The following is a 108,516-nucleotide window of genomic DNA, read 5'->3' as shown; positions in this document are numbered from 1 at the left end:
CTATCCGATACCCGTCCGACCGCTACCCGATCATCAGATCCGCGCTTTCCGAAAGGCGTCCCAAACAGCCAGGCGCCGCAGGGGCAGGGCCAGGGGAGCGATGTCGTGTTTGAGCTCGAGCAGCTCACGCTTGAGCAGGTAGATCTGCTCGATGTCGACACGGGTGCGGGGGGCGAAGACGGCGGTCTCCAGGTCGTCGACGTCCCCACTCATCCCCTCGGCCACCTCGAGGTAGCTGTCCACCACCCGGTCGGCCACGGCGTGCATCACCGTCGACGGCCCCCGGAGCAGCCTCTCGGGCGCGCTCTCGAGCTCCGCGCGGATGTCGGCGAGGCCGGTGAAGTCCCCGTGACGGACGGTCACCACGAAGTCGCGGCCCAGGACCACCATGACCTCACCGGTGGAGACGATGTCGTTGGTCTCGGTGATCGACTCGTGCTCGAGGTACCTGACCGTCGACATGTTGAGGACCAGGGAGTCGTCGTAGGCCTCCAGTTTGGGCCGCTGCCGTCCGCTGGCGGCGTCCTCGGAGATCAGCTCGTGGAGACCGAACTCCCTCGCCAGCGCCTCCATCTGGTGAGGGTCCGGGGCGTGGAGCCCGACCCACACGAACCCCCGCCCGGCCTGTCGTACGTGCCGGATCGCGGCCCGGTGGGTGAAGCGCCCCGGGACACGGACGCCGTCCACGTAGACACCGCAGTCGACCACCGCGCGTTCGGTGGGAACGGTCAGCCGGGTGCGTGGGGGGAAGGGGCTGGCCGTGTCGTCCCGCCGTCTTCGGATACTCGGCACCAGCGCCCCCTCACTCATCACCATGACACTATCCGGCGCCGGGCCTCGACACGATGGGCGTTAGGGTTCTGCTGGGAGACTGGCGGACAGGTGTCGCACGACCGGGTGCGGACGTGGCGAGGAAGGACGTGGTCGAGTGCGGCGGACGGGGGAGCGGGCCGGGGTACGCGGACTGGCGATCGCCGGGGTTGCGGTGGTGGCACTGACCGGATGCCAGGCGCAGTCGTCGATCGTCCCCGCCCACGAGTCCGATCCGGTCGTGGTGATCGAGACCGCGTCCTTCGGTGAGGCCGAGGTCGTCGGCCACATCTACGGCAACGCCCTGTTGAGATCGGGCTCCCGGGTCACTCTGCGTCCGCAGTCGGGAGACCAGGCCGAGGTCCTCGAGTCGGTGACGACGGGAGACGCCACGTTCACCATCGGGTTCACCGGGGAGTTGCTCCGCGCGTTCGATCCGGGCTCCACCGTGGTCGAGGCCGACGAGGTGTACACCGCGATGATGGCCGCCCTCCCCGAGGGGGTCATCGCAGCCGACCCGGCTCCCGCCGAGGACGCCCCCGTGTACGTGGTGACCCGGCACACCTCGGAGACGCGCGGTCTGCGGACCATGTCCGACCTCGCCGGACGCTGCGGGGAGTTCACACTGGGCGCACGCCAGGAGGCGCTCGCGGACCGTGCGCTCGCCACCGCGGTGGGTGGGACGTACGACTGCGGGTTCGGGCGGAGGGTGGCGCTGGGCCCGAACCCGCGCGCGGTGTTCGACGCACTGCGCGCGGGGGAGATCGGCGTGGGGCTGGTCCAGTCGACCGACCCGGTCCTGGATCCCGACGACATGGTGCCGCTGGACGACGACGAGGACGCCATCCTGGCCCAACACGTCGTCCCGGTGTTCCGCAAGGGCTCACTCTCCGAGGACCAACTCGCCCTGGTCAACCGGATCAGCGGCGAGCTGACCACGGAGGACGTGCGGGAGCTCCTGCTCGGGGTGGAGTTCGGCACCTCCACCCCGACCGATCTCGCCAACTACTGGCTGGACTCGCACGACTACTGAGCCACGGGCGCACGGGACCGGCCCCGGGCGCACGGGACAGGCCCCGGGCGATCGCCGCCGGGGGGCGCGGAGACCCGCGCCTACCCCGTGGCCGCGATCAGGAGAACGCCTCGTCCACGAGCGCCTTCTGCTCGACCGCGTGGACCTTGCTCAGGCCGGTCGACGTGGCGGCCATGGCCCGTCGAGACACCCGCTTGAGCGGCGGGAACTCCGGGATGACCTCCGGCAGGTTGAGTGCGAGGAAGCTCCACGCGCCCTGGTTGGCCGGTTCCTCCTGCACCCACCGGACCTCGGTGAGGTTCGGGTAGTGGCTGAGCGCCTCGCGGAGGCGACGGAACGGGATCGGGTGGATCTGTTCCAGCCGGACGATCGCGACGTCGTCGTGGCCTTCCTTCTCCTGCTGTGCCGCCAGCTCGTAGTAGAGCTTGCCCGAGACCAGGAGCATGGTCTTGACCTTCTCCGGGTCCTTGCCACCGTCGACGAAGGTGGGATCGTCGAGCACCGAACGGAACTTGCCCGAGGTGAAGTCGGCGAGGGCGCTGACGGCCTTCTTGTTCCGCAGCATCGACTTGGGGGTGAAGACGATCTGGGGGCGCTTGATGCCGTCGGTGGCGTGGCGACGCATGAGGTGGAAGTAGTTCGCCGGGGTCGACGGTTGCGCGACCGTCATCGACCCCTCCGCGCACAGCTGCAGGAAGCGTTCCATGCGCCCTGAGGTGTGGTCCGGGCCCATGCCCTCGTGGCCGTGCGGCAGGAGCAGGGTGACCGAGGACTTCTGACCCCACTTGGCCTCACCGGAGGAGATGTACTCGTCGATGATGGTCTGGGCACCGTTGACGAAGTCGCCGAACTGCGCCTCCCACAGGACCAGCGCCTCCGGGTCGCCCACGGAGTAGCCGTACTCGAACCCGACACCGGCGTACTCGGTGAGCGCGGAGTTCCACACCTCGAACCGGCCGTCGGCCTCGTCGAGGTTCTGCAGCGGCGAGTAGGGCTCGGCAGTGGTCTTGTCGACCACCACCACGTGCCGCTGCGTGAAGGTGCCGCGCTGCGAGTCCTGGCCGGCCAGGCGAACGGTCCGGCCCTCCATGACGAGCGAACCGATCGCGAGCAGCTCGGCGAACGCCCAGTCGATGTTCCCGTTGTAGGCCATCTTCTGGCGCGCCTCGTAGACCGGCTTGACACGCGAGTGGATGTGGAAGTCCTCGGGCAGGTTGCCGAAGGCGTCGCCGATCGCGTGGATGACCGACTCGTCGACCGCGGTCACCAGACGCTTGGGCAGCGGCTGGTTCGGCAGGATCGACTCGGATGCCTTGACCGGGTGCTTCTCGAGTTCGCGGACCTCGTTGAAGACCCGCTCGAGCTGGCCCTGGAAGTCGCGCAGGGCGTTCTCGGCCTCCTTCTCGGTGATGTCACCGCGACCGACGAGATCGTCGGTGTAGGACTGGCGGACGCTCTTCTTGCCGTCGATCACCTCGTACATCCGGGGCTGCGTCATCGACGGGTCGTCGGCCTCGTTGTGGCCGCGGCGGCGGTAGCAGACGAGGTCGATCACGACGTCCTTCTTGAACTGCTGGCGGAAGTCCATCGCCAACCGCGCCACCCGCACACACGCCTCTGGGTCGTCACCGTTGACGTGGAAGATCGGGGCGCCGATCATCTTGGCGACGTCCGTGGAGTACTGGCTGGACCGACCGGCCTCGGGGGCGGTGGTGAATCCGATCTGGTTGTTGACGACGATGTGGATCGTCCCGCCGGTGCGGTACCCGTCGATCTGGGACAGGTTGAGCGTCTCCGCCACCACCCCCTGGCCGGCGAAGGCCGCGTCACCGTGGAGCATGAGTGGGACGACCGGGTACTCGGCACGCCACTCCGGGTCCTCGATGAGGTCCTGCTTGGCCCGCACGATCCCCTCCAGGACGGGGTCGACGGCCTCGAGGTGCGACGGATTGGCGGTGAGCGAGACCTTGATCTCGTTCTCCCCGAACATCTGGTACTGGATGCCCTCGGCGCCGAGGTGGTACTTGACGTCACCCGAGCCGTGGGCGGCCGAGGGGTCCATGTTGCCCTCGAACTCGGTGAAGATCTGCCGGTAGGGCTTGCCCACGATGTTGGCCAGGACGTTCAGGCGGCCGCGGTGCGGCATGCCGATCACGACCTCGTCGAGCGCGAACTCGGCGGCCTCGTCGATGACCGCATCCATCATCGGGATGACCGACTCGGCGCCCTCCAGGGAGAAGCGCTTCTGTCCGACGTACTTGGTCTGCAGGAAGGTCTCGAACGCCTCCGCCGCGTTGACCTTGGACAGGATGTACTTCTGCTCGGCGACCGTCGGCTTGTCGTCGACACCCTCGAGTCGTTCCTGGATCCACTGGCGTTGTTCGTTCTCGAGGATGTGGGTGTACTCGATACCGATCTTGCGGCAGTACGCCGCGCGCAGCGCAGACAGGACGTCGCGCAGGCGCATCTTGTCCTTGCCGACGAACCCACCCACGGAGAACTTGCGGTCCAGGTCCCAGAGCGTCAACTCGTGGGAGTTGACGTCGAGGTCCGGGTGGAAGGTGCGGCGACGCTTGGCGTGCCGCCCGTCCAGGGGGTCGATATCGGCCATGAGGTGGCCGCGGTCGCGGTAGGCCGCGATCAGCTCGAGGACCCGGGCGTCCTTGTCCACGCGCGGGTCGGTGATGTCCTGACGCCACCGGACGGGCTCGTAGGGGATGCCGAGGACGTCGAAGATCTCGTCGTAGAACTCGTCGGCGAGCAGGAGACGGTGGATCTCGCGGAGGAACTCCCCGGATTCCGCACCCTGGATGATCCGGTGGTCGTAGGTCGAGGTGAGGGTGGTGATCTTGCCGATGGCGTTGTTGGCCAGCTGCTCGTCGCTGGCACCCTGGAATTCGGCCGGGTACTCCATCGCACCGACACCGAGGATCGTGCCCTGCCCCACGGTCAGTCGCGGCACAGAGTGGACGGTGCCGATCCCGCCGGGGTTCGTCAGCGAGATGGTGACCCCCGAGAAGTCCTCCATCGTCAGCTTGCCGATGCGGGCGCGGGAGACGATGTCCTCGTAGGCGTCGAGGAAGCCGCGGAAGGTCAGTTCCTCGCAGTTCCTGATGGCGGCCACGACCAGGGTGCGCCCCGCCTTGGTCTTCATGTCGATCGCCAGGCCGAGGTTGATCCCGTTCGGGGTCACGACGTTGGGCTTGCCGTCGACTTCCTCGAAGTGGTTGTTCATGTTCGGGTAGGACTTGATCGCCTGCACCATCGCGTACCCGATGAGGTGGGTGAAGGAGATCTTGCCGCCGTGCGTCCGCTTGAGGTGGTTGTTGATGACAACGCGGTTGTCGATCATGAGCTTGGCCGGAATCGCACGGACCGAGGTGGCCGTGGGCAACGTCAGCGACGCGTTCATGTTCTTGACGATCGCGTTGGCCGGGCCGCGCAGGACCTTGTTCTCTGCTTCCTCGGGCGGCGTGTACTCGGGCCGCGTGGTCCGCTTGGCGGCGGGTGCCTCCGACGTGCCACGCGAGCTCGGCGTCCGCGCGGGGGCCGGCACACCCCGCCCGCGTGCCTTGCTCTTCGGGGAGCTCTCGGCCGTGGGCTTGGCGGCCACGTCCTCGGCTGACGACTCGGGAGACATGTCCGCGACGGTCAGCTCCGAGGTCTTCTGGGTGTTCGCGTCGGGGGTGGCGTTGTCGCCCCCGGACTTCTCGTCGGAGACCTTCTTGCCGCTCTTGCCGGCACTCTTCTTCTCTCCACCGGTCTTGCCACCACTGGTTTTCCCACCAGTCCGTGCGTCACCCCCGTCCGCAGCCGGACCGGCACCGGACGAGCCGTTCGACGCACTCCGACCGCTCACGGCCGCGGCCCCGGGGTTCGCGTCGAAGAACTCGTGCCAGGATTTATCCACGGAGGACGGGTCCTTGGAGAACCGCTCGTACATCTCGTCGACGAGCCACTGGTTCTGTCCGAACTGTGAGACGGTGTTGCTCACGATGTTGTGGTGCCTTCCTGATCTGTGGTGGGTTTCACACGCAATGAACCCAGGCTAGACCTTCTGCGCGTTCTCGGCCTTCCGATCTCACCTGACAGGGGGATGCGGTGCACTCGACGCACGGGGGTCAGGTCGAGGGCCAGCTGTCCGGAGGGGTCCCGAAGGTGGTCGCCGCCGCCTTCACGACGGTCCGACCCAGCCGTCGGTTCCCCCAGCCTCCCACCGCCGCGCCGATGCCCGCGGGGGCGAGCTTGCCCATGGCGAGGGTCGCCCGCTTCACCGCGAACTTCCGGGCGAACCGGGACACCATCCGACGATTGACCTCCTTCAGACCCGGGAGCCCCAGCGACCTTCCGGCGAGCGACCCGCCGGCGGAGGCCCCGCCGCTCGTGCTGACCGCGTTGGCCAGGATCGCGGTGCCCGACGCCCCGAGCATGACGGTCATCACGAGCAGCTCCTCGTGCTCGCCGACCCTCACGTCCACGCCGTGGACCTCCGCGACGGCCAGGGTGTAGAACGCGGCGGCCTCGATGAACACCAGCGACTCGGCGCCGATCGCGCCGAACGCGACGATGGTGCCGACCCCGGGGACGGCCGCCGTGGCGCCCACGGCCGCGCCGGACGCGGTGACGGCGCTCAGGAAGCGGGAGTCGAGCCGGTCGCGGATGCGCGCGGGACTCTCATCCGGATGGTTCTCGCGGAGCTTGCGGACGTAGGCGCGCGCGGCCCCGGCCTGGCTCCGTATCGCCTTCCGGAGGGCCCCTGTGGCGATTCCGGCGAGTGGACCGGAGACGTCGGTGTCGGCGGGGACGCGTTCTGGCACGGGATCTCCTCGAGGGTGTTCACGACAGGGTCGGCTGCCCTTGTCCGTCACTCCACGGTACGGAGGATCACGTGGTCCCGCCTCCTACGGGAGGACCTGTTCGGTGTACTGGTTCGCGAAGACCCGGTCCGGGTCCAGTCGGTCCCGCACGGCGACGAAATCGTCGAAGTGTCGGATGGTGTCGGACAGGTCGGCAGCGGTCCGGGTGTGCATCTTCCCCCAGTGGGGTCGACCGTCCGCGGCGAGGAAGATCTCCTCGGCCGATCGGAAGAGCTCGGTGTGGTCCATCAGGTGGAACTGGTGGACCGCGATGTAGCAGACGTCCCGCTGGTGGGCGGTCGACATCCACACGTCGTCCGCGGCGGCGAACCGCACCTCGACGGGGAACGGCGTGACGATGCCGGAGCGGTCGATCATGTCCCGGAGGTCCCTCACCACGGCCGCGGCCGCGGCCACCGGCACCGCGTACTCCATCTCGCGGAAGCGGACCCGTCGTGAGGAGGCGAAGACCCGGTAGCTGCGATCGGTGTACGCGCGGGCCGACATCGCCCGGGCCGCGAGGCGGTTGATCCGGGGTGTCAGCGAGGGCCGACGGGCGGCCGTCCGGCACAACGCACCGAACGCCTCGTTGGCCAGGAACTCCTCGCCCACGAGCTCGCGTAACCTGCCCAGGGGCTGCAGCTCGGTGTCGCCCGGAAGCCGGGTGTGGCGTTTGACGGTCACGGCGTCGGTGTGGGGGAACCAGAAGAACTCCGCGTGGTCGGCCGAGCCCGCGAAGCCCTCGAGATCGGCGAGCGCGGCGGTCAGGGTCCACGGGTGTTCCTCGGCGCTCAGCGCGAACGCCGGCACGCAGTGGATCGTCATCTTGGTGATGATCCCGATCGCACCGATCCCGAGTCGCGCCGCCTCGAACACCTCAGGATTCGTCTCGCGGGAACAGTTCAGGACGGAACCGTCGGCGGCGACGAGCTGCAGACCGACGACGGTGGCCGGCAGGCCGACAGCGTGCCGACCCGTGCCGTGGGTCCCCGTCGACACCGCGCCGGCGAGCGACTGTTCCGCGAAATCCCCGAGATTCGGTTGCGCGAGTCCCAGGTCCCACAGAAGAGGGCCGAGCCGGTGCAGTCGCGTGCCCGCCCAGACGGTCACGTCAGCCCCGTCGACGTGCCCGTCTGGGGCGCGGGTCGGGACGATCGACTCGATCCCCGTCAGGTCGTCGAGTGAGATCAGGACCCCGTCCGTCGCCGCGGCCGGGGTGAAGGAATGTCCGGCGCCCACGCACTTGACCCGGGTGCCCCGGTCGGCGGCGGTGCGCACGATGTCCGTGACCTCCGCGACGGTCGTGGGGTCGCACCGGCCGGACGGCGAGGCGATGACGTTTCCGGCCCAGTTCTGCCACGGTGTGGTCGAGGTCGTCATGGCTGCCGAGATTACCCCCCGCTTCACCGTCGAAGGGGGGCAACCTGGACGACAGACCTGACCGCGGGGCGGTGCCCTGTGCGATCCGGGGACGAAGTGTGCCCGCCGCAGGGTCGTCGTCGTACCATGGACGGGTGACCAGACGCCTCCCATCCGATCAGCGCAGAGCGCAGCTCCTCCGGGCCGCCCTGGAGATCGCCGAACATGACGGGTTGGGCGCGGTGACCGTCCGCGGCGTCGCGGAGCGGGCCGGCGTCTCCCTCGGTGTCGTCCACTACTGCTACACGGATAAGGAAGAGCTCCTCCGTGAGGTGATCGGTGCGGTCAACTCGGAGGTGCACCAGGCGGCACGGGCGTTCATCAACGTCGACTTCGACTCCGGCGCCATGGGCAGGGAGGGTCTGCGACGGAGGTTGTACGAGGCCATCGACCTGATCTGGGCCGTCATCTCCGCTTCTCCCGACCGGCAGCTCCTCACCTACGAGATCGTCTCCTACTCGCTGCGTACGTACGGGACACCCGAGATCGGCCTGGCCCGCCACCAGCAGGAGTCCAACGAGGAGATCATCCGCTCGGTGCTCGGGCGGACCGCCCAGTCCGCGGGTATGCGCTGGGGTATGGGCCTCGACGACATGGTCCGTGTCGTGGAGGCCACGGTCGCGGGCATCGGTCTGCGCTGGCAGATCTGCCGGGACGACGACGAGGCGATCGCCCTTCTCCACCGGGCGGTCGACCTCGTGGTGGCGGACGCGCATCCGCTCGACGGTGAGTAGGCCGGTGTCCGGACCCGGCACCGACGCCGTGGACGCCGTGGACACGGCCACCGCCGGACTGGACGCGCCGCTCGCCGCGCTGCACCTGCCCACCCTGCGGGCGAACCTGGCCGACCTGCGGCGACGAGCAGGCGGGACGCGGATCCGGATCGCCAGCAAGTCCGTCAGGTCGCGCGGGGTGCTCGAGGAGGTCCTCGGTCCGGGGCTCCGGGGTGACGACTCGGTACGCGGCATCATGGCCTATTCGCTCACCGAGGCCCTGTGGCTCGTGGACGCGGGGTGCGACGACGTCCTGCTCGGGTACCCCACGGTCGACCGCGCGGCGCTCGCGCGACTGGGGGCGGATCCGGCCGCGCTCGACGCGGTGACCCTGATGGTCGACGACGAACGCCAGCTGGAGATCGCCCGCGAGTCGGGTGCCGGTGGGGCGAGGGTGTGCGTCGACGTGGACGCCTCGCTCCGGTTCGGACCCCTCCACCTGGGCGTCAGGCGGTCCCCGCTCCGGGGCCCCGCCGACGTCGAGCCGCTGGTCCGTCGAGCCGTGGCCTCGGGCTTCCGGGTGGTCGGTGTGATGTTCTACGAGGCGCAGGTCGCCGGCGTCCCCGACGACGTCAGGGGTATCGGCGTGGTCAAGGCGCTGTCGATGCGCCGTCTGCTCGCGATCCGGGGGGCCGTCGCCGGAGTGGTCGCCGACGTCACCGGGGAGCGACCCGAGATCGTCAACTCGGGTGGCTCCGGTTCGATCGCCGAGAGCGCCGCGGATCCCGCCGTCACCGAGGTGACCGCCGGGTCGGGTCTCTTCGTCCCCGGGTTGTTCGACCGCTACCGCTCGTTCACACCGCGACCCTCGCTGTTCTTCGCCCTGCCGGCGGTCCGGACCCCGGCCCCCGGCCTCACGACCTTCCTCTACGGGGGGTACGTGGCCTCCGGGGTGCCGGGGCCGGATCGGCTGCCCGTCCCCGCCCGCCCCACGGGGTTGCGGTACCTGGGCAGGGAGGGCGCCGGAGAGGTGCAGACCCCCGTGCGAGGGGAGGTGGCGATAGGCGACCGCGCCTGGTGGCGCCACGCGAAGGCGGGAGAGGTCTGCGAGCGGTTCGACACGCTCCACGTGGTGGACGAGACTGCACAGGGACCAGCGGTGGTGGATCGCTGGCCCACCTACCGTGGGGAAGGGATGTGCTTCGGATGACGGACACCGTGCCGATGACCGACGAGATGCGGGAACTCCTGCACTCCGAGGCCGTCTCGATCACAGCTGACCTGGTGTCCATCGACTCGACCAACACCGGCGACCCCGCCACGATCGGCGACGGTGAGACCCGCGTGTGCCGACGTATCGCGGAGTACCTGGACGAGGTGGGGATCCCGAGCGAGTTGGTGGAGTCCGTGCCCGGTCGCGGAAGTCTGTTCGCCCGTGTCGACGGGTCGGACCCGGCCGCCGGCGGACTGGTCGTGCACGGGCACGTCGACGTGGTCCCCGCGGTCGCAGAGGACTGGTCGGTCCCGCCGTTCGCGGGTGAGATCCACGACGGCTGGCTCTACGGCCGTGGAACCGTGGACATGAAGAACATGATCGGCATGATGCTCGCCGTCGTGCGCCACTACCGCCGTGAGGGCATCGTCCCGCGCAGACCCCTGTTGCTCGCCTTCTTCGCCGACGAGGAAGCCGCCGGGACGATGGGGGCGCGGTGGGTGGTGCGGGAACGTCCCGACATCTTCGACGGCATGACCCACGCACTCAGCGAGGTCGGGGGGTGGTCCGTACCGGTGGCGGGTCGGCGGCTCTACCCGATCGCGGTCGCGGAGAAGGGCGTCGCCTGGGCGCGGGTGAGCGCGAAGGGGGCCGCGGCCCACGCGTCCCGCCCGACCTCGGACAACGCGGTCGCGGCGATCGCGGGTGCCGTCCACCGGGTCGCGAGCCGGCACTTCCCCGTCGCGCCCACGGAGGCCAACACCGCCCTCGCCGCGGCGGTCGGGGAGCTCGCCGGGTCGAGCGGTGACGTCGCGGACCTGCCCGCGCACCTCGACGTGCTCGGGCACTTCGGCCCACTGGTGGAGGCGTCGCTCTCCCACACCGCCTCGCCGACCGTCCTGTCGGCCGGGTACAAGACCAACGTCATCCCCTCCGAGGCGTTCGCCGAGATCGACTGCCGCGTCCTGCCCGGTGGCGAGGAGACCTTCCGCGCGGAGATCGAGGACGAGCTCGGACCCGACGTGGCGGTCGACTGGATCTGGCAACCGCCGATCGCCGCGCCCGCCGACGACCCGCTGGTCTCGGTCATCCGGGAGGCGGTCCGCGAGGCGGACCCCGGCTCCCTGGTCGTGCCGTACCTGCTGCCGGCGAGCACGGACAACAAACACCTCGCTCCGCTGGGGATCCACGGCTACGGCTTCGTCCCGCTGCGGGTGCCGGACGAGTTCGACGTCTTCGGCCACTTCCACGCCGTCGACGAGAGGGTCCCCGTCGACGCGCTCCACTTCGGCGCCGATGTCCTGGCCCGTGTGCTCCGGTCGGCGTGAGGGGCCCGTTCTCGGGTAGCCGGACCGCGCAGCCGCGAACACCGCTACCCGCCGATGTGTGGGTACTGGTCGCGGCGGCCTTCGCCGTCGCGATCGGCTACGGTCTCGTCGCACCCGTCCTCCCGCAGTACGCCCGGAGCTTCGACGTCTCCGTGACCGCCGCGTCGGTGGTCGTGAGCGCGTTCGCGTTCTTCCGCCTGGTGTTCGCTCCCGCCGGCGGGTTCCTCGTGGACCGTCTGGGCGAACGCTGGGTCTACATGTCGGGCCTGCTCATCGTGGTGGTGTCGACCCTGGCCACGGGCGTCGCCCAGACCTACTGGCAGCTGCTGGTGTTCCGGGGACTCGGTGGACTCGGGTCGACGATGTTCACCATCTCGGCGATGGCGTTGCTCACCCGCCTCTCGCCACCCGGAGCCAGAGGACGGATCGCCGGGCTCTACGCCACCGCCTTCCTTATCGGCAACATCGGCGGGCCGGTCCTCGGCGGGTTGCTCGCCGGCTTCGGGATGCGGGTGCCGTTCTTCGTCTACTCCTTCACCCTGCTCGTCGCGACCGGAGTGGTGGCGGTGTTCCTCCGGGGAGGCCGCCGGCCCTCGGCGGACGACGGGACGGAGGAGCAGGAGGCGCTGCCGGTGCGCGAGGCACTCCGCCACAGCGGGTACCGCGCCGCGCTCGTGTCGAGTTTCGTCAACGGATGGAGTTCCTTCGGCGTACGGGTGGCCATCGTCCCGCTCTTCGCCGCCGCGAACTTCGACGCCGGTGCGGGGATCGCCGGCACCGCGCTCGCCTCCTTCGCGGTGGGCACCGCCGCCGTCATCTCGGTGGCCGGGTGGTTGTCCGACCGGTACGGACGACGGCCGCTGGTGATCGGTGGCCTCCTGGTGTCCGGGGTGTCCACACTCGTGCTGGGCTGGTGCGATACCGTTCCGCTCCTCGTGGCCGCCTCGGTGGTGGCGGGCATGGGGGCGGGGGTGCTCAACCCGGCACAACAGGCCTCGGTCGCGGATGTGATCGGAGCGGATCGCGCGGGCGGGAAGGTGCTCGCGACCTTCCAGATGGCCAGCGACTCCGGTGCGATCCTCGGCCCGGTGCTGGTGGGTCTCGTCGTGGACCTGTTCGGCTACACCGCCGGATTCGCACTCTCCGGAGGTCTGCTGCTGGCCGCGGTCGTCCCGTGGCTCGTCGCCAGAGAGACCCACGAGCACCTGGTCCGGGGAACCACGGGGGAGTGACCTGCGCCGCCGTGTCGCGAACGGGGCCTCCGACGCCGTAGCATGAGTCACCTCATGAGCAACGACAACGAGGACCGTACCGCCACCGCCGGCGACGAGGTCGAGACCGCCGCCAGCACCCCAGAGACCACCGACCCCACCGCCGAGACGGCGGACGACCGCGTCCCACCCGAGGCCGAGGCCGCCGCAGAGGCGCCCGCCGAGGACGCGTCGGCCCCGGAGGTCCCCGCGGAGGAGGCGTCGGAGCAGGAGTCGCCCGCCGAGGAGACACCGGTCCCTGAGGCGTCCGCCGAGGAGACACCGGTCCCTGAGGCGCCCGCTGTGGAGCAGGCGGACCAGCGCACGCCCCGCAGGGGCGAGTCGGTGGACCGCGCGCCCGACGCCGACGCCGGCGACGGTGACGCGATCACGTTCGCCGACATGGGGCTGGCCCCGGCCGTCGCCCAGGCGGTCAAGGACGTGGGGTACGAGGTCCCCTCCGCGATCCAGGCCGCCATCATCCCGATGGTGATGGCGGGCCGTGATGTCGTGGGGCTGGCACAGACGGGCACCGGCAAGACCGCGGCCTTCGCCCTGCCGATCCTCTCACTCATCGACCCGGCGGTGAAGAGCCCGCAGGCGCTCGTTCTGGCGCCCACCCGTGAGCTCGCGCTCCAGGTCGCCGAGGCGTGCATCACTTACTCCGCCAACATGCCGCAGGTCAACGTGCTCCCGATCTATGGCGGTCAGGCCTACGGGATCCAGCTGTCCGGTCTGCGGCGGGGTGCGCAGATCATCGTCGGTACGCCCGGCCGCGTGATCGACCACCTCAAGAAGGGCACGCTCGATCTGTCGGGTCTGCGCCATCTCGTCCTCGACGAGGCCGACGAGATGCTGGCGATGGGCTTCCAGGAGGACGTCGAGCGGATCCTCTCCGACACCCCGGAGACCACGCAGGTCGCCCTGTTCTCGGCGACCATGCCCTCCGCCATCCGGCGCATCTCGCAGAAGTACCTCACCGATCCGGCGGAGGTGAAGGTCGCCTCCAAGACCTCCACCGCCCCGAACATCCATCAGCGCTACGTCCTGGTCAATCACCGGGACAAACTCGACGCCCTGACGAGGATCTTCGAGGTCGAGGATTTCGACGCGATGATCCTGTTCGTCCGGACCAAGTCGGCCACGGAGGAGCTCGCGGAGAAGCTTCGGGCGCGCGGGTTCTCTGCTGCGCCGATCAACGGCGACATCCCGCAGAATCTCCGGGAGCGGACCATCGAGGCACTCAAGGACGGTCGGACCGACATCCTGGTGGCCACGGACGTGGCCGCACGTGGTCTGGACGTGCCCCGTATCAGCCACGTGGTCAACTACGACATCCCGCACGACACCGAGTCGTACGTGCACCGGATCGGCCGTACGGGCCGCGCCGGCCGCAGCGGGCAGGCGCTGCTGTTCGTCACCCCGCGGGAGCGTCGCATGCTCTCCCAGATCGAGCGGGCCACGCGTCAGCCGCTGACAGAGATCCAGCTCCCGAGCGTGGATGATGTCAACGAGATGCGGATGGCGAAGTTCGGGCAGTCGATCACCGAGAGCCTCGATGATCCGAACCTGGCGATGTTCCGCCGGCTGGTGGAGGAGTACGCCAACGAGCACTCCGTCTCGATGGCCGACATCGCCGCCGCACTCGCCACGCAGTCCCGCAATTCCGCCGACTTCCTCATGCGAGAGCCCGAGCGTCCCGCGCGACGTGAACGGCAGGACAACCCGCGTGACACCCGGCGGGATGACCGGCGCGAGCGGCCGGGCCGCGACTTCTCGGACGGCCCCCGTCCCTCGCGCACGGGCAAGGACATGGCCCAGTACCGGATCGCTGTGGGCAAGCGGAACAACGTCAAGCCGGGATCCATCATGGGCGCCCTGGCCAATGAGGCCGGACTCAGTGGCGGCGACATCGGACGTATCTCGATCCGTTTCGATCACTCGATCGTCGAACTCCCGGCGGGTCTGTCCCGGGATCAGATCGAATCGATGCGCGGGATCCGGGTCGCCGGTTCGGAGATCGACATCCGACCGGACTCCGGTCCGCCCGCCGGTCGCCCGTCCGCGGGCAGGGACGACCGTGGTGGCCGTCCCCGCGGTGGCGACCGCGGGGGTCGGGACGACGACCGTCGCGGTGAGCGTCGTGACGACCGGGGCGGGGGATCCCGGCGGGGCGGCGACGGCGACGACCGCCGCGGTGGTGGCTTCCGCGGCCGCTCGGGAGGCGGGTCGGACCGGTACTGACCCGGCCTGGTCCCGACCCGGGCGGGTCCACGCCGCTGCCCTCCCACCGTCACCGGCCGGGAGGGCAGCGGCGTACCGCCTCCTGCAGTACCTCCAGGTCGCCCTGAGTCACCGGAAGGCCGTACGCGACCGCCGCGGTGAGGTATCGGGCCGCGTAGAAGCAGTGCCTGCCGGGGTCCGGGGGGATCCACTCCTCCGGCGTCAGGTCGCTCTTCCTGCTGTTCACGGACCCGGTCACCGCGAGGAGGTTGCGGTCGACGTCGTTGGCGAACGCGGCGCGCCGCTCGGCTGACCAACTCCACGCTCCGAGGTCCCATGCCGCGGAGAGGGGGAACACGTGATCCACGTGGATCCCCCGGAGACCGGAGGCCCCGACATCGACCACCCGGCCGGTGTAGGGATCCACCAGGATCCCGCCGTCGACGGAGCACCCCGACGCGGCTTCCGGCGTGGCCCCCCGGAGGTCTCGGGCCAGCACGTCGTGGCGCGTCGAGCAGCCGTTCCCCGAACCCGGTGCTCCCGTCGCGTCGCTCCAGGCCGGACCGAACACGCACGCCGACGCCCCGGAACACGCCCGCTCGTACCCGGGCACCGTGACCCGCTCGGGGACCACGTCGACCCGCTCGAGAAGGGGCTCGACGAGGTCCTGTCCGGGGCTGCCGGGGGCCGAGGCCCGCGGGTCGCCCCACCACATCACGCCGCAGATCGCCGCCACGATCGCCAGCGTGAGGCCGAGTGCCCTGGGGCCGACCGGGGGGACGACCCGCCCGGATGCCCCGGGTCGGGGTCCGGCGGGTACGTGGTCGGTCACGGGGCGATTATGGGTGGCCCCACGCCCCCGGAGGCCGTCAGACGGTGGTCCCGGTCCCGGGCCTGTGGAGGAGCCGGGGGTGTGGGTAACCGGGGTGTGGAAGGGCCGTCGGGGCCCCGGCCCGGCACCGCACCGGAGTGCCGTGTCGGACGGGCGTGCTTACATGTCGTCGTGACCCAGTCCGCCGATCCCCGTCTCCACGCCGTGTGGCAGTCCGGGGTCGTGGGGTTGTGGTGCGACACGGGGTTGCGTCGACCGCACTCGGTGGCGCCGGCTGCCGCGGTGACGGCCGTGGGCCGTGCCGGGGCCCCGGATGCGGTGGTGGAGTTCCTCTCCGGCTACAGGCTGTCCCACCGGATCGGCATCCGTGCCGTCGTGGACGGCAGGGCCAGATCGGCGACGGTGCCCGGGATCCGGATCTCCGTCGGCGCCGCGATCGACCTGTGTCGACTCCTCGGGGCCGAGGACACGTGGGTCGGGTCGGGACTGCGGGCGTTCTCCGCCCTGTCCGCGGGGGTCGCGGCGCTCGTGGCCGCGGGCCACGTGGTCCCGTGTCTCACCCGCAGGGACGGGGCGTGGGAGGCGTCCTGGGATCTGGTCGCCTCACCGGTGATCGGGGCCTGGACCACCGAGAGCCTCCAGCGCAGCCACGGGCTGGTCGCCACCCGCGAGGAGCTGGTCCGGCTGCTGTCCGAGCTGGCGGACCACCACGCCCGCACCGCGCTGGCACCCCTGGCGGCAGACCGCCACAGTGATCTCGGTGACGCACTGGTCACCGGTGGTCAGGTGACCTCGGGCGGTCAGGGCCTGGCCGATGCCGTCCGGGAGTTCGGCCGGGCGGCCGCCGCGAAGGACGTCGAGGTGGTGTTCCGGGTGGTCGAACCCTCCGACGACGCCGAGGTGGACCGCGCCGCGACGCCTGGCCACGCCGTGGACGACGACCCGGCTGACGACTCGCCGGGGGAGCGGTCCCGGGATCCCGGTGTGCTCTGGCGGCTGCAGGTGTTGGTCCGGACGGGCGCCGATTCGCTCCGCCCGTTCTCCGACCTCGACGACACCTCCTCCGTGGACGGACCGGTTCGCGACGTGGTCGACCGGGCCGTCCGTTCGTGGCCGCCGCTGACGCGGGCCACCCAGGCGGCCGGTGTTCCCGACCTGCTCCTGCCGACCGATCTCGTGGTCGACCTGGTCGACGAGGGGGTGGAGGCACTCCGGGCCCGCGGGGTCGAGGTCCTGCTGCCGAGGGCCTGGACCAGGATCAAGACAGCGGTCAGGCTGGCCGTCAAGGAGCCCGGGACCGAGTCGGTGGACTCGGGGCACCGGTTGGGCCTCGAACAGCTGGCGGACGTCGACTGGGAGTTGGTGGTCGACGACAACCCGTTGGACGCCACCGAGGCCCGGATGTTGCTCGACGCCGCGTCGGACCTGGTCAAGCTCCGCGGCCAGTGGGTCCGGGCGGACCCGGGTGCGCTCCGGCGGGCGGCCCGCTTCCTCGCCGCCAGGCGTGGCCAGCGGACGACCGCACCCGCTCTGGTCGGGGCGTTGATGTCCGAGGAGGCGGAGGGAGTCGAGGTCCGGTCGCCGGGCACCCTCGACTGGATCCCCTCGTCGTCGTCCCCGGTCGTGCTCCCGGACTGGTTCCGGGCCACCCTGCGTCCGTACCAACTGGACGGTGTCAGGTGGCTCTCGGCGCTCTCCCGGGCCGATACCGGGGCGGTCCTGGCCGACGACATGGGTCTCGGCAAGACGATGCAGGTGCTCGCGCTCACCGCGGTCGAACACGCGGCCGGGAGGTCCGGACCGACGCTGGTGGTGGCGCCGCTCACCCTGGTCGCCACGTGGGCCCGGGAGGCGTCGACGTTCGCGCCGGACCTCCGGGTCCACGTCCATCACGGACAGGGTCGGGACCGAGGTGAGGGCGCGGCCGAGAGGATGGCGGACTCCGACCTCGTCCTGACCTCATACGGCACCGCAGCTCGTGACGTCGACCTGCTCACCGGGGTGAGGTGGCGGCGTCTGGTCGCGGACGAGGCGCAGACGGTCAAGAACCCGGCGACCGCGGTGTCCCGGGCGATCAGATCGATCCCCGCGCGGCACCGGATCGCGCTCACCGGGACCCCGGTGGAGAACAGGCTGGACGAACTACGGGCGGTGTTCGACTTCGCCAACCCGGGGCTGCTCGGGTCGGCCAGTACCTTCCGCGCCCGGTTCGCGGTCCCCATCGAATCGCACCGAGACGAGGCCGCGGCCACCCGGCTGCGTGCCCTGGCGGCCCCGTTCGTCCTGCGCCGACTCAAGTCGGACCCGCTCGTGGCCGCGGATCTGCCGGCCAAGCAACACATCAGGGTCGACTCACCACTGACCCGTGAACAGGCGACCCTGTACCAGGCGGTCGTCGAGGACATGATGGAGCAGGTCAGGGACTCCGAGGGTGCGGCCCGCAAGGGTGCGATCCTGTCCGGTCTCACCGCGCTCAAACAGGTGTGCAACCATCCTGCGCACTATCTCGGCGACGGGTCCTCGCTGCTGCGGGGTGGGCGACACCGGTCCGGAAAGCTCGCGGCACTGGACGAGGTCCTCACCGAGATCCTCGACGCGGGGGAGAAGGTCCTGTTGTTCACGCAGTACCGTGCCTTCGGGGATCTGATCCTCCCGCTGGTGGAGCGCCGGGCGGCGACCGGGGTCCCGTTCCTCCACGGCGGTGTCACCGCGGGTGGTCGGGCCTCGATGGTCGAGGAGTTCCAGAGCGCGGACGGCCCACCGCTGATGCTCGCCTCCCTCCGGGCGGGCGGGACCGGGCTCACGCTGACCGAGGCCAATCACGTGGTGCATCTGGACCGGTGGTGGAATCCCGCGGTGGAGAACCAGGCGACGGATCGCGTCCACAGGATCGGGCAGACCCGGGTGGTCCAGGTGCGGACCCTCGTGGCGCCCGGGACGGTGGAGGACCGGATAGACGAGTTGCTCGAGTCCAAGCGCGAGCTGGCGGATCTGACGCTCGGCCCCCTCGCGGGTGTGCTCACCGAACTGACAGACGCCGATCTGGCCTCACTCGTCGCGCTGACCGACGAGGGGACGGACGAGACGTGAGCGGGAGAGGAGGGATCCCCACCAGGTCCAAGGCGGGTCCGTTCGGGTCGCACATGTGGAGTCGGCGGTGGTCCTCGGACCTCGAATCCGGCGTGAGCCGCGGCGAGGCGTTCCTCGGCCGCAAGGACGCGCGCAACGGCAGGGTGCTCTCCCTGGAGCACTCCGGCCGCATCGTGCGGTGCGACGTCGACGGCAGTCAACCGGACCCGTTCTCCGTGGAGTTCGAGTTCGCCCCGCTCGACGCCACGGACACCGACGCGCTCCGCACGGCGCTCCGCCGCGAGGAGGGAGGAGTGCTGGGCGCGCTCTCCGGGGATTTCTCCGACACGGTCGGATTCCTCCTGCTCCCGGCGGTCCACGGCGCCACCCGGTACTCGTGCCGGTGCCCGGTCCAGCCGGGCCCGTGTCGACACGTGCTGTCCGCCGCCCACGTGCTCGTGGAGTGGTGGGACGCCACCCCGGAGGTGATGTTCGCACTCCGGGGACTGAGGGCCGAGACGGTGGGCGCCGTGCTGGGGGGGACCGCGGACGGGGACGTCGGCGCGGTCGCCTTCGACGTGGAGGAGAGCCTGTGGGGCCGGGATCCACTTCTCCCCGCCGTCCCCACCACCGCCCCGGCAGGTCTGGAGGATCTCCTGGACGCACCGGTCACCAGGAGACTCGCCGCGGCCGCGACCGGGGATCCACTCGAACAACTGCGGGTGGTGGCCGACCTGGAGGACTTCCTCGACGCGTTCAGCCGGTATCGGCCGGGGGATCAGCGCCCGTGATCCACCCGGTCGGCGAATCCCGCCGCAGCACTGTCGGAGCCCCCACCTACGATGCGGCCATGGACAGGCGACGGGACGGCGACACGATCCGATTCCTCCACTCGGCCGACTGGCAGCTGGGGATGACACGGCGATTCCTCGGGACCGAGTCACAGGCGGTGTACACGGCGGACCGGCTCGCCGCGGTGGCGTCGCTGGGGGACATCGCCCTCGAGCACGGCGCCGAGTTCGTCGTGGTCGCGGGCGACGCGTTCGAGGACAACGCCGTTCCCCGATCGGTCGTGCTCCGTGCCGCGGAGGTTCTCGCGGCCTTCCCGGTACCTGTACTGATCCTCCCCGGGAACCACGATCCGCTTGACGTGTCGTCGGTACTGAGGTGCCGGGACTTCTCCTCGGCCGTGGACGGCGGGGCCGTCACCGTCATCTGTGACTCCGAGCCCGTGGAGATACGCCCCGGGGTCGAGGTGGTGGGGGTCCCGTGGACCTCCAAGCGCCCGGATCCCGCCCGTCTCCCCGCGTTGCTCGCCGACCTGGGCCCGACCGACTCCCTGCGCATCCTCGTCGCGCACGGTGGCACCGACGAGGTCTACGGCGGTGACTCGCCGTCCGTCGAGGCGATCCGCGTCGCGGAGCTCGAGAGCGCCGTCGGGTCGGGACACCTGGACTACGTGGCCCTCGGCGACAGGCACTCGGTCACCAGTGTCGGTGCCGGCGACAGGATCTGGTTCTCGGGAAGCCCCGAGACCACGGCGTTCGACGACGTCGAGAGGGCGTCCGGTCAGGCTCTGCTCGTCGAGCTCGGGACGCGGAGCCCCACCGGCGGCCGGGGTGACTGTGTGGTGACACCCGTCCGGACCGGACGGTGGTCCTTCCTCGCGATCACCGCGGAGATCGAGACCGAGTCGGACCTCGACGCCCTCGCCGAGCGGATCGAGGCGATCGAGGACAAACCCAGGACGGTCCTCAAGCTGGGCCTCACCGGGACCGTCGGGGTGGCCCTGCGTGCGAGGATCGACGATCTCCTGGAGACGTGGGCGGAGCTGTTCGCGGCCGCATACCTGCGAGAGCGGCTCACCCACCTGGTGGTCCGCGCGGAGGATTCGGACTTCACCGACCTCGTGGACGGCTATGCCGGGCGCGCGGTTCAGGATCTCGTGGAGAAGGCGGCGTCGAACGGATCGGACTCGGAGGACGCCGGCAATGCGCTCAGTCTGCTGTACCGGCTCGTGGACGGAGGCCTGAGGTGATCCTGCACCGGCTGTGTATCGAGGACTTCCGAGGCGTCGACCGGGAGGAGGTGCAGGTGCCCCCCCGCGGGGTCTTCGTGATCGAGGGCCCCAACGAATCGGGCAAGACGAGCCTCATGGATGCACTCGAGATGCTCCTCGAACACAAGGCCTCCTCCGGCCGAGCGGAGATCAAGGCCGCGAGCCCTGTGGGGCGTGACGTCCCGGTGGTGGTGGAGGCCGAGTTCACGATCGACCGCGAGCGGATGCGGTACCGCAAGGAGTTCGTGCGCGGCAAGCGCACGTCGCTCGAGTTCCCGGGGTCCGCGAAGGTGGCGCTGACGGGTGACGACGCGCACGACTACGTGCGGGACCTCCTGGACCGCCGGGTGGACAGGTCCCTGTGGAGAGCGCTGCGTATCGCCCAGGACGAACCCATCGGTCAGGTGGAGGCGGGCAAGGGGATGGAGTCGCTGCGGCGAGCCCTGGACGCCGCGGCCGGCGGGGCCGCTCCCACGGGTGACGACACATTGGTCACCCGGGTCGCGGAGGAACGTCACCGCTACCTGACGGCACGACGCGGGGAGCCCACCGGCGAGCTCGCGCGGTCGGAGACCCGGCTCGCGGACGCACGCACGGCACTGGACGACGCCAGGGCGGGGCTGTCCGAACTCGATGCCGCGGTGACCGAGCACGCACACTACTCCGCCGCCCACTCCGCCAGGCGATCCTCGCTGGCCGCCGTCGAGATGGAGGTGGAGCGCCTCGAGGAGGCCGGACGAACCGTCGCACGGTTCCGGGAGCTCCTCCGGGCCGCGGAGGCGGAGGTCGACCGCGCCACGGTGGCGCACGACGCGGCGAGCCGGCTCCACCGGGAGCGCACGGACCTCATCACACGGCGTCAGGAGGAACTGACCAGGGAAACCGACCTGCGATCCGCCACGGAGGCGGCGACGCGGAGGGTGGAGCCGGCCGAGATCAGGGCGAGCGAGGCGCGGGCCGCCCTGGAAGCGGCCGAGGAGCGGGTCACCAGGGCCCGCGCACTGGTCGACGCCGAGCGGGACGCGCGCGACCGGGTCCGGCGTCGCGCCGACCTGTCCGACCTCGATTCCCTTCTCGAGACCCTCGGGACGGTCGGGAGGGAACTCGCGGAGAAGGAGGCCGAACTCGCGGATGTCGACCTTCCCGGCGGGACCGTCGAGCGGATCCGATCCGCGGACACGGCCCTGCGCGAAGCCGTGGTCCGCAGTGCGGCCAGTGCCCCGAGGGTGGCGGTGGCCGGCGAGGGAACGGCCCGAATCGGGGAGGAGACGATCGACGCGTCCGCGGGCTGGGAGGGCGAGATCGTCGAGGACACCGTGTTCGAGGTGGGAACGGTGTCGCTGACCGTGGTCCCCGCCGGCGACACCGAGGCCGTCCGCCGCGCGGAGTCGACGGCCAGGTCCCGACTCGAGACGGTGCTCCGCGAGAGCGGGTGCGGATCGCTCGCCGAGGCCGAGAGGAGGGAACGGCGGGCGGAGGGGCTCCGCGCCGAGATCGCAGCCCACCGGCGGCGCAGGACGGATCTGCTCCGGGGGGACACCCCCGAGGATCTGACGAGACGACGCGCGATACTCGCCGCGGAGGTGGGGTCGGACGCCGAGGAATCGGCAGGGGCCCCCGCCGGCCCTGGTGGGCCCGGGGACGGGGACTCACCGGACCCTGCAGCGGAGTCGGCCTCGGCGGAGGAGGACCTGATCAGGTGCCGCTCGGAGGATCGGGCCGCCTCGGCCGAGGCCGAGACTCTGCGAACCGACCTCGCCACCAGGGGCGCGTTGGCCGCGGAGGCCGCGGACCGGCTGCAGGGGTGCGAGGACGCGCTCGCCGCCGCACGGGCCGTGACGCCGGACGCGGAGCTCGAGGCCGCGGTGGAGAGGACGACGTTCGAGGTGGACTCCAGAAGGGAGACCGCGCGTCAGGCGCGGGCCCGACTGGACGAGACGCTCGCCGACGCGCCGTCGGAACTCCTCGAGAACGCGCGGGCCTCGCTGGCCGCCCTCGTCGCCGAGGAGAGGGAGTGCGCGTCGGCGGTGGCCACAGCGCTCGGTCGGGTGAACGCGATCGGAGACCAGGGACGGCTCGGGGACGTCGCGGTGGCGGAACGTGAGGTCGAGGCCGCGCAGAGGGAGAACTCCGCCCTGTGGCGGCGGGCACGCGCGGCGGACCTGCTCTACCGGACCCTCGAACAGCGACGGTCCGAGGCTCTCCGGGCCTACCAGGAGCCGTTCCACCGGGCGGTGGTCGAACTCGGGCGACTGGTCTACGGGCGCGAGTTCGACGTGCGACTGGGGGAGGACCTCACCATTCTCAGCCGGAGGATCGGGGAGGTCTCCGTCGACTACGACTCCCTGTCCGGCGGGGCCAGGGAACAGCTGGCTGTGATCGTCAGAATCGCCTGCGCCAGACTCGTGGGGGACAACGGTGTCCCGGTGTTCCTCGACGACACCATGGGGTACACCGATCCCTCCCGTCGCCTCACGATGGGTGCGGTCATCGCCGCCGCGGCCTCCACGTCACAGGTCATCGTCCTCACCTGCGACCGTTCACGCTTCGCGGGTGTCGGCAGCGCGCGCACCCACGTCATGCGCAGGTCGGCATCGGCCCGCGACTGAGGGCGGTCCGGCTGGTCCGCGGCGGGCCGGTGGCTGGAGGACGCAGCGGCGGGTCGCCGTGCTGTAATAGCCCCATGAGCGAGACACGCTGGTTGAGCGATGAAGAACAGTGCATGTGGCGCCGGTACCGGGAAGTCAATCAGTTGCTCGACCTCGCGATCGAACGCCAGCTCCAGCGCGACGCGTCGATGTCCCAGTCCGACTACTCGGTGCTGGTCAGCCTGAGCGAGGCGGACGGTCGGGGCCTGCGCGCCCGTGATCTGGGGGCGGCTCTCGGCTGGGACCGCAGCCGTGTGTCGCATCAGGTCAGGCGGATGGAGGCCCGGGGACTCGTCGCCAAGGGGGAGTGCGCGGAAGACGGCCGGGGCACCATCGTCACCCTCACCGCGGAGGGGGCCGAGGCGATCGCCAGGGTGGCCCCCATGCACGTGGAGAAGGTCCGAGAGCTACTGATCGACGTGCTCACCGAAGAAGAGGTGGGCACGCTGACCACGATCTTCGAGCGGGTGGTCACCCGCATCGGTGAGGTCGATGGGATCACCCTGCCGAGCTGATCGGGCGGTCTGGCCGAGTTCCCTCCGAGGCGTTTGTGGATCCTATGTGCGGGCTGGTGTGGGGCGGTGATCACCCCGACGCCCGGGTAGGGTACCGGGGCCGTTCGTAAACTGGGGCTGAGGGGTTCACACCGTTATCGGCACCCGGACGCCGCGCTTCGTTCGTCGCCGATACCGGTGCCCGATGCGTGTCGCGGTGAGCACGAGGACGAATAGGATCCCGTAGAACACTGCCATTCCGGCACTGGTCGCGGCGTCCAGGGCGTACGCGATCCAGAACCCTGCCAATGCCCCGGCGGCCGCGATGCCCGCAGTCAGCCCGACCATCACCGGCAGGCTCCGGCTGAGGAGGTAGGCGGTGGCGGGCGGGACGATCATCAGTGCGACGACGAGGATCGCGCCTGCCGCGTTGAACGCTGCGGTGACGGTGAGAGAGACGAGAAACATGAAGGCTGTGTTCAGGAGGCCTGCCCGCACGCCGATGCTGGTGGCGAACTGGGCGTCGAAGGTGGTGACCTTGAGCCCGGAGTAGAAAGCCCCGAGGAAGACGATGTTCAGAGCGAGTACACCGAGCATCACGTACAGGTAGACGGGCCCGATGGAGGTGCCGCCGATGGTGAACTGATCCCAGGCGGCGAGGTTAAGGTCACCGACGAGTACGGCGTGCGTGTCGAGGTGGATGTTCGCGAAGTTCACCGAGACGAGGATGACGCCCGCGCTGAACAGAGCAGGGAAGATGAGGCCCTGGGGTGCGTCGCCGGCGAGGAGACCGGTCCGGGAGAGCCATTCGCTACCGAGGACCACGATGAGCCCCGTGAGGGCAGCTCCGACGATCAGTAGCGGTGAGTCGAGGTTGCGGGTGAAGAAGTAGCCGATGACGATCCCTGGAAGCACGGCGTGGCTGATCGCGTCAACGAGCATGGAGTTCTTCCGCAGCACGACAAAGGTGCCGGGCAGGGCGCAGGCGAGGGCGGTGACGACCGCAAGCAGGGCGGTGCCGACGACGAAACTCATCTAGCGGCCCCCTCGAGGATGAGTTCCCGTTTCACGGCCGTGCGCGCACGACTGCGGGCGACCAGGCGTGTGATGACACTTCGCCGCGGTGAGGCGAGCAGCGAGATCAGGAAGATCACGAAGAGGGTGAGCACGATGAGTGGCCCGGTGGGCACTCTGCCGAGAACTATCGACAGGTACGCCCCGATTCCGCTCCCGAGGGCCCCGAAGACACCCGACAGGGTCACCATGCCGGGCAGTGTTCGCGTCCACTGACGGGCGGCGGCGGGTGGGGTGACCACGAAGGCGACCATGAGGACCAGCCCGACGGCTTTCACTCCGATCACGGTTGCGATGACGATGGTGGTGAACATCAGGGTGTCGATAAAAGTCGCCCGGAAACCGAGCACGGTGGAGTGGACGGGGTCGAACGTGCGGAGGGCGAACTCCTTCCAGAACACGACCATCAGTCCCAGAGCGAGAGCTCCGACAGCGATGCTAGTGGTGAGGTCGGCGACGGTGATGGCGGAGGCGTTCCCGAAGAGGTAGTCCTGGATGCCGCCCTTGCCGGGGAAGGCGCCGTTGCCGATTATGCGCATGAGCAGCATGCCCGCGCCGAAGAAGATCGTGAGAGACACGGCCATGGCCGTGTCGATTTGAGTCTTCGATACCCGAGTGACCCCGTTGGCGAAGAGCGCCGCGACGGTGCCGATGGCGACGGCCCCGACGATGAGACCGATCATGTTCCGGCCGTCTGTGCCCAGTACTACAACCGATGCCAGGAACGCGAGGAGCGCACCGGGCAACGCTGCGTGCGAGATCACGTCGCTGATGAGTGATTGCTTGCGCAGATAGGCGAAGCTCCCCAGGGCACCGGCGACCAGCCCGATGGTCATGGTCCCGAACAGCACCATTTGGTAGGTGTGGTTGTCGAGGATTTCGATCAGGCTCATGACGCGAACTGCAGGAAGGCGTCGTCGTCCGAGGTGACCTCGTAGGCGGTGCGGATATTTTCCTTTGTGAACGACTGCTCTGAGGGCCCGGATGCCACGATCCGGCGGTTGAGCAGCGTGACGTGGTCACAGTAGTCGCGCACGGTCGCCAGATCGTGGTGCACGATCACAGCGGTCTTTCCCTGCTCGCGCAGGGTGTGCAGTACGGAGACGATGGCCTGCTGGCTTTTCGCGTCGATGCCCTGGAAGGGCTCGTCCATGAAGTACAGGTCCGGCTCCTGCACGAGGGCGCGGGCGAGGAACACGCGTTGTCGTTGTCCGCCGGAAAGCTCACCGATCTGCCGGGCGGCAAGACCTGGGATTCCCGTCTGCTCGAGAGCCGCCACGGCGCGGGCGCGCTCGTTCTTCCCGGGTCTCCGGAACCAGCCGAGAGAGCCGTAGGTGCCCATAGTGACGACGTCGAGGACGGTGGTCGGGAAGTCCCAGTCCACAGTCGTGGACTGCGGCATGTACCCGACTCGTCTCCGCACCCTTGAAAGGGGTTGTCCGAAGAACTCCGAGGTCCCGGTGAGTGGTGGGACCAGCCCGAGCATTGCTTTGATCAGTGTGGATTTCCCGGCCCCGTTCGGACCGACGATTCCCATCACCACTCCCTGGGGCACGCGGAAGTCGACCCCCCGGAGAACGGCCTCAGCATGGTAGGCCACCGAGACGCCCTTGGTGGCGCACGCGAGCACGGTGTCGGTGGGGCGGGCGAGCGAGCCATCCGGACTCTGGGCCATGAGCATGGTCATTGCGTCCCGAGTGCGGCGGCGACGGCCTTCGCGTTGTGGGTGAACACGCCGAGATAAGTGTCAACTCCGGGCTCCGCGCCGAGGGAGTCGGCATAGAGTTCGTCGGCCGAGATCCCGACCTCCCAACCGAGTGCATGAACGGCCTCGCTAAGGCTGTTGATCGCCTGGGGGTTGGCCTGGTTGTCCTGGAAGATGACCGGCACTCGGTACTCCGCGATCAGTTTCGCCAGGTCCGAGATCTGCTCCGCGCTCAACGACGCCTCTGTGGACACGAAGTCGGTCGCATGAACTTCGAGATCGTAGGAGTCGCCGAAGTAGTTGAACGCGTCGTGGCCGGTGATCAGGATGCGCGGCTCGGGAACACGGGCGAGGAGCTCCTCGGCCTCAGCGGCGGCCTCTGCGATCTCGGCCTGGTAAGCGTTGGCGTTCTCCCGGTACTCCGCCGCGCTGTCGGGTTCGATCTCGCCGAGCTTGTCGGCGACGAGGCCGACGACGAGTGACCACGCTTCCGGGCTGTTCCACACATGAGGGTCGCGCAGCTGGTTACCCACATCGTCGGTCTCGGGCCAGGACAGAAGGAGGTCGTCGGGTAGTGCGTCGCCTACGGCCAGCTGCTTGTCACCGAGGCTCTCGAGTTGGTGGGTCATCTGCGCTTCCAGGTGTAACCCGTTCCACAGCACCACGTCGGAGTCCTGGATCGCTTGGATGTCCTTGGTCGACGGCTGATAGGTGTGTGGGTCGCCGCCGGGCCCGACCATCGTGGTCACGATCGCTTCGGGAGCGATATTGGCCACGGCGTCGGCGAGGTACCCGGTGGTCGCGTAGACGGTCAAGGGGGCATCGACGCCGGCGTTGCGCGGGGTTGTCGCGCAGCCCGCGAGCAGGAGAGCGGCCGTCGCAGCGGCGGCGAGGCCGGTCAATCGAGAACGCATGGGAGTAGAGGGCCTTTCGGTATGGCGAAAAACATCGTTTGGGCGGTGATGTAATAATTACACTAGCAACCCATCTCAGCTTTTCGGCAACCCGAACTTCCGCGAGGGGTGTCGGCGCGAGCTCTCCAGGTCCTCGAAGGGCAGCAGGCCTGGATCGGATCCGACCTGATCGACCCGCCGTCGCGGAGGGGAGAGGTAACAGGCGCGAGGGAGCAGGCGCGCGGGCGTGAGAGGACAGGCGCGCGGGCGTGAGAGGACAGGCGCGCGGGCGTGAGGGGACTAGGTGGGATAGCGCCGGATCAGAGTGTCCGGGAAACGAGGAAGTCCCCTCCCAATCCCGCGTCTGCGGGTGGGAGAGGACTCCTGTGGTGCCCCCGAGAGGAATCGAACCTCTGACCTTTGGTACCGGAAACCAACGCTCTATCCCCTGAGCTACGAGGGCGGGATACCGGCCTTTCCGGGCCGGAGGCCGATCGCCGGGCGACTACTTCGAACCGCCCTGCTGAACAGCGAGACCGATCGTAGCACCGGGGCGGGATCGTGACCGCATCGGGCCCGCCCGCGTCGCGAGGGCGGGCGGACGCCGGTGTCCGATTCCGCTGCCGACGTGCCGACACCTAGGATAGGAAGACGTGACTCCCGCCGACCTCGCCGCCGTCATCCGCGCCGCTCTCATCACCGTTCTCACCGAGCGTGGAGCCGACATCTCGGTGGTGCCGGACACGGTGACGGTCGAACGCCCGCGCAACCCGGAACACGGCGACTACGCCACCAACATCGCGTTGCAGTTGGCCAAGAAGGTCGGAGCCTCTCCGCGGGATCTGGCGCAGGAGATCGCCACCGCGCTCGCCGCCGATCCCGGTGTGGCGTCGGCGGACATCGCCGGCCCCGGATTCCTCAACATCCGCCTCGACTCCGGTGCCCAGGGGTCGCTCGTGGCCTCCGTCATCGAGCAGGGCGAGGCGTACGGCACCGGGGACGCGATGGCCGGTCGTCGGGTGAACCTCGAGTTCGTCTCCGCCAACCCGACCGGCCCTATCCACCTGGGAGGCACCCGCTGGGCGGCGGTCGGCGACGCACTCGGGCGCGTGCTCGAGGCATCCGGTGCGCAGGTGACCCGGGAGTACTACTTCAACGACCACGGTGCCCAGATCGATCGGTTCAGCAGGTCGCTGGCCGCCGCGGCCCGCGGCGAGGCGACTCCGGAGGACGGGTACGCGGGAGCGTATATCGACGACATCGCCGCCCGGGTCGTCGCGGAGCACCCGGACGTCCTCGAGCTGCCGGAGGCCGAGGGGCTCGAGACGTTCCGCGCCACGGGCGTCGATCTGATGTTCACCCACATCAAGGCGTCGCTCGCGGAGTTCGGCACTGTCTTCGACGTCTACACCCACGAGAACTCGATGTTCACCTCCGGCGCCGTCGACCGGGCGATCGAGGTGCTCAAGGGCAACGGCAACCTGTACGAGTCCGAGGGCGCCTGGTGGCTGCGCTCCACGGACTTCGGGGACGACAAGGACCGTGTGGTCCTCAAGTCCGACGGCAACGCGGCCTACATCGCCGGTGACATCGCCTACTTCCTGGACAAGCGGGACCGCGGTTTCGACCTGTGCATCTACATGCTCGGTGCCGACCATCACGGGTACATCGCCCGTCTCAAGGCCGCGGCGGCGGCTCTGGGGGACGACCCCGCGGCGATCGAGGTCCTCATCGGGCAGATGGTCAGCCTCGTTCGGGACGGCGTCCCGGTCAAGATGAGCAAGCGCGCCGGCACCGTCATCACGCTCGACGACCTGGTGGACGCGATCGGGGTGGACGCCGCTCGGTATGCGCTCATCCGCTCCTCGGTGGACCAGACCATGGACATCGATCTGCAGTTGTGGACGTCGGCGACCAACGACAACCCGGTCTTCTACGTCCAGTACGCGCACGCCCGCCTGTGTTCCCTCGCCCGGAACGCCGCCGACCTGGGGGTCACCACCGACGCCGCCGACCTCGCGCTCCTGGTCGAGGACCGGGAGGGCGCGCTCATCCGGACCATCGGTGAGTTCCCCCGGGTCGTGGCGAGCGCGGCCGAGCTGCGCGAACCGCACCGGGTCGCCAGGTATCTCGAGGAACTCGCGGGCGCCTATCACCGCTTCTACGACACGTGTCGCGTCCTGCCGATGGGTGACGAGGAGGCGGGGCCGCTCCACGCCGCCCGGCTCGCGCTCAGCACGGCGACCCGACAGACGCTGGCGAACGGACTGCGGCTGATCGGCGTCACCGCCCCGGAGAAGATGTGAGCGCGCACCCGGCCGGGTCCCGGCACGAGTTCCCGCACGCGCCCGGGATCGGCGAGCGTCCCACCGACGTGGGCGGGGTGATGGCCCTGGATCCGGCGGTCTGGCCGCGCGGTGCGGGTCGTCGCGGGGACGGGGTGGTGGAGTTCGCCGGGGTCGCGGCGGATGAGCTGGCGGCCGAGTTCGGCACCCCGTTGTTCGTCATCGACGAGGACGACTTCCGCTCGCGCTGCCGCGAGATGGCGGAGGCCTTCGGGGGCGCCGACCGGGTCCACTACGCGTCCAAGGCGTTCCTGTGTACCGAGGTGGCGCGCTGGGTGGCGGAGGAGGGGTTGAGCCTGGACGTCGCCTCCGGTGGCGAGCTCGCGGTGGCCCTTCGTGCGGGGTTCCCGACGGACCGGATCACCGTGCACGGCAACAACAAGTCCGCCGACGAACTCAGGCTCGCCGTGCGCAGCGGGGTCGGGCACGTCGTCCTCGACTCGATGTCCGAGATCGCCCTGCTCGACCGCATCGCCGCCGAGGAGGGCGTGGTCCAGGACGTCTTCATCCGGGTGACGGTGGGCGTGGAGGCGCACACCCACGAGTTCATCGCCACCGCCCACGAGGACCAGAAGTTCGGGTTCTCCCTCGCTGGCGGTGCGGCGATGGCGGCCGTCCGCGGGGTGTTCGAGGCACCGCACATCCGGCTCACCGGCCTGCACAGCCACATCGGGTCCCAGATCTTCGACGTCGACGGCTTCGAACTCGCCGCGCGCCGCGTGATCGGCCTCCTGCGCGACATCGTCGACGAGTTCGGTGTCGAGCGCACGGCCCAGCTCGATCACCTGGACCTGGGTGGCGGACTGGGCATCAGCTACGTCGCCTCCGACGACCCGCCCCCGGTCGCCCAGCTGGCCGCCGCGCTGACGGAGATCGTCGACGGCTTCTCACGGGACGTCGGCCTCGCGCCCCCCACGCTGGTCGTCGAACCCGGCCGGGCGATCGCCGGACCGGGCACCGTCACCCTCTACGAGGTGGGCGTGGTCAAGGACGTCGAGCTCGCGGGTGGGGAGAGCCGCCGCTACATCAGTGTCGACGGCGGGATGAGCGACAACATCCGGACGGCGTTGTACGACGCCGTGTACGACGCCCGGCTGGTGGGCCGCGCCTCGTCGGCGGAACCCGTCGTGGCGAGGCTCGTGGGCAAGCACTGCGAGAGCGGTGACGTGGTGGTGCGTGACCTGTGGATGCCGGAGGACGTCGGTGCGGGTGACCTGGTGGCCGTCGCGGCGACCGGGGCCTACTGCTACTCGATGTCGAGCCGGTACAACCTGATCGGGCGGCCCGCGGTGGTCGCGGTCCGCGACGGACGGGCACGCCTGGTGCTCCGACGTGAAACCCTGGACGATCTGACGAGCTTGGAGGTGGGACAGTGAGCGACGCAACGGCGTCAGGCGTGCGACCCGTGGGAGTGGCGGTGCTCGGAATGGGCACCGTCGGCACCGAGGTCATCCGCTACATGACGGAGAACGCGGAGGCTCTCGCCTCCCGCATCGGGGCCCCGTTGGCCCTGCGGGGTGTCGCCGTGCGCGACCTGACCCGCGATCGCGGGGTGGACCCGGAGCTCCTGACCGCGGACCCGGCCTCGCTCGTCTCCCGGGACGACGTCGACGTCGTCGTCGAACTGATGGGCGGCATCGACGTGCCGCGTCCCCTCCTGCTCGAGGCGCTCCGTCACGGCAAGGCCGTGGTCACCGCGAACAAGGCGCTGCTGGCCGAGTACACCGACGAACTGGCGGAGGCCGCGGACTCGACCCGCACCGATCTGTATTTCGAGGCGGCCGTGGCCGGCGCGATCCCGGTGATCGGACCGCTGCGTCGCTCGATGGCCGGCGACCAGGTCGAGCGTGTCCTCGGGATCGTCAACGGCACCACCAACTACATCCTCTCCGCGATGGGGGCCACGGGCGCCGATTACGCGGAGACCCTCGCGGAGGCCTCCAGGCTCGGGTACGCGGAGGCCGATCCCACGGCGGATGTCGAGGGGTACGACGCGGCGGCCAAGGCCGCGATCCTGGCCTCGATCGCGTTCCACAGCCGGGTGACGGCGGGCGACGTCTACCGGGAGGGGATCTCCAGGATCTCGCCCGACGACTTCGCCTCCGCCCGCGACATGGACTGCACCATCAAGCTGCTCGCGATCTGCGAGAAGCTGCGGCGGGAGGACGGCAGCGAGGCCGTCTCGGCGCGCGTGTACCCCGCGTTGTTGCCCAACAGCCATCCGCTGGCCACCGTCAACGGCGCCTTCAACGCCGTCGTGGTGGAGGCGGAGGCGGCCGGCCGTCTCATGTTCTACGGACAGGGTGCGGGAGGTTCCCCGACCGCCTCCGCCGTGCTCGGGGACATGGTCGCGGCGGCCCGCAACAAGGTGGACTCGGGTCGCGCACCCGGCGAGTCGACCTACGCGGCCCTACCCGTGGCCTCGATGGACGAGGTCTCCACGCGGTACCACGTGCGGATGCGTGTGGCCGACAAGCCCGGGGTGCTGGCGCTGGTCGCCGCCGAGTTCTCCCGCCACGGGGTGTCCATCGCCCAGGTGCGGCAGACCGAGGTCGAGTTCCCGGAGTCGGAGCTCGACGATTCCGAGCCCACCGCGGAGCTCACCGTCCTGACCCACCGTGCCTCGGAGCGCGCGCTCGCCGACACGGTCGCCGCGCTCTCCGACCAGGACGCGGTCTCGGTCATCACCAGCGTCATCCGACTCGAGGGAGTGGACACCGAATGAGCAGCACCCATCAGCCCGTGCACCACCGCTGGCCCGGCCTCATCGAGGCCTACCGCGACCGGCTCCCGATCGGGGACGCCTGGGAGCCGGTGACGCTCTTCGAGGGCGGGACCCCGCTCCTCCCGGCGCCCTACCTCTCAGGGGTCACGGGGTGCGAGGTCTACCTCAAGGTGGAGGGCCTCAACCCGACGGGCTCGTTCAAGGACCGCGGCATGACCATGGCCGTCACCGACGCCAGGGCGAGGGGCCAGAAGGCCGTCCTGTGTGCCTCGACCGGGAACACCTCCGCCTCGGCCGCCGCGTATGCGACCCGCGCCGGGATGGGCTGCGCGGTTCTCATCCCGCAGGGCAAGATCGCGGCGGGGAAGCTGGCGCAGGCGGTCATGCACGGGGCGACGATCATCCAGGTGGACGGCAACTTCGACGACTGCCTCGAGCTGGCCCGTAAGACCACCGCCACGTACGCGGAGATCGGTCTGGTCAACTCGGTCAACCCGGTGCGGATCGAGGGCCAGAAGACCGCCGCGTTCGAGATCGTCGACGTGCTCGGACGCGCACCCGATCTGCACTTCCTCCCGGTGGGCAACGCGGGCAACATCACCGCGTACTGGAAGGGCTACAGCGAGTACCACGCGGACGGCATCGTCTCGACCCGCCCGCGGATGATGGGCGTGCAGGCCGCGGGCGCGGCGCCCCTCGTGGACGGGGCGCCGGTCAAGAACCCGGAGACCATCGCCACCGCCATCCGCATCGGCGCGCCGGCGTCCTGGGACGGCGCCGTCGCCGCCCGTGACCAGTCCGGTGGCACGTTCCGCAAGCGCACCGACGAGCAGATCCTCGAGGCGTACCGCACCGTTGCGGGCAAGGACGGCGTGTACGTGGAGCCGGCCTCCGCGGCGTCGGTCGCGGGACTGCTCGACGCGCACGCCAACGGGGAACTCGAGCCCGGTCAGACGATCGTCTGCACCGTCACCGGCAACGGGCTCAAGGACCCGGACACCGCCCTCCTGGGCATGCCCGAGGTGGAGGCCATCCCGGTGGATCCGACCGCCGTCGCCGGCGCTCTCGGGTTGGAATGAGCGACGTGACCGGTACCGGCCCCGAGGTCTTCGGCAGCTCCGGGGGACGTATCCTGCCGGTCGGTCGCTCGGTCACCGTCGAGGTGCCCGCGTCCAGCGCCAACCTCGGGCCGGGTTTCGACGCCCTGGGCGTGGCGCTGGGCCTGTACGACACCATCACGGTGACCACCATCGGCTCGGGGCTCGAGCTCGAGGTCTCGGGCGAGGGGGCCGGTCAGGTCCCCGCCGACGCTTCCCACCTGGTCGCGAAGGCGGTGGAGGCGGGACTGCGGGCCGGCGGCACGGGCGCCCCTGGGGTCAGGATCGCCTGTACCAACGCGATACCGCACTCCCGGGGTCTCGGGTCCTCCGCGTCCGCCGCGGTGGGGGGACTGGTCGCGGCGAACGGTCTCATGGGCGGCGTGTTGACCGACGAGCACCTGGTACAGCTCGCGAGCGAGTTCGAGGGGCATCCCGACAACGCGGCGGCGAGCGTGCTCGGCGGGGTCGTGGTCTCGTGGACCGAGCGATCGGCGACCGCCGTGACCTACCGCGCGGTGCGCATGGACGTCGATCCGACGATCGTCGCCACCGTGCTGGTGCCGGCCGAGACCTCGTCGACGGCGCAGACCCGGGGCTTGCTCCCGGAGATGGTCCCCCACGAGGACGCGGCCTTCAACGCCAGTCGGGCCGCACTGATGTCGGTGGCCCTGGCCTCGCACCCGGAGTTCCTCCTGGCCGCGACCGAGGACAGGCTCCACCAGTCCTACCGGGCCCCGGCGCTCGTCGGCACCACCGAGTGGGTCGGCCGGCTCCGGGACCGTGGACTCGCCGCGACGGTCTCCGGGGCGGGCCCCACCGTCCTGGTGCTGGGGACCTCCGCGCTGCCCGCGGACCTGCGCGGGGACGCCGAGGCGCAGGGATGGCAGGTCCTGGATCTCCGGATCGCGGAGGGCGCCCGGGTTCTCGTCGGGGAGTGAGGACGTCCGCTCGCACGACGGGGGTTCACGGCCGGGCCGTGACCCTGGTCAGGCGGTGGAGCCCGGTGAGATGGTCGTGACCTGATAGGCCCCGTCGGCGTGGAGGGCACGGATCGCCCGCTTGTCGTACTTTCCGACCGACGTGCGGGGGATGTCGTCGACGAACGCCCAGTGGTCCGGTCGCTTCCACAGTTCCACATGGCCCTCCAGCGACTCCCAGAGCGCCCGCGCGGTGGCGGACGCGCCGGGTTTGAGGTGGACCAGGACCATGGGGCGGTTGCCCCAGCGTTCGTCCGGTACGCCGATCACCGCGGCATCGGCCACCCGCTCGTCCCGAAGGACGGCGTGCTCGAGTTCCACCGAGGAGATCAGCTCGCCCCCCGAGGCGATGATGTCGTCCACCCGGTCGACCACGTCGAGGTAGCCCCTGGGGGAGATGGTGGCCATGTCCCCGGTGCGCAGCCAACCGTCGACGAACCGGTCGGTCGCGTCGTCGCCGAGATAGCGTGCGGTGACCCAGGGTCCTCTGATCTGTAGCTCGCCGACCGACCACCCGTCGTTCGGCAGGACACGCCCGGCTTCGACGATCCGGGCCTCGACCCCGGCGGGGAACCTGCCCTGCCCGAGGATCTGTGCCCGGCGGTGGGTCGCGGACGAATGGGGGTCGGCCCGGGCGAACGTGGCGATCGGACTCGACTCGGTCAGGCCGTAGGCCTGCATGATGGTGACCCCGTGTCGCGTGACGAACGCGTCGAACAGCGCCTCCGGCACCGGCGAGCCGCCGACCAGGACCTCGCCCAGGTGGCCGAGCGGCTGGGGGTTGGTCTCCAGCCGGCGGAGGAGGCGCTGCAGGGAGGCCGGCGTGGTCGCGACCTTGTTGGGTCTGAACGTGGCGAGCAGATCGGCCAGGTCGCGGCCGGAGTGCATGGCCTGACCAGGTCGCGGCCGGGCGGTGATGATGCTCGCCCCGGTCATGAACGCCGCGTAGGGCAGGCCCCAGGACAGGACGTGGTACATCGGCACGGTCGTCAGGACGGTGTCCCCGCTGCGGAGCGCCGCGCTCTCGGCCATGCACATCTGCATCGAGTGCAGCCAGATCGAGCGGTGGGTGAACGCCACCGCCTTGGACAGGCCGGTCGTGCCGGAGGTGTAGGCCAGCGCCGCCGCGGCGCGTTCGTCCAGCTCGGGCCACTGATAGGTGGTCGGCCGTCCGTCGAGGAGGGCCTCCAGGGCGTGGAGTTCCACCTCGTGACCGTCCCCGGACAGGTCGGTGGTGTCCCCGGCGACCCGGGCGTCGAAGACGACGAGGTGGCGCACGTGCTCCAGGTCGGCGACCACCTCGAGTGCGAGAGAGAGCAGTTCGGGATCCACCAACACGACGGAGACGTCGTTGTCGCGGAGCGCCGCGAGGAGGAAGGACCGGGACCTAAGGACGTTGACCGACAGCGCGACGGCTCCCATCGACGGGATCGCGAACAGCGACTCGACGACCTCGGTGCGGCTGCCGGACAGGACGGCCACGACGTCACCCTCGCCCACGCCGAGATCGGTGAGGGCGTGGGCCAGGGCCGCGGCCCTGGCGGCGATCACGTCGAACCGAAGGGTCCGGGGCTCCATGTCCCCGACGAAACCGGTGACCGTGGAGCCGGAGTGGCGCTCTGCGGCGTGGTCGAGGATCCGGGACACGAGCAACGGGGTGTCGAGCATCGTTCCGAACATCAGACCTCCTTCCGCGCGGCCGCAGTGGGCTGTAGGTTACCGCCCGTCGACCGGGATGCGGACACGCCCGTGGAACTCGCGAGGGGGACGCGTGTGGAGACCGACTGCGGGTAGTATGCTTGCCGAAGCCACGGACGCCCGGTCGTCCCCGCATCCCGAGACATCTCCAGTTCACCGTCCGCCTCGGCGGACGGCAGCTCGTGAGTAGGTCACGGTGGGAGCGGCCGAACGGCGAGTGGTCAACTGGGATTGTCGTGCCCGTGAGTGGGTCTCGTCCGTAGTCGACGGTCAACATGACGTCGGCGCGGTGGGCGTCACCTCGTGTACATCCCCCTCAGACGAATCCGTGTCCGGCCAGTTCGCCGCCACGGAAGGCCTCAGCGGCCACCCGGGACGCCCGTCCGCGTCCCGGACAGTTGCTCGGTGCGAAGCGGTGGACACCGCCTCGGCCCGGGCCCAGAAAGGACACCCGTGACCTCGACGGAAACCCACTCCACGCCTCCGCAGGATGCCGCACTGGCAGCCATGCGACTGGCGGACCTCAAGTCCCTGGCGCAGCAGATGGGCCTCAAGGGCCTGTCAGGCAAGCGCAAGGGCGATCTGGTGGCGATGATCGACTCCGCCCGCGGCGGGAAGTCCCAGGCTCCCGCCCAGTCCGCGCCCGCCGCGACCGCGGAGAGTGCCCCCCGGTCCGACGCGCAGAAGCCGCCGAGTGGCCAGCAGCCCGCGCGCGAACCCGGGAAGGCGGACGAGGGTTCGACTCGGGGTGGCGGTGAGGCGCCCGCCGAGAGCCGGGGCCGCGGGGACGGGCAGGACCAGGGCGAACGGAACCGTCGCGAGGACGGCCCGCGCGGCGGTGGCCAGAACCAGAACCAGGCGCAGGGTCAGAACCAGGCACAGAACCAGTCGCAGGGTCAGAACCAGGGGAACCGGCAGCGTCGGGGCGGGCAGAACCGCGACGACCAGGGGTCGGGTCGTCAGGATCAGGGTCAGCAGGGCGGTCGCGCCCGCGATCAGCAGTCCGGTGATCAGCAGAACCCCGATCAGCAGGGCCGCGATCAGCAGGGCCGCGATCAGCAGGGCCAGCAGAACCGCGACCAACAGGGCCGCGATCAGCCGGGCCAGCAGAACCGCGACCAGCAGGGCGGGCGCGGCCGCGGTCGCGACCAGCAGGGCGGGGACCCGGGGAACCAACGCACCCAGGGCAACCAGGGCAACCAGGGCGGGGACAACGGCCCGCGCGGCGACGGTCAGAACCGTGATGACGACGACGGGAGCGGCCGCGGTCGTCGAAGCCGTCGCCGGCGTGAGCGCAACCGCGGTGGTGGCGGTGGCCGTCCGTCGGAGGGCGAGACCGAGGTGCGGGACGACGACGTCCTCCAGCCGGTCGCCGGGATCCTCGACGTGTTGGACAACTACGCGTTCGTCCGCACCTCCGGTTACCTCGCGGGTTCGAACGACGTCTACGTCTCGATGAACATGATCCGCAAGCACGGCCTGCGTCGTGGCGACGCGATCACCGGCGCGGTCAAGATGCCGCGGGACGGCCAGAGCGACACCCAGAACGACGGGCCCGGCGGCGGGCAGGGTGGCGGTCGTGGCGGCAATCAGGGTGGCAAGAACCGGGCGAAGTTCAACCCGCTGGTCAGGATCGACTCGGTCAACGGAGGGCCCCTCGAGGATGCCCGCAACCGTCCGGAGTTCGGCAAGCTCACGCCGCTCTACCCCAACCAGCGTCTGCGCCTCGAGACCGAGAGGAACATCCTCTCTACCCGCGTGATCGACCTGATCATGCCCATCGGCAAGGGGCAGCGAGCGCTGATCGTCTCCCCGCCCAAGGCGGGCAAGACCACGATCCTGCAGAACATCGCCAACTCGATCGCGGTCAACAACCCCGAATGCCACCTCATGGTCGTGCTCGTCGACGAGCGACCAGAGGAGGTGACCGACATGCAGAGGTCGGTCAAGGGTGAGGTCATCGCCTCGACCTTCGACCGTCCGCCGTCGGATCACACCCAGGTCGCCGAACTCGCGATCGAGCGGGCCAAGCGGCTGGTGGAGATGGGGCAGGACGTCGTGGTCCTCCTCGACTCGATCACCCGGCTGGGCCGCGCCTACAACAACTCGTCGCCCGCGTCGGGGCGCATCCTGTCCGGTGGTGTCGACTCCACGGCGCTCTATCCGCCCAAGCGGTTCCTGGGGGCGGCGCGCAACATCGAGAACGGTGGGTCCCTGACCATCATCTCCACGGCGATGGTCGAGACCGGGTCCGCCGGCGACACGGTGATCTTCGAGGAGTTCAAGGGCACCGGCAACGCCGAGCTCAAACTGGACCGGCGCATCGCCGAGCGGCGCGTGTTCCCGGCGGTCGACGTGGGCCCCTCGGGCACGCGCAAGGAAGAGCTTCTGATGACGCCCGAGGAGGCCGGTGTCATGCACAAGCTGCGGCGCGTGCTGTCGGGCCTCGACTCGCACCAGGCCATCGACCTCCTGATGTCGCAACTGCGCAAGACCAACACCAACTACGAGTTCCTGTTGCAGGTGGCCAAGACGACCCCGACACTGCCGCAGGACGAGGAGTGACAGAGGCCCCGGGACGATCGCCGTCCTCGGTCGACGACGTCCTCTCCGAGTACGGGGGCCTCGAGGCGCAGCTGTCGGACCCGGCGCTCCACGAGGACCCGGTGGCCGCGCGCAGGGTTGGCAAGCGATTCGCCGAGCTGACCCCCGTGGTGCAGTGTTACCGCGCGCTGGAGTCGACCCGGGGCGATCTGTCCGCCGCGCGTGAACTGGCCGGTGACGACTCGTCGTTCGCCGAGGAGGCCGAGCGGTTGGCGACCGAGGCCACGCGCCTGGAGTCGCGCCTGGCCGACCTGTTGGCACCGCGGGACCCCCATGACGCGGACGACGTGCTCATGGAGATCAAGTCCGGCGAGGGAGGGGAGGAGTCGGCCCTGTTCGCGGCGGACCTGGCCCGCATGTACACGCGGTACGCCGAGAAGCACGGGTGGGTCGTCGAGGTCCTCGGGGTGACCGAGTCCGACCTGGGCGGCTACAAGGACGCCTCGTTCTCCATCCGGTCCCGGCACCCCTCCCGCGAGGGCGTGTGGTCGCGACTGAAGTTCGAGGGCGGGGTGCACCGGGTCCAGCGGGTACCGGTCACGGAGTCGCAGGGCCGGGTCCACACGTCGGCCGCCGGCGTGCTGGTGTTCCCGGAGCCCGAGGACGTGGGGCCGGTCGAGATCGACGAGTCGGATCTGCGGATCGACGTCTACCGCTCGTCCGGCAAGGGCGGGCAGGGTGTCAACACCACGGACTCGGCGGTGCGGATCACGCACCTGCCGACCGGAACCGTCGTCACGTGTCAGAACGAACGTAGTCAGCTGCAGAACAAGCAACGAGCACTCGAGGTCCTCGCCGCCCGGCTCCAGGCGGCGGCCGAGGAGGCCGCGAGCGCCGAGGCCTCCGAGGGCAGGTCCACCCAGGTCCGCACCGTCGACCGTTCGGAGCGGATCCGCACATACAACTTCCCGGAGAACCGCATCGCGGATCACCGGGTCGGGTTCAAGGCGCACAATCTCGACGCCGTGCTCGACGGTGACCTCGACGCGGTCCTGGACGCCCTGGCCGCCGAGGACCGTCGTCGACGTATGGAAGACGCGTAGGCCGTGGACCTCCGCCCCGTGCCGGCGACCGGGGTCGTGAGGTCGGCGGCGCGCGCGCTGCAGGCCGCCGGCATCGACTCCGCATTCGTGGAGGCGCAGTTGATCTGCGCACACGTCCTGCGTGTCGAACGCTCCGCGCTCCCACTGGCGGAGGGGGTGGACGCGACCGGGGTCGCCGAGGTCGGACGGATAGTCGCCGCCCGCACCCTCGACCGCACCCCGCTTCAGTACCTGCTGGGCCGGGCCGTGTCGGGGCGACTCGACCTCGCGGTGGGCCCGGGAGTCTTCATCCCCAGGCCGGAGACGGAGCTGCTCGTCGAGGACACGCTGTCCGCGCTGCCCTCTCCGGGCGTCGGACCGGGCCCGGTCGTCGTGGACCTCTGCGCCGGTAGCGGCACACTGGCCCTCGAGATCGCCCACGCCAGGCCCGATGCACGGGTCCACGCCGTCGAACTGCACGAGAGCGCGCTCGGGTGGCTCCGGCGCAACGCCGCCGAGCGGGTCGCGGCGGGGGACACGCCCGTGGTGGTCCACGCGGGTGACGCCACGGACCCCGACGTCCTGGCGGGCCTGTCGGGCAGGGTCGACGCGGTGGTGTCCAACCCGCCGTACATCCCACGGTCCGACGAGCTCCCGGTGGACGTGCTCGGGCACGAGCCGTCGACCGCTCTGTTCGGGGGGGACGACGGCCTCGCCGTCATCACGCCGCTCGTCGGCGTCGCGGCCCGCCTCCTGGTGCCGGGTGGGCACCTGGCGGTGGAGCACGACGACACGACCGGCGCCGAGGTCGCGGCGGTGGTCTGGGCGCAGGGAGGCTTCGGTACCGTGGAACAGCACACCGACCTCGCCGGACGTCCGCGGTTCGTCACCGCGACGAGACTCGACCGTCCAGGCGGCGATCATCACGACGACGACGACGACGAGGTCGACCCGACAGCCCGGAAGGGGATCACCCGGTGACCATCACCTACGACTGCACCGAGGACACCGGTCGGGAGGTCGGCCTCAGTTCTGCGGCCGGCGCACTGCGTGCCGGTCGGCTCGTCGTGACCCCCACGGACACCCTGTACGGCATCGCCGCCGACGCCTTCGACCCGGACGCGGTCACCCTCCTGCTCTCGGCCAAACGTCGCGGCCCGGACATGCCGGTCCCCGTCCTGGTGGGATCCTGGGAGACCATCGACGGCCTGGTCGTGAGCACGCCGGCGACCGCGCGCGACCTCATCCGAGCCTTCTGGCCGGGAGGTCTGAGCCTGATCGTGCACCAGGCGCCGTCACTCAACTGGAACCTCGGGCACACCCAGGGCACCGTGATGCTCCGGATGCCGCTGCACCCCGTCGCGATCGAGCTCCTGCGCGAGGTCGGCCCCCTCGCCGTCTCCAGCGCCAACGTCTCCGGTCAACCCCCGGCCACGACGGTCGCGCAGGCGCGTGACCAACTCGGCGACTCGGTCGCGGTCTACCTGGACGGCGGCCCCTGCGCGGTCGGGGAACCCTCGACGATCGTCGACCTCACCGGACCGGCGCCCCGGATCGTCCGGGAGGGGGCCGTGAGCGCGGAGCGTGTCGGGGAGGTCCTGGGGACCGACCCCGCGGCCCTGCGTGGCTGACCGGGTGGTCTGATCGTGGGAATAGGGGTGCCGTTCCGCGAGCTCCTGCTCATCGCGGTGGCGGCCGGCCTGGTCACCTTCGTCGTCACGGGTCTGGTCAGGGGAGTGGCGCCGGCGATCGGCGGCCTGGCCTATCCCCGCGACAGGGACGTGCACGTGGTGCCGACGCCCCGCCTCGGTGGGGTCGGCATCTTCACCGGGTTGCTGGTCGCGGTCTACCTGGCCGCGCAGCTCCCGGCTCTCAACCGGGCGTTCCCGCCGTTCGCCCCGGACGTGGAGGCGACGATCATCGCGGGCGGGGTGATCGTGTTAGTGGGGATCGTCGACGACATCCTCGGTCTCGGGGCGGTCACCAAACTCGCCGGTCAGGCGGCGGCGGCCGGCGTCCTGGTGGCCATGGGCGTGTCGTGGACGCTGGTGTACATCCCGTTCGGGGACGGCAACATCCTCGTCCTGGACCAACTCCAGGCGGGACTGCTCACCGTGGTGTTCACGCTGACGATCGTCAACGCGATGAACTTCGTCGACGGCCTGGACGGCCTCGCCGCCGGACTCGGCGCCATCGCGGCCCTGGCGATCTGCGTGTTCTCCGTCGGGATCATGCTCGACCAGGGCGGCACCGTCGGGGCGTACCCCCCGGCACTCGTCACCGCGGTCCTGGCCGGGGCGTTGCTGGGTTTCCTGCCCCACAACTTCCAGCCCGCCCGGATCTTCATGGGCGATTCGGGCTCGATGCTGATCGGCCTCGTCCTCGCCGCGGCCTCCACCAGCGCGTCCGGCAAGATCTCGCAGAGCCTGTACGGGCCGCAGGAGATGATCGTCCTGCTCTCGCCGATGATCGTGGTCGCGGCCGCCATGTTCGTGCCGATGCTCGACCTCGTCCTGGCGGTGATCCGCCGGGTCGGCGCCGGGCGCAGTCCGTTCGCCCCCGACAAGATGCACCTGCATCACCGCCTGCTCGACCTCGGTCACTCCCATCGGAGGGTCGCACTGGTCATCTACGCGTGGGTCTCCTTGATCGCGTTCGGGGCGGTCGGGGCGACGATGCTCCCCACGGAGGTGATCGTCCCGCTCGCGGCCGCCGGACTCATCGCGGTCCTCGCCGCCACCCTGGTCCCGCGTCTGAGGAGTTCGAGGAGCGAGCGCGACACGAGCGGCCCGAGGAGCCCCCGCTAGGCTGCTCGCCATGACGGACATCCCCGCGACACCCGCGCAGCCCGCCGAAAGCCCACACACAGCCGGCCTCCGCAAGGCGGTGCGGCTCGGCGCGGTCGCGCTCGTCGTGCTCACCGTGATCAGCGCGGCGGCGTGGACCGCCGTCGACGGAACCCCGGGGTTGTGGGGTGCGCTGATGGGCGCCGCGGTGGGCGGCGCGTTCGTGCTCACCACTGCGATCGTGGTCATCGCGACGGCCCACTCGGCCCCACAGACCACCGCGGCCGTCGTACTGGGAACCTGGCTGGTCAAACTCCTCGCCGCCATGGGGGTCGTGGCAGCGCTCTCCCGGTTCGACTTCTACTCGCGGCCCGCCTTCGCCGTGACGGTCATCGCCGCTCTGATCGTGGTCCTGGCGGGGGAGACGTGGGCGGTCCTCAAGACCCGGGCTCCGTACGTGGAACCCGATGCCGGCTGACGGGTCCCCCTGTGACACCGGCCCGAGACCAGGGTGTTATCCTCATCTGCGGTGAGACGAGCACGTCACCGGGCTGCACCACGGCCCGAGGCGGTCGCGCGGAATCCCAACTCGGCCGCGAACACCGGGCCACTCGTACCGAACGCGCTCGGGCGCACGCCGCCCAACACGACCAGGGGAGAACACACTGAGTACCACGCTTCTGGCCTTCAAGGGCGAGTTTCACCCCCCGAACATTGACTACGAGTTCTTCCCTGCCGATCAGTGGCTGACCGGATTCGCCGGTGACGCGTTCGTGCTGGACCGGCTCATGATCATCCGTCTGCTCATGACCGTGGTCCTCCTGGGCTTCTTCATGCTCGCCATGCGGAACCCCAGGTTGGTCCCCCGCGGGGTCCAGAACTTCGCCGAGATCTGCCTGGACTTCGTCCGGGTCCATATCGCGGAGGAGATCCTGGGGAAGGAGCAGGGACGTCGCTTCCTGCCGATCATCGCGACGATCTTCTTCGCGGTGTTCGCGATGAACCTGCCCACGATCATCCCGGGACTCAACATCTCGCCGAACGCCAGGATCGGCTTCCCGCTGATGCTCGCGCTGCTGGGCTACCTGACCTTCATCTACGCCGGTTCCAAGAGATACGGGTTCGCGAAGTTCATCAAGGCGAGCGTGGTGATCCCGGGGCTTCCTCCGGCTCTGCACATTCTGGTCGTCCCGATCGAACTGGTGTCGACGTTCATCCTCCGCCCGGCCACGCTGACCATCCGTCTCATGGCCAACATGCTGGCGGGCCACCTGATCATCGTTCTGCTGTTCAGCGCCACGAACTTCTTCTTCTGGCAGTTCAACGGCTGGACGCTGCTGGCGGTGGGCACCTCGTTGCTGTCGGTCGCCTTCACGCTGTTCAAGCTGTTGGTGCTGTTCCTCCAGGCGTACATCTTCGCGCTGCTGGTCTCGGTGTACATCGACCTCGCACTCCACGCGGAAAGCCACTAGAACTCGGGCCGAGAGGCCTGGTACGACCACCCGTCAATCCGACAATTCACGTCCGACCGGTGCGGAGAAGCCCGCGCCGGCCATCTGAAAGGGAAACCCCATGGACATCGTCACTCTCGCCCAGGCCACCGAGTCGACCGTGAGGGGCTACGGCGCGATCGGCTACGGCCTCGCCGCCATCGGCCCCGGCATCGGCATCGGCATCCTCGTCGGCAAGACCGTCGAGGGAATGGCACGTCAGCCCGAGATGGCCGGCACCCTCCGTACCACGATGTTCCTCGGCATCGCCTTCACCGAGGCGCTCGCCCTGATCGGTATCGTCGCCGGCTTCCTGTTCTGATCGACGACCACCGACCTCGTAGGGACGCACCATGAACAACGTCATCGCCATCTTGGCGGCCGAGGGTGGAGAATCACTCCCCCTGGAGGACAGCCCCAACCCGCTGATTCCTCCGCTGTATGACATCGTCTGGTCGCTCATCCCGCTCGCCGTCATCCTCTGGCTCTTCTGGAAGTTCATCCTCCCGAAGTTCCAGCAGGTACTCGACGAGCGTTCCGAGCGCATCGAAGGCGGTCTGCGTCGTGCCGAGCAGACCCAGGCCGAGGCGAAGGAGGAGCTGGCCAAGTACAAGGCCCAGCTCGCCGAGGCGCGCAGCGAAGCGGCCAAGATCCGCGACGACGCGCGTGCCCAGGGTCAGCAGATCCTCGCGGACATGAAGTCCGAGGCGCAGGCGGAGAGCGACCGCATCGTCGCCGCGGGCAACCAGCAGCTCGCCGCGCAGCGCCAGCAGATCATCGCGGAGCTCCGCAGTGACCTGGGTCGTCAGTCGGTGGATCTCGCGGAGCGGCTCATGGGTGAGCAGCTGTCGGATCCGGTCCGGCGTTCGGGCACCATCGATCGCTTTCTGGCAGACCTCGACCGGGTCCCCGGCGCGGGCAAGAACTAAGGGAAGTGGAGCCGATGCACGCAGCGAGTCGCGAAGCGCTCGACCAGACCCGGAGCGAACTGGAGCAGACCCTGGCGGCGAACCCGTCCGGGGGAGCGACCGGCGCGAAGGTGGGCCAGGAACTCTTCGAGGTCGTGCGCGTCCTCGAGGACAACCGCGCCCTCCGGGTCTCCGTGGCCGACACCGCGGCCCCTGTGGAGGCCCGACAGGACCTGGTCCGTGGGGTGTTCGGGTGGAAGGTCGACCAGACCACCCTCGATCTGCTCCTCGCTGCGGTGTCCCGGGACTGGTCCACCCCGCGTGAGTTGCGGGAGGGCCTGATCCTGCTCGGCCGGGAGGCACTCCTGCGGTCGGCGGACCAGCAGGGCCAGCTCCAGGCCGTCGAGGACGAGTTGTTCAGGCTCGGCCGCATCGTCGCCGGAGATCCCCAGTTCGAGCAGCTCCTGGCTGACCGGACCGCGGAGGCGGGAGCCAAGCGGGGGCTCCTTGCGGAGGTCCTGTACGGCAAGGTCACCGCGGTGTCGGAGACCCTCGCCTCCCAGGCCGTGGACCGCCCGTCCGGCATGCCCGCGGACGACATCATGGAGATCTCGACCCAGGCCGCGGAGCTGCGCGGTCGCTCCGTGGCGGTGGTGACCAGCGCCGAGCCGTTGACCGAGCAGCAGTCGGATGATCTCAGGGCTCGTCTGGCCACGCTGTACGGCCGGGAGATCGCCATCCACAACGACGTCGACCAGGCACTCCTCGGCGGCGTGGTCGTCCGCGTCGGCGACGAGATCATCGACGGTAGCGTGGCAGGACGGCTCGACGCGATGCGTCGTTCCCTCCGCTGACCGGCCGGTCCGGCACAAGACGAGCTGCGACTCGGCCGTGTTCCAGCGGTGGCGGCTCAGGTAACACCCATAAAGCACATCCCGACTTTGAGAGCAGGAATGACATGGCGGAGTTGACGATCTCCTCCGAAGAGATCCGCAGCGCGATTGCGAATTACACCTCGACCGTTTCGACCGACGCGACGAAGGAGGAGGTCGGCGTCGTCGTCGACACCGGTGACGGCATCGCGCACATCAGCGGACTCCCTTCGGCGATGGCCAACGAGTTGCTGGAATTCCCCGGCGGGATCCTCGGTGTCGCACTGAACCTCGAGGACCGCGAGATCGGTGCGGTCATCCTCGGTAACTTCGACGAGATCGCCCAGGGTCAGGAGGTGCGCCGCACCGGGAACGTCCTCTCCGTCCCCGTCGGCGACGGCTTCCTCGGCCGCGTCGTCAACCCTCTCGGTAAGCCCATCGACGGCCTCGGCGACATCGAGTCGGCCGGCACCCGCGCTCTCGAGCTGCAGGCCCCGTCCGTTCTCGAGCGTCAGCCCGTCGAGGAGCCGATGCAGACCGGCATCAAGGCCATCGACGCCATGACGCCGATCGGCCGCGGCCAGCGACAGCTGATCATCGGTGACCGCAAGACCGGAAAGACCGCGGTCTGCATCGACGCCATCCTCAACCAGAAGGCCAACTGGGAGTCCGGCGACAAGAGCAAGCAGCTCCGGTGCATCTACGTCGCCATCGGCCAGAAGGGTTCCACCATCGCGGGCGTCAAGGCGACGCTCGAGGAGCACGGCGCGATGGAGTACACCACCATCGTGGCGGCCCCGGCCTCCGACTCCGCCGGCTTCAAGTGGCTCGCGCCGTTCACCGGTTCGGCCATCGGTCAGCACTGGATGTACGAGGGCGCCCACGTCCTGGTCGTGTTCGACGACCTGTCCAAGCAGGCCGACGCCTACCGTGCGATCTCGCTGCTGCTGCGCCGCCCGCCGGGTCGCGAGGCCTACCCGGGTGACGTCTTCTACCTTCACTCCCGCCTGCTCGAGCGCTGTGCCAAGCTCTCCGACGAGATGGGCGGCGGCTCCCTGACCGGCCTGCCGATCATCGAGACCAAGGCCAACGACGTCTCGGCGTTCATCCCGACCAACGTCATCTCCATCACCGACGGCCAGGTCTTCCTCGAGTCCGACCTGTTCAACCGCGGTGTGCGCCCGGCGGTCAACGTCGGTATCTCCGTCTCGCGAGTCGGCGGCGCCGCCCAGACCAAGGGCATGAAGAAGGTCTCCGGTTCGCTGCGTCTCGATCTGGCCGCGTACCGCGACCTCGAGTCCTTCGCGACCTTCGCCTCCGACCTGGACGCGGCGTCCAAGGCCCAGCTCGAGCGCGGGCAGCGTCTGGTGGAGATCCTCAAGCAGGACCAGAACTCGCCGGTCGCCGTGGAGGACCAGATCGTCTCGATCTACCTCGCCGGCGAGGGCTTCTACGACACCGTGCCCGTCGAGGACGTCCGTCGGTTCGAGGGCGAGCTGCTCGAGAGCCTGCGGCACTCCGCTGCCGACGTCTACAGCCAGATCGACGGCGGGGCGGCGCTCTCCGACGAGTCCAAGGCGACGCTCGAGGCCAAGACCAACGAGTTCAAGGAGGGCTTCGTCGCCTCCGACGGTTCGCGGGTGGTCAACGAGCCCGAGGCCGAGGCGCTCTCGGAGGACGAGATCGACCGTGAGACGCTGACGGTCACCAAGAAGAAGAAGGCCTGAGGCCTGCGATGACAGCCATCCGATTCAAGGCCGAGAGGAGAGTGATCTGACGCAATGGCGAATATGCGTGAACTGCGCGACCGGATCAAGTCGGTCAACTCGACCAAGAAGATCACCAAGGCCCAGGAGCTGATCGCCACCTCGCAGATCTCCAAGGCCCAGGCGAGGGTCGCGGCGGCCCAGCCGTTCGCCGATCAGATCACCGCCATCCTGACCGACCTCGCCAGTGCGTCGTCGGTCCAGCACCGGATGCTCAACGAGCCGGAGGACGCCAGGCGTTCCGCCGTGCTCGTGGTGACCTCGGACCGCGGGATGTGTGGTGGCTACAACCACAACGTCCTCAAGGAGGCCGCCGAGCTCATCGCGTTCCTCGAGGACGCCGGCCGCGAGGTCGACATCTACGTGCTGGGCAACAAGGGCATCGTGTACTACACGTTCCGCGAGGTGGAACTCGCCGGTTCGTGGCAGGGACACTCCCAGAAGCCCGACTACCAGGAGGCCCGTCCGGCCTTCCAGCTCCTGTCCGCCGCCTTCGCGGCCGGCGGCGAGGAGACGTTCGACGCGACGGAGTTCCTCGGGAGCGACTACCCCGGGGACACCACCCGCAAGGGCGTCGACGAGGTCCACATCGTCTACACCCAGTTCAAGTCGATGCTCACGCAGACCCCGCGTGCGCGGCGACTGGCGCCGATCGAGACCCGCGTCGAGATCGAGGAGCTGGATCTGGGCGAGGACTACATGGATTCGCCGGAGACGGAGTTCAAGCCGGAGGTCACCTTCGAGCCCGACGCGGACACTCTGCTCGACAACCTCCTCCCGAGGTACATGTCGACGAGGGCGTTCGCGTCACTGCTCGAGTCGGCGGCATCGGAGTCTGCGGCTCGCCGCACGGCAATGAAGTCGGCGACGGACAACGCGACCGAACTGGTGGAAGGCCTGAGCCGCGAGGCCAACCAGGCCCGCCAGGCACAGATCACCCAGGAAATCAGCGAGATTGTCGGTGGCGCTGGTGCGCTCGCCGCTAGCGCAGGAAGTGACTAAGCAATGACCACAGCTGTTACCGATCAGAGCACGACGGGCACGGCCGGTCTCACCGGTCGGGTCGCCCGCGTCCTGGGTGCGGTCGTCGACGTGGAATTCCCGCGTGGCGCCCTCCCGGCCCTCTTCAACGCACTCACCACCGAGATCACCCTCGAGGCCGTCGCCAAGACGGTCACCTTCGAGGTCGCCCAGCACCTCGGCGACAACATGGTGCGCTGCATCTCCATGCAGTCCACCGACGGACTCGTCCGCGGCGCGGAGGTCGTCGACTCGGGCAAGCCGATCTCGGTGCCCGTCGGCGACGTCGTCAAGGGCCACGTCTTCAACGCCCTCGGCGACTGCCTCGACGCCCCCGGCACCGGCCGGGACGGCGAGCAGTGGGGTATCCATCGCGAGCCGCCCGCCTTCGACCAGCTCGAGGGCAAGACCGAGATCCTCGAGACCGGTGTGAAGGTCATCGACCTCCTCACCCCGTATGTCAAGGGTGGCAAGATCGGCCTCTTCGGTGGTGCCGGTGTCGGCAAGACCGTGCTGATCCAGGAGATGATCACCCGTATCGCCCGCGAGTTCTCCGGTACGTCGGTGTTCGCCGGCGTCGGCGAGCGCACCCGTGAGGGCACGGACCTGTTCCTCGAGATGGAGGAGATGGGCGTCCTCCAGGACACCGCCCTGGTGTTCGGCCAGATGGACGAGCCGCCGGGGACGCGTATGCGCGTCGCGCTCTCGGCTCTGACCATGGCCGAGTACTTCCGTGACGTGCAGGGCCAGGACGTCCTGCTGTTCGTGGACAACATCTTCCGCTTCACGCAGGCGGGTTCCGAGGTCTCGACCCTTCTCGGTCGCATGCCGTCCGCCGTCGGTTACCAGCCGACCCTCGCGGACGAGATGGGCATGCTGCAGGAGCGGATCACCTCGACGCGGGGTCGATCCATCACCTCGCTCCAGGCGATCTACGTCCCCGCCGACGACTACACCGACCCGGCGCCGGCCACCACGTTCGCGCACCTCGACGCCACCACGGAGCTGTCCCGCTCGATCGCGTCGAAGGGCATCTACCCCGCGGTGGACCCGCTCACCTCGACCTCCCGGATTCTCGAGCCGGGCATCGTCGGGGAGGAGCACTACCGGGTGGCGCAGCAGGTCATCCAGATCCTGCAGAAGTACAAGGAGCTGCAGGACATCATCGCCATCCTCGGTATGGACGAGCTCTCCGAGGAGGACAAGGTCACGGTTCAGCGTGCCCGTCGCCTCGAGCGCTTCCTCGGCCAGAACTTCCTGGTCGCCGAGAAGTTCACCGGCCAGGTCGGCTCGGTCGTCCCGCTGTCGGACACCATCGAGGCCTTCGACAAGCTGTGCAAGGGCGAGCTGGACCACCTCCCGGAGCAGGCGTTCAACGGTATCGGCGGTCTGGACGACGTCGAGGCGGCCGCCAAGAAGCTCTCGGGGAAGTGACCGCTGACCATGGCTGACATCGAGGTCGAGTTCGTCACGGTCGAGCGTCGTTTCTGGTCCGGTACCGCCACCATGGTGGTCGCCAAGACCACCGAGGGCGAGATCGGAATCCAGTCCGGGCACGAGCCGCTGCTCGGCGAGCTGGACGCCGGTGGCACCGTGACGGTCTACACGGACGAGGGCAAGAAGGTCGCCGCGGTGCAGGGCGGGTTCCTCTCCGTGACGGCGAACAAGGTCAGCATCCTCGGCGAGACCGCGGAGTGGTCGGAGTCCATCGACCGCGGCGAGGCCGAGCGCGCGCTGTCCGAGGCAGGCGACGACCAGGCGGCTGCCGCAGCCGCACGCGGTCGGCTCCGCGCGGTCGAGAAGGCCGGCGCCTAGCAGTACGGCACGGTCCGCCCGTGACCTGACGGCCGCGGCCACCGGAAGGGGTTGAGCAGATGGCGATCACCGGGATCATTCTCGGTGTCGTCGTGCTGCTCGTCCTCGCCCCGGTGGTCGCGGCCGTCGTCTATCGATTGGTGGTCGTCCGCAGGGACTCCACCTCGGTCCTGGTCAAACGGGACGGGGGAGACGCGTGGCGTCACGGAGCCGTCCGCTACTCCGACACCGACCTGGCGTTCTACCGGTTGTTGAGCGTGAGGTTCGGGGCTGACGTCCGTCTCGACCGCAGAAGCCTCGAGTTGGGTCCCCGTCGTCAGCCGACGGGGCACGAACTCGACGTCGCCGAGTCGGGGGAGCTCATCGTGTCCTTCTCCGGCCACGATCGCAGGGGTGGGATCAGGGAGGGCGAGATCTGCGTGGGGCCCGCCGAGCTGACCGCACTGCTGGCGTGGGTGGAGGCCTGCTCGACCGATCAGGTCCGCTCTCCGGCCCGCCGTCGGCGCTGACTGCGTCGACTGCGCCGACTGCCCGCAGGGATCTGAGGACCGTCCGGCACATCCCGATTCCAGGAGGAACCGTGCGTCTCGTCGTCGCCACCTGTCAGGTCGACTACGTCGGCCGACTGACGGCCCACCTGCCCATGGCGCCCAGACTGTTGCTCGTCAAGGCGGACGGGTCCGTCAGCGTGCACGCCGACGACCGGGCGTACAAGCCGCTCAACTGGATGACGCCTCCCTGTTCGTTGGTCGAGCGGGAGCATCCGGATGACCCCGCGCACCTTCTCTGGGTGGTCGAGAACAAGGCCGGCGAACAACTCCGTATCACGCTCTCCGAGGTCCACCACGACTCCCGCCACGAGCTCGGTGTGGACCCCGGGCTGGTGAAGGACGGTGTCGAGGCTCATCTCCAGGAGTTGCTGGCCGAACACATCGAGACCCTGGGGCCGGGATACAGCCTGATCCGCCGCGAGTACATGACCGCGATCGGTCCGGTCGACATCCTGGGGCGGGACGCCGACGGCGTCACCGTGGCGGTCGAGATCAAGCGTCGAGGCGAGATCGACGGCGTGGAGCAACTCACGCGGTATCTGGAACTGCTCAATCGCGACCCGCTGTTGTCTCCGGTCAGCGGGGTGTTCGCCGCCCAGGTGATCAAGCCGCAGGCCCGGACCCTCGCCGAGGACCGCGGCATCCGGTGCGTGACCCTCGACTACGACTCTCTCCGTGGGATCGAGTCGACGGACCTGCGGCTGTTCTGAGGGCGGGGACCGGGTGCCGAGACGTCACAGACGCGCGGGGACGGGCCGTCCGGCGCCCCGGCGGGAGGGGCCGGGTGGCGGTGCGCTCGAATCCGGCCCGTCGGGTGACCCGGATGACTACCACGTCCGGCGCGTCCCCGGATCGCGCGCCGGTAAGGACTACCGTTGCCCGGGATGCGACCAGGTGGTCCCCGCCGGGACCCCACACGTGGTGGCGTGGCCGGATAGGCCAGGGGGCGACGACGAGCGCCGCCACTGGCACAGCGGATGCTGGTCCGGGAGGGGCAGCCGGGGTCTCACCCGTCGGTGGAGCTGAGCCGTGGGTCGACGAGCCCCGGGTCGGCGGGCATGACCGCATCGTCGTCCGGGCGGCCGGGAATGGGCTCCAGCCTGGCACGGATCGCCGCCAGATCGGCCAGGACGCGCTCTCGGACCGACCGCAGTTCCTCGGTGTGTCGACGCGCCGTCGAGACCAGCGATGCCGCCTCGGCCGCGGCGCGGTCGACCGTCTCGCGGGCCTCGTCCTCGGCCTGACGTCTCACGGCGTCCGCCGCGGCGATCGATGCCGCCTGCCGTTCCCGGTCCTCGAGCAGGGACTCCGTTCTCCTCGCATCAGAGGCGATGCGGTGATCCTCGTCGATCAGATCCCGCCGGTGAGCGGCCTCGAGGTCGAGACGTCTGGCCTCACGCTCCGCCGCGAGGATGATCTCGCGGGCCCGCGAGCGCGCCGCGTCGAGGATCCCCGTCTGCTCGGTCCGCACCGCGGCCGCCCGGTCGCGGGCCGCGGTGAGTTCCGCGGTGGCGGCATCGCGGTCGGCCGCGGCGTCGCGTCGCGCCGTCTCCCTGAGGTTCCAGGCCTCGTCCTCCGCGTCCGCCCTGACCCGGTCGGCTGCCGCGAGGGCGGAGTCGCGGATCGACTCGGCCTCGGCGGCGGCGAGGGTCAGCATCGTGGACAGGCGGTCCGACATCTGCTCGTTGGTGACCGGGGTCCGGCCGAGTTCCGCCACCCGCGCCTCGAGCGAGGCGGCCCGGGCTCGTTCCCGGGCCGCCTCGGCGGCAGCCCGTTCGGCCCGCTCGACGGCGGCGTCGCGGTCGGCGCGGAGGAGCTCGACCTCGGCCTCCAGGCGCGTGAGGGTGGAGGTCACCTGCTCGCGGTCGAAGCCCTTGCGGACCACCGCGAAGGGGTCGGCGCCCGTGGTGGGCATGTGTGTGCTCGACATGGCCCCACCCTAGCGGGGAGGCCCCGCCCGGACCCTAGTGCGACCCGGCGGCCGGCTCGACCAGTTCCAGGAGCACGCCCCCGGCGTCCTTGGGGTGCACGAAGTTGATCCGTGAACCCGCCGTGCCTCTCTTCGGTTCCGGGTACAGCACCCGCACACCGCGTCCGGTGAGGTGCTCGGTGATGGCCTCGATGTCGGTCACCCGGACCGCCATCTGCTGGATGCCCGGGCCGTTGCGATCCAGGTACTTGGCGATCGTCGACGACTCGTCGAGGGGGGCGAGCACCTGGAGGAGGGCGCTTCCGTCCGGTCGGCCGGGCGACCCCAGCATGGCCTCGCGTACTCCCTGCTCCTCGTTGACCTCCTCGTGGAGGTTCTCCATCCCGAGGTTGTCCCGGTACCAGGACACGGCGGCGTCGAAGTCGGGAACCGCCACTCCGACGTGGTCGATCGCCACGACGAGTTCGGCGGGGAGCAGGGGCTGGCCGGCTGGGGTAGTGGTCATGGGGACCACGGTAGTCGGTGACGGCAGACGGTAGTTTGGCGTGTACACGTACAGCCCCTCGAATGGAAGGTCCGCAATGTCCGCCGACTCCACCCGCACCGTCATCGTCTCCGGGGCCCGCACCCCGTTCGGCCGTCTCCAGGGCGGTCTGTCCTCCCTGTCCGCCCCCGAACTGGGCGGGATCGCCATCCGCGGGGCTCTCGAGCGCGGCGGCGTGCCCGCCGAGGCCGTCGATCAGGTGATCATGGGTCAGGTGCTGTCCGCCGGGAACGGGCAGATGCCCGCGCGTCAGGCGTCGCTGGCCGCCGGTATCCCCCAGCGGGTGGACGCGCTGAGCATCAACAAGATGTGCCTGTCCGGCCTGACGGCCATCGCGCTGGCGGACCAGGCGATCCGCGCCGGATACTCCGAGGTCGTCGTGGCGGGCGGCCAGGAGTCGATGTCCCAGGCGCCCCACCTGCTGCCCAAGAGCCGTGCCGGGTACAAGTACGGTTCCATCGAGGTCCTGGACCACATGGCCTACGACGGCCTGCACGACGTGCCCACCGACCAGCCGATGGGCGCGCTCACCGAAGCGCGCAACGCCGAGTTGGAGATCACCCGCGAGCACCAGGACGAGTTCGCGGCCGTCTCCCACCAGCGCGCCGCGGCCGCGTGGGCCGAGGGTCGGTTCGCGGACGAGGTGGTCCCCGTGACGGTGAAGGGCCGCAAGGGCGACACGGTCGTGGAGACCGACGAGGGTGTTCGCGCCGAGTCGACCGCCGAGTCGATGGGCAAGCTCAGGCCCGCGTTCGCGAAGGACGGGACCATCACCGCGGGATCCTCCTCCCAGATCTCCGACGGCGCCTCCGCCGTCATCGTCACCACCGCCGCCCGTGCGGAGGCCGAGGGGTGGCCGGTGCTGGCCGAGATCGTCGGCTACGGCACCGTCGCCGGCCCGGACTCGACCCTGCAGCACCAGCCCGCCGACGCGGTCCTCGACGCCTGTCGTCGTTCGGACGTCGAGGTCGACTCCATCGACCTGTTCGAGTTCAACGAGGCCTTCGCCTCGGTCGGTCTGCACTCGACCAAGGTCCTGGGCGTGAGCCCCGACAAGGTCAACGTCAACGGTGGCGCCATCTCGATCGGGCACCCGATCGGGGTGTCGGGCAACCGCGTCGTCCTGACCCTCGCACTGGAGCTGGCCCGCCGCGGCGGTGGCCTCGGGGCGGCGGCCCTCTGCGGCGGCGGCGGACAGGGTGACGCGCTGTTGATCCGCGTGCCCGCGACCAGCTGACACCCGATCGGACCGGCCGTGGCAGGATCGAAGGCGTGACGAGACCAGGTAACCGACCCCCGTCCGCCTCCGAGCAGAAGCTCGCGGCGTCCCTCGCCGGCGCCGTCGATCTCTCGGGGTTGAAGAAACGGGCGGAGGCGAAGCGGGACCCCGCCACCGCCGCCCGCGGAACCGGGCCCGGCTCCGGTCCGGTGACGCTCGTCGAGGTCGACGAGGCCACGTTCGAGCAGGAGGTCCTGGTCCGCTCGACGCAGGTCCCGGTCGTCGTCGAGCTCATGTCCCGGCGGGCGCCCACGGTACTGACCACCCTGCTCTCCTCGCTGGCCGAGGAGGGGGGTGGTCAGTGGGTGCACGCGGTCGTCGACGTGGACGCCGCACCGGGGATCGCGCAGGCGTTCCAGGCACGGGCGGTCCCGACGGTCGTCGCCGTCGCGGCGGGGCGGCCGCTCGCGGACTTCGAGGGGGAACAACCCGAGGACGCCCTCCGGCAGTGGATCGCGGCCGTCCTCCAGGCCACCGAGGGCAAGCTGAGCGGGACGCCCGGGGCCGAGTCGGGCGGGGAGCCGGAGGAGGTCGCGGACACCGAGCGTGACGCGGCCGAGGACGCCCTCGCGGAGGGGGAGCTGGCCACGGCGGAGGAGCGCTTCACGGCCCTGGTGGACTCACGCCCCGGAGACCACACGCTCCTGGAGGCACTGCGGTACGTGCAGGCCGCCCGGCGTGCGGCGGAGGAGACCGACGCGGGCGAGGGCACCGTCCCCGCGGCCCTGCGGGCGGCCGACCGGGCACTCGCCGGCGGGGAGTACGAGCCGGCGTTCGCGGTCCTCGTCGACGCCATCCGGGTGAGCGCGGGCGACGACCGGGCGACGCTGCGCGCCCGGCTGGTCGATCTCCTCGAGGCGCTCCCGACGGACGACCCGCGGGTGCTGGCCGCCCGTCGGAACCTCGCCAACGCGTTGTACTGAGGCCCGGGTGCCGCCCGATGTCAGGGCGTGTGCCGCAGCCACACCGCGGCGCGGGGGCCGACGGTGATGCCCGCGGAATGGGTGCGGCCGTGGTGGTGCCGCTCCTCCGCGTGGACCCCGCCCAGGTTGCCGGTTCCCGACCCCTCGTAGGCCGTGGCGTCGGTGTTGAGGATCTCCTCCCAGTACCCGGCCTCGGGCAGACCGATCCGGTAGTCGTCCAGGGTGCGGCCCGAGAAGTTCACCACGCAGGCGATCGTGTTGCCCGCGTGATCGGTACGCAGGAACGACAGCGCGTTGTGCTCCGAGTCGTTGGCGTCGATCCACGAGAACCCCGACGGGTCGTCGTCGAGCGTCCACAGCCCGGGGTTCTCCGCGTAGCGTGCGTTCATGTCCCGGACCGAGGCGAGGATGCCGCGGTGGTACTCGCCCTCCCAGCCCTCGAGGTTCTCCCAGGTGACGCCCAGTTCGTCGTTCCACTCGCCGACCTGACCGAACTCCATCCCCTGGAAGATGAGCTTCTTCCCGGGGTGCGCCCACATGTAGGCGTAGAGCCCGCGCAACCCGGCCGCGCGGTCCCACGAGGACCCCGGCATGCGCTGCCACATCGATCCCTTGCCGTGGACCACCTCGTCGTGGCTGAGCGGGAGGACGAACCGCTCGCTCCAGGCGTACATCAGGGAGAAGGTGACCTCGCCGTGGTGGTGTCCCCGGTAGACGGGGTCGAGGCCCACATAGCGCAGCGTGTCGTTCATCCACCCCATGTTCCACTTCATGGAGAACCCGAGACCGCCGGTGTCCGTGGGTGCGGTGACGCCGCCCCAGGAGGTCGACTCCTCGGCGATCATGAGGAATCCGGGGTGCTCCCGGCGCACGGTGGCGTTGACCTCCTGCAGGAACGAGATGGCCTCGAGGTTCTCTCTACCGCCGTAGCGGTTGGGGGTCCACTCGCCCTCGTTCCGCGAGTAGTCCAGGTAGAGCATCGAGGCGACGGCGTCCACGCGCAGGCCGTCGACGTGGAACTCCTCCGCCCAGTACAGGGCGTTGGCCACCAGGAAGTTGCGGACCTCGTGACGACCGAAGTCGAACACGTAGGTGCCCCAGTCGGGCTGCTCACCGCGACGGGGGTCCGCGTGCTCGTACAGCGGGGTCCCGTCGAAGCGGCCGAGGGACCACTCGTCCTTGGGGAAGTGCGCGGGCACCCAGTCCACCAGCACGCCGATGCCGCGCGAGTGCAGGTGGTCGACCACATAGCGCAGGTCGTCCGGGGTGCCGAAACGACTGGTGGGGGCGTAGTAGGAGGACACCTGGTAGCCCCATGACCCGCCGAAGGGATGCTCGGCGACGGGCATCAGCTCGACATGGGTGAAGCCGGTCTCGGTCACGTGGTCGGCCAACTGGTGGGCGAACTCGCGGTAGCCGAGTCCCGGTCTCCAGGAGCCCACGTGGACCTCGAGGACCGTCATCGGGGAGCGCGAGTGGTCGCGCGTCGCCCGGCAGGCGACCCACTCGTCGTCGTTCCACTCGTGGCCGGACGTGAACACCCTGGATCCGGTGGCGGGGGGCACCTCGGTGGCCACCGCGAGCGGATCGGCGTGGTCGACGGTCCGGCCGTCGGCGCCGCGGACGCAGTACTTGTAGACGGCGTCGTCGATCACGTCAGGTACGAACAGTTCCCACACTCCCGAGGCGCCGATCGCACGCATGGGCAGGGCGATCGGGTTCCACCCGCAGAAGTCGCCCACCACGCTGATGCCCCGGGCGTTCGGGGCCCAGACGGCGAAGGACGTCCCGGTGAGGGGCCCCCCGGGGGTGTCGTACGTGCGGACGTGCGCACCGAGGACGGTCCACAGCCGCTCGTGCCGGCCCTCGTTGATCAGGTGGAGATCCATCTCGCCGAGAGTGGGCAGGAAGCGGTACCCGTCGGCCACGATCCGCGTGTGCCCGTCCGGGTAGGTCACCCGGAACCGGTAGTCGGGGACGTCCCGCTCGGGCAACCCCGCCCCGAACATGCCGTCGCCGAGCGGTTCCATGGGCACCGTGCGCGTCCCGAGCACGATCTCCACCGAGGTGGCACCGGGCTGCATGGTCCGCACGACCGAGCCGGACCCGGTCGGGTGGGCGCCGTAGACCGAGTGCGGGTCGCGGTGGGTGCCGGAGCGGAGGGCGTCGAGCTCCTCGCGGGGGATCCCGCCCGACGGCGCGTCGGGGGCTGCCGGCGCCGGGGACCGCCCCGCCTCGTCGCGGGCGACCTCCTCGGGCGTCCGCCAGGCCGCCCCGGGGTCGACGGGCGGTGGCACCCTGCCGGGCGCCGTGGCGGAGCTCTCGGTAGCGGGTCGGCCCTTGCCGTGGTGCTTTCCCATGCCGTTGTCCCTCAATCCACGATGTGCGTGCGGTAGGTCAGTTCGACCCTACGTGCTTCGTCGCAGGGCGGGACCACGACGATGTGTGCGACCGCCGTCCACGGCTCGAGTCGCACGTAGTTGCTCGAACCCCAGTGGAACTCGCTGCCGGAGACCTCGTCGTGGACGCTGAACCGGGCGTCGTCGTCGTACCCGAGGGCGGCCATGTCCAGCCGGAGGGTGCCCTCCTGGACCCCGTGCGAGTCGAGTGAGACCACCGTGAGGACGCAGTCGCCGGTGGTGGGGTCGAGTTTGGAGTAGGCGAGGATCTGGTCGTTGTCGACGTCGTGGAACCGCAGGGTGCGCAGCTGCTGGAGGGCGGGGTGCTCCCGGCGGATCCGGTTGAGGGTTCGGAGCCACGGCGCGAGGGACTGGCCCGCCGCCTCGGCACCGGCGAAGTCCCGGGGCCGGAGCTCGTATTTCTCCGAGTCCAGGTACTCCTCGCTGCCGTCGGTGACGGGCTGCCACTCGAACAGCTCGAAGCCCGAGTACACGCCCCACGCCGGGGACAGCGTGGCCGCGAGCGTCGACCGGATCGCGAACATCGCGGGGCCCCCGCGCTGCAGCGACTCGTGGAGGATGTCCGGGGTGTTGGTGAACATGTTGGGCCGGGCCTCGTCGACGTGCGCCAGCAGCTGCTCGCAGAACTCCACCAGGTCGGACTTGGTGGTCTTCCAGGTGAAGTAGGTGTACGACTGCGAGAAGCCCCGCCTGGCCAGGCCGAACATGCGGGCGGGACGGGTGAAGGCCTCGGCGAGGAACAGCACGTCCGGTTCCGTGCGCTTGACCTCGGCGATCAGGCGGCTCCAGAAGTCGGCCGGCTTGGTGTGCGGGTTGTCCACCCGGAAGATCCGGACGCCCAGGGAGGTCCACAGCCGCACCACCCGGAGCACCTCGGCGTAGATCCCCTCGGGATCGAGGTCGAAGTTGACGGGGTAGATGTCCTGGTACTTCTTGGGCGGGTTCTCGGCGTAGGCGATGTGCCCGTCGGGCAGCACCGTGAACCACTCGGGGTGCGCCTGCGCCCACGGGTGGTCCGGCGCGCACTGCAACGCCAGGTCCAGCGCTATCTCGACACCCCTCGTGGCGGCGTACTCGACCAGCTCGCGGAAATCCTCGATGGTGCCGAGCTCCGGGTGCACCGCGTCGTGGCCGCCGTCCGCGGAACCGATCGCCCAGGGCGAACCGACGTCGCCCGGGTCCGGGGTGAGCGAATTGTTGCGGCCCTTCCGGTTGACCACCCCGATCGGGTGGATGGGCGGCAGGTACACCACGTCGAAGCCCATGTCCGCGGCGTGGTCGATGTGGGTGCGCGAGGTGGCGAAGGTGCCGTGGACGGGCCGGCCCCGCTCGTCCCACCCGCCCGTGGAGCGGGGGAAGAACTCGTACCACGAGCTGAACTGGGCCTCGCGCCGGTCCACCCACACGCGGTGGGTCTGGCCGGCCGTCACCAGCTCGCGGACCGGTCCGGCGGCCATGGCGGCCGCGACCTCATCGGACAGCGCCAGCGAGGTCCGGGTCCGGGCGTCCCCGGTGCCGCGGAGCGCGGTGGCCGCATCCGTCAGCAGCGTGGCCCGGTCGGGGTCACCCGACGCGGTCGCCTGTGCGGCGCCGGCGTCCAGGACCCGGGCGCCCACCTCGAACTCGTTGCCCAGGACGTCGGCGCCCTGGCCCGCGTCCATCTTCTTGACGATGCCGCTGTTCCACGTGGCGAACGGGTCCGACCAGGCCTCGACACGGAACGACCACATCCCGGGGGCGTCGGTGGTGAGCAGCGCGTGGACGGTGTCCGCCTCCGCCCCGGGGGACATGGTCGTCCGGGAGGAGGCCCCACCGGGACGGCGGACCACCAGGCTCGCCGACAGCGCGTCGTGGCCCTCCCGCCACACGGTCGCCGAGATCGGCACCACCTCACCCACGACCGACTTGGCGGGGAACCTCCCGCAGGAGACCAGGGGGCGGACCTCGTCGATGGCCAGACGGTCGTTCACGTCGGTGCTCCTCTCGGCTGCGGGCTCCGGGGTGCGGACGCCTCTACGCACACGACGCTATCGAAGCGGGCGTCGATCGGGGAGGGGCGTCGCGCCGGTGTTCACGCGCACGAGCCGTGTTCCTCGCCACCCGGCCACCGGATAGGGGGTTAGATGGGGTCCGTGAGAACGCCTATCGAGACCGATCCCGACCTCGTCCTGGACCTGACCGACGTCTCGCTCCGGAGGGACGGGCGGACGCTGGTGGGCCCCGTCACCTGGCAGGTCGAGTTGGACGAGCGGTGGGTCGTCCTGGGCCCCAACGGTGCGGGCAAGACCTCGCTGCTCCGGATCGCCTCGGCTCTCGAGTACCCGAGCACCGGTTCGGCGGTGATCCTGGGGGAGCAACTGGGTCGCACCGAGGTCACCGAGCTCCGCAGCCGGGTGGGCCTGTCGTCCGCCGCTGTGGCCGGCCGGATCCCCGGCGACGAGGTGGTCAAGGACCTGGTGGTCTCCGCCGGGTACGCCGTGCTGGGCCGGTGGCGGGAGGCGTACGACCAGGCCGACTTCGACCGCGCGGCGGACACGCTGGAGATGATCGGCGGAGAGCACCTGGCCGACAGGACCTGGGGGACCCTCTCGGAGGGTGAGCGCAAGCGGGTGCTGATCGCCCGCGCGATGATGACCGACCCGGAGCTGCTCCTGCTCGACGAGCCGGGGGCGGGGCTGGACCTGGGGGGCCGGGAGGATCTGGTCGCCCGTCTGGCGGACATGGCCCTCGACCCCGACGCGCCCGCCACCGTCCTGGTGACCCACCACGTGGAGGAGATACCCCCGGGTTTCACCCACGCGATGCTCCTCGCGGAGGGAGGGGTCACGGCCACCGGCCTGATCGACGACGTGATCACCTCGGAGAACCTCAGCACCGCGTTCGCGCAGTCGATCGTCGTCGACGCGATCGACGGGCGGTTCTTCGCGCGCCGGGCGCGTCGGTCCGGCCGACACCGGCGGCCGTGAACCGCACAGTCGACCCCGTGGCGACCCCGCCCGGGCCCGTCCCCGTCCGTGAGGCCGCCACGGTGGCGTTGGTCCGCGACGCGCGCGTCGGCGGGGGGCTCGAGGTGTTCCTCCAGCACCGCGTGGCCACCATGCAGTTCGCCGCCGGGATGTCGGTCTTCCCCGGAGGCGGCGTCGAGCCGCGGGACTACGGCGGCACCCGGCCCTGGCGTGGGCCGGATCCGCGCTGGTGGGCTGAGGCGTTCGGCATCGGGGAGGAACGCGCCGCCGCCGCGGTCCGGGGGGTGGTGCGGGAGCTGTTCGAGGAGACCGGTGTGTTGCTGGCCGAGCCCGACCCCGCCGCGACCGGGCGGGCGGGCCCCGGGGATCGACCCGGTCCCCGGGAGCGTCGCGTGCTCGACGCGGGGGAGGGCGACCTGGACTCCCTGCTTGCGGCGCACCGGCTGATCCTGTCCGCGCACCTGCTGCGTCCGTGGGACCGGTGGACCACGCCACCCGGACCCCCGCGCCGGTACGACACCCTGTTCTTCGTGGCGGCGGTGCCTCCGGGGGCCGAGCCGGACGGCGGCACGAGCGAGGCCCGCGCGGCGGGCTGGATGCGCGCCGACGACGCCGCCACCGCGGGGACCCTCGGGCGGCTGGGCATGCTCCGGCCGACCCTCGACGTGCTCGCCGACCTCGCGGCGGCGACGGACGTCGCCGAACTCCTCGCCACCGCCCGGTCCATCGCGCCGGGCGGCAACTAGGTGGCGGACCGGTGACCCCGGAGGACCTCGACTTCCTGCTCTCCGACGCCGGCCGGGACCTGCTCGCGCTGGCCGCCGGGCTGGACTGGTCCCGCGCCCGGCTCGTCGCCTCGACCGCCGTCGTCCGGCGCGCCGACCCCGGTCACGCCGCCGCGGCGATCGACGTCGTGACCGCCCGCCGGCGCGCCGACGGGCGGGTCCGCGGGTCGGATCGGATGCTGCTGACGGACGAGGCGGTCCAGCAGGCCACCGCCTGGCCGGTCGCCGCGCTCCGGGCCGGGAGACTGGCGGGCCGGGACGTCCACGACGTCACCTGCTCGGTGGGGGCCGAACTGGCCGAACTGGTGCGGACCGCGGACCGGGTCGTGGGCTCCGATCTCGACCGGGTACGGGCCCGGATGGCCGCGCACAACGTGCCCGGCGCCCTGGTGTGCGTGGCGGACGCCCTCGCGCCGCCCAGCCGGGACACCGTGCTGCTCGCCGACCCCGCCCGACGGTCCGGGGGCCGGCGAATCCACGACCCCGCTCAACTCAGCCCTCCGCTGCCGGACCTCCTGGCCGTGGCCCGCGACCGGGACCACGTGATCAAGTGCGCGCCCGGTCTGGACACCTCCGCGCTCGACCATCCCGGGGAGGTCGAACTGGTCTCGCTGGACGGGTCGGTGCGCGAGGCGTGTCTGTGGTCGCCGGGCCTGTCCGCGGGGGTGCGGCGCCGCGCGACCGTCGTCCGCACCACCGGGGCGGGGGCGCCCCCGCCGTGGGGGCCGCCCCGACTGGTCACCGATGGTCTGGCCGTCCACGTGGAGGAGGTGACGGACGGCGACGACGACGAGGTCGACGCCCACGGCGAGGCGGACCGGTTCATCGTCGATCCGGACGGGGCGGTCGTCCGCGCCGGCCTGGTGCGCCACTGGGCCCGCCGTCACGGGCTCCGTCAGCTCGACCCCCGGATCGCCCACCTGACCGGGCCCCGGATCCCGGGTGGGTACACCGGGTTCGAGGTGCTGGAGCGCTGCAGACTCGACCGCAAGGAACTGCGGCAGGCATTGAGACGGCGCGACTGCGGTTCCCTGGAGATCCTGGTCCGCGGGGTGGACACGGACCCGGACGTGCTGCGCCGCTCACTGGCGCTCCGGGGCTCCCGGCCGCTCGCGCTGGTGGTCACCAGGATCGACAGATCGGCGGTGGTGTTCGTGTGCGGGCCGCGGACCGATCAGCCCGACGGCGTTCACTCGTAGACGTAGACCGCGCCCACCGCGGTGGTGAGCGCGATGCGGCCCTCGTCGTCCACGCTCAGGCCGGAGACCGGACCCCGTGCGGCCGGGACCGCGATCTCGTGGAGGGTGCTGCCGTCCGCGCCGTCCAGCAGGAGCAGGGCGATGCCCGGTTCGTCGTCGGTCCCACCCGACCGGGCCGCGACCAGCACCCGGCCGTCCCCGGTCGCGGCCGGGTTGGTGAGCTGACGCAGGTCGTCGCGCCGCCACACCTCGCGGCCCTCGCCGCCCTCCCCGCGGACGGCCACCACGGGCGCCGGGCCGGCGTCGGCGTCGTGGTCGTCCTCCGGCCCCCTCCACACGGTGGTGGTGCGACCACCGGTGACCACCGTGCCGTCGGGGAGCAGGGCGGGCGGTGTGTCGGGGCGGTAGCCGACAGGGGTCGACCACACGGGGGACCCGTCCGCGGTGGAGTAGGCGGCCAGGGTGCCGTCCTCGGAGTGCACGTAGATCTCGTCCCGGTCATCCGACAGGACCACCGGGACCCCGAGGCGTCCCCCGGGGAGGCCGGCCCGCCACACCACCTCCAGACGCCCGGCCCCGTCGTCGGTGAACCGCACCGCGACCAGCTCGGGCTCCGGTTCCCCCGGCGTCCAGGCGGTGAGATAGGCGGTCCCGGTCCCCGTGTCGACCGCCGCGGGGCCCGGCGCGGGACACCCGCGTTCGCCGATGCCGCACCACGGCGAGCCGAACCCGGGTGCGGACGGCGCGATCTCGCCGGCGGCCGGCAGTTCGGACGAGGCGTCCAGACCCGTCTGGGTGTTGATCACCCGCACGATCCCCAGGTGGGAGATCACCAGCAGATGGCGGTTGTCGAGCAGCGTGATGGTGGTGGGGATCCCCCGGGTCCCGGCGAACCAGCGGTTCTCACCCTCCGCGGACACCGCACCCACCCCGCCGTACATGGGCACGAACAGAGACCCGCGCCCGTCGACGGTCGCCGTGATCCGCGGTCCGTCCGTCGGCAGGCGCAGACACCACCGCTTGCGCCCGTCGTCCGCGGTCAGCGCGAAGAGATTGCACCCCCGCTCGGAGACGGTGGCCTGGAAGAACGTGCCGATCCCGTCGGAACCGGCCACCCCGGTCGCGGGCGCTCCCAGCGGTCGTGACCAGAGGAGCCCGGGCGACTCGGAGACAGCCGCGTGAGCGCGTCCGGAGTTCGGGGGTCCTCCGGCGACGGACGACCAGCTCGCGGCCTGACCCAGGCGGGCGCCGCCGCTCTCGGTGGCGGACGCGCATCCCGCCGCGATCCCGACCGCCATCGCACCGACCGCCAGAGCCCGCGCGGTGGGTGCGGTCCGCCGCGGAATCGATGCCGGTGCCACTGGAGGTCCCCTTCTCGTCAGATCGTCAGGGGAGAGCGTAGTCCGACCGTCGGCGCGCGGTCCGTCGGACGCACCGGCGGAACTCCTCGACGCGCCGGCAGGGTCGGGGGACAGGGGGGATCGGGGAGTAATCCCCGGGCGCGTGAGGGCCCCCACGGTTACCGTGACCGTGACCACCCGCGACCAGTTCGACACTTCACGAGAGGCGGACCATCCGCGATGACAGCCAGCTCAGGACTCGACACCGCTCTCACCCCGCTGAGCTTCCTGGAGAAGGCCGCTCGTGTGTTCCCCGAGGCGACCGCGGTGGTGGACGGCCCCCGCCGCCAGAGCTACGCGGAGTTCGCCGATCGCGCCACGCGGCTGGCCTCACTCCTGCGGATGCGCGGGGTCGCCCGGGGCGACCGCGTCGGGGTGCTCGCGCCCAACTCCGCCGAGGCGCTGCTCGCACAGTTCGCGGTCCCGCTCGCCGGCGGGGCGGTGGTGGCCCTCAACACCCGCCTCGCGGCCCCGGAGGTCGCGTACATCACCGAGCACGCCGGGATCTCGGTGCTCATCGCCGACGCCGGTCTCCTGGCCGGGCTGGGGGACGAGGTCCCGGAGTCGATCAGTCTGATCCTGGTGACCCCCGACGCCGACGGCACCCAGCCGGACCCGGCCCGCTTCGGTCCCCGCGCCGAGGCGCTGGAGGAGGGTCTGGCACTGGCCTCCCCGCAGCCGGTGTCCTGGGCGGTGGAGGACGAGGACGCCGTGATCGCCGTCAACTACACCTCGGGCACGACGGGGCGCCCGAAGGGCGTCATGTACACCCACCGCGGTGCCTACCTCAACGCCCTCGGGGAGATCATCACCCAGGGACTGGACGCGGACTCGCGCTACCTGTGGACGCTCCCGATGTTCCACTGCAACGGGTGGTGCACGACGTGGGCCCTGACCGGCGCGATGGGCACCCACGTGTGTCTGCGCGCCGTCCGGGGCGATGAGATCTGGAGACTGTTCGACGACGAGGGGATCAACCGCCTCGCCGGCGCCCCGGCGGTGTTGAGCACGATCGCCGACGACCCGGCGGCCCGGCCGGTGACGGGGATCCGCATGGTCACCGCCGGCGCCCCGCCCTCGCCCACGATCCTGCGACGCTTCGAGGACCTGGGCATCGACGTGACGCAGGTGTACGGGCTCACCGAGACCTACGGGCCGTTCACGGTGTGTACGCCCCAGCCCGACTGGGCGGACCTGGACCCGGACGAGCGTGCGGGCCTCAAGTCCCGTCAGGGCGTGGCCATGATCCACGCCGACACGGTCCGGGTGGTCGAGCGGACCAGCCCCGGCGAGAAGCACCTCGTCGACGTCCCGGCCGACGGCGTGACGATGGGCGAGGTCGTCATGACGGGCAACGGCGTGATGAAGGGGTACTTCGCCGACCCCGAGGCCACGGCGACCGCGTTCGCCGGGGGTTGGTTCCACTCGGGCGACCTCGGCGTGATGCACCCGGACGGGTACGTGCAGCTGCTCGACCGCGCCAAGGACGTGGTGGTCTCCGGCGGCGAGAACATCTCCACGATCGAGGTCGAACAGGCGATCGCGGCGCACCCCGACGTGGTGGACTGCGCCGTGGTCTCGATGCCCGACGAGAAGTGGGGTGAGCGTCCGAAGGCGTACGTCGTGGTGAAACCCGGTTCCGACCTCGACGAGGACGGTGTGATCGATCACTGCCGGACCAGGATCGCCCGGTACAAGGTGCCCGGTGCGGTGGAGCTCACCGAGGCCCTGCCGCGCACCTCGACCGGCAAGGTCCGCAAGAACGAACTCCGCGACGCCGCGTGGTCGGGGTGGGACAAGCGCATCAACTGACGGCCCCGCTCCTGCAGGGTGGGCCCGGGTGACGTTATTGTTGTCCCCAGGACCACAATCCGGTGCGCCCGGCCAGTTCGGATCGCACCCAGCCCCGACTCGCAGGAGGTCGACGCAGGCCCATGACGAACATCGTCGTACTGATCAAGCAGGTTCCGGACACCTACTCGGAGCGCAAGCTCTCCGATGGGGACTTCACCCTGGACCGCGAGGCCGCGGACGCGGTCCTCGATGAGATCAATGAGAAGGCCGTTGAGCAGGCTCTCCAGATCAAGGAGGCCGAGGGGGGCGAGGTGACCGTCCTGACCGCCGGTCCCGACCGCGCCACCGAGGCGATCCGCAAGGCCCTGTCGATGGGCGCCGACAAGGCCGTCCACCTCAACGACGAGGCGCTCCACGGCTCGGACGTCGTCCAGACCGCGTGGGCCATCGCCAACGTGCTGGGCACCATCGAGGGCACCGAGCTGGTCATCTGTGGCAACGAGGCCACCGACGGCCGCATGGGCAGCGTCCCGGCCATCATCGCCGAGTACCTGGGCCTGCCGCAGGTCACCCACATGCGCACCCTCGAGGTCTCCGGCGGGACCATCAAGGGTGAGCGGGAGACCGACGAGGGCATCTTCGAGATCGAGGCGTCGCTGCCCTGCGTCGTGTCGGTCGGAGAGAAGATCAACGAGCCGCGGTTCCCCTCCTTCAAGGGCATCATGGCCGCCAAGAAGAAGCCGGTCGAGGTCCTGACGCTGGCCGACACCAACGTCGAGGCCGGCCAGGTGGGCAAGGACAACGCGGCGACCACCGTCACGTCGTCGGTCCCCAAGCCGCCGCGCAGCGCCGGTGAGAAGTTCACCGACGAGGGCGAGGGCGGCAACGAGGTCGCCAAGTACCTCGTCGCGCAGAAGCTCATCTGATCGCGCTCACCCCGACCGACTCCCACCAGTCTTTTTCAAGGAGAATCCACCATGGCTGAAGTCCTCGTCGCGGTCGAGCACGTCGACGGCGAACTCAAGAAGGTCACCCTCGAACTGCTGACCGCCGCACGCGCGCTCGGTGAGCCGTCCGCCGTCGTGTTCGGTGAGACCGGCACCGCCGCAGCGCTCACCGACGCCCTCAAGGAGGCCGGCGCGGAGAAGATCTACGTGGCCGAGGGCGACGCGGTCCAGAACTACCTCGTCACGCCCAAGGTCGACGTCCTCGCCGGGCTCGCCGAGCAGGGCGCGGCGGCGATCGTCCTGGCCGCCACGTTCGAGGGCAAGGAGGTGGCGGGTCGCCTCGCGGCCCGTACCGGTTCCGGCACCCTGTGTGACGTCGTCGAGATCAAGTCCGACGGGTCCGCGGTCCACTCGATCTTCGGTGGCGCGTTCACCGTCGAGGCGACCGTCGCCGGCGACACGCCCATCTACACCCTGCGCCCGGGCGCCGTCGAGGCGTCGCCGTCCGCCGGCGCCGGTGAGGTCGTCGAGGTCGACGTCCCCGAGCCCGAGAACGCCGCCAGGGTCATCTCCCGCAACCCGATCGTCGGTGGCGACCGTCCCGAGCTCACCGAGGCGACCGTCGTCGTCGCCGGTGGTCGTGGCGTGGGTTCGGCGGAGAAGTTCGAAGAGGTCGTCGAGCCGTTGGCCGACTCGCTCAAGGGTGCGGTCGGTGCCTCGCGCGCCGCCGTCGACTCGGGGTACTACCCGGGTCAGTTCCAGGTGGGTCAGACCGGCAAGACCGTGTCGCCGCAGCTGTACATCGCCCTGGGGATCTCGGGCGCCATCCAGCACCGCGCCGGGATGCAGACGTCCAAGACGATCGTCGCCGTGAACAAGGACGAGGAGGCCCCGATCTTCGAGATCGCGGACTACGGCGTCGTCGGCGATCTGTTCAACGTCGCCCCGCAGCTCACCGAGGCCATCAACGCCCGTAAGTGAGTTCGGCGCGACAGCGCCCGGCAGTACCGACCGGACCCCGGCACCCCTGCGGTGCCGGGGTCCGGCGCGTTCGGGCGTATTCTTGCCGACGTCATGCTCACGATCCGCACCGCGCACTATCTCGACCACGCCGCGACCACCCCGATGCGCCCGTCGGCCCTGGCCGCCTATGCCGAGGCGGCCGCCACCGTCGGTAACGCCTCGTCCCTCCACGGAGCCGGCCGCCGCGCCCGTCGCCGGGTGGAGGAGGCCCGCGAGTCGCTCGCCGCGCATCTCGGGTGCAGGCCCTCCGAGGTCGTGTTCACCTCGGGCGGGACCGAGTCCGACAACCTCGCGGTGCTGGGCCAGGCGGCCGCCTCGGGCGGTGACGTCGTGGCCGTGGGGGCGACCGAGCATCATTCGGTCCTCGACTCGGCAGCCCACCTGGCCACCGCGCGCGGCGGAGGCGTGGACGTCCGCGTCCTGCCCGTCAACCGGCGTGGGGCCGTTGACCCCGACGCGGTCCGGAGCCTGGCGGACGAGGTGGGGCCGCGGTTGGCCCTCGTCGCCGCCATGTTCGGCAACAACGAGATCGGCACGCTCACCGACGTCGCCGGGGTGGCCGCTGCCGCCAGGGCTGTCGGTGCGGCGGTCCACACCGACGCCGTCCAGGCCGTCGGGCACGTCCCGGTGGACTTCGGTGCGCTGGGGGTCACGTCGTTGAGCCTGTCCGCGCACAAGTTCGGCGGGCCGCTGGGCGTCGGAGCGTTGATCATCGACCGCGGCGCGGAGTGTCTCCCGGTCGGTTTCGGCGGTGGGCAGGAGCGGGATCTCAGGTCGGGTTCGGTCGACGTCCCGGGGGTGGTCGCGATGGCCGCGGCCCTCGACGAGGCGGTTCGGGACATGGACGCCGAGGCGGTCCGCCTGGGACGCCTGCGGGACCGGTTGATCGCGGGGGTCCTCGCCCGGGTCCCCGACGCCGTCGCCAACGGCGGTGGCGAGCGGCTGCCGGGGATCGCCAACCTCACCTTCCCTGGGTGCTCCGGCGAGTCCCTCATCCTGCTGCTCGACGCCGCCGGTATCGAGTGTTCGACCGGGTCGGCGTGCACCGCGGGGGTGGCCGAGCCCAGCCACGTGCTCCTGGCGTTGGGCGCGGGAGAGGCGGCTGCGAGGAGCAGTCTGAGACTGAGCCTGGGGTACACCACGACGGAGGACGACGTGGACGCGGCGATCGCCGCGCTCGCCCCCGCCGCCGAGAGGGCCCGGGTCGCGGGGCTCGGGTTGATCGGGACCGGGGCGACGGCGTCGTGAGGGTCCTCGCCGCGATGAGCGGGGGAGTCGACTCCGCCGTCGCCGCTGCTCGCGCCGTGGCCGCCGGGCACGAGGTGGTGGGTGTGCACCTGGCCCTCAGCGCGGACCCGGCGACCCTGCGGACGGGCTCCCGTGGCTGCTGTTCGCGCGAGGACGCCGGTGACGCTCGCCGGGTGGCCGATCTGTTGGGGATCCCGTTCTACGTCTGGGACTTCGCCGAACGGTTCAGGGCGGACGTGATCGACGACTTCGTCGAGTCCTACTCCCGCGGTGAGACCCCCAATCCGTGTCTGCGCTGCAACGAGCGGATCAAGTTCGAGGCCCTCCTCGACCGGGGGATGGCGCTCGGGTTCGACGCGGTGGCCACCGGACACTACGCCCGGCTGTCCCTCGAGGAGACCGGTACCGGCCACCGACGTCCCGTCCTGCGCCGGGCGGTCGATCCCGACAAGGACCAGTCCTATGTCCTCGGCGTACTGACCCCGCAGCAGCTCGCGCACTCGATGTTCCCGCTGGGGGACTCCCTCAAGTCCGAGGTCCGTGCCGAGGCCGAGGCGTCGGGCCTGCCCGTCGCGACCAAGCCCGACAGCCACGACATCTGCTTCATCCCCTCCGGGGACACCCGTGCGTTCCTCGGCGCGCGGATCGGTCTGCGCCCCGGGGCGGTGGTCGACGCCGACACCGGTGACGAGCTCGGTCGACACGGGGGCGTGTACGGGTTCACGATCGGCCAGCGGAAGGGACTCGGTCTGCCGGGCCCGGCGGCCGACGGTCGCCCCAGGTACGTCACGGCCATCGACGCCGGCACGGGCACCGTGACCGTCGGGGGATCGGACCACCTGCTGTCCCGGGGGATGACCGCGACCTCGCCCTACTGGCTGGTGGACGACGCCCTCCGCGAGACCGAGTGTCACGTGCAGATCCGTGCCCACGGTGAGGCGACACCGGGCTATGTGAGACGGGTGGGGGACGGTCCGGACGCCCGCTTGGAGATCTCCCTCGACGAGCCCGTGCGGGGCGTCGCACCCGGCCAGGCGGCCGTGCTCTACCGGCCCGAGACCGGGGGCGACCGCGTCCTGGGAAGTGGCACGATCACCGCGTCCGTCCCGGTCGCGGGCACCCCGTGACCGCCGTCGAGCCGGGGCACACCGGCCCCGGCCCCATGCGGGGGGTGGACCCCCGGGAGGCCGCGCGGGTCGTGCTGGGTGAGTGCCACGGGATGCCGTTCCTGCCCGAACTGTCGGACCGGGGGCTCGGAGCGGATCAGGTGGGCAGGACCCTCGCCATGCTCGCGGACCTCCCGGTCGACGTCTCCACCCGGGGGTGGCGTCTCGCGGGCTCGCCGGGGCGCCACGCCCGCACGGCCGCCGACCTCCTCGACCGTGACCTCGATGCCCTGGAGGAGGCAGACGAGTCGATCCGGGATCCCGAGGTCGACCGGGCCGCGGCGGACCGGCGTCTCGTGGTGCGGGCTCTGGGCCCGTGGTCACTCGCCGCGCGACTCGAGTTGCCCGGCGGGTTGCCGGTCCTGACCGATCGTGGGGCCCGCAGGGATCTCGCGGAGGCTCTGGCCGAAGGGGTGGCCGCCCGCGTCACCCGGCTGGCGCGGCGACTGGGGGTCGGCGCGAGGGTCCTGCTCGACGAGCCGATGCTCTGGCACGTCGCGGCCGGCTCGGTTGCCGGACCCAGCCGTTTCGACCCGATCGCGCCCGTACCGGAGGACCGGCTGTCGCTCTCCCTGTGCCGCTTCGCCGACGTCCTGCGCCGCAACGGGGTGGCCGAGGTGGTGGTCCGCGTCCCCGCCGGCACCGGACCCGAGGCGCCCGCGAGGTGGTCCGCGGTCGCGGAGACCCCGGACGGTGAGGCGCCCCTCGACGGGCTCTGCGTTCCGGCGGAACTTCTCCACTCGGGTACCTCCCATCCCGCGCTTGACGCAGCCGGCACCGTCCTCGGTGGAGGGCGGATCCTCCAGCTGGAGGGACTGCCGGGGTCGCCGCGCCCGCCCCGCTCCGGCCCGGAGGTGGAACGCGATGTGTCCGCGATCCTCGCGTTGCTCGAGCGCCTCAGCGCGCCCCGATACGCCGGGTTGGGGCGGCTGGTCCTCACCCCGACCGTGGACGACATGACCTCGGGCCGCCTCACCCCGGTGGAGGCACTGGCGTCGGTACGTCGGGTGGCCGAGGCCGCCCCGCGGCTGGCCGAGTGACCGATCCGATCTAGGTGTCGGCGATCGGCCACTGTGTGTTGACGTCCGAGGCGTCCTTGCCCGACTGCTCGAGATAGGCCGCGAAATCGCGTTGCCGCGTCTCGTGCCACTGCGCCTGCTGCGCGTTGACCGCGCGCCAGTCCGCTCCGGCCAGTTCGGGGATCGAGCCGAGTAGCTTCCACGCCAGGCGGGCCGCCGCGAGCGCATCGGCCGCGGCCTCGTGGGCGCCGTCCAACCGCACGCCGTGGTGGGCGCACAGGGCCTCGAGGGTGCGCTTGCCCTTGCGGTACGGGTCGGTCGCCCGGTCGACGACGTAGGGGTCGATGACCGGGCCGAGCACCTCGAACGAGGGGTCCCATCTCCTGAGGATGGTGAGGTCGTACGCGGCGTTGAACACCACCAGGGTCCGCCCCTCCCGCCACCCCGTCCGGACCCCGGCGATGGTCTCGGCCACCACCTCCGCATGCGGCCTTCCGTGCTGCCTGGCCTGGGCGGTGGTGATGCCGTGCACAGCCGTGGCGCCCTCCGGAATGTCTATACCCGGATCGGCCATCCAGTTGAGTTCCACCTTTCGGGGCCCGTCGATCGCGACGAGGGCCGAGGTGACGACATGCGCGGTCCGGGGATCGGGTCCGGTGGTCTCGAGGTCGAATGCCAGCAGCCGGTTCCGGTCGAGGGAGACAGGGGTGATGTTCTCTGGGTTCATGCGGTCACCGTAGGCCACCGCCCCGACACGCCGGGCATGTGTCGCATTACCCTGTCCTCGTGAGCCAAGCGAGTCGAAGCAACGAGCCCGTCGGCACCGGGGACATCCCCCCGGAGGTACGGCAGGCGTGGACCGACCTCGCGGAGACGGTGCGGGATCACCAGTTCCGCTATTACGTCAAGGACGCCCCCATCGTCTCCGACGCCGAGTTCGACAGGCTGTTCCACGACCTGGAGGCGCTGGAGGAACTCCACCCCGAGCTGCGTACGGCGGACTCCCCGACACAGCTCGTCGGGGGTGGCTTCTCCACCGATTTCGCGCCGGTCGAACACCTTCAGCGGATGACGAGCCTGGATAACGTGTTCTCCGAGGAGGAGCTGCGCGCGTGGGTGGCCTCGGCGGTCGAACAGGCTCACATCCCCGCGGAGGACCTTCGGTTCCTGTGCGAGGTCAAGATCGACGGGGTGGCGCTCGACCTGGTCTACCGCGAGGGGAGGTTGGTCAGCGCGGCCACCCGCGGGGACGGTCGAACGGGCGAGGACGTCACGCTCAACGCCCGGACGATCGACGACATCCCGGTCACGCTCACCCCGACGAAGGACCGCCCCGTTCCCGCGCTGCTCGAGGTCAGGGGGGAGGTGTTCTTCCGGCTCGAGGACTTCGCCGACCTCAACGCGCGGCTCGTCGCCGACGGCAAGCCACCGTTCGCCAATCCCCGCAACAGCGCGGCCGGGTCACTGCGGCAGAAGAACCCGGCGATCACCGCCCAGCGCCGCCTCGGGATGTACTGTCACGGCCTCGGCGTGGTCGAGGGAGCGACCTTCGACAGCCTCCACGACGTCTATCTCGCGCTTGCGGACTGGGGCCTGCCCGTCTCTCCCCACACCGCCCCGGCGACCGGGGTCGACGAGGTACTCGAGCGGATGCGGTACTGGGGCGAACACCGGGACGACCCCGAGCACGAGATCGACGGCCTCGTGGTGAAGATCGACGACCGGGCCGTCCAGCGTCGACTCGGTCAGACGTCGCGGGCACCGCGGTGGGCGATCGCCTACAAGTACCCGCCCGAGGAGGTCATGACCGAGTTGCTCGACATCCGTGTCTCCGTGGGTCGTACCGGGCGGGTCACACCGTTCGCCCACATGGAGCCGGTGCTCGTCGCCGGCTCCACGGTCTCGCTCGCGACCCTGCACAACCAGACCGAGGTCAAGCGCAAGGGTGTTCTGATCGGTGACACCGTGGTGATCCGCAAGGCCGGGGACGTCATCCCGGAGGTCCTCGGCCCGGTGGTGGAGCGCCGGGACGGGACCGAGCGCGAGTTCGTCTTCCCCGAGCGCTGCCCCGAGTGTGAGACCGTCCTGGCGCCGGCGAAGGAGGGGGACGCGGACTGGCGTTGTCCGAACCAGCGGTCCTGTCCCGCACAGCTCCGAGAGCGACTGTTCTACCTGTCCTCGCGGAACGCACTCGACATCGAGGCGCTCGGCTACGAGGGAGCCTCCGATCTCCTCGCCAGCGGGGTGCTGGACAACGAGGCCGGTCTGTTCGACCTCACCGAGGCGGACCTCCTCCGCACCTCCCTCTACACCCGACTGGACAAGGCGACACGCAAGCAGGTCGAGGAGGGCGCCGAGCCGGAGCGAACCGTGCTCACCGAGAACGGCCGCAAGCTGCTGGCGAATCTCGAGACGGCGAGGGACCGGCCACTGTGGCGGGTGCTCGTCGCGTTGTCGATCCGCCACGTCGGGCCGACCGCCGCACGCGCGTTGGCCACCCGGTTCGGCACCATGGAGGACATCCGCGCCGCCTCGGAGGTGGAGCTGGCGGAGACGGACGGCGTCGGCGCGACCATCGCGGCCTCGGTGGTGGAGTGGTTCGATGTGGACTGGCATCGCGAGATCGTCGACCGGTGGGCGGCCTCGGGCGTCTCGATGGCCGATGAACGGGACGCGTCGATCCCGCGCACCCTCGAGGGCCTGACCATCGTGGCGACCGGATCCCTGGAGGGGTTCACCCGCGACGGGATCAAGGAGGCGATCATCGCTCGCGGTGGCAAGGCCTCGGGATCGGTGTCCAAGAAGACCGACTACGTGGTTGTGGGGGACAACCCGGGGTCGAAGGCGGCCAAGGCTGAGGAGCTGGGGCTGACCATCCTCGACGAGGCCGGCTTCGTGGAGCTGTTGGAGAACGGCCCGGCGCGGGAGGACGAAGACGGGGCCGACCCCGAGCCCGCCGATCCCGGGGGCGCCGCCGACTGATCGCCTGCCCGGGTGCGCTGCGTGTCGGGACCCAACCGGCCGCGCAACCCTTCGGGACGCGGGCACAGGGGCCGCGTATGTCGGAGGACCGACGTGAGCCGGGTCAGCCGGGGCGCGTCGGGTCAGCCGGCGTTGAGAGACCGCAGGATCCCGGTGAGATACCCCAGCCGGGCGATCTCGGACCGCCGGAACGACGGCCCGCCCGGTCGGCCGACGACGAGGACGTGCCCGGACGAGAGCGGGGCCGCGGCGACCGCGGTGTCCATCGACGTCCACTCGGCGGGCAGGTCGACCTCCAGCGCGGTGGCCCGCTCGAGGTGGCGAACCGCCTCGACCCGGCCCCCGTCCCACAACGGTGCGGCGGCGCCGCGAGCGACCAGCCGGCATCCATCGGTCGTCTCCTCCACCACGAGCGCCCACCCGAGGCGCAGCGCCGCGGGCAACTCGTCGGCGAGCATCTGGTCAGCGCCGGCCCCCGCCCCTGCCACCGCGTCGATGAGCTCGAGCTCGCGGTGCGCGTCGAGGATCCCGCCGAACGGCCGAAGTGAATCCACCATGACCCCGTCGAGTTGTTCGGCCGCGGTGATCAGGGTGTCGGGGAAGGTCCCGTTGGGAACGTTCACCACGATGTCGTCCACGGCCACCCCGTCGAACCGGTCCACAACGTCGAGGCTGATGATGTCCGCGCCGGCCGTCCCCAGGGCGACCGCGAGGGAGCCGAGGCTGCCCGGTCGATCGGGGAGCAGGACGCGGAGCAGATATGACATGGCGCCCATTGTGCCGCACTCTGATGGCCTGACTAGGCTGGGCCGGTACCGACACGCCACGCCGAAGGGACTACACACGTGACCTCGATCTCACGCGGGGACGTCGCGCATCTGGCCAGGCTCTCCCGCCTGGAACTGAGCGACTCCGAGCTGGATTCGTTCGCGAGACAGCTCACCGACATCCTCGACCACGTGCAGGCCGTGTCCGAGGTCGCAGCGGACGACGTCCCGGCGATGAGCCATCCCACCGCGATCTCCAACGTGTACCGCACCGACGTGGTCACCCCCGGTCTGACCCCCGACCAGGCGCTCGACCAGGCCCCGGCCGCGGACCAGCAGCGCTTCGAGGTCCCGCAGATCCTGGGGGAGGAGGCATGAGTTCGCTCACCACCGCCACCGCAGCTGAACTGGCCGGCCGGATCGCCGCGCGGGAGGTGTCCTCGGAGGAGGTCACCCGGGCACACCTCGACCGGATCTCGGAGGTCGACGGGGAGATCAACGCCTTCCTGCACGTGGGAGCCGACGAGGCACTCGAGGCCGCGCGCACCGTCGACGCCCGTCTCGCGGCCGGAGAGGAACTCGGCCCGCTGGCGGGGGTCCCGGTCGCCCTCAAGGACGTGTTCACCACCACCGACGCACCCACCACGTGCGGGTCGAGGATGCTCGAGGGCTACCGCTCCCCGTACGACGCCACGGTCACCGCGAGGCTTCGGAACGCGGGCATCCCGATCCTGGGCAAGACGAACATGGACGAGTTCGCCATGGGGTCCTCGACCGAGAACTCGGCGTACGGCCCGACCCGTAACCCGTGGGATCCCAGCCGTACCCCGGGCGGGTCCGGCGGTGGCTCCGCCGCTGCCCTGGCGTCCCACCAGGCCCCGATCGCCATCGGCACCGACACCGGCGGGTCCATCCGCCAGCCTGCCGCCCTCACCGCCACGGTGGGCGTGAAGCCCACCTACGGCACCGTGTCCCGATACGGTCTCGTGGCCTGTGCCTCGTCGCTCGACCAGGGTGGACCGTGTGGTCGTACGGTCGAGGACACCGCCCTCCTGCACCAGGTGATCGCCGGACACGACCCCCGCGATTCCACCAGTCTCGACGTGGCGGTCCCGGACGTGGTCCGGGCGGCGCGCGAGGGCGCGCGAGGAGATCTGTCCGGCGTGCGCGTGGGCGTCGTCTCCGAGTTCGCGGGGGAGGGGTACCAGCCGGGGGTCGAGGCGTCGTTCCGTGCCTCGGTGGACACCCTGCGGGAGCTGGGTGCGGAGGTGGTCGAGGTCTCGTGCCCGAACTTCCGTTATGCACTGCCCGCCTACTACCTGATCCTGCCGTCCGAGGTGTCCAGCAACCTGGCCCGGTTCGACGCCATGCGGTACGGACTGCGGGTCGGCGAGGGGTCCGCGGACCAGGTCATGGCGGCGAGCCGCGAAGCCGGGTTCGGTCCCGAGGTCAAGCGCCGCATCATGCTCGGCACCTACGCCCTCTCCGCCGGCTACTACGACGCCTTCTACGGCCAGGCACAGAAGGTGCGCACGCTCATCGCGCGCGACTTCGACGCCGCGTACGAGAAGGTTGACGTTCTGGTCTCGCCCACCACGCCGACGACCGCGTTCCCGCTGGGCGCCAAGGTCGAGGACCCGGTGGCCATGTACCAGTTCGACCTCTGCACCCTCCCGCTCAACCTCGCCGGACACTGCGGCATGTCCGTTCCGTCCGGTCTCGTCGACGGGCTTCCGGCGGGCCTCCAGATCATGGCCCCCGCGCTGGCCGACGACCGCCTGTACCGGGTGGGGGCCGCCTTCGAGGCGGCGAGAGGCCCGATCGCGTGACCACGGTCCCCGAGAGGGACGCATGGAAGGCCCTGGCGGCGCTCGTCATCGGGTTCTTCATGATCCTGGTGGATCAGACGATCGTCGCGGTCGCCACCGACGCCTTCGTCACGCAACTCGGAGCGTCGACCAACCAGGTGATCTGGGTGACCAGCGCCTACCTGCTGGCCTACGTCGTACCGCTGCTGTTCACCGGTCGTCTGGGTGACCAGATCGGACCCCGCGCGGTCTCGATCGCCGGACTGGTCCTGTTCACTGGTGCATCACTGTGGTGTGGTCTCGCGGGCAGTATCGAGACGCTCATCGTCGCGCGTGTGTTCCAGGGACTCGGTGCCGCGCTGCTCACCCCGCAGTCGCTCAGCGTGATCACCAGGGTCTTCGCGCCTGGACGTCGCGGGGCGGCCATGGGGATCTGGGGCGCGGTCGCGGGCATCGCCTCGGTCGTCGGACCCGTCCTGGGTGGTGTCCTCATCGACGCGTTCGACTGGCGCGCGATCTTCTTCGTCAACATCCCCTTCGGCGTCCTGGCCGTGGTCCTGGTCTGGCGGTGGGTCCCCAGGCTCGAGACCCGCTCGCACTCCTACGACGTCCCGGGCATCGTCCTGTCGGCCGTGGGCATGTTCCTCCTGGTGTACGGCATCCAACAGGGCGAGTCCCACGGCTGGGGCGGGACCACCCTCGCGCTCATCATCGCGGGGACGGCGGGACTGGCGACGTTCGTCTGGTGGCAGTCGCGCGTGCGCACGGAGCCACTGGTACCTCTACGCCTGTTCCGGGACCGGAATTTCTCGATCGGCACGTTCGGAGTCTCCACCATCGGCTTCGTCACCGCCGGCACCATGGTCCCGCTGATGTTCTACCTCCAGGGCGTCAAGGACCTCAGCCCCACGCGCGCCGGTCTGATGCTGCTGCCGATGGCGTTGATCGCGGGTGTCCTCGCCCCGGTCGTCGGGCGGTGGGCGGACAGGATCGACCCGCGGTTGTTCACGGGCATCGGGTACTTCTCCTACGCGATCTCCCTGTTCTGGCTTGCTCTGGTCATGGACTCGCAGACCTCGATCCCCGTGCTGCTCGGACCCATCGCCCTGATGGGGGTGGCCAACGGGTGTGTCTGGGCGCCCACATCGTCCACCGCGATGCGACGCCTCGAGCTCGCCTCCGCCGGAGCTGGCTCGGGGGTCTACAACACCACCCGCCAGGTGGGTGCGGTCCTGGGTTCCGCGGCGATCGGTGCGGTGATGCAAGCCCGGCTGGTCGTCCACGGCGACATAGGGCAGGCGGTGGCGGACGCCATGTATCTCCCCGCCGTGGTGGTCCTGCTCGGAGGAGTGGCGACGATGGCGTTTCGTACAGGTGAACAGTCACCGGAGCCGGGCACGGTGACCAGGTCCCGGCCCTAGACTGCGGGAGAACCGAGAGGAGTCCGACGTGCGTATTGGCGTGCTGACCGCAGGCGGGGACTGCCCCGGACTCAACGCGGTGATCCGCGCGTTGGTGCGGACCGCCCATTCCGAGTACGACTCACCCGTCCTGGGCTTCCAGGACGGGTGGTCCGGGTTGGTCCACGACCGTGCGGTGCCCCTGTTCGACGACGAGGGGATCGACCGCATCCTGCTGCGCGGGGGCACGATCCTCGGAACTGGCCGGCTCAACCCGGACATCCTCACCGGGAGCCTGCCGGAGATCCGGCGGACCCTGCAGCGCCACTCCCTCGACGCGCTGGTGGCGATCGGTGGCGACGGGACGCTGAAGGCGGCGCGGTGGCTCACGGAGAACGGTGTGCCGGTGGTGGGCGTCCCGAAGACCATCGACAACGACGTGGCGGGAACCGACTACACCTTCGGGTTCGACACCGCGGTCTCGATCGCCTCCGACGCGATCGACCGCCTGCACACGACGGCGGAGTCCCACGAGCGGGTCATGCTGGTGGAGGTGATGGGTCGGCACGCCGGGTGGATCGCCCTCCACGCCGGGCTCGCGTCCGGGGCGCACATGATCGTGATCCCCGAGGTGCCGTTCGACATCGACTACGTGTGCAAGGTCATGAAGCGCCGCTTCCAGATGGGGGAGGCGTACGGGATCTGCGTGGTGGCGGAGGGCGCCACACCCGTCGAGGGCTCGGGGATGACGTTGCGGCAGGGCGGGACCGACCAGTTCGGTCACGAGGTGTTCACCGGTGTCGCGGACCAGATGGCAACGGCGATCGCCTCCCGGATGAACCGCGACGTCCGCACCACGGTGCTGGGGCACATCCAGCGCGGGGGAACCCCCACGGCGTACGACCGTGTCCTGGCCACCCGTTTCGGTGTCCACGCCGCGCATGCGGTGCACCGGGGGGACTTCGGTCAGGTGGTGGCCCTGCGCGGGGAGTCCATCGAGATGGTGCCGGTCGCCGAGGCCGTCGCCGTGCTCAAGACCGTCCCGGAGGACCGCTACCGCGAGGCCGCCTGCCTCTTCGGCTAGATTGTTCCGCATGGAGTTCACCGAGGTCGTGTCACGTTTCGATCCCGTCATGGGCATGGAGGTGCACGTCGAGCTGCACACCGCCACCAAGATGTTCTGCGGGTGCCCGACTGCGTTCGGAGCGGACCCCAACACGCAGGTGTGTCCGGTGTGCATCGGTCTGCCGGGGGCGTTGCCGGTGGTCAACGGGCAGGCCGTCGAATGGGCGATCAAGATCGGGCTGGCCCTCGGGTGTTCGATCGCGCCGTACAGCCGCTTCGCGAGGAAGAACTACTTCTACCCGGACCAGCCGAAGAACTATCAGATCTCGCAGTACGACGAGCCGATCGCCCACGACGGTTTCCTCGACGTCCAGCTCGAGGACGGCACCACCTGGCGCGTCGAGGTCGAGCGGGCGCACATGGAGGAGGACACCGGCAAGTCCACCCACGTCGGCTCGGCCACCGGTCGGATCCACGGGGCCACGCATTCGCTGCTCGACTTCAACCGTGCCGGCGTTCCGCTGATCGAGATCGTCTCCAAGCCGATCGTCGGAGCAGGGGAGCGTGCCCCCGAGATCGCCCGCGCGTACGTCTCCGCTCTACGCGATCTGCTCCGGAGTCTCGACGTCTCCGACGTCCGTATGGACCAGGGGTCGATGCGGTGCGACGCCAACGTCTCACTGATGCCCAAGGGCGCCACCGAGTTCGGGACCCGGACGGAGACCAAGAACGTCAACTCCCTGCGCAGCGTCGAGGTCGCCGTGCGTCACGAGATGTGCCGCCAGGCGGACGTCCTGTCCTCAGGTGGGGAGGTCGTGCTGGAGACGCGGCACTTCCACGAGTCCGACGGGACCACCACGGCGGGCAGGCCCAAGGAGTCCGCCGAGGACTACCGGTACTTCCCCGAGCCCGACCTCGCACCGGTCGAGCCGCTGGACGAGCTCATCGAGAAGATCCGTGCCGAGTTGCCCGAGCTGCCGTGGCTGCGCCGCGCACGGGTGCAGGCCGACTGGGGTGTCTCGGACGAGGAGATGCGCGACCTGGTCAACGCCGGGGCCCTGGACCTGATCCTCGCCACCGTCGACGCCGGCGCGCCCCCCACCGAGGCACGGTCGTGGTGGGTGTCCTATCTGTCGCAGCAGGCCAACAAGCGCGGCGTGGGCCTGCCGGAGCTGGACATCACCCCCGCCCAGGTGGCGCGGGTCATCGAGCTCGTGTCGGAGGGCACGCTCACCAACAAGCTCGCCCGTCAGGTCGTGGACGCGGTCCTCGACGGCGAGGGTGAGCCGGACCGGATCGTCGCCGACAAGGGACTCGAGGTGGTCCGTGACGACTCGGCTCTGCAGAAGGCGGTCGACGACGCCCTCGCCGCCCAGCCGGACATCGCCGAGAAGATCCGTTCCGGGAAGGTCCAGGCCGCCGGCGCGATCGTCGGAGCGGTCATGAAGGCCACCCGAGGCCAGGCGGACCCGGCGAGGGTCAAAGAGCTCGTGATCGCCGCCTGCGGTTAGGCGGCGTCACCGCCACCGGCCAGGTGCGGGCCCCGGTGCACGGGGCCCGGATCAGGATCAGGTCCGGGCGTCCCCGCCGCCACCACCGGTCTGCGGCAGGATGACGGCGCGGTCGTCGGTGGGGACCGGAGAGCCGCCCTGCGTGTTCGTGGTCCCGCCGAGCAACACCCCGTCACCGACCGCGGCCAGACCGGTGATGCGTCCGTAGCGCCCCTCGGCCAGCGCCTCGGGTTGGCCCCGTGCCGCCCCACCCGCGAGGGGGAGGGTGTCGGCGCGTTCGCCGTCCGGCAACGCGAGTGCCAGTGAGTCCTCGGCCGCGGCGCACCCTCCCGCCGAACGCTGATCGGGCCAGGTCCAAATGATGCGATCGGCGCTCCGGATCACCGCGCCGCGGTCGGTGACGGCAGAGAGATAGAGGTCGGACCCGTGGGTGCACAGCCCACTGACCCGGCCCAGGTCGCGGGCGACGACTTCCGGATCGTCCGCCGTGCCGATACCCCTGAACCCGGGGTACCGCAGGAGCTCCGACCCCACGCCCACAGTCAGGACGTCGTCGACGAACGCGAGCCCCCCGGTCTCCGCGGGGGCGAGCTCGGCGACCGTCCTGGGTGCGTCCCCGCGCGCGAGTCGTTCGACCCTGGAGGGGCCGTCGCCGACGACGAGGAGGTACACCAGCCGGTCCTGGGCGAAGTCCGGGGAGGGCGCCACCGCTGCGACCCGACCACCCCGCGGGTCCACCCGGCCGAAGTCCTCGGGGGGTCCGTCCACCGAGACGATCTTGACGCCTCCCGTCGATTCGGCGACCAGCGCCCTCTCCCCGAGGCCGGCGACCGCGACAACCGGCTCGAGACACGTCGCGATGACGGCAGGGTCCGGGTCCACGCACGGGCCGGTCTCCGGGGGCGCGTCCTGCTCGCCCGGTCGCGGGGGCGAGGTGGGAGGGGGCGGGCCGGGCGGGCTCGACGGCGGGGCTGCGCCCATCCCCGGGCCGGGGGCGGGGGTGAAGGGGGCCTCGAGACGATCGTCGAACCTCGCGCACCCGGCCGTCGCGACGGCCAGGACCACCAGCAGCGAGAGCGATCTCATGGCGACAAGACTACGGTGCGCCGTGTCCTGGGTGCGGGTGCCCGGGAAGCGGCCTATGGTCGCATGGTGACTTCCTCAACGCCCGGAGACGACGCCCGAACCGAGATCATCCACGATGTCGACTACCCGCTCGACGTCCCCAACGCGACGGGGACCGGCTCCGGCACGGGGACCACGGACTCGGCGACCACGGCATTCCCCGCGGCGGGCCGGACGGACTACTCGCAGTTCTCGGAGTCCGGGGGCTACGACACGTCGACGCCGTTGCCGTTCGGCGACCAGCCCACGACGATCGACCCCGCCCCCCGGGACGAGATCTCGCGGCGTGGCACGACCGACTTCGGATTGTTCCTCCTCCGTCTCGCCGTGGGCGTCCTCCTGGCGATGCGCGGTCTGCAGAAGCTCTTCGGTCTGTTCGGCGGCCCTGGGCTCGACGGGTTCACGCAGACCCTCACCGAGTCGGGTTTCGAGCAGGCGCGGCTCCTCGCGATCGCCGGCGGCGTCGTCGAGCTGGTCGCGGGGATCCTGCTCGTCGTCGGCCTGGCGACGCCGGTCGCGGCGGCCGGGTTGCTCGGGTTGGTCGGGTTGGGCCTCGCGGTCCGGCTGACCGGCGACGACCCCGTACCGCTCCTCGGCGAGACGACCCGTGGGCTGGAGACGTCGGTCCTGTACGTCGCCGCCCTGCTCACGCTCCTCTTCGCGGGAGCCGGACGCTGGTCTGTCGACCGCAAGTGGCAGTGGTCGCACCGACCCCGGTTCAGCGGAGTGATCTGGCTGCTGCTGGCCGTGATCGCGGCAGGGGTGATCTGGTACCTGCTCAACGGCAGCAATCCGTTGATGTCCACCACCGACAGCCCGGCGGTCACCGCGGGCTGACCGTCGTCGGGGGCGGGTCGGCGTGGCGGGTCGTGGAGGTCAGCCCGGCAGGATTCGCACGGCGCCCTTGTCCGCGGAGGACGCCATGGCGGCGTAGGCACGCAGCGCGGTGGAGACCTTCCGGTCGCGGCTGGCCGGACGCCACGGGAGTGCGCCCTTCTCGGCCCGGCGACGGTCCAGCTCGTCGTCGTCGACCTCCACCGAGATGGACCGTGTGGCCACGTCGATCGTCACCACGTCACCGTCCCGGATCAGTCCGATCGGGCCGCCGGCGGCGGCCTCGGGGGCGATGTGCCCGATGGACAGTCCCGACGACCCGCCGGAGAAGCGGCCGTCCGTGATCAGGGCGCACCTGGTGCCCAGGCCGGCGCCCTTGATGAACGCGGTGGGGTGGAGCATCTCCTGCATGCCCGGGCCGCCGGCCGGTCCCTCGTAGAGCACCACCAGCACCTCACCGGGCTGCAGGGTCTTGTCCAGGATCACCGACACCGCCTGCTCCTGCGACTCCACGACCCGCGCCGGACCGCTGAAGTGGAAGTTCTCCTCGGACACGCCGGCGGTCTTGAAGACCGACCCGTCCGGCGCGATGTTGCCGCGGAGTACGGCCAGGCCGCCCTCGGCGGTGGCCGGGTGCTCGACGGAGTGGATGCATCCGTCCACGGCGTCCGTGTCCAGCGACTCCCAGCGGTTGTCCGTGGAGAACGGCTCGATGGTGCGGACCCCACCCGGTGCGGCGTGGAACAGTTCGACCGCCTCCTCGGTCGCGGTGCCGCTGCGGATGTCCCAGTCCGCGAGGTGCTGTTCGAGAGAGGGGGAGTGCACCGAGTGGACGTCCGTCTCCAGCAGACCGCCCCGGAACAGCTCGCCGAGGATGGCGGGGATGCCACCGGCCCGGTGGACGTGCTCCATGTAATAGTCCGAGTTGGGCGCGACCTTGGCCAGGCACGGCACGCGGCGGGAGATCTGCTCGATGTCGTGTAGATCGAAGTCGACCTCGCCCTCCTGCGCGGCGGCGAGGATGTGCAGCACGGTGTTGGTGGAACCACCCATGGCCACGTCGAGGGTCATGGCGTTGGTGAAGGCCTGCCTGGTGGCGACCGAGCGGGGCAGCACCGACTCGTCGCCGTCCCGGTAGTAGCGGTGGCACAGGTCCACGATGACCCGTCCGGCCTCGGCGAAGAGCTCTCTCCGTGCGCTGTGGGTGGCCAGGGTGGAGCCGTTGCCCGGGAGGGAGAGCCCCAGGGCCTCGGTGAGGCAGTTCATCGAGTTGGCGGTGAACATGCCCGAGCAGGAACCGCAGGTGGGGCAGGCGGACCGCTCGATGGCATCGAGGCCCTCCCGGTCGACCGCCGGGTTGGCCGAGGCCGAGATCGCGGTGACGAGATCGGAGCCCGCCTTGACCACACCGTCGACGACCACGGAGAACCCCGACTCCATGGGGCCGCCGGAGACGAACACCGTGGGGATGTTCAGCCGCATCGCGGCGTTGAGCATCCCCGGCGTGATCTTGTCGCAGTTGGAGATACACACCAGCGCGTCGGCCGTGTGGGCGTTGACCATGTACTCGACCGAGTCGGCGATGATCTCGCGGCTGGGCAGCGAGTACAACATCCCCGCGTGACCCATGGCGATGCCGTCGTCCACGGCGATGGTGTGGAACTCGCGCGCGACGCCACCAGCCGCGGTGATCTGCTCGGCGACGATCTCGCCGACGTTCTTCAGGTGGACGTGCCCCGGGACGAACTGCGTGTACGAGTTGGCGACCGCGATGATCGGCTTGCCGAAGTCGGCGTCCGTCATGCCGGTGGCGCGCCACAGGGCGCGAGCCCCCGCCGCGTTGCGTCCGGCGGTGCTGGTGCGGGACCTCAGGGCGGGCATGGGACCTCGATCCGGTTCGGGGACGGCTACACGATACCCGCGGTGGCAGGAGTAACTTCGTCTCGGTCGGCCGTGTGGTCGGCCGGCGTTCCACACGAATGAGGATCACCATGACCGACTCCGGCCACACCGGCGGCTTCCGCGAGTTCGCCTCACACTCGGCGGGCGCGGTGGTTCTGGTCTGCGGACTGTTCTTCCTGCTGTCGTTCATGTATCTGGGCGGCACCGCGGATCCCCAGGCCCACGCCCGACACATTCCCGTGGCGGTGGTGGACTCCGACCGCGGAGCCTCGTTGGACACGCCGATCGGCGTGCGGGACCTCGACGTGGGATCGCAGATCACCGCCGGCCTGCTCCAGAACAACGACTGGGAGAAGATCCGGCTGCACGTGGTGGACCCCGGGACGGCGGAGGAGGGACTGCGTGACGGATCGTACTTCGGGGCGATCAGGATCCCCGCCGACCTGAGCGAGCGGGTGGTCGGTCTGGTCGAGGCGGCGGCCACCGAAGAGGGGGATGCGGCGGAACCTCCCGCGCCCGCGCGGGTCACGGTCGAGTACTCGCCCCGCGTCTCCATCGTGTCGAGCCAGGTGATGAACACCATGGCCGAGGCGATGCAGGAGTCGTTCCGCGACCGGATGGGCCCCAGGTTGCTCGCCGACTCACAGTTGCTCGCCGAGGCGGAGGGCAGGACGATCGGCGCCGCCGCGACCCTCGCACTCCAGGACCCGGTCGGGATCGACGTCACCGCGTGGAACCCGCTGCCGGAGGGGGTGTCGAACGCCTCGCTGCCGATGTTCTACGCGCTGATCGTGATCCTTGCGGGCTTCACCGGGGCGATGATCATCTCCGCCGTGCTCGACGCCCGGCTCGGGTTCATCCCCCTGGAGATCGGACCTCTGGCGCTGCACGTGCACGTGGCCCCGTTCGGCCGGCTCCAGACGCTGGCCCGCAAGTGGGTGGTCACACTCGTGACGGCCCCGCTCGTGTCCGGGCTCTGCCTTCTCGTCGCCCACATCATCGGGGTCACCGGGTACGACCCGTGGCACATGTTCTGGTTCTCGAACCTCGTGATCGTCGCGGTGGGGGTGTGTGCACACGCGATCATCGCGGCGATCGGGAACGCCGGGCTGTTGGTCAACCTGGTCGTGTTCGTGGTGCTGGGGATACCGACGTCGGGCGGAGCCACCCCGACGCAGATGCTGCCGCAGGTGTTCGTCGCGATCGGCAACCTCCAACCCATGCACCAGGCCTACCTCGGACTGCGGTCGATCATGTTCTTCGACTCGAGCTGGGACGCGGGCCTGGGGCACGCGGTGTGGGTCCTCGGCGGCTGGGCGGTGGCCGGACTGCTCGCGGGGGTGGCGGTCACCCTCGCCTACGAGCGCATGGGGCTGCGCCGCCAGGCCGTCGCCGACCGTGTTCCGGCGGGCGGTCGCTCTCTCGACCGGCGCTCAGGAGGTGCTGTCGGCCCGCTAGGCACCGTCGGTTCGCGGGGAGCCGTCCGTCCGGGAGGTGCCGGCCGTCGGGGCGGCGCCGTAGGGGTCGCGGATACGCCCCCGGCTGGCCACGGAGAGCCGGGGGAGATCGTGGAACGAGACCCCGCCCATCGTGAGTGAGTCGTCGGCGGTCGTGACGAGGCGGGCGAAGCCGTTCTTGGGGAACAGCACCCCCTTGACCTCCTCCCAGGGCACGGACCTGCTCGCCCGCCACGTCGACAGGTGGACGCCGTCCTCGTCGAGTCTGGTGTTGGTCCGTGCGACCCACCAGCCGAATCCGATCGGGAGCAGCACGAGCCAACCGAGAGCGACGGGATAGGCGCTGACGGGCCAGAGGATCGCCAGGACGACGATGGCGATGACGGCATAGGACATGGGGTTGACCCGGAAGAGTGCGCGGTCGGTGGGCGTGGACTCCGGGTGGGGTGCTCTGAATGGTGCGCTCATGGTGCCCTCCACTGTCTCACGGTCCACTATGTGGGATCCAGTTTCCACGAGTTGACGACCGTGACGGACGGGGCCTAACCTGGGCGCGTGAACACCTGGAACGGTCTAGTACTCGGCCGGCGCGTCGGCGCCTGAGCCGCTACCTGGCTTTCCGTCGACGCGCACCCTCGCCGGCCCCCGTGGCCGTCGGGGGTTTTTTGTTGCCGGGTTCCCCTGGTCCCACCGGACCGGGTGCGGCGACGAACGTCAGCTCCACGACCACCATGAAGGACAGTTGAAGTGAGCGCACCAACGGCACAGCCCGGACCCCGTCCGGGTGCAGAGCACAGGGCCCGGTCCGCGGCCCCCGAGCGGATGACGGGCGCCCAGGCGGTGGTCCGGTCCCTCGAGGAGATCGGCACCGAGGTCGTCTTCGGTATCCCCGGCGGCGCGATCCTGCCCGTCTACGATCCCCTCTACGACTCGGTCAAGGTCCGACACGTGCTGGTCCGGCACGAGCAGGGCGCAGGGCATGCGGCCACCGGGTACGCGCAGGCCACCGGCCGGGTCGGCGTCTGCATGGCCACCTCGGGCCCCGGGGCCACCAACCTCGTGACGCCGCTCGCGGACGCGCAGATGGACTCGGTTCCGATCGTCGCCATCACCGGGCAAGTGGGCACCGCGCTCATCGGCACCGACGGCTTCCAGGAGGCCGACATCTCCGGCATCACCATGCCGATCACGAAGCACAACTTCCTCGTCTCGCACGGCGAGGACATCCCGCGGATGATCGCGGAGGCGTTCCACATCGCGCAGACCGGCCGACCGGGCGCGGTGCTGGTGGACATCCCCAAGGACGTCCTGCAGGCCGAGATGACGTTCTCGTGGCCGCCGGAGATGAAGCTGCCCGGGTACCGCCCGGTCACCAAGCCCCACGGCAAGCAGATCCGCGAGGCGGCCCGGCTCATCGCCAAGGCCCAGCGCCCGGTCCTGTATGTGGGCGGCGGGGTGATCAAGGCCGACGCCTCCGCGGAGCTGCTGGCGCTGGCCGAGCTGTCGGGGATCCCGTTGGTCACCACCCTGATGGCCCGCGGTGCGTTCCCCGACTCGCACCGGCTGCACTACGGCATGCCCGGCATGCACGGCACCGTCGCGGCGGTCGCCGCGCTGCAGCGGTCGGATCTGCTCGTCACGCTGGGCGCCCGTTTCGACGACCGGGTCACCGGCCAGCTCGACACCTTCGCCCCCGACGCCAAGGTCATCCACGCAGACATCGATCCGGCGGAGATCGGCAAGAACCGCGCGGTCGACGTGCCGATCGTCGGCGACATCAAGGAGGTGCTGGTCGAGCTCGTCGAGACGCTGCGCGGCGAGCGCGACTCCGGAGCGCTCGCCGAGCCCACCGCCTGGGTGGGGCAACTGGACGAGATCCGCTCCGAGTACCCCCTCGGATACGGACCGCAGTCGGACGGTTCGCTCTCCCCGGAGTACGTGATCGAGCGCCTCAGCGCGGCAGCGGGCCCCGACGCCGTCTACTGCGCCGGCGTGGGCCAGCACCAGATGTGGGCCGCGCAGTTCGTCCAGTACGAGAAACCGCGCACGTGGCTCAACTCGGGCGGGCTCGGGACCATGGGGTACTCGGTCCCCGCGGCGATGGGGGCCAAGTTCGGTCGTCCCGACGCCGAGGTGTGGGCCATCGACGGCGACGGGTGCTTCCAGATGACCAACCAGGAGCTCGCCACCTGTGCGATCGAGGGCGCCCCCATCAAGGTGGCGCTGATCAACAACGGCAACCTCGGCATGGTCCGCCAGTGGCAGACGCTGTTCTACGATCAGCGCTACTCGCAGACCGACCTGTCGACGCAGTCCAAACTGATCCCCGACTTCGTCAAGCTCGGCGAGGCCCTCGGGTGCGTGGCGTTCCGCTGTGAGCGCGCCGAGGACGTCGACGAGGTCATCGCCAAGGCCCGCGAGATCAACGACCGCCCGGTGCTCATCGACTTCATCGTGGGCAAGGACGCCCAGGTGTGGCCGATGGTCGCGGCGGGTACGTCCAACGACGAGATCATGGCGGCGCGGGACATCCGGCCGCTGTTCGACGACACCGATTCCGTGGCGGACGACGCCGCGGACGTCCACGAGGTGACCGAGCGGATCGACGCCGCCGTGCTCGCCGCCCAGGAGGAGGACCAGTGACCGCCCGCTCCCACACCCTGAGCGTGCTGGTGGAGGACAAGCCCGGCGTGCTCGCGCGCGTGGCGTCGCTGTTCTCCCGGCGCGGGTTCAACATCGAGTCCCTCGCGGTGGGCCCCACCGAGACCGACGGGCTCTCGCGCATGACGATCGTCGTGGCCGTCGAGGACTTCCCCCTCGAGCAGGTGACCAAGCAGCTCAACAAGCTGGTCAACGTCATCAAAATCGTGGAGCAGGACCCGGCCGGCTCGGTCGCCCGGGAACTCACCCTGGTCAAGGTCCGCGCCGACACCACCAACCGTGGCCAGATCGTCGAGATCGCCAGTCTGTTCCGCGCCCACATCGTGGACGTCTCCCCGGAATCGCTCACGCTCGAGGCCACGGGTACCCCCGACAAGCTCGACGCGCTGCTGCGGATGCTCGACGGCTACGGCATCCGCGAGATCGTGCAGTCCGGCATGGTCGCGCTCGGACGCGGCCCCAAGTCCATCACCACCACTCGATAGTCTCGACTCCTACACAAGTCTCGGCTACACGAACCAACACGAAGGGAATCCACCATGGCAGTGGAGATGTTCTACGACGACTCGGCGGATCTGTCGCTGATCCAGGGCCGCAAGGTCGCCGTCATCGGATACGGCTCGCAGGGGCACGCGCACTCGCTGAGCCTGCGCGACTCCGGTGTCGAGGTCGCGATCGGTCTGCGTGAGGGCTCCAAGTCCCGCGCGAAGGCCGAAGAGGCCGGCCTCAAGGTCATGACCGCCGCCGAGGCCACCAAGTGGGCCGACGTGATCATGCTGCTCGCCCCCGACACCTCGCAGGCCCAGATCTTCACCGAGGACATCGAGCCCAACCTGAACGACGGCGACGCGCTGTTCTTCGGCCACGGCCTCAACATCCACTTCGGTCTGATCACGCCCGCCGAGGGCGTCACCGTCGCGATGGTCGCCCCGAAGGGCCCCGGACACCTGGTGCGTCGTCAGTTCGTCGACGGCAAGGGCGTTCCGGCGCTCATCGCCGTGGAGCAGGACCCGAAGGGTGAGGGCGAGGCCCTCGCGCTGTCCTACGCCAAGGCGATCGGTGGCACCCGCGCGGGCGTCATCAAGACCACCTTCAAGGACGAGACCGAGACCGACCTCTTCGGCGAGCAGGCCGTGCTCTGCGGCGGCACCGAGGAGCTCGTCAAGACCGGCTTCGAGGTCATGGTCGAGGCCGGGTACGCACCCGAGCTCGCCTACTTCGAGGTGCTCCACGAGCTCAAGCTGATCGTCGACCTCATGTACGAGGGCGGCATCGCGCGGATGAACTACTCGGTGTCCGACACCGCCGAGTTCGGCGGCTACCTCTCGGGCCCGCGCGTCATCGACGCCGGCACCAAGGAGCGCATGAAGGCCATCCTCTCCGATATCCAGGACGGCACCTTCACCAAGCGTCTCGTCGCCAACGTCGAGGGCGGCAACAAAGAGCTCGAGCAGCTCCGCAAGGAGAACGCCGAGCACCCGATCGAGGTCACCGGTCAGAAGCTGCGCGACCTGATGAGTTGGGTCGACCGGCCGATCACCGAGACCGCCTGAGACCCCTGTAGGGTCCATCGGGATCGATTCCCGAGCTTTCAGGAGGACCGCCGTGCGCCACTTCAACCGAGGAGTGGGGGCGGCGGTCCTCTCGTTCTGCCTGGTCGCGTCCACCGTCGCGTGTACGTCGGGTACGGACGAGGACGGGCCGGGGATCACCGCCGCGCAGGTCGACGGTGCGAGGATCGCGGTCGACGCCGACTCGTCCGGCGTCGAGACGACCCGCCTCCTGGTGGAGACCGCCCCGGTGGTCGTGGTCGCTGCACCGGACGAGGCCGCCCAGGCCCGCGCCGCGTCTGTCGCGGTGGGACTGCGCGCGCCGATGCTCACCGCGGTGGCCGGCGGTGACGACGCCCTCGCGAGCGAGCTGGAACGGATGGGCGCCGAGCGCGTGCTGCGGGTCGGCGAGGTGACGTTCACGCCCGACGACGGCGAGGTGGTCGACGCACCGGAGGGCCGCACCGAGCTGGAGGAGCTGACCGGGATCACGTTCGAGTCCGAGCAGGAGATCCCGGGGGACCGCGTGGACGACGTCACGGTCCACCAGGCACCGGGTTCGCCGTCCCTCATGGTCGTCGGGGAGTTCACCGCCGGCGGCGAGCCCGCGTCGGACGTCGAGGTGTTCTCCGCGGGAGGACCCGCCTGGTTGGCGGAGGAGGCCCCCCGCGTCCTCGTGTACGACCGGACCCCGGTGGCCGCGGTGGCGACCGCCGTCTCGAGCGGAGCGGCCGTCTCCCACCTCAGGGCTCCGGACCCGCGGGTCGACGGCGGCTCAGTCGAGGCGGTCATGGACGCCGACACCGTGATCGCCCTCGGGCCCGGATGGGGCACCGAGGACGAGCTGGCCGACCGGGTGGAGAAGGCCCGCTCCGTCCCCCAGCTCCCCGGCGGGGGACAGCTGTTGTTCCCGGGCCGGCGCTTCGTGGCGGCATACGGGTCGCCGATCAGCCCGGCCCTCGGCATCCTCGGCGAGCAGGGTCCGGAGGAGAGCGCGGAGCGGGTGCGGCAACTGGTCGAGGAATACCAGCCGTACTCACCGGAGCCGGTGATCCCCGCGTTCGAGATCATCGCCACCGTCGCCTCCACATCCCCCGGAGCGGACGGCAACTACACCAACGAGTGGGCGCCGGAGGAGTTCGAGCCCCTCATCGACGCGATCACCGAGGCCGGTGGCTACGCGGTGATCGACCTGCAGCCCGGGATGGCGGACCTCCTCGACCAGGCGCGGTTGTTCGAGGAGTTGCTCAGGCGACCCAACGTGGGGTTGGCGCTGGACCCCGAGTGGAAGCTCGAACCCGGCCAACGCCCGGGGGCCCAGATCGGCAGCGCGAGCGCCGAGGAGATCAACCGGGTCACGCACTGGCTCGCCGATCTCACCCGCGACACCGGGGGGCCACAGAAGCTGCTCATCCTGCACCAGTTCAGCCTGGCGATGATCACCGACCGGGAGGACATCGACACCTCACGGCCCGAGGTGGCGATCTCCCTCCACGCCGACGGGCACGGCACCCCGGAGATGAAGCTGGAGACGTGGGAGGTCCTGCAGCAGGGGCTGTCCCCGGACATCTGGATGGCCTGGAAGAACTTCTACGACGAGGACACGCCGACCTTCACCGCGGAGCAGACCATGGCGGTCGAACCCCGGCCGTGGTTCGTGTCCTACCAGTAGGTCGGCTCTCCGCCGGGGCGCGGGTTCGTCAACCGCGGATGATCCGCTCGGCGACGTGCTGGCCCGCCATCCCGTGGACACCGGGCCCGGGGGGCGTGGACCCGGAGGCGTGCCACACCCCCGGGACCCCGGTCGCGAAGGGATCCGCCCGTGGAACCGGACGGGCGATGAGTCCGCGCAGGTCGACGCGGCCCGCGGCGATGTCGCCGCCCTCGTAGTTCGCGTTGTGTCGGCCCATCCGCGACGCGGGCGTACAGCGGGTCGACACCACCACGTCGCGGACGCCGGGAGCGACCTCCTCCAGGGCGCGGAGGACCTGCTCGGTCTGGTCCAGCTCGGAGTAGGCGGGCACGTGTGCGTACGTCCACAGGGGTCGTCGTCCGTCGGCGGCGACCCTCCCCGGGTCCACCACCCACGGTTGGGAGACGAGAACCATCGGCCGGTCCGCGTGACGGCCCGCCGCCACGTCGCGTTCGGCCGCCGCGATCTGCTCCGCGTCACCGCCCAGGTGCACGGTCCCGGCGTCCCGCACCCGGGGGTCGCGCCAGGGGACCGGTCCCGACAGGACCATGTCGACCTTCGAGGCCGCGCCGCCCACCGGTGCGCGGGCCAGGCGGCGGGCCCGGCGCTCCACGGCCGGGGACGGGCAGGAGGCGAGCAGGACGTCGCCGAGGATCCGCGACGAGGTGTTGAACACGATGTCACGGGCGTCGATCCGCGCCAGCGAGTCCACCCGCTGCCCGGTGCGGATCTCGCCCCCGGCATCCCGGATGGCCTCCGCGAGCGCCTCGGTGATGGCCCCGCTGCCCCCGACCGGCAGGGCCCAGCCGAGCGGGGAGTGCAGGAGTGAACCGAGGATGAGCGCGACCGCGGTCGCGGCCGGTGAGGTCAGTGGGGTGATGGCGTGGGCCGAGATCCCGGTGAGCAGTGTCCGCCCGTCCGGGCCGAACGGATCGGCCAGGCCCCCACGGGGATGCGCGCGCACGAAGGCCGCGGCCAGGGCCGCCGTCGCGGCGACCGGGGGGACCGACCGTTGGTCGGACAACGCCGCGGCCACCACCTCGAGGGACCGCTCGGCGGTCGGACCCATGACCCGCCACCAGGCGCGGGCCTCCGCCTCGGAACCCAGGCCCTCGGCGAGGGCGCCGGGGGAGGGGTCGGACGGAACGACGATCGCATCGCGCCCTGCGAGCGCATGGGCCAACTGAACCGGCGGCGTCCTGAGCTCCACCCCGTGTTCGGCGAGGTCGAAATGACGGAAGAACGGCGCGGCGGCGGCCATCGGGTGGACCGCCGAACACGGGTCGACGACGAGGTCCGCGCCGAGATCACCCGGCATGCCGTCCATGGGCAGGGTGCGGCACCCGCCCCCGATGGTGTCCTCGGCCTCGAGAACCACGACGCGACGGCCCGCGCGGGCGCACAGGAGTGCCGCGGCGAGGCCGTTCGGCCCCGACCCCACCACCACCACGTCGGCCCGCACCGGCGCGGAGGACCTCACTCGAACACCGCCAGGCCGTAGGTCCGGCGCAGTTCCTCCAACACCTTCTCCTGGGCCACGGCCTGCTCCGCCAGATCCAGGAGGACGCGTCGGGTGCCGGGTCCGCCCACCTCGTCGTCGTCGCCCCGTGAGGGCTGGTCGGCGACCCACGAGTCCGCGAGCAGTTCCCACATGGAGCGCTTGGCCACCACGAGGGTGCGTAGCGCCTCCAGCAGCGCGAGCCGCGCCAGCGGATCGCTCAGCACCGGCCCCACCGGAAGCACGGAGAACGAGAGACCGGTCGACAGTCGCAGCAGTCGCCGGCCCGGGGTCCCGATGGGGGTCAGCCGGGCCAGCAGCGCGGCGGCGGTGTCGATCTCCTGCTCGAACTGGGCGCGCAGGGGCTCCAGGCGGGTCTTGTCGGTCTCGTCGACGGCGCGGATGCAGTGGTCCAGGAGGCTGCGACCCACCGCCGCCCCGTAGAGGTGTGCCCGGAGATAGGAGGCGACCGCGGTCGAGCCGCGCGCGGGGGCGAGGACGGGCATCCAGGGGCTGGGCAGGCGGACCGGGAAACCGGTCGACCGGGGCGGGCGCAACATAGGTGATCCGTTCGTCGGACGTCGGTCGGGGCCTGCGGTGACATCAGCCACGGTAGGCGTCCCGGGCCACCCCGGCCACTGGTCCTCGGCGGTGTGCGGTGGCCTAGACTGGGTGTGCCCAAATTGACACCGAGGAGATCCCACTGTGACAGCATCCGGACGTCCCGTCGTCCTCATCGCCGACAAGCTCGCCCAGTCGACCGTCGACGCGCTCGGCGACGCCGTGGAGGTCCGCTGGGTCGACGGCCCGGATCGTCCCAAGCTCCTCGAGGCCGTCGCCGATGCGGACGCGATCCTCGTCCGCTCCGCCACGACCGTCGACGCCGAGGTGATGGCCGCCGCCCCGAAGCTCAAGATCATCGGTCGCGCGGGTGTCGGCCTCGACAACGTGGAGATCCCCGCGGCGACCGAGCGCGGCGTCATGGTGGTCAACGCGCCCACCTCCAACATCCACTCGGCCGCCGAGCACGCCGTCGCCCTGCTCATGGCCGCCTGCCGCCAGATCCCGGCCGCCGACCGCACCCTGCGCGAGCACACCTGGAAGCGCAGCTCCTTCAACGGCGTCGAGTTGCTCGGGAAGACCGTCGGCGTGGTGGGCCTGGGTCGGATCGGTCAGCTCGTGGCACAACGTCTGGCGGCGTTCGAGACGAACCTCATCGCCTACGACCCCTACCTGCCCGCCGCCCGCGCGGCCCAGCTCGGGATCGAGCTCGTGGACATCGATGAGCTGGTCTCCCGCGCGGACATCATCACGATGCACCTGCCCAAGACCAAGGAGACGGCCGGCCTGCTCGACGCCGAGCGGTTGGCCCGGGCCAAGGACGGCGTCGTGATCGTCAACGCCGCCCGCGGCGGACTCATCGTCGAGGACGCGCTCGTCGAGGCCCTGAGGTCCGGCAAGGTGCGGTCCGCCGCCCTGGACGTGTTCGACACCGAGCCCTGCACCGACTCGCCGCTGTTCGACCTCGAGAACACCGTCGTCACGCCGCACCTGGGTGCCTCCACGAGCGAGGCGCAGGACCGGGCCGGCACCGACGTCGCGCGCAGCGTGCTGCTCGCCCTGCGCGGGGAGTTCGTCCCCGACGCCGTCAACGTCACCGGCGGCCCGGTCGGCGACGAGGTCGCACCGTGGCTCGACCTCGTCCGGAAGCTCGGACTCATCGCCGGTCACCTGTGCCCGGGTGTGCCCACCACCGTGACCGTCGAGGTCGCGGGCGAACTGGCCGCCGAGCAGGTGGACGTGCTGGGTCTGGCCGCCCTGCGCGGGATGTTCTCCGCCATCACCGACGAGCCCGCCACCTTCGTCAACGTCGGCCAGATGGCCGAGCAGCGCGGTGTCACGCACTCGGTCGAGACCCGCAGCGAGTCGAAGTCCTACCGCAGTACGGTCACCGTCACCGCGGTGGCCGCGGACGGCGCGTCGGCCCATGTCACCGGCACGCTGGCCGGTCTGGACCAGGTGCAGAAGATCGTCCGGATCAACGAGCGCGGCTTCGACATGCGTGCCGAGGGTCAGAACCTGTTCGTCCACTACTCCGACCGCCCGGGCGTGCTCGGAAAGGTGGGCTCCATCCTCGGCGGGGAGGGCATCGACATCCAGGCCGCCGCGCTCAGCCAGGACGTCACCGGTGAAGGTGCCTCGCTGATCCTGCGGGTCGATCGTGCGGTCGCCGAACCGACCGTCGACCGGATCGTCTCCGAGCTCGACGCCACGGCGACCCAGATCTCCCTGGTCTGAGCGGGGGTCGGACATCATGAAGCTCGCAGTCATCCCCGGGGACGGGATCGGTGTCGAGGTGACGGCCGAGGCGATCCGGGTCCTGGACGCGCTCGTCCCGGGGGTCGAGAAGACCGAGTACGACCTGGGCGCGCGCCGGTATCTCCGCAACGGGGAGACCCTGACCGAGGCGGACATCGAGAGCCTCAAGGGTCACGATGCGATCCTGCTCGGGGCCATCGGCGATCCGCGATCGGTGCCCGCCGGGGTGCTCGAACGCGGGATGCTGCTCCCACTGCGGTTCGCGCTCGACCACCACGTCAACCTCCGCCCGTCGCGGCTGTACCCCGGTTCGGGGACCCCGCTCAGGGACCCGGGTGAGATCGACTTCGTCGTGGTGCGCGAGGGGACCGAGGGGCTCTACACCGGCAACGGTGGGGCGATCCGCGTGGGGACACCCCACGAGATCGGCACCGAGACCTCCGTCAACACCCGTTTCGGCGTCGAGCGCGTGGTGCGCGACGCGTTCGGCCGGGCGCGGTCCCGCCGAGGGAAGCTGACGCTCGTCCACAAGACCAATGTGCTGGTCAACGCGGGTGGGCTCTGGCAGCGCACCGTCGACGAGGTGGCCCCGGAGTTCCCGGAGGTCGCGGTCGACTACTGCCACATCGACGCCGCGACGATCTACATGGTCACCGAACCCTCGCGCTTCGACGTGATCGTCACCGACAACCTGTTCGGCGACATCATCACCGATCTCGCCGCCGCCGTCACCGGGGGCATCGGCACCGCCGCGTCGGGGAACATCGACGCCTCGGGAACCAACCCGTCCATGTTCGAACCGGTGCACGGTTCCGCCCCGGACATCGCAGGGCAGGGCAAGGCCGACCCCACCGCGGCCATCCTGTCGGTGGCGCTGATGTTGAGGCACCTGGGCAGGGTCGCCGAGGCCGAGCGCGTGGAGGCCGCGGTCGAGGCGGACCTCGGGTCGCGTGGAGACCGTCCCGTGGTGACCTCCGAGGTCGGCGACCGGATCGTGTCGGCGGTCAGCGACTAGGAACCGGGCACCACCCCGCGGCCCGCGGGTGTGAATCGCGTGAAGCGGATCACACCGCGGGCCGTCGGCGTACAGAGTGGACCCATGGACGTCGAACTCGCCGAGGTGAGGGATTTCCTCGCCCGCTGCGCCCCCTTCGACGAGCTGCCCGGTGACCAGCTCGACCGGATCCCCGCGCGGCTCTCACAGCGGTACCACCGCCGGGGAACGGTGATCCTCGACGCCGGTGCCCGGAACGACACCCTGCACATCATCCGGTCGGGTGCCGTGGAGGTGTGCGACCCGGACGGCGTTCTGCTCGACGCCCGGGGCGAGGGAGACTGCTTCGGCTACTCGTCCCTGTCCCACAGCGGGCCCTCGCGCTACCGGATCGTGGCGGTGGCCGACACCCTGCTGCTCGAGATGCCGGCCGGGGTCCTGGACGACCTGGCCACCGAGCACCCTCATCTGCGGCGGTTCTTCGGCGAACGGAGCGACCGGATCCGCCAGGACCTCGCCTCGGCGCGGCTCGAGGCCGCGGGCGGGGACGCGCTGGGCACGCCGGTCGGGGAGTTGCTCGCCCGCGACGCGGTGACCACCGGCCCCGACACCACGATCCGCGACGCCGCGAGCCTGATGACCGAACGCCGCGTATCCGCGCTGCTCGTGGTGGAATCGGGCCGCGTGGTGGGGATCTTCACCGACCGGGACCTGCGCTCGAAGGTCGTGGCGGTCGACGGGGACACCGGGGCGCCGGTGTCGACGATCATGACCCCGGACCCGGTGTCGGTCGACGCGGGAACGCGCGCGTTCGACGCGACGCTCCTCCAGATCGACCGCGGGGTCCACCACCTCCCGGTCTGCGAGGGCGGCGTGCCCGTGGGGATGGTGACGAGCGGGGACCTGCTCCGACTGGCCCAGACCGACCCCGTGTACCTGGCAGCCCGCATCGCCCGCGCGCCCGACCCCGAGGGGGTCGCGCGCCTGGCGGCGAGGTTGCCCGCCCTGGTCGGCGAGTTCGTCCGCCGTGGCACCGCCCCCCAGGACATCGGTCGCGTCGTCACCGCCACCGCCGACGCCGCGACGCGACGGTTGATCTCACTCGCGGAGAGCGGCCTCGGACCGCCGCCCGTGGGGTACTGCTGGGTCGGCCTGGGTTCCCAGGCCAGAGGGGAGCTCGGCGTGGCGAGCGACCAGGACAACGCGCTCATCCTCGACGACGAGGCGGAGACGACACCGGATGCGGACCGGTACTTCGCCGCGTTGGCGCAGGAGGTGTGCGCCGGTCTCGACCGGGCCGGATTCCCGTTGTGTCCGGGCGACGTCATGGCCTCCAACCCGGCGTGGCGTCGCACGTGCAGGTCCTGGGAGCGCCAGGTGGGGGACTGGGTGCGGGCGCCGGGAGCGGACGCCGTCCTGCACTCCCAGGTGTTCCTGGACATCCGCCCGGTGCACGGGGACACCTCGCTGTTCATGCGGGTCCGTGACGAGATGCTCGCTCGCGCCGAGGGCAGTCGACGGTTCCAGGCCCACCTGGCGCGCATAGCGTGCGAATGGCAGCCGCCGCTGGGGTTCTTCCGTGGGTTGGTGGTGGCACGACGGGGTGAGTACCGCAACACCCTGGACCTCAAGGCCGGCGGGATCGCGCCCGTGGTGCAGATCGCGCGTGTTTACGCCCTCTCCGCGGGGCTGGACGAGGTGTCCACCCTCGGTCGGCTCGACGCCGCGGCCGGGGCCGGCGTCATCGCGCGCGCCGACGCGGAGGATCTCGGCGAGGCCTTCCGGTTCCTGCGTGGTCTGACCTACCGCCACCACGCGCGCCAGATCGCGGACGACGACCCTCAGGACAACCACATCGATCCGGGAACGCTGAGCTCCGCCGACCGTCACCGTCTCCGCGCCGCGTTCCGGATCATCGCCGGGGTGCAGGGCTCGCTCGCCCTGAAATACCGGGTCGGGCAGATGTGATGCGTGAGTGGTTCACCGGGTCCGGGCGACGTCGACGCACCGCACGACGGCTTCCCGACGGTCCGCTGCGGCGCTACCTCGAGACCCCGCCCCCGGAGCCGTCGACCCCACTGGCGGATCTGCCGTTGCTGGCGATGGACGTCGAGACCACCGGCCTCGATCCGCGCCGCGACAGGGTTCTGTCCGTGGGGCTGGTACCGGTGGACGGTGACCGGATCGTCCTCGGCGGCGCGCGGTCCCTGCTCCTGCGGGCCGAGGGTGCCGACGACGTGGAGGGAGTGGGCCAGAGCGCGACGCTGCACGGGATCACCGACGACACGGTCGCGACAGGGGTGAGCGTGGACGTCTTCCTGGACCGGGTCTTCGAGGCGTTGACCGGCCGGGTGCTCATCGCCCACTACAGTCGTATAGAAACCGATTTCCTCGGCGCTCTGTGCACCTCCGGGCACGGTGTGCGGCCGCCGTTCGTCCCCGTCGACACCCTCGAACTCCACCGCCGGGTGCTCGGCGCGGGCGTCGACAGTGGATTCGCCCCGGAGTCCTCCCCGGACGAACTCCGGCTGTGGAGCGCCAGGGAGCGGTACGGGCTCCCCCGCTACCGGGCGCACGATGCGCTGATCGACGCGCTCGCCTGCGCCGAGCTCTACCTGGCCCAGACCGCGGAGCTGCACGAGCGCGGGGTCACGACGCTCCGGGATCTGCGAACGGCATAGGATCGCGGGTATGCGTCTCGCCCGTATCGCCCACCCGCAGGGATTCGCCTTCGTCGAAGTCCGCGGTGATGTCACCGATCCCGCCACCCTCACCTGCGCGGAGATCGCCGAACACCCCTTCGGCACCCCCGAGTTCACCGGCCGCGAATGGCCGCTGGCCGACGTCCGTCTGCTCGCTCCGATCCTCGCCTCCAAGGTGGTGTGCGTCGGTAAGAACTACGCGGAGCACGCCGAGGAGATGGGGTCCGAGGCGCCCGCCGAGCCGCTGATCTTCCTGAAGCCCAACACCTCGGTGGTCGGCCCCGAGGCCGGGATCGCGTACCCGCCCAGTTCCGAGCGGGTGGACCACGAGGGTGAGCTCGCCGTGGTGATAGGTCAGCCCTGTCGCGACGTCTCGGCCGCCCGGGCCCACGAGGTGATCCTGGGGTACACCTGCGCCAACGACGTGACGGCGCGCGACCAGCAGCTCGCGGACGGTCAGTGGACCCGCGGGAAGGGGTACGACACCTTCTGCCCGCTGGGCCCCTGGATCGTCACCGACCTGGACCCCAACGGCCTCGACGTCCGCACCACGCTGCACCACCCGGACGGGTCCTCGGAGCTGCGCCAGGACGGCAACACCTCCCAGTTCATGCACACCGTCGGGGAGATCATCGAGTACGTCAGCAGGGTCATGACGCTGCTCCCGGGCGACGTCGTGCTGACGGGAACCCCGGCCGGCGTCGGCCCCATGCTCCCCGGTGACCGGGTCACCGTGGAGATCGAGGGCATCGGAGCGCTGACCAACCCCGTCGTCGACAGGTAGGTCGGGTCCCGACCCGCCTGACGGTCGAGACCCGGTCGGGGGGTCCGGTCACACGGCGCCCAGCGCGGTGAGGACCGTGCGGAGTTTGGCGGCGGTCTCGGCCACCTCGTCGTCGGGGTCGGAGTCGGCGACGAGCCCCCCGCCCGCCCAGGCGATCGCCCCCGAGCGATCGGCGTCGATCTCGGCGCAGCGGATGGTGACCATCCAGTCGCCGTCTCCGCCCGCGTCCGCCCATCCCACCGCACCCGAGTAGAAGCCCCGCCGGCCCTCGAGACCCGCGATCACCCGCCGCGCCTCATCGGTGGGGGTTCCGCACACGGCGGGGGTGGGGTGGACGGCCAGCGCGAGGTCGAGCGCGGTCGTCCGCGGGTCGGCGACCCGTCCGCGGATCCGCGTCCCCAGATGCCACATCTCACGGGTGGAGGTGAGCGACGGGCGCTCGGGGATCTGTAGATCCCGGCAGAGGGGGGCGAGCGCCGTCGCCAGGGAGTCCACCACGAACGCGTGCTCGGCGGCGTCCTTGCCCGAGGCCTGCAGTGCCCGTCCCGCGGCCTGGTCCACCGACGTGTCACGGGAGCGGGGGGCGGATCCGGCGAGCGGATGGCACTCCACCACGTCACCCCGTCGACGGACGAGGAGCTCCGGGCTCGATCCCACCAGGATCCTGCCGGAGTGGACCCCGCCGGCGGGGGACAGGTCGACCAGGAATCCATCGGCCGACGGGCTCGAATCGATGAGCGCCGCGCACACGGCGTGGGGGTCGATCGGGTCGTCCGCGAGCAGCCGGACCGCGCGCGCGAGCACCACCTTGTCCAGCCCACCCGCCCGGATACCCGCGATCGCGGTGGCCACCCGTCTCCGGTGGGCCTCAGTCGAGGGCAGTTCCTCGACGACGCGGGCGCGCGTGCGGAGCGAGCGGAAGTAGGCGGGCGGCTCGAGTGGGCCGTCGGTCCGGACCACGATGTCGGGCTCGACCAGTGCTGCCGGGGCGTCCGGCTCGAACCCGATGGCGCCCACCACCAGCCCGCAGCGTCCGGACCGGAGGGCCAGCGCCGCGTCGGCGGGGTCGGGGAAGGCGCGGAGGGAGCCCTGGGTCCGCAGCGATCCGGTGTGGCGCGACAGGAGGAAATCCGGGGCGGTGACAGGCCTGGCGGCGTCGGGGTGGGGCCCTGACGCCACGGCTCGCCTCCCTCGACTCCGATGTGCGTGGATCGCGCGCGAGTGGCGGGCCACGGGTACCCGCCGATCCTAGGCCGGTCCTGCGCGGGGGTGCGAGCCGGGACCGTCACTAGGATGGTGCGCATGACAGCCCCAGACGTCCGTGTCCGTTTCTGCCCGTCGCCCACCGGTACTCCTCATGTGGGGCTCGTCCGGACGGCGCTGTTCAACTGGGCTCACGCCCGGCACACGGGCGGGACCTTCGTCTTCCGCATCGAGGACACCGACGCCGCACGCGACTCGGAGGAGTCCTACCAGGCCCTGCTCGACGCGCTCCGGTGGCTCGGGCTGGACTGGGACGAGGGTCCGGAGGTGGGCGGTCCGTACGCCCCCTACCGCCAGTCCGAACGACGCGACCAGCACCTCGATGTGGTGCGCAGGCTCGTCGACGCCGGTGAGGCCTACGAGTCCTTCTCGACCGCCGACGAGGTCGAGGCGCGCCACCGGGCGGCCGGGCGCGACCCCAAACTGGGGTACGACGGCTTCGACCGCGACCTGACGGAGGAGCAGAAGCAGGCCTACCGGGACGAGGGCCGTGGCGCCGTGATCCGGCTGCGGATGCCGGACGAGGACCTCGGGTGGGACGACCTCGTCCGCGGGGAGACCGTGTTCAAGGCCGGCACCGTTCCGGACTTCGCGCTCACCCGGGGCAACGGGATCCCGCTGTACACCCTGGTCAACCCGGTGGACGATGCGCTCATGCAGATCACCCACGTCCTGCGCGGCGAGGACCTGCTCAGCTCGACCCCCAGGCAGATCGCGCTCTACCGTGCGCTCACCCGGATCGGGGTCGCAGACCGTGTGCCCGAGTTCGGGCATCTGCCGTTCGTGATGGGGGACGGCAACAAGAAGCTGTCCAAGCGGGACCCCGAGTCGGATCTGTTCCTGCACCGCGACCGCGGCATGCTGCCCGAGGGGCTGCTCAACTACCTGGCGCTGCTGGGCTGGGGACTGTCGGACGACCGCGACGTGTTCTCCCTCCGGGAGATGGTGGAGGCCTTCGACGTGCGCCAGGTCAATGCCAACCCCGCGCGCTTCGACCAGAAGAAGGCGGACGCGATCAACGCCGAGCACATCCGGCGGCTCCCGCCGGAGGAGTTCGCGCGTCGGCTGCGGGACTTCCTCGAGGCACACCCGTCCGAGGACGGACTCACGCTGCCCGCGGAGCTGGATGGTGATCGTTGGGCGGTGCTCGCGGATCTGGTGCAGACCCGCATCGTCGTGCTGTCCGACGCGTGGGACCTGATCCGGTTCCTGGTGGTGGACGAGTCGGAGTTCGTCGTCGACCCCGGGTCCGCCGCCAAGAACTTCAAGGCCGATGCGCGCGAGGTGGTGGACGCGGCGGCGGCCGCACTGGAGTCGGTGCCGGAGTGGTCCACCCCCGCGATCGAGGCCGCGCTCTCCGTCGCGCTGGTCGACGAGCTCGGGCTCAAGCCGCGTAAGGCCTACGGTCCGGTGCGGGTCGCGGTGACCGGATCGCACATCTCCCCGCCGCTGTTCGAGTCGCTGGAACTGCTGGGTCGCGAGGTCACACTGGCCCGCCTGCAGGCCGCGCCCATCGCTGAATGACCTGGCGATTTGCTATTCACCCTCGGTGCTTTGATAGTCTCTTCGAGGTCGCCCCGCACGGGGCGGACAAGTGAATACAGTGGCCTATGGTGTAATTGGCAACACAGCGGTTTCTGGTACCGTCGTTCTAGGTTCGAGTCCTGGTAGGCCAGCTGAGCGCGTTGTAGCGCTCACTGCAGCGGTTCCTCGCGGAGCCGCGTCCTGAGCCCCCGTCGTCTAGCGGCCTAGGACGCCGCCCTCTCACGGCGGTAGCGTGGGTTCGAATCCCATCGGGGGTACACACGAGAACGCCCGGAGCATCATGCTCCGGGCGTTTTCTCGTTCTCGGCCCGGTCCTCTCCACCCCGGTCCTCTCCACCCCGGTGCATCCCGGCGCCGTCCTTCTTCCGATCGGGGGAGAACGGACGGACTGGTCCGGTCAACCGGCGGTCGTCACGTCGACCCGCCCCCGTCCTCGGAGCCGGATGAGGTGCCGCGCGTGTTCGTCGAGATCACGGTCCTCCGCGGTCAGCGGGGTCCAGTGGGGGACCGGGGTGGGGCGGAGATCCGGGCCCAGAGCCGCGCACACGGCCAGGCAATGGGTCGTCAGCACCCGTTCGGGTGACGTGGGCTCACCGGACCGCACGTGGACGGACACGTGCATCGTCTCGTGACCGGTGTGCAGGAGCCTGGCCTCCACCTCGACGACGTGGCCGATCTTCACCGGGTGGTAGAAGCGCACCCCGCCGGCGTACACGGAGGTGCACGGGGTGCCCGACCAATGGGTCGCACACAGGTTCGCGGCGTCGTCGATCCACGACATGATGCGCCCCCCGTGCACGTTGCCGCCCCAGTTCACGTCACCGGGGGCCGCGAGGAACCGCAGGGCCGATCGGGGTGCGGTTCCCGCGTCGGTATAGCTCTGGACGGCCATGGCGTCCTCGATGTCCTTCCGCAGGGCGATGCGCATCACCGCCTCGTCGGACTCGTGGACCTCCAACCGGGAGGCGGGCCGCCAGGACGGCACCGGGGTGGGTCTCCCCTCGCGGACGGCGATGAAGACGACCAGGCACTCCGCGCAGTGGCGGAAGTCGAGGGTCACGGGGTCGCAGGCCCGGACGTCGCACTGGATGTGCATCGAGGTCGATCCCGTGTGGACGAGTCGCGCCGACACCTCGACGAGTTCACCGGCCTCGATCGGCCGCGAGAAGCGGACGTTGCCCACGTAGGCGGTGACGGCGTACCCGCCGGACCACACCGCGGCCTGGGCGTACGCGGCCTTGTCGATCCACTCGAGGATGCGGCCGGTGTGCACCTGGTTCCCGGTGCCGACGTCGGTGGGTGCGGCGAGGAAACGCAGGACGGTCTCTCGGGGAGTGTTCACGCTGGGCAAGCTATCGCCGTCGCGTAACGGGGCGGTTGCCGCGGGTGTGGATCGCGTGTCGGTGTGCTCACCCCGGTCCGGCGGCGCGGTGAGCACGCCACCCGGTCGGCGGGTCCGATCCGCCGCGGGGGTCAGTCGACCGTTTCCTTGAGGGGGTCCTCCCGGATGAACAGCAGCAGCACCGTGGCGATGAGCAGCAGGGGGACCACGACGAGGAAGATCGGCACCAGGGCGTCGTTGTAGGACCCCACGATCGCGTCGTGCAGGGGCCCCGGGAGGCCGGCGAGGATCTCCGGGCTCATCGAGTTCGCCGCGCCGGAGCCCTCGGCGAACGACGCGGCCACCTCGGCCCCCTCCGGCCCCATCGCGGACGCCGCGGCCGGGATCCGGTCGCCCATGAGATCTGCCAGGCGGCTGACGAAGAGCGACCCCACGATCGCCGATCCCAGCGTCCCGCCGATCTGGCGGAAGAAGTTGTTGGACGCGGTGGCGGTCCCGACCATCGAGACGGGGAACGAGTTCTGGACGATCAGGACGAGCAACTGCATGCACAGGCCCAGGCCGAAGCCGAACACGAACAGGACCGCTCCGAGGTGCAGGAGGGTGTCGGCGGCCTCGAGGGAGCTGATGAGCCACAGACCCACGGACATGATGACCGTCCCGACCACGGGGTACCACTTGTAGCGGCCGGTACGGCTCACGATGTTGCCCACGACGATGGAGGTTCCCATCATCCCCGCCATCATCGGGGTCATCATCAGTCCGGCGTCGGTGGGCCCGAGCCCGTGGACCATCTGGATGTAGGTGGGCAGGTAGGTGATGGTCCCGAACATCGCCACGCCGATGATGAGCCCGGCGGCCGTGGAGAGCGCGAAGTTGCGTTCCGCGAACAGCGTCATGGGGATCAGTGGGTGCGGCGATCGCAACTCGACGAGGACGAACGCCGCGGCGCAGATCAGGAACAGCGCCGCGAGGCCGAGGATCACGGGGTCGGTCCACGTGTAGCGGTTACCGGCCCACGAGCAGACGAGGATGAGCGCCGTGGTGGCCGTGACCATGAGGACGGTGCCCGGCCAGTCCGTGCTGCGGCCCGTGCCGCGGGTGGGCAGCTTCAGGTAGAGGACCGCCACCACGAGGGTGAGCAGGCAGATCGGCAGGTTGAACCACAGCGCCCAGCGCCAGCCCGGGCCCTCGGTGAAGAATCCGCCCAGGAGCGGACCGAGGATCGACGACAGTCCGAAGACGGCCCCCATGACCCCCATGTACCGGCTCCTCTGCCGGGCGGGGACGACGTCGGCGACGATCGCCTGCGACAGCACAATCAGGCCGCCACCTCCCAGGCCCTGGATCGCGCGCGAGACGATCAGGATGTCGATGCTCCACGAGAGGGCCCCGAGTACGGAGCCGCCGAGGAACAGCAGGATGGCGGCGACGAAGAGCGGCTTTCGGCCGATCTGGTCCCCGAGCTTGCCGTACACGGGGAGCCCGATGGTCATGGTCAGGAGATAGACGGTGATGACCCAGCTCATCTTGTCGACCCCGCCGAGGTCCGCCACGATCGTGGGCAACGCGGTCGCGAAGATCATCTGGCCCAGGGACACGATGAGCATCCCCAGCAGCAGGGAGGTGAAGACCAGCGGCACGTTGTGGGATGCCGGAGCCGGTCCGGTGGGTCGGCGATCGTCCGTGGCGATCGTGCTGGTGTCGTTCGTGCTGGTGTCGCTCATGACGTGGTTCCCGAGGTCTCAGGGGAGATGGTCCCGGCCGGTCTGGTCCCGGCCGGCGTGGCGTCGGAGGGCGCGGTGACGAGAAGTGCGAGCTGCCGGAGGGCGAGGGCACATTCGGCGTCGAGGTCGGCGAACGTCGCGGCCTCCCGTGTCAACCAGGTGGACAGCCCGAGGTTGGCCGAGGCGGCCACGAGAGCCACGTAGGCACGTGCCTCCGCCCTGGCCGCGACCCCGTCGAGGCGGCGCAGGGCCGGGTGGCGCTCGAAGTGTTCGGTCACCAGGTCCACCAGACGGAGCTGGAAGTGAGATGACGCGGTCACCCGGGCCACCCCGAGGTCCGGGTCGGCCCGGAAGATCTCCGCTCGACGGTGGGCCAGGGTCGCGGTCTGGGCGTCGTCCGCGATCCGCGCGGCCGCGAACGCCGCGAGGAACAGCCTCAGGAGCGCCCCGGGGACGTCCGGGTCGGCAGCGTCGAGGAATTCCCGGCGGACCGCGAGCGGGACGTCCCGGGGCGGCGAACCGATGACGGCGGCCTCCTTCGAGGGCACGTAGTTGAAGAACGTGCGCTTGGAGACCTGGGCGGCGGCGCAGATCTGGTCCACCGTCACACAGTCGTACCCGTGCTCGAGTACGAGGGAGGTCGCGGAGTCCTCGATGGCGAGCATCGTGGCGCGGCGTTTGCGCTCGCGGAGGGAGTCCGGTTCCGGCGGTGAGGTCACCAGGAGAGTCTACAGAAAAGTAGACTGAGTGCATATTTACACCGGGTGAACGGCGGTCGGCCCGCCGATTTTGTGGAGCGCCGGTCGGGTCGCTAGAGTCGAGGCGTACCAGGCCCCCGTCGTCTAGCGGCCTAGGACGCCGCCCTCTCACGGCGGTAGCGTGGGTTCGAATCCCATCGGGGGTACTCAGTGACATGTCCCGGTTACTCGCGTGAGCGAGGAGCCGGGACATCGCGCATTTCGGGACGTGAGACCATTCCCCCGTGCACTCTCGTCGCGATGTCCTCCGACTGGCGCTCGGCGCCGGTGCCGGGCTGGCGACTCTGTCCGCGTGCGGGGCGGTGGGGGAGACGACGACGGGCCCGACCACCACGACGGGCGACCCGATGGCCCCACCGAGTCCCGTCCGTACCCCGACCGATGACCCACCGGTCCGGCGTGTGATGCCCCTGTCCTCCGCTGACCTGGACGTCGTGCTGGCCCTGGGGCTGGAGCCGGAGGCGGCATGGGCGGCGGACGGGACGGGGCCCCGCCCGTGGCGGGATCGGCCGTCCCCGCCCGCGCCGGACTGGGGTGGCCCTGGGCTCCCCAGTCTGCGCTCCCTCCTGCCGTTCGGGGTCGATGCCTTCGCGCTCGCCGCGGCGGACGTCTCCGAGTCCCAGCTGCGGGGGTTCGAGCAACTCGCCACGGTCATCGTGGACCCGGGCGGCCGTCCGGGGTGGCGGACGCACCTCGGGGTGGTGGCCGAGGCCGTCGACCGCGATCCGGACCGGATCGCCGCCACCGCCGAGGAGGCACTGGATTCGTGGACCCGGGGGCAGCGGAGGCTCGGGGTCGACGCCGTCGTCGTCGTCATCGGCACCGGCGCCCGCCCCGACACCCCCGTCGCCACCCTCCACGACGGTTCCCCGTTCGCGACGGAGATCC

The 108,516-nt window shown here is 70.6% G+C and carries 87 protein-coding genes, 4 tRNA genes and 1 pseudogene (1 of these 92 only partly in view); 65 read left to right on the top strand and 27 right to left on the bottom strand.

Features of this window, described 5'->3' with window-relative positions; all coding sequences use genetic code 11:
- Window positions 1-33 precede the first annotated feature (33 nt).
- Window positions 34-810, bottom strand: coding sequence for a CorA family divalent cation transporter (locus ABD250_RS01630; protein ID WP_182658557.1), 777 nt, complete (start codon window positions 808-810; stop codon window positions 34-36).
- A gap of 118 nt (window positions 811-928) precedes the next feature.
- Here ABD250_RS01630 and ABD250_RS01625 point away from each other — a divergent pair, with 118 nt between their 5' ends.
- Window positions 929-1,843, top strand: a complete 915-nt coding sequence (locus ABD250_RS01625) for a glycine betaine ABC transporter substrate-binding protein (RefSeq protein WP_182658556.1) — start codon at window positions 929-931, stop codon at window positions 1,841-1,843.
- Between the two features lie 97 nt (window positions 1,844-1,940).
- Here ABD250_RS01625 and ABD250_RS01620 read toward each other — a convergent pair whose 3' ends face one another.
- From ABD250_RS01620 to ABD250_RS01610, 3 genes are all read right to left on the bottom strand, one after another.
- On the bottom strand, window positions 1,941-5,837 hold the full coding sequence (locus ABD250_RS01620; protein ID WP_182658555.1) for a multifunctional oxoglutarate decarboxylase/oxoglutarate dehydrogenase thiamine pyrophosphate-binding subunit/dihydrolipoyllysine-residue succinyltransferase subunit: 3,897 nt from the start codon (window positions 5,835-5,837) through the stop codon (window positions 1,941-1,943).
- Window positions 5,838-5,964: 127 nt separating this feature from the next.
- Window positions 5,965-6,660: a hypothetical protein gene (locus ABD250_RS01615; protein ID WP_179525576.1), complete on the bottom strand. Its 696-nt coding sequence runs from the start codon at window positions 6,658-6,660 to the stop codon at window positions 5,965-5,967.
- A gap of 84 nt (window positions 6,661-6,744) precedes the next feature.
- Window positions 6,745-8,079, bottom strand: a complete 1,335-nt coding sequence (locus tag ABD250_RS01610; protein WP_182658554.1) for a D-arabinono-1,4-lactone oxidase — start codon at window positions 8,077-8,079, stop codon at window positions 6,745-6,747.
- Between the two features lie 134 nt (window positions 8,080-8,213).
- Here ABD250_RS01610 and ABD250_RS01605 point away from each other — a divergent pair, with 134 nt between their 5' ends.
- From ABD250_RS01605 to ABD250_RS01585, 5 genes are read left to right on the top strand one after another with little or no spacing between them, the layout of a single operon-like run.
- Complete coding sequence (locus ABD250_RS01605; RefSeq protein WP_179525574.1) at window positions 8,214-8,852, top strand: TetR/AcrR family transcriptional regulator; 639 nt, start codon at window positions 8,214-8,216, stop codon at window positions 8,850-8,852.
- A gap of 4 nt (window positions 8,853-8,856) precedes the next feature.
- Complete coding sequence (locus tag ABD250_RS01600) at window positions 8,857-10,041, top strand: type III PLP-dependent enzyme domain-containing protein (RefSeq protein ID WP_182658553.1); 1,185 nt, start codon at window positions 8,857-8,859, stop codon at window positions 10,039-10,041.
- A complete protein-coding gene (locus tag ABD250_RS01595) occupies window positions 10,038-11,372 on the top strand; it encodes a M20/M25/M40 family metallo-hydrolase (protein WP_182617441.1) in 1,335 nt (444 codons plus the stop codon). The genes ABD250_RS01600 and ABD250_RS01595 overlap by 4 nt, the downstream gene beginning before the upstream one ends.
- Window positions 11,369-12,604: an MFS transporter gene (locus ABD250_RS01590; protein WP_179525571.1), complete on the top strand. Its 1,236-nt coding sequence runs from the start codon at window positions 11,369-11,371 to the stop codon at window positions 12,602-12,604. The genes ABD250_RS01595 and ABD250_RS01590 overlap by 4 nt, the downstream gene beginning before the upstream one ends.
- A 54-nt stretch (window positions 12,605-12,658) precedes the next feature.
- Complete coding sequence (locus ABD250_RS01585) at window positions 12,659-14,866, top strand: DEAD/DEAH box helicase (protein ID WP_425551851.1); 2,208 nt, start codon at window positions 12,659-12,661, stop codon at window positions 14,864-14,866.
- Between the two features lie 49 nt (window positions 14,867-14,915).
- On the opposite strand, the gene ABD250_RS01580 is transcribed toward ABD250_RS01585, so the two are convergent.
- Window positions 14,916-15,677, bottom strand: coding sequence for an HNH endonuclease family protein (locus ABD250_RS01580; RefSeq protein WP_179525569.1), 762 nt, complete (start codon window positions 15,675-15,677; stop codon window positions 14,916-14,918).
- Window positions 15,678-15,848: 171 nt separating this feature from the next.
- On the opposite strand from ABD250_RS01580, the gene ABD250_RS01575 reads away from it, so the two are divergent.
- The 5 genes from ABD250_RS01575 to ABD250_RS01555 all read left to right on the top strand — a co-directional run bounded on the left by ABD250_RS01575 (window position 15,849) and on the right by ABD250_RS01555 (window position 23,968).
- On the top strand, window positions 15,849-18,767 hold the full coding sequence (locus ABD250_RS01575; RefSeq protein ID WP_182658759.1) for an SNF2-related protein: 2,919 nt from the start codon (window positions 15,849-15,851) through the stop codon (window positions 18,765-18,767).
- Complete coding sequence (locus ABD250_RS01570; protein WP_259848322.1) at window positions 18,764-19,537, top strand: hypothetical protein; 774 nt, start codon at window positions 18,764-18,766, stop codon at window positions 19,535-19,537. The genes ABD250_RS01575 and ABD250_RS01570 overlap by 4 nt, the downstream gene beginning before the upstream one ends.
- A 59-nt stretch (window positions 19,538-19,596) precedes the next feature.
- A complete protein-coding gene (locus ABD250_RS01565; RefSeq protein ID WP_179525567.1) occupies window positions 19,597-20,784 on the top strand; it encodes a metallophosphoesterase family protein in 1,188 nt (395 codons plus the stop codon).
- Window positions 20,781-23,414: an AAA family ATPase gene (locus tag ABD250_RS01560; RefSeq protein WP_182658758.1), complete on the top strand. Its 2,634-nt coding sequence runs from the start codon at window positions 20,781-20,783 to the stop codon at window positions 23,412-23,414. The genes ABD250_RS01565 and ABD250_RS01560 overlap by 4 nt, the downstream gene beginning before the upstream one ends.
- Window positions 23,415-23,488: 74 nt before the next feature.
- Window positions 23,489-23,968, top strand: coding sequence for a MarR family winged helix-turn-helix transcriptional regulator (locus ABD250_RS01555; protein ID WP_241730665.1), 480 nt, complete (start codon window positions 23,489-23,491; stop codon window positions 23,966-23,968).
- Between the two features lie 126 nt (window positions 23,969-24,094).
- On the opposite strand, the gene ABD250_RS01550 is transcribed toward ABD250_RS01555, so the two are convergent.
- From ABD250_RS01550 to ABD250_RS01530, 5 genes are all read right to left on the bottom strand, one after another.
- Complete coding sequence (locus ABD250_RS01550; RefSeq protein ID WP_182658757.1) at window positions 24,095-24,982, bottom strand: metal ABC transporter permease; 888 nt, start codon at window positions 24,980-24,982, stop codon at window positions 24,095-24,097.
- A complete protein-coding gene (locus ABD250_RS01545; RefSeq protein WP_182658756.1) occupies window positions 24,979-25,914 on the bottom strand; it encodes a metal ABC transporter permease in 936 nt (311 codons plus the stop codon). The genes ABD250_RS01550 and ABD250_RS01545 overlap by 4 nt, the downstream gene beginning before the upstream one ends.
- Entirely contained in the window at window positions 25,911-26,696 is a 786-nt protein-coding gene (locus ABD250_RS01540) for a metal ABC transporter ATP-binding protein (RefSeq protein ID WP_182658755.1), read from the bottom strand. The genes ABD250_RS01545 and ABD250_RS01540 overlap by 4 nt, the downstream gene beginning before the upstream one ends.
- A gap of 8 nt (window positions 26,697-26,704) precedes the next feature.
- Window positions 26,705-27,640, bottom strand: coding sequence for a metal ABC transporter substrate-binding protein (locus tag ABD250_RS01535; RefSeq protein ID WP_182658754.1), 936 nt, complete (start codon window positions 27,638-27,640; stop codon window positions 26,705-26,707).
- 366 nt (window positions 27,641-28,006) lie between these two features.
- Window positions 28,007-28,082: transfer RNA gene (locus ABD250_RS01530), tRNA-Arg, on the bottom strand.
- A 190-nt stretch (window positions 28,083-28,272) separates the two neighbouring features.
- Between ABD250_RS01530 and argS the strand changes: the two genes are divergently transcribed.
- From argS to thrB, 5 genes are read left to right on the top strand one after another with little or no spacing between them, the layout of a single operon-like run.
- Window positions 28,273-29,925, top strand: coding sequence for an arginine--tRNA ligase (argS, locus tag ABD250_RS01525; protein ID WP_182639369.1), 1,653 nt, complete (start codon window positions 28,273-28,275; stop codon window positions 29,923-29,925).
- The gene (gene lysA / locus ABD250_RS01520; protein WP_182658753.1) at window positions 29,922-31,340 is read left to right on the top strand and encodes a diaminopimelate decarboxylase; all 1,419 of its coding nucleotides are present in this window, start codon (window positions 29,922-29,924) and stop codon (window positions 31,338-31,340) included. The genes argS and lysA overlap by 4 nt, the downstream gene beginning before the upstream one ends.
- A complete protein-coding gene (locus ABD250_RS01515; RefSeq protein ID WP_179525563.1) occupies window positions 31,337-32,689 on the top strand; it encodes a homoserine dehydrogenase in 1,353 nt (450 codons plus the stop codon). Before lysA ends, ABD250_RS01515 begins: the two co-directional genes overlap by 4 nt.
- Complete coding sequence (thrC, locus tag ABD250_RS01510) at window positions 32,686-33,768, top strand: threonine synthase (protein WP_179525562.1); 1,083 nt, start codon at window positions 32,686-32,688, stop codon at window positions 33,766-33,768. Before ABD250_RS01515 ends, thrC begins: the two co-directional genes overlap by 4 nt.
- On the top strand, window positions 33,765-34,727 hold the full coding sequence (thrB, locus tag ABD250_RS01505; RefSeq protein WP_179525561.1) for a homoserine kinase: 963 nt from the start codon (window positions 33,765-33,767) through the stop codon (window positions 34,725-34,727). Before thrC ends, thrB begins: the two co-directional genes overlap by 4 nt.
- Window positions 34,728-34,775: 48 nt before the next feature.
- Here thrB and ABD250_RS01500 read toward each other — a convergent pair whose 3' ends face one another.
- Entirely contained in the window at window positions 34,776-36,446 is a 1,671-nt protein-coding gene (locus ABD250_RS01500; RefSeq protein ID WP_182610719.1) for an AMP-binding protein, read from the bottom strand.
- A 525-nt stretch (window positions 36,447-36,971) separates the two neighbouring features.
- Here ABD250_RS01500 and rho point away from each other — a divergent pair.
- The 16 genes from rho to nucS all read left to right on the top strand — a co-directional run bounded on the left by rho (window position 36,972) and on the right by nucS (window position 52,008).
- Window positions 36,972-39,029, top strand: a complete 2,058-nt coding sequence (gene rho, locus ABD250_RS01495; RefSeq protein WP_344390171.1) for a transcription termination factor Rho — start codon at window positions 36,972-36,974, stop codon at window positions 39,027-39,029.
- Entirely contained in the window at window positions 39,026-40,111 is a 1,086-nt protein-coding gene (gene prfA, locus ABD250_RS01490) for a peptide chain release factor 1 (RefSeq protein WP_182610722.1), read from the top strand. The genes rho and prfA overlap by 4 nt, the downstream gene beginning before the upstream one ends.
- Before the next feature lie 3 nt (window positions 40,112-40,114).
- On the top strand, window positions 40,115-41,071 hold the full coding sequence (gene prmC, locus ABD250_RS01485; protein WP_338404185.1) for a peptide chain release factor N(5)-glutamine methyltransferase: 957 nt from the start codon (window positions 40,115-40,117) through the stop codon (window positions 41,069-41,071).
- The gene (locus ABD250_RS01480) at window positions 41,068-41,721 is read left to right on the top strand and encodes an L-threonylcarbamoyladenylate synthase (RefSeq protein ID WP_182644611.1); all 654 of its coding nucleotides are present in this window, start codon (window positions 41,068-41,070) and stop codon (window positions 41,719-41,721) included. The genes prmC and ABD250_RS01480 overlap by 4 nt, the downstream gene beginning before the upstream one ends.
- 15 nt (window positions 41,722-41,736) lie before the next feature.
- Window positions 41,737-42,897: an undecaprenyl/decaprenyl-phosphate alpha-N-acetylglucosaminyl 1-phosphate transferase gene (locus tag ABD250_RS01475; protein WP_182658630.1), complete on the top strand. Its 1,161-nt coding sequence runs from the start codon at window positions 41,737-41,739 to the stop codon at window positions 42,895-42,897.
- Between the two features lie 10 nt (window positions 42,898-42,907).
- Window positions 42,908-43,354, top strand: coding sequence for a Cg1360 family ATP-synthase-associated protein (locus ABD250_RS01470; protein ID WP_179525555.1), 447 nt, complete (start codon window positions 42,908-42,910; stop codon window positions 43,352-43,354).
- Between the two features lie 202 nt (window positions 43,355-43,556).
- Window positions 43,557-44,348 carry a F0F1 ATP synthase subunit A gene (gene atpB / locus ABD250_RS01465; RefSeq protein WP_179526265.1) on the top strand — a complete coding sequence of 264 codons (792 nt, stop codon included), beginning with the start codon at window positions 43,557-43,559 and terminating at the stop codon, window positions 44,346-44,348.
- Window positions 44,349-44,448: 100 nt separating this feature from the next.
- The gene (locus ABD250_RS01460) at window positions 44,449-44,688 is read left to right on the top strand and encodes an ATP synthase F0 subunit C (RefSeq protein ID WP_182609679.1); all 240 of its coding nucleotides are present in this window, start codon (window positions 44,449-44,451) and stop codon (window positions 44,686-44,688) included.
- A gap of 31 nt (window positions 44,689-44,719) precedes the next feature.
- Window positions 44,720-45,295: a F0F1 ATP synthase subunit B gene (locus ABD250_RS01455; protein WP_182609678.1), complete on the top strand. Its 576-nt coding sequence runs from the start codon at window positions 44,720-44,722 to the stop codon at window positions 45,293-45,295.
- A gap of 14 nt (window positions 45,296-45,309) precedes the next feature.
- Window positions 45,310-46,128: a F0F1 ATP synthase subunit delta gene (locus ABD250_RS01450; protein ID WP_182658631.1), complete on the top strand. Its 819-nt coding sequence runs from the start codon at window positions 45,310-45,312 to the stop codon at window positions 46,126-46,128.
- 104 nt (window positions 46,129-46,232) lie between these two features.
- Window positions 46,233-47,873, top strand: coding sequence for a F0F1 ATP synthase subunit alpha (atpA, locus tag ABD250_RS01445; RefSeq protein WP_179525552.1), 1,641 nt, complete (start codon window positions 46,233-46,235; stop codon window positions 47,871-47,873).
- A gap of 54 nt (window positions 47,874-47,927) precedes the next feature.
- Window positions 47,928-48,914, top strand: coding sequence for a F0F1 ATP synthase subunit gamma (locus tag ABD250_RS01440; RefSeq protein WP_107747341.1), 987 nt, complete (start codon window positions 47,928-47,930; stop codon window positions 48,912-48,914).
- Between the two features lie 3 nt (window positions 48,915-48,917).
- On the top strand, window positions 48,918-50,366 hold the full coding sequence (gene atpD, locus ABD250_RS01435) for a F0F1 ATP synthase subunit beta (RefSeq protein ID WP_107747342.1): 1,449 nt from the start codon (window positions 48,918-48,920) through the stop codon (window positions 50,364-50,366).
- A gap of 9 nt (window positions 50,367-50,375) precedes the next feature.
- Window positions 50,376-50,747, top strand: a complete 372-nt coding sequence (locus tag ABD250_RS01430; protein ID WP_179525551.1) for a F0F1 ATP synthase subunit epsilon — start codon at window positions 50,376-50,378, stop codon at window positions 50,745-50,747.
- A gap of 59 nt (window positions 50,748-50,806) precedes the next feature.
- Window positions 50,807-51,256, top strand: coding sequence for a DUF2550 family protein (locus tag ABD250_RS01425; RefSeq protein ID WP_182609675.1), 450 nt, complete (start codon window positions 50,807-50,809; stop codon window positions 51,254-51,256).
- A 71-nt stretch (window positions 51,257-51,327) separates the two neighbouring features.
- On the top strand, window positions 51,328-52,008 hold the full coding sequence (gene nucS, locus ABD250_RS01420) for an endonuclease NucS (RefSeq protein WP_182639364.1): 681 nt from the start codon (window positions 51,328-51,330) through the stop codon (window positions 52,006-52,008).
- 296 nt (window positions 52,009-52,304) lie between these two features.
- Here nucS and ABD250_RS01410 read toward each other — a convergent pair whose 3' ends face one another.
- Both ABD250_RS01410 and mce read right to left on the bottom strand, forming a co-directional pair.
- On the bottom strand, window positions 52,305-53,228 hold the full coding sequence (locus ABD250_RS01410; protein WP_344390116.1) for a coiled-coil domain-containing protein: 924 nt from the start codon (window positions 53,226-53,228) through the stop codon (window positions 52,305-52,307).
- A 34-nt stretch (window positions 53,229-53,262) separates the two neighbouring features.
- A complete protein-coding gene (gene mce, locus ABD250_RS01405; RefSeq protein WP_179525547.1) occupies window positions 53,263-53,733 on the bottom strand; it encodes a methylmalonyl-CoA epimerase in 471 nt (156 codons plus the stop codon).
- A 76-nt stretch (window positions 53,734-53,809) separates the two neighbouring features.
- Here mce and ABD250_RS01400 point away from each other — a divergent pair, with 76 nt between their 5' ends.
- The gene (locus ABD250_RS01400) at window positions 53,810-55,009 is read left to right on the top strand and encodes an acetyl-CoA C-acetyltransferase (protein WP_182610573.1); all 1,200 of its coding nucleotides are present in this window, start codon (window positions 53,810-53,812) and stop codon (window positions 55,007-55,009) included.
- Between the two features lie 35 nt (window positions 55,010-55,044).
- Complete coding sequence (locus ABD250_RS01395; RefSeq protein ID WP_179525545.1) at window positions 55,045-55,974, top strand: tetratricopeptide repeat protein; 930 nt, start codon at window positions 55,045-55,047, stop codon at window positions 55,972-55,974.
- Between the two features lie 20 nt (window positions 55,975-55,994).
- On the opposite strand, the gene glgB is transcribed toward ABD250_RS01395, so the two are convergent.
- Entirely contained in the window at window positions 55,995-58,334 is a 2,340-nt protein-coding gene (gene glgB / locus ABD250_RS01390; protein WP_344390112.1) for a 1,4-alpha-glucan branching protein GlgB, read from the bottom strand.
- Window positions 58,335-58,345: 11 nt separating this feature from the next.
- Entirely contained in the window at window positions 58,346-60,364 is a 2,019-nt protein-coding gene (locus ABD250_RS01385) for a maltotransferase domain-containing protein (protein WP_344390109.1), read from the bottom strand.
- Between the two features lie 153 nt (window positions 60,365-60,517).
- Between ABD250_RS01385 and ABD250_RS01380 the strand changes: the two genes are divergently transcribed.
- Genes ABD250_RS01380 through ABD250_RS01370 form a run of 3 tightly spaced genes read left to right on the top strand, consistent with a single transcriptional unit; the run spans window position 60,518 to window position 63,344 of the window.
- Window positions 60,518-61,360, top strand: coding sequence for an ABC transporter ATP-binding protein (locus ABD250_RS01380; protein WP_182611180.1), 843 nt, complete (start codon window positions 60,518-60,520; stop codon window positions 61,358-61,360).
- A gap of 17 nt (window positions 61,361-61,377) precedes the next feature.
- A complete protein-coding gene (locus ABD250_RS01375) occupies window positions 61,378-62,106 on the top strand; it encodes an NUDIX hydrolase (protein WP_304816034.1) in 729 nt (242 codons plus the stop codon).
- 11 nt (window positions 62,107-62,117) lie between these two features.
- On the top strand, window positions 62,118-63,344 hold the full coding sequence (locus ABD250_RS01370) for a THUMP-like domain-containing protein (protein WP_179525541.1): 1,227 nt from the start codon (window positions 62,118-62,120) through the stop codon (window positions 63,342-63,344).
- On the opposite strand, the gene ABD250_RS01365 is transcribed toward ABD250_RS01370, so the two are convergent.
- Window positions 63,335-64,705, bottom strand: a complete 1,371-nt coding sequence (locus tag ABD250_RS01365; RefSeq protein ID WP_259843883.1) for a PQQ-binding-like beta-propeller repeat protein — start codon at window positions 64,703-64,705, stop codon at window positions 63,335-63,337. The two genes, ABD250_RS01370 and ABD250_RS01365, sit on opposite strands and share 10 nt — an antisense overlap.
- Window positions 64,706-64,924: 219 nt before the next feature.
- Between ABD250_RS01365 and ABD250_RS01360 the strand changes: the two genes are divergently transcribed.
- The 6 genes from ABD250_RS01360 (at window position 64,925) to ABD250_RS01335 (ending at window position 71,962) form a co-directional block, all read left to right on the top strand.
- Window positions 64,925-66,556, top strand: coding sequence for an AMP-binding protein (locus tag ABD250_RS01360; RefSeq protein ID WP_179525539.1), 1,632 nt, complete (start codon window positions 64,925-64,927; stop codon window positions 66,554-66,556).
- A gap of 122 nt (window positions 66,557-66,678) precedes the next feature.
- The gene (locus tag ABD250_RS01355) at window positions 66,679-67,464 is read left to right on the top strand and encodes an electron transfer flavoprotein subunit beta/FixA family protein (protein WP_179525538.1); all 786 of its coding nucleotides are present in this window, start codon (window positions 66,679-66,681) and stop codon (window positions 67,462-67,464) included.
- A gap of 51 nt (window positions 67,465-67,515) precedes the next feature.
- A complete protein-coding gene (locus ABD250_RS01350; protein WP_179525537.1) occupies window positions 67,516-68,466 on the top strand; it encodes an electron transfer flavoprotein subunit alpha/FixB family protein in 951 nt (316 codons plus the stop codon).
- A 93-nt stretch (window positions 68,467-68,559) separates the two neighbouring features.
- On the top strand, window positions 68,560-69,756 hold the full coding sequence (locus tag ABD250_RS01345; protein ID WP_344390100.1) for a cysteine desulfurase family protein: 1,197 nt from the start codon (window positions 68,560-68,562) through the stop codon (window positions 69,754-69,756).
- Window positions 69,753-70,883, top strand: a complete 1,131-nt coding sequence (gene mnmA, locus ABD250_RS01340) for a tRNA 2-thiouridine(34) synthase MnmA (RefSeq protein WP_344390098.1) — start codon at window positions 69,753-69,755, stop codon at window positions 70,881-70,883. The genes ABD250_RS01345 and mnmA overlap by 4 nt, the downstream gene beginning before the upstream one ends.
- The gene (locus tag ABD250_RS01335; RefSeq protein WP_344390096.1) at window positions 70,880-71,962 is read left to right on the top strand and encodes a uroporphyrinogen decarboxylase/cobalamine-independent methonine synthase family protein; all 1,083 of its coding nucleotides are present in this window, start codon (window positions 70,880-70,882) and stop codon (window positions 71,960-71,962) included. The genes mnmA and ABD250_RS01335 overlap by 4 nt, the downstream gene beginning before the upstream one ends.
- A gap of 10 nt (window positions 71,963-71,972) precedes the next feature.
- Here ABD250_RS01335 and ABD250_RS01330 read toward each other — a convergent pair whose 3' ends face one another.
- A complete protein-coding gene (locus ABD250_RS01330; RefSeq protein ID WP_182611333.1) occupies window positions 71,973-72,668 on the bottom strand; it encodes an exonuclease domain-containing protein in 696 nt (231 codons plus the stop codon).
- A 59-nt stretch (window positions 72,669-72,727) separates the two neighbouring features.
- Here ABD250_RS01330 and ligA point away from each other — a divergent pair, with 59 nt between their 5' ends.
- Complete coding sequence (gene ligA, locus ABD250_RS01325; protein ID WP_182652684.1) at window positions 72,728-74,923, top strand: NAD-dependent DNA ligase LigA; 2,196 nt, start codon at window positions 72,728-72,730, stop codon at window positions 74,921-74,923.
- 122 nt (window positions 74,924-75,045) lie between these two features.
- Here ligA and ABD250_RS01320 read toward each other — a convergent pair whose 3' ends face one another.
- The gene (locus ABD250_RS01320; protein WP_182657885.1) at window positions 75,046-75,690 is read right to left on the bottom strand and encodes an ACT domain-containing protein; all 645 of its coding nucleotides are present in this window, start codon (window positions 75,688-75,690) and stop codon (window positions 75,046-75,048) included.
- Window positions 75,691-75,768: 78 nt separating this feature from the next.
- Between ABD250_RS01320 and gatC the strand changes: the two genes are divergently transcribed.
- From gatC to gatB, 5 genes are read left to right on the top strand one after another with little or no spacing between them, the layout of a single operon-like run.
- Window positions 75,769-76,068, top strand: a complete 300-nt coding sequence (gene gatC / locus ABD250_RS01315; protein WP_182615860.1) for an Asp-tRNA(Asn)/Glu-tRNA(Gln) amidotransferase subunit GatC — start codon at window positions 75,769-75,771, stop codon at window positions 76,066-76,068.
- The gene (gene gatA, locus ABD250_RS01310; protein ID WP_182657886.1) at window positions 76,065-77,519 is read left to right on the top strand and encodes an Asp-tRNA(Asn)/Glu-tRNA(Gln) amidotransferase subunit GatA; all 1,455 of its coding nucleotides are present in this window, start codon (window positions 76,065-76,067) and stop codon (window positions 77,517-77,519) included. The genes gatC and gatA overlap by 4 nt, the downstream gene beginning before the upstream one ends.
- The gene (locus ABD250_RS01305; protein WP_182657887.1) at window positions 77,516-78,919 is read left to right on the top strand and encodes a DHA2 family efflux MFS transporter permease subunit; all 1,404 of its coding nucleotides are present in this window, start codon (window positions 77,516-77,518) and stop codon (window positions 78,917-78,919) included. Before gatA ends, ABD250_RS01305 begins: the two co-directional genes overlap by 4 nt.
- Before the next feature lie 28 nt (window positions 78,920-78,947).
- A complete protein-coding gene (locus tag ABD250_RS01300) occupies window positions 78,948-79,982 on the top strand; it encodes an ATP-dependent 6-phosphofructokinase (protein ID WP_182615866.1) in 1,035 nt (344 codons plus the stop codon).
- A 10-nt stretch (window positions 79,983-79,992) separates the two neighbouring features.
- Window positions 79,993-81,474: an Asp-tRNA(Asn)/Glu-tRNA(Gln) amidotransferase subunit GatB gene (gene gatB, locus ABD250_RS01295; protein WP_182657888.1), complete on the top strand. Its 1,482-nt coding sequence runs from the start codon at window positions 79,993-79,995 to the stop codon at window positions 81,472-81,474.
- Window positions 81,475-81,531: 57 nt separating this feature from the next.
- On the opposite strand, the gene ABD250_RS01290 is transcribed toward gatB, so the two are convergent.
- Entirely contained in the window at window positions 81,532-82,560 is a 1,029-nt protein-coding gene (locus tag ABD250_RS01290; protein ID WP_344390085.1) for an oxidoreductase, read from the bottom strand.
- A gap of 66 nt (window positions 82,561-82,626) precedes the next feature.
- Here ABD250_RS01290 and ABD250_RS01285 point away from each other — a divergent pair, with 66 nt between their 5' ends.
- Entirely contained in the window at window positions 82,627-83,436 is an 810-nt protein-coding gene (locus ABD250_RS01285) for a DoxX family protein (protein ID WP_375544328.1), read from the top strand.
- A gap of 39 nt (window positions 83,437-83,475) precedes the next feature.
- Here ABD250_RS01285 and ilvD read toward each other — a convergent pair whose 3' ends face one another.
- Window positions 83,476-85,314 (bottom strand): dihydroxy-acid dehydratase, encoded by a 1,839-nt coding sequence (gene ilvD, locus ABD250_RS01280; protein ID WP_182658774.1) that lies wholly within the window; start codon window positions 85,312-85,314, stop codon window positions 83,476-83,478.
- 110 nt (window positions 85,315-85,424) lie between these two features.
- On the opposite strand from ilvD, the gene ABD250_RS01275 reads away from it, so the two are divergent.
- Window positions 85,425-86,933 (top strand): YhgE/Pip domain-containing protein, encoded by a 1,509-nt coding sequence (locus ABD250_RS01275; protein ID WP_182658773.1) that lies wholly within the window; start codon window positions 85,425-85,427, stop codon window positions 86,931-86,933.
- Here the strand turns inward: ABD250_RS01275 and ABD250_RS01270 are convergent.
- Window positions 86,919-87,188 (bottom strand): annotated as a pseudogene (locus tag ABD250_RS01270) (PH domain-containing protein); the annotation flags it as partial. The gene ABD250_RS01275 and the pseudogene ABD250_RS01270 overlap by 15 nt on opposite strands.
- Before the next feature lie 351 nt (window positions 87,189-87,539).
- Between ABD250_RS01270 and ABD250_RS01265 the strand changes: the two are divergent.
- The 4 genes from ABD250_RS01265 to ABD250_RS01250 are packed head-to-tail and all read left to right on the top strand — an operon-like array spanning window position 87,540 to window position 92,675.
- Window positions 87,540-89,435 carry an acetolactate synthase large subunit gene (locus tag ABD250_RS01265; RefSeq protein ID WP_179525520.1) on the top strand — a complete coding sequence of 632 codons (1,896 nt, stop codon included), beginning with the start codon at window positions 87,540-87,542 and terminating at the stop codon, window positions 89,433-89,435.
- A complete protein-coding gene (ilvN, locus tag ABD250_RS01260) occupies window positions 89,432-89,938 on the top strand; it encodes an acetolactate synthase small subunit (RefSeq protein ID WP_179525519.1) in 507 nt (168 codons plus the stop codon). Before ABD250_RS01265 ends, ilvN begins: the two co-directional genes overlap by 4 nt.
- Window positions 89,939-89,992: 54 nt before the next feature.
- The gene (ilvC, locus tag ABD250_RS01255; protein WP_182658772.1) at window positions 89,993-91,006 is read left to right on the top strand and encodes a ketol-acid reductoisomerase; all 1,014 of its coding nucleotides are present in this window, start codon (window positions 89,993-89,995) and stop codon (window positions 91,004-91,006) included.
- 52 nt (window positions 91,007-91,058) lie between these two features.
- Window positions 91,059-92,675, top strand: coding sequence for a hypothetical protein (locus ABD250_RS01250; RefSeq protein WP_182658771.1), 1,617 nt, complete (start codon window positions 91,059-91,061; stop codon window positions 92,673-92,675).
- A gap of 28 nt (window positions 92,676-92,703) precedes the next feature.
- Here the strand turns inward: ABD250_RS01250 and ABD250_RS01245 are convergent, their stop codons facing one another.
- Together ABD250_RS01245 and ABD250_RS01240 are read right to left on the bottom strand one after the other, a co-directional pair.
- Window positions 92,704-94,176: a phytoene desaturase family protein gene (locus tag ABD250_RS01245; protein WP_344390079.1), complete on the bottom strand. Its 1,473-nt coding sequence runs from the start codon at window positions 94,174-94,176 to the stop codon at window positions 92,704-92,706.
- Window positions 94,173-94,754: a hypothetical protein gene (locus ABD250_RS01240; protein WP_182609682.1), complete on the bottom strand. Its 582-nt coding sequence runs from the start codon at window positions 94,752-94,754 to the stop codon at window positions 94,173-94,175. Before ABD250_RS01240 ends, ABD250_RS01245 begins: the two co-directional genes overlap by 4 nt.
- Window positions 94,755-94,899: 145 nt before the next feature.
- On the opposite strand from ABD250_RS01240, the gene serA reads away from it, so the two are divergent.
- The 5 genes from serA (at window position 94,900) to ABD250_RS01215 (ending at window position 100,993) form a co-directional block, all read left to right on the top strand.
- Window positions 94,900-96,492: a phosphoglycerate dehydrogenase gene (gene serA / locus ABD250_RS01235; protein ID WP_179525514.1), complete on the top strand. Its 1,593-nt coding sequence runs from the start codon at window positions 94,900-94,902 to the stop codon at window positions 96,490-96,492.
- Window positions 96,493-96,508: 16 nt separating this feature from the next.
- Window positions 96,509-97,528: a 3-isopropylmalate dehydrogenase gene (locus ABD250_RS01230; RefSeq protein WP_182658655.1), complete on the top strand. Its 1,020-nt coding sequence runs from the start codon at window positions 96,509-96,511 to the stop codon at window positions 97,526-97,528.
- 84 nt (window positions 97,529-97,612) lie between these two features.
- Window positions 97,613-99,475 carry a DUF294 nucleotidyltransferase-like domain-containing protein gene (locus ABD250_RS01225; RefSeq protein ID WP_182658656.1) on the top strand — a complete coding sequence of 621 codons (1,863 nt, stop codon included), beginning with the start codon at window positions 97,613-97,615 and terminating at the stop codon, window positions 99,473-99,475.
- On the top strand, window positions 99,475-100,188 hold the full coding sequence (locus ABD250_RS01220) for an exonuclease domain-containing protein (protein ID WP_182658657.1): 714 nt from the start codon (window positions 99,475-99,477) through the stop codon (window positions 100,186-100,188). The genes ABD250_RS01225 and ABD250_RS01220 overlap by 1 nt, the downstream gene beginning before the upstream one ends.
- 10 nt (window positions 100,189-100,198) lie before the next feature.
- Window positions 100,199-100,993, top strand: coding sequence for a fumarylacetoacetate hydrolase family protein (locus ABD250_RS01215; protein ID WP_182641135.1), 795 nt, complete (start codon window positions 100,199-100,201; stop codon window positions 100,991-100,993).
- 48 nt (window positions 100,994-101,041) lie between these two features.
- Here the strand turns inward: ABD250_RS01215 and ABD250_RS01210 are convergent, their stop codons facing one another.
- Entirely contained in the window at window positions 101,042-102,172 is a 1,131-nt protein-coding gene (locus ABD250_RS01210; RefSeq protein ID WP_182641134.1) for an isochorismate synthase, read from the bottom strand.
- Between the two features lie 123 nt (window positions 102,173-102,295).
- On the opposite strand from ABD250_RS01210, the gene gltX reads away from it, so the two are divergent.
- The 3 genes from gltX to ABD250_RS01195 all read left to right on the top strand — a co-directional run bounded on the left by gltX (window position 102,296) and on the right by ABD250_RS01195 (window position 104,058).
- The gene (gltX, locus tag ABD250_RS01205) at window positions 102,296-103,780 is read left to right on the top strand and encodes a glutamate--tRNA ligase (RefSeq protein ID WP_182658658.1); all 1,485 of its coding nucleotides are present in this window, start codon (window positions 102,296-102,298) and stop codon (window positions 103,778-103,780) included.
- 80 nt (window positions 103,781-103,860) lie between these two features.
- Window positions 103,861-103,932: transfer RNA gene (locus ABD250_RS01200), tRNA-Gln, on the top strand.
- Between the two features lie 53 nt (window positions 103,933-103,985).
- Window positions 103,986-104,058, top strand: a tRNA-Glu gene (locus ABD250_RS01195).
- Window positions 104,059-104,198: 140 nt separating this feature from the next.
- Here ABD250_RS01195 and ABD250_RS01190 read toward each other — a convergent pair.
- The 3 genes from ABD250_RS01190 to ABD250_RS01180 all read right to left on the bottom strand — a co-directional run bounded on the left by ABD250_RS01190 (window position 104,199) and on the right by ABD250_RS01180 (window position 107,589).
- Window positions 104,199-105,143 (bottom strand): hotdog domain-containing protein, encoded by a 945-nt coding sequence (locus ABD250_RS01190; protein WP_179525507.1) that lies wholly within the window; start codon window positions 105,141-105,143, stop codon window positions 104,199-104,201.
- A 131-nt stretch (window positions 105,144-105,274) separates the two neighbouring features.
- Entirely contained in the window at window positions 105,275-106,870 is a 1,596-nt protein-coding gene (locus tag ABD250_RS01185) for an MDR family MFS transporter (RefSeq protein WP_194306924.1), read from the bottom strand.
- The gene (locus ABD250_RS01180; RefSeq protein ID WP_182609688.1) at window positions 106,867-107,589 is read right to left on the bottom strand and encodes a TetR/AcrR family transcriptional regulator; all 723 of its coding nucleotides are present in this window, start codon (window positions 107,587-107,589) and stop codon (window positions 106,867-106,869) included. Before ABD250_RS01180 ends, ABD250_RS01185 begins: the two co-directional genes overlap by 4 nt.
- 112 nt (window positions 107,590-107,701) lie before the next feature.
- On the opposite strand from ABD250_RS01180, the gene ABD250_RS01175 reads away from it, so the two are divergent.
- Both ABD250_RS01175 and ABD250_RS01170 read left to right on the top strand, forming a co-directional pair.
- A tRNA-Glu gene (locus ABD250_RS01175) sits at window positions 107,702-107,774 on the top strand.
- Between the two features lie 78 nt (window positions 107,775-107,852).
- Window positions 107,853-108,516, top strand: the 5' portion of a protein-coding gene (locus ABD250_RS01170) for a substrate-binding domain-containing protein (protein WP_259843903.1). The gene runs 188 nt beyond the window's last position; the window shows 664 of its 852 coding nt (coding positions 1-664); its start codon is at window positions 107,853-107,855; its stop codon lies off the right edge, out of view.

The organism is Dietzia cercidiphylli (assembly GCF_039531545.1).
In the GTDB taxonomy this organism is placed as follows: domain Bacteria; phylum Actinomycetota; class Actinomycetes; order Mycobacteriales; family Mycobacteriaceae; genus Dietzia; species Dietzia natronolimnaea.
This window is presented reverse-complemented; position numbering and strand designations above follow the sequence as displayed.

What these genes read in the sequence shown, in the direction of transcription:
- ABD250_RS01440 (WP_107747341.1), top strand. Translation starts at nt 47,928, where the DNA reads ATGGCGAATATGCGTGAACTGCGCGACCGGATCAAGTCGGTCAACTCG.
- ABD250_RS01430 (WP_179525551.1), top strand. Translation starts at nt 50,376, where the DNA reads ATGGCTGACATCGAGGTCGAGTTCGTCACGGTCGAGCGTCGTTTCTGG.
- ABD250_RS01550 (WP_182658757.1), bottom strand. Translation starts at nt 24,982, where the DNA reads ATGAGTTTCGTCGTCGGCACCGCCCTGCTTGCGGTCGTCACCGCCCTC.
- ABD250_RS01330 (WP_182611333.1), bottom strand. Translation starts at nt 72,668, where the DNA reads ATGAACCCAGAGAACATCACCCCTGTCTCCCTCGACCGGAACCGGCTG.
- ABD250_RS01555 (WP_241730665.1), top strand. Translation starts at nt 23,489, where the DNA reads ATGAGCGAGACACGCTGGTTGAGCGATGAAGAACAGTGCATGTGGCGC.
- atpA (WP_179525552.1), top strand. Translation starts at nt 46,233, where the DNA reads ATGGCGGAGTTGACGATCTCCTCCGAAGAGATCCGCAGCGCGATTGCG.
- ABD250_RS01500 (WP_182610719.1), bottom strand. Translation starts at nt 36,446, where the DNA reads ATGTTCGGAACGATGCTCGACACCCCGTTGCTCGTGTCCCGGATCCTC.
- glgB (WP_344390112.1), bottom strand. Translation starts at nt 58,334, where the DNA reads ATGGGAAAGCACCACGGCAAGGGCCGACCCGCTACCGAGAGCTCCGCC.
- gatA (WP_182657886.1), top strand. Translation starts at nt 76,065, where the DNA reads ATGAGTTCGCTCACCACCGCCACCGCAGCTGAACTGGCCGGCCGGATC.
- ABD250_RS01225 (WP_182658656.1), top strand. Translation starts at nt 97,613, where the DNA reads ATGGACGTCGAACTCGCCGAGGTGAGGGATTTCCTCGCCCGCTGCGCC.
- thrC (WP_179525562.1), top strand. Translation starts at nt 32,686, where the DNA reads ATGAGCAGCACCCATCAGCCCGTGCACCACCGCTGGCCCGGCCTCATC.
- ABD250_RS01595 (WP_182617441.1), top strand. Translation starts at nt 10,038, where the DNA reads ATGACGGACACCGTGCCGATGACCGACGAGATGCGGGAACTCCTGCAC.
- ABD250_RS01460 (WP_182609679.1), top strand. Translation starts at nt 44,449, where the DNA reads ATGGACATCGTCACTCTCGCCCAGGCCACCGAGTCGACCGTGAGGGGC.
- ABD250_RS01585 (WP_425551851.1), top strand. Translation starts at nt 12,659, where the DNA reads ATGAGCAACGACAACGAGGACCGTACCGCCACCGCCGGCGACGAGGTC.
- ABD250_RS01470 (WP_179525555.1), top strand. Translation starts at nt 42,908, where the DNA reads ATGACGGACATCCCCGCGACACCCGCGCAGCCCGCCGAAAGCCCACAC.
- ilvC (WP_182658772.1), top strand. Translation starts at nt 89,993, where the DNA reads ATGGCAGTGGAGATGTTCTACGACGACTCGGCGGATCTGTCGCTGATC.
- ABD250_RS01230 (WP_182658655.1), top strand. Translation starts at nt 96,509, where the DNA reads ATGAAGCTCGCAGTCATCCCCGGGGACGGGATCGGTGTCGAGGTGACG.
- ABD250_RS01350 (WP_179525537.1), top strand. Translation starts at nt 67,516, where the DNA reads ATGGCTGAAGTCCTCGTCGCGGTCGAGCACGTCGACGGCGAACTCAAG.
- ABD250_RS01380 (WP_182611180.1), top strand. Translation starts at nt 60,518, where the DNA reads ATGGGGTCCGTGAGAACGCCTATCGAGACCGATCCCGACCTCGTCCTG.
- ABD250_RS01565 (WP_179525567.1), top strand. Translation starts at nt 19,597, where the DNA reads ATGGACAGGCGACGGGACGGCGACACGATCCGATTCCTCCACTCGGCC.
- rho (WP_344390171.1), top strand. Translation starts at nt 36,972, where the DNA reads ATGCGACTGGCGGACCTCAAGTCCCTGGCGCAGCAGATGGGCCTCAAG.
- ABD250_RS01240 (WP_182609682.1), bottom strand. Translation starts at nt 94,754, where the DNA reads ATGTTGCGCCCGCCCCGGTCGACCGGTTTCCCGGTCCGCCTGCCCAGC.
- ABD250_RS01545 (WP_182658756.1), bottom strand. Translation starts at nt 25,914, where the DNA reads ATGAGCCTGATCGAAATCCTCGACAACCACACCTACCAAATGGTGCTG.
- thrB (WP_179525561.1), top strand. Translation starts at nt 33,765, where the DNA reads ATGAGCGACGTGACCGGTACCGGCCCCGAGGTCTTCGGCAGCTCCGGG.
- ABD250_RS01345 (WP_344390100.1), top strand. Translation starts at nt 68,560, where the DNA reads ATGCTCACGATCCGCACCGCGCACTATCTCGACCACGCCGCGACCACC.
- ABD250_RS01450 (WP_182658631.1), top strand. Translation starts at nt 45,310, where the DNA reads ATGCACGCAGCGAGTCGCGAAGCGCTCGACCAGACCCGGAGCGAACTG.
- ABD250_RS01630 (WP_182658557.1), bottom strand. Translation starts at nt 810, where the DNA reads ATGAGTGAGGGGGCGCTGGTGCCGAGTATCCGAAGACGGCGGGACGAC.
- ABD250_RS01320 (WP_182657885.1), bottom strand. Translation starts at nt 75,690, where the DNA reads ATGTCATATCTGCTCCGCGTCCTGCTCCCCGATCGACCGGGCAGCCTC.
- ABD250_RS01360 (WP_179525539.1), top strand. Translation starts at nt 64,925, where the DNA reads ATGACAGCCAGCTCAGGACTCGACACCGCTCTCACCCCGCTGAGCTTC.
- ABD250_RS01400 (WP_182610573.1), top strand. Translation starts at nt 53,810, where the DNA reads ATGTCCGCCGACTCCACCCGCACCGTCATCGTCTCCGGGGCCCGCACC.
- ABD250_RS01290 (WP_344390085.1), bottom strand. Translation starts at nt 82,560, where the DNA reads ATGAGATCGCTCTCGCTGCTGGTGGTCCTGGCCGTCGCGACGGCCGGG.
- ABD250_RS01275 (WP_182658773.1), top strand. Translation starts at nt 85,425, where the DNA reads ATGACCGACTCCGGCCACACCGGCGGCTTCCGCGAGTTCGCCTCACAC.
- ABD250_RS01610 (WP_182658554.1), bottom strand. Translation starts at nt 8,079, where the DNA reads ATGACGACCTCGACCACACCGTGGCAGAACTGGGCCGGAAACGTCATC.
- ABD250_RS01215 (WP_182641135.1), top strand. Translation starts at nt 100,199, where the DNA reads ATGCGTCTCGCCCGTATCGCCCACCCGCAGGGATTCGCCTTCGTCGAA.
- ABD250_RS01455 (WP_182609678.1), top strand. Translation starts at nt 44,720, where the DNA reads ATGAACAACGTCATCGCCATCTTGGCGGCCGAGGGTGGAGAATCACTC.
- gltX (WP_182658658.1), top strand. Translation starts at nt 102,296, where the DNA reads ATGACAGCCCCAGACGTCCGTGTCCGTTTCTGCCCGTCGCCCACCGGT.
- ABD250_RS01220 (WP_182658657.1), top strand. Translation starts at nt 99,475, where the DNA reads ATGCGTGAGTGGTTCACCGGGTCCGGGCGACGTCGACGCACCGCACGA.
- ABD250_RS01540 (WP_182658755.1), bottom strand. Translation starts at nt 26,696, where the DNA reads ATGGCCCAGAGTCCGGATGGCTCGCTCGCCCGCCCCACCGACACCGTG.
- gatB (WP_182657888.1), top strand. Translation starts at nt 79,993, where the DNA reads ATGGAGTTCACCGAGGTCGTGTCACGTTTCGATCCCGTCATGGGCATG.
- ABD250_RS01185 (WP_194306924.1), bottom strand. Translation starts at nt 106,870, where the DNA reads ATGAGCGACACCAGCACGAACGACACCAGCACGATCGCCACGGACGAT.
- ABD250_RS01535 (WP_182658754.1), bottom strand. Translation starts at nt 27,640, where the DNA reads ATGCGTTCTCGATTGACCGGCCTCGCCGCCGCTGCGACGGCCGCTCTC.
- atpD (WP_107747342.1), top strand. Translation starts at nt 48,918, where the DNA reads ATGACCACAGCTGTTACCGATCAGAGCACGACGGGCACGGCCGGTCTC.
- ABD250_RS01410 (WP_344390116.1), bottom strand. Translation starts at nt 53,228, where the DNA reads ATGTCGAGCACACACATGCCCACCACGGGCGCCGACCCCTTCGCGGTG.
- ABD250_RS01355 (WP_179525538.1), top strand. Translation starts at nt 66,679, where the DNA reads ATGACGAACATCGTCGTACTGATCAAGCAGGTTCCGGACACCTACTCG.
- ABD250_RS01425 (WP_182609675.1), top strand. Translation starts at nt 50,807, where the DNA reads ATGGCGATCACCGGGATCATTCTCGGTGTCGTCGTGCTGCTCGTCCTC.
- ilvD (WP_182658774.1), bottom strand. Translation starts at nt 85,314, where the DNA reads ATGCCCGCCCTGAGGTCCCGCACCAGCACCGCCGGACGCAACGCGGCG.
- mce (WP_179525547.1), bottom strand. Translation starts at nt 53,733, where the DNA reads ATGACCACTACCCCAGCCGGCCAGCCCCTGCTCCCCGCCGAACTCGTC.